General features: G+C 33.4%; 130 protein-coding genes and 4 pseudogenes (2 of these 134 cut by a window edge). 92 read left to right on the top strand and 42 right to left on the bottom strand.

The window, feature by feature from the left end; genetic code table 11:
- From aroA to ACHZK0_RS14060, 4 genes are all read left to right on the top strand, one after another.
- Positions 1-107 carry the end of a 3-phosphoshikimate 1-carboxyvinyltransferase gene (gene aroA / locus ACHZK0_RS14075; RefSeq protein WP_395760507.1) on the top strand. Its footprint begins 1183 nt before the window's first position, so only the last 107 of its 1290 coding nucleotides appear in the window; its start codon lies beyond the left edge, outside the window; the stop codon is at positions 105-107.
- Positions 108-244: 137 nt separating this feature from the next.
- Complete coding sequence (locus tag ACHZK0_RS14070) at positions 245-1405, top strand: GNAT family N-acetyltransferase (protein WP_395760506.1); 1161 nt, start codon at positions 245-247, stop codon at positions 1403-1405.
- Between the two features lie 231 nt (positions 1406-1636).
- Entirely contained in the window at positions 1637-2203 is a 567-nt protein-coding gene (locus ACHZK0_RS14065; RefSeq protein ID WP_375810712.1) for a TetR/AcrR family transcriptional regulator, read from the top strand.
- A gap of 211 nt (positions 2204-2414) precedes the next feature.
- Entirely contained in the window at positions 2415-5531 is a 3117-nt protein-coding gene (locus ACHZK0_RS14060) for an MMPL family transporter (RefSeq protein WP_395760505.1), read from the top strand.
- A gap of 30 nt (positions 5532-5561) precedes the next feature.
- On the opposite strand, the pseudogene ACHZK0_RS14055 reads toward ACHZK0_RS14060, so the two are convergent.
- Positions 5562-5982 (bottom strand): annotated as a pseudogene (locus ACHZK0_RS14055) (stress protein).
- Between the two features lie 267 nt (positions 5983-6249).
- Here ACHZK0_RS14055 and ACHZK0_RS14050 point away from each other — a divergent pair.
- Positions 6250-7875, top strand: coding sequence for an ABC-F family ATP-binding cassette domain-containing protein (locus ACHZK0_RS14050; protein ID WP_000633855.1), 1626 nt, complete (start codon positions 6250-6252; stop codon positions 7873-7875).
- 532 nt (positions 7876-8407) lie between these two features.
- Positions 8408-10381, top strand: coding sequence for an LTA synthase family protein (locus tag ACHZK0_RS14045; RefSeq protein WP_262743283.1), 1974 nt, complete (start codon positions 8408-8410; stop codon positions 10379-10381).
- A gap of 55 nt (positions 10382-10436) precedes the next feature.
- On the opposite strand, the gene ACHZK0_RS14040 is transcribed toward ACHZK0_RS14045, so the two are convergent.
- The 3 genes from ACHZK0_RS14040 to ACHZK0_RS14030 all read right to left on the bottom strand — a co-directional run bounded on the left by ACHZK0_RS14040 (position 10437) and on the right by ACHZK0_RS14030 (position 12901).
- Entirely contained in the window at positions 10437-11111 is a 675-nt protein-coding gene (locus ACHZK0_RS14040) for a TerC family protein (RefSeq protein WP_097863424.1), read from the bottom strand.
- Positions 11112-11223: 112 nt separating this feature from the next.
- Positions 11224-11886 (bottom strand): DUF3841 domain-containing protein, encoded by a 663-nt coding sequence (locus ACHZK0_RS14035; RefSeq protein ID WP_395760504.1) that lies wholly within the window; start codon positions 11884-11886, stop codon positions 11224-11226.
- Between the two features lie 187 nt (positions 11887-12073).
- Positions 12074-12901 carry a peptidoglycan-N-acetylglucosamine deacetylase gene (locus ACHZK0_RS14030; RefSeq protein ID WP_262743273.1) on the bottom strand — a complete coding sequence of 276 codons (828 nt, stop codon included), beginning with the start codon at positions 12899-12901 and terminating at the stop codon, positions 12074-12076.
- Between the two features lie 382 nt (positions 12902-13283).
- On the opposite strand from ACHZK0_RS14030, the gene ACHZK0_RS14025 reads away from it, so the two are divergent.
- The 23 genes from ACHZK0_RS14025 to ACHZK0_RS13915 all read left to right on the top strand — a co-directional run bounded on the left by ACHZK0_RS14025 (position 13284) and on the right by ACHZK0_RS13915 (position 31440).
- Positions 13284-13967 carry a DNA alkylation repair protein gene (locus ACHZK0_RS14025; protein ID WP_270343096.1) on the top strand — a complete coding sequence of 228 codons (684 nt, stop codon included), beginning with the start codon at positions 13284-13286 and terminating at the stop codon, positions 13965-13967.
- Between the two features lie 16 nt (positions 13968-13983).
- The gene (locus ACHZK0_RS14020) at positions 13984-14685 is read left to right on the top strand and encodes a nucleotidyltransferase domain-containing protein (RefSeq protein WP_262743275.1); all 702 of its coding nucleotides are present in this window, start codon (positions 13984-13986) and stop codon (positions 14683-14685) included.
- Positions 14686-14700: 15 nt separating this feature from the next.
- On the top strand, positions 14701-15246 hold the full coding sequence (locus tag ACHZK0_RS14015) for a GNAT family N-acetyltransferase (protein WP_395760503.1): 546 nt from the start codon (positions 14701-14703) through the stop codon (positions 15244-15246).
- Positions 15247-15279: 33 nt separating this feature from the next.
- A complete protein-coding gene (locus tag ACHZK0_RS14010) occupies positions 15280-15780 on the top strand; it encodes a GNAT family N-acetyltransferase (protein ID WP_270608142.1) in 501 nt (166 codons plus the stop codon).
- Positions 15781-15795: 15 nt separating this feature from the next.
- Entirely contained in the window at positions 15796-16317 is a 522-nt protein-coding gene (locus ACHZK0_RS14005) for a DinB family protein (RefSeq protein ID WP_395760502.1), read from the top strand.
- A 70-nt stretch (positions 16318-16387) separates the two neighbouring features.
- Positions 16388-17326 (top strand): multidrug resistance efflux transporter family protein, encoded by a 939-nt coding sequence (locus tag ACHZK0_RS14000; protein ID WP_097820419.1) that lies wholly within the window; start codon positions 16388-16390, stop codon positions 17324-17326.
- Between the two features lie 56 nt (positions 17327-17382).
- A complete protein-coding gene (locus ACHZK0_RS13995) occupies positions 17383-17784 on the top strand; it encodes a GNAT family N-acetyltransferase (protein WP_270343078.1) in 402 nt (133 codons plus the stop codon).
- Positions 17785-17897: 113 nt separating this feature from the next.
- Complete coding sequence (locus ACHZK0_RS13990) at positions 17898-18509, top strand: hypothetical protein (protein WP_395760501.1); 612 nt, start codon at positions 17898-17900, stop codon at positions 18507-18509.
- A gap of 20 nt (positions 18510-18529) precedes the next feature.
- Positions 18530-19777, top strand: a complete 1248-nt coding sequence (locus tag ACHZK0_RS13985) for a glutathionylspermidine synthase family protein (protein ID WP_395760500.1) — start codon at positions 18530-18532, stop codon at positions 19775-19777.
- Positions 19778-19976: 199 nt separating this feature from the next.
- A complete protein-coding gene (locus tag ACHZK0_RS13980; protein WP_270343066.1) occupies positions 19977-20921 on the top strand; it encodes a methyl-accepting chemotaxis protein in 945 nt (314 codons plus the stop codon).
- A gap of 379 nt (positions 20922-21300) precedes the next feature.
- A complete protein-coding gene (gene aacC, locus ACHZK0_RS13975; RefSeq protein WP_270606988.1) occupies positions 21301-22101 on the top strand; it encodes a BA2930 family N-acetyltransferase in 801 nt (266 codons plus the stop codon).
- 12 nt (positions 22102-22113) lie between these two features.
- A complete protein-coding gene (locus ACHZK0_RS13970; RefSeq protein WP_395760499.1) occupies positions 22114-22803 on the top strand; it encodes a phosphopantothenoylcysteine decarboxylase in 690 nt (229 codons plus the stop codon).
- Positions 22804-22947: 144 nt separating this feature from the next.
- Positions 22948-23421 carry a tetratricopeptide repeat protein gene (locus ACHZK0_RS13965; protein WP_270343056.1) on the top strand — a complete coding sequence of 158 codons (474 nt, stop codon included), beginning with the start codon at positions 22948-22950 and terminating at the stop codon, positions 23419-23421.
- A 12-nt stretch (positions 23422-23433) separates the two neighbouring features.
- Positions 23434-24483 carry a hypothetical protein gene (locus tag ACHZK0_RS13960; RefSeq protein ID WP_270343052.1) on the top strand — a complete coding sequence of 350 codons (1050 nt, stop codon included), beginning with the start codon at positions 23434-23436 and terminating at the stop codon, positions 24481-24483.
- On the top strand, positions 24476-24970 hold the full coding sequence (locus tag ACHZK0_RS13955) for an NUDIX hydrolase (protein ID WP_270343043.1): 495 nt from the start codon (positions 24476-24478) through the stop codon (positions 24968-24970). Before ACHZK0_RS13960 ends, ACHZK0_RS13955 begins: the two co-directional genes overlap by 8 nt.
- 104 nt (positions 24971-25074) lie before the next feature.
- Positions 25075-25584 carry a DUF402 domain-containing protein gene (locus ACHZK0_RS13950; protein WP_375812260.1) on the top strand — a complete coding sequence of 170 codons (510 nt, stop codon included), beginning with the start codon at positions 25075-25077 and terminating at the stop codon, positions 25582-25584.
- A 209-nt stretch (positions 25585-25793) separates the two neighbouring features.
- Positions 25794-26384, top strand: coding sequence for a TetR/AcrR family transcriptional regulator (locus ACHZK0_RS13945; protein WP_270343034.1), 591 nt, complete (start codon positions 25794-25796; stop codon positions 26382-26384).
- Complete coding sequence (locus tag ACHZK0_RS13940; protein ID WP_395760498.1) at positions 26381-27109, top strand: hypothetical protein; 729 nt, start codon at positions 26381-26383, stop codon at positions 27107-27109. Before ACHZK0_RS13945 ends, ACHZK0_RS13940 begins: the two co-directional genes overlap by 4 nt.
- Positions 27110-27337: 228 nt before the next feature.
- Entirely contained in the window at positions 27338-28093 is a 756-nt protein-coding gene (locus tag ACHZK0_RS13935) for an ABC transporter ATP-binding protein (protein WP_395760497.1), read from the top strand.
- Positions 28094-28111: 18 nt separating this feature from the next.
- Positions 28112-29098 carry an aliphatic sulfonate ABC transporter substrate-binding protein gene (locus tag ACHZK0_RS13930; RefSeq protein ID WP_270343027.1) on the top strand — a complete coding sequence of 329 codons (987 nt, stop codon included), beginning with the start codon at positions 28112-28114 and terminating at the stop codon, positions 29096-29098.
- A gap of 16 nt (positions 29099-29114) precedes the next feature.
- On the top strand, positions 29115-29963 hold the full coding sequence (locus ACHZK0_RS13925) for an ABC transporter permease (RefSeq protein WP_262742277.1): 849 nt from the start codon (positions 29115-29117) through the stop codon (positions 29961-29963).
- 76 nt (positions 29964-30039) lie between these two features.
- Positions 30040-31152 carry an FMNH2-dependent alkanesulfonate monooxygenase gene (gene ssuD, locus ACHZK0_RS13920; RefSeq protein ID WP_262742276.1) on the top strand — a complete coding sequence of 371 codons (1113 nt, stop codon included), beginning with the start codon at positions 30040-30042 and terminating at the stop codon, positions 31150-31152.
- A gap of 195 nt (positions 31153-31347) precedes the next feature.
- A complete protein-coding gene (locus ACHZK0_RS13915) occupies positions 31348-31440 on the top strand; it encodes a putative holin-like toxin (RefSeq protein ID WP_001289320.1) in 93 nt (30 codons plus the stop codon).
- Positions 31441-31668: 228 nt separating this feature from the next.
- On the opposite strand, the gene ACHZK0_RS13910 is transcribed toward ACHZK0_RS13915, so the two are convergent.
- Complete coding sequence (locus tag ACHZK0_RS13910; RefSeq protein WP_395760496.1) at positions 31669-32490, bottom strand: HNH endonuclease; 822 nt, start codon at positions 32488-32490, stop codon at positions 31669-31671.
- A 149-nt stretch (positions 32491-32639) separates the two neighbouring features.
- Here ACHZK0_RS13910 and ACHZK0_RS13905 point away from each other — a divergent pair, with 149 nt between their 5' ends.
- Positions 32640-33725 (top strand): AI-2E family transporter, encoded by a 1086-nt coding sequence (locus ACHZK0_RS13905; RefSeq protein ID WP_098585423.1) that lies wholly within the window; start codon positions 32640-32642, stop codon positions 33723-33725.
- Positions 33726-33964: 239 nt separating this feature from the next.
- Here ACHZK0_RS13905 and ACHZK0_RS13900 read toward each other — a convergent pair whose 3' ends face one another.
- Genes ACHZK0_RS13900 through ACHZK0_RS13875 form a run of 6 tightly spaced genes read right to left on the bottom strand, consistent with a single transcriptional unit; the run spans position 33965 to position 34950 of the window.
- Entirely contained in the window at positions 33965-34105 is a 141-nt protein-coding gene (locus tag ACHZK0_RS13900) for a YrzI family small protein (protein WP_087953365.1), read from the bottom strand.
- 25 nt (positions 34106-34130) lie between these two features.
- Positions 34131-34271, bottom strand: a complete 141-nt coding sequence (locus ACHZK0_RS13895) for a YrzI family small protein (protein ID WP_395760495.1) — start codon at positions 34269-34271, stop codon at positions 34131-34133.
- A 26-nt stretch (positions 34272-34297) separates the two neighbouring features.
- Positions 34298-34441 carry a YrzI family small protein gene (locus ACHZK0_RS13890; RefSeq protein ID WP_270343018.1) on the bottom strand — a complete coding sequence of 48 codons (144 nt, stop codon included), beginning with the start codon at positions 34439-34441 and terminating at the stop codon, positions 34298-34300.
- 26 nt (positions 34442-34467) lie between these two features.
- Complete coding sequence (locus tag ACHZK0_RS13885) at positions 34468-34611, bottom strand: YrzI family small protein (protein ID WP_262742271.1); 144 nt, start codon at positions 34609-34611, stop codon at positions 34468-34470.
- Positions 34612-34638: 27 nt separating this feature from the next.
- Entirely contained in the window at positions 34639-34782 is a 144-nt protein-coding gene (locus ACHZK0_RS13880; RefSeq protein WP_262742269.1) for a YrzI family small protein, read from the bottom strand.
- Between the two features lie 27 nt (positions 34783-34809).
- Positions 34810-34950, bottom strand: a complete 141-nt coding sequence (locus ACHZK0_RS13875; protein ID WP_262742268.1) for a YrzI family small protein — start codon at positions 34948-34950, stop codon at positions 34810-34812.
- 439 nt (positions 34951-35389) lie between these two features.
- On the opposite strand from ACHZK0_RS13875, the gene ACHZK0_RS13870 reads away from it, so the two are divergent.
- The 7 genes from ACHZK0_RS13870 to ACHZK0_RS13840 all read left to right on the top strand — a co-directional run bounded on the left by ACHZK0_RS13870 (position 35390) and on the right by ACHZK0_RS13840 (position 39657).
- Positions 35390-35974, top strand: coding sequence for a DUF4825 domain-containing protein (locus tag ACHZK0_RS13870; protein WP_262742266.1), 585 nt, complete (start codon positions 35390-35392; stop codon positions 35972-35974).
- A 23-nt stretch (positions 35975-35997) separates the two neighbouring features.
- The gene (locus ACHZK0_RS13865; RefSeq protein ID WP_262742265.1) at positions 35998-36486 is read left to right on the top strand and encodes a hypothetical protein; all 489 of its coding nucleotides are present in this window, start codon (positions 35998-36000) and stop codon (positions 36484-36486) included.
- 124 nt (positions 36487-36610) lie between these two features.
- On the top strand, positions 36611-36991 hold the full coding sequence (locus ACHZK0_RS13860; RefSeq protein ID WP_262742264.1) for a GntR family transcriptional regulator: 381 nt from the start codon (positions 36611-36613) through the stop codon (positions 36989-36991).
- Complete coding sequence (locus ACHZK0_RS13855) at positions 36988-37860, top strand: ATP-binding cassette domain-containing protein (RefSeq protein WP_262742263.1); 873 nt, start codon at positions 36988-36990, stop codon at positions 37858-37860. Before ACHZK0_RS13860 ends, ACHZK0_RS13855 begins: the two co-directional genes overlap by 4 nt.
- Entirely contained in the window at positions 37857-38528 is a 672-nt protein-coding gene (locus ACHZK0_RS13850; RefSeq protein WP_262742262.1) for a DUF4052 domain-containing protein, read from the top strand. The genes ACHZK0_RS13855 and ACHZK0_RS13850 overlap by 4 nt, the downstream gene beginning before the upstream one ends.
- Positions 38529-38560: 32 nt before the next feature.
- The gene (locus ACHZK0_RS13845) at positions 38561-39040 is read left to right on the top strand and encodes a CcdC family protein (protein ID WP_262742261.1); all 480 of its coding nucleotides are present in this window, start codon (positions 38561-38563) and stop codon (positions 39038-39040) included.
- A 107-nt stretch (positions 39041-39147) separates the two neighbouring features.
- The gene (locus ACHZK0_RS13840) at positions 39148-39657 is read left to right on the top strand and encodes a 2'-5' RNA ligase family protein (RefSeq protein WP_262742260.1); all 510 of its coding nucleotides are present in this window, start codon (positions 39148-39150) and stop codon (positions 39655-39657) included.
- Positions 39658-39663: 6 nt separating this feature from the next.
- Here the strand turns inward: ACHZK0_RS13840 and coaW are convergent, their stop codons facing one another.
- The 8 genes from coaW to ACHZK0_RS13800 form a co-directional block, all read right to left on the bottom strand.
- A complete protein-coding gene (coaW, locus tag ACHZK0_RS13835; RefSeq protein WP_262742259.1) occupies positions 39664-40494 on the bottom strand; it encodes a type II pantothenate kinase in 831 nt (276 codons plus the stop codon).
- Between the two features lie 91 nt (positions 40495-40585).
- A complete protein-coding gene (locus ACHZK0_RS13830) occupies positions 40586-40984 on the bottom strand; it encodes a 3-hydroxyacyl-ACP dehydratase FabZ family protein (protein WP_262742258.1) in 399 nt (132 codons plus the stop codon).
- Between the two features lie 57 nt (positions 40985-41041).
- A complete protein-coding gene (locus ACHZK0_RS13825) occupies positions 41042-42241 on the bottom strand; it encodes an LL-diaminopimelate aminotransferase (protein WP_395760494.1) in 1200 nt (399 codons plus the stop codon).
- Between the two features lie 165 nt (positions 42242-42406).
- Positions 42407-42769, bottom strand: a complete 363-nt coding sequence (locus ACHZK0_RS13820; RefSeq protein ID WP_242256846.1) for a hypothetical protein — start codon at positions 42767-42769, stop codon at positions 42407-42409.
- A gap of 177 nt (positions 42770-42946) precedes the next feature.
- Positions 42947-43249 (bottom strand): hypothetical protein, encoded by a 303-nt coding sequence (locus tag ACHZK0_RS13815; protein ID WP_270606978.1) that lies wholly within the window; start codon positions 43247-43249, stop codon positions 42947-42949.
- Between the two features lie 147 nt (positions 43250-43396).
- Positions 43397-44599, bottom strand: a complete 1203-nt coding sequence (locus ACHZK0_RS13810; RefSeq protein WP_061679667.1) for an MFS transporter — start codon at positions 44597-44599, stop codon at positions 43397-43399.
- Between the two features lie 302 nt (positions 44600-44901).
- Positions 44902-45336 carry an exosporium protein ExsC gene (gene exsC, locus ACHZK0_RS13805; protein WP_270342995.1) on the bottom strand — a complete coding sequence of 145 codons (435 nt, stop codon included), beginning with the start codon at positions 45334-45336 and terminating at the stop codon, positions 44902-44904.
- 168 nt (positions 45337-45504) lie between these two features.
- The gene (locus ACHZK0_RS13800) at positions 45505-45657 is read right to left on the bottom strand and encodes a YqbF domain-containing protein (protein ID WP_395761718.1); all 153 of its coding nucleotides are present in this window, start codon (positions 45655-45657) and stop codon (positions 45505-45507) included.
- 511 nt (positions 45658-46168) lie between these two features.
- Between ACHZK0_RS13800 and ACHZK0_RS13795 the strand changes: the two genes are divergently transcribed.
- The 8 genes from ACHZK0_RS13795 to ACHZK0_RS13760 all read left to right on the top strand — a co-directional run bounded on the left by ACHZK0_RS13795 (position 46169) and on the right by ACHZK0_RS13760 (position 51408).
- The gene (locus ACHZK0_RS13795) at positions 46169-46954 is read left to right on the top strand and encodes a class I SAM-dependent methyltransferase (RefSeq protein WP_262742251.1); all 786 of its coding nucleotides are present in this window, start codon (positions 46169-46171) and stop codon (positions 46952-46954) included.
- A 69-nt stretch (positions 46955-47023) separates the two neighbouring features.
- On the top strand, positions 47024-47212 hold the full coding sequence (locus ACHZK0_RS13790; protein ID WP_000621879.1) for a DUF3970 family protein: 189 nt from the start codon (positions 47024-47026) through the stop codon (positions 47210-47212).
- Positions 47213-47289: 77 nt separating this feature from the next.
- Positions 47290-48255, top strand: coding sequence for a nucleoside hydrolase (locus ACHZK0_RS13785; protein WP_097863449.1), 966 nt, complete (start codon positions 47290-47292; stop codon positions 48253-48255).
- A gap of 170 nt (positions 48256-48425) precedes the next feature.
- Entirely contained in the window at positions 48426-48668 is a 243-nt protein-coding gene (locus ACHZK0_RS13780; protein ID WP_262742250.1) for a GlsB/YeaQ/YmgE family stress response membrane protein, read from the top strand.
- A 77-nt stretch (positions 48669-48745) separates the two neighbouring features.
- Positions 48746-49141, top strand: a complete 396-nt coding sequence (locus ACHZK0_RS13775; protein ID WP_000847586.1) for a hypothetical protein — start codon at positions 48746-48748, stop codon at positions 49139-49141.
- Positions 49142-49258: 117 nt separating this feature from the next.
- Complete coding sequence (locus ACHZK0_RS13770) at positions 49259-49756, top strand: hypothetical protein (RefSeq protein ID WP_395760493.1); 498 nt, start codon at positions 49259-49261, stop codon at positions 49754-49756.
- Between the two features lie 109 nt (positions 49757-49865).
- On the top strand, positions 49866-50711 hold the full coding sequence (locus tag ACHZK0_RS13765; RefSeq protein WP_270342985.1) for an aminopeptidase: 846 nt from the start codon (positions 49866-49868) through the stop codon (positions 50709-50711).
- 28 nt (positions 50712-50739) lie between these two features.
- Entirely contained in the window at positions 50740-51408 is a 669-nt protein-coding gene (locus tag ACHZK0_RS13760; protein ID WP_270606982.1) for a YjgB family protein, read from the top strand.
- Between the two features lie 63 nt (positions 51409-51471).
- Here ACHZK0_RS13760 and ACHZK0_RS13755 read toward each other — a convergent pair whose 3' ends face one another.
- Positions 51472-52698: an MDR family MFS transporter gene (locus ACHZK0_RS13755; protein ID WP_395760492.1), complete on the bottom strand. Its 1227-nt coding sequence runs from the start codon at positions 52696-52698 to the stop codon at positions 51472-51474.
- Positions 52699-52799: 101 nt separating this feature from the next.
- Between ACHZK0_RS13755 and ACHZK0_RS13750 the strand changes: the two genes are divergently transcribed.
- The 5 genes from ACHZK0_RS13750 (at position 52800) to ACHZK0_RS13730 (ending at position 58327) form a co-directional block, all read left to right on the top strand.
- Positions 52800-54536 carry an ABC transporter substrate-binding protein gene (locus tag ACHZK0_RS13750; RefSeq protein WP_395761717.1) on the top strand — a complete coding sequence of 579 codons (1737 nt, stop codon included), beginning with the start codon at positions 52800-52802 and terminating at the stop codon, positions 54534-54536.
- A 158-nt stretch (positions 54537-54694) separates the two neighbouring features.
- Entirely contained in the window at positions 54695-55318 is a 624-nt protein-coding gene (locus ACHZK0_RS13745) for a YhbD family protein (RefSeq protein ID WP_000102259.1), read from the top strand.
- Between the two features lie 13 nt (positions 55319-55331).
- Positions 55332-56042 (top strand): bactofilin family protein, encoded by a 711-nt coding sequence (locus ACHZK0_RS13740; RefSeq protein ID WP_395760491.1) that lies wholly within the window; start codon positions 55332-55334, stop codon positions 56040-56042.
- Positions 56043-56060: 18 nt separating this feature from the next.
- A complete protein-coding gene (locus ACHZK0_RS13735; protein WP_395760490.1) occupies positions 56061-56768 on the top strand; it encodes a cytoplasmic protein in 708 nt (235 codons plus the stop codon).
- A 23-nt stretch (positions 56769-56791) separates the two neighbouring features.
- The gene (locus tag ACHZK0_RS13730) at positions 56792-58327 is read left to right on the top strand and encodes an MDR family MFS transporter (protein ID WP_262742242.1); all 1536 of its coding nucleotides are present in this window, start codon (positions 56792-56794) and stop codon (positions 58325-58327) included.
- 54 nt (positions 58328-58381) lie between these two features.
- Here ACHZK0_RS13730 and ACHZK0_RS13725 read toward each other — a convergent pair whose 3' ends face one another.
- Positions 58382-58702 (bottom strand): hypothetical protein, encoded by a 321-nt coding sequence (locus tag ACHZK0_RS13725; protein WP_064449455.1) that lies wholly within the window; start codon positions 58700-58702, stop codon positions 58382-58384.
- Positions 58703-58955: 253 nt separating this feature from the next.
- Here ACHZK0_RS13725 and ACHZK0_RS13720 point away from each other — a divergent pair, with 253 nt between their 5' ends.
- Complete coding sequence (locus ACHZK0_RS13720; protein WP_395760489.1) at positions 58956-59732, top strand: BC_2878 family exosporium-associated protein; 777 nt, start codon at positions 58956-58958, stop codon at positions 59730-59732.
- 246 nt (positions 59733-59978) lie between these two features.
- Positions 59979-60749, top strand: a complete 771-nt coding sequence (locus tag ACHZK0_RS13715) for a GNAT family N-acetyltransferase (protein WP_262742240.1) — start codon at positions 59979-59981, stop codon at positions 60747-60749.
- A gap of 119 nt (positions 60750-60868) precedes the next feature.
- On the opposite strand, the gene ACHZK0_RS13710 is transcribed toward ACHZK0_RS13715, so the two are convergent.
- Entirely contained in the window at positions 60869-61042 is a 174-nt protein-coding gene (locus tag ACHZK0_RS13710; protein ID WP_262742239.1) for a hypothetical protein, read from the bottom strand.
- Between the two features lie 248 nt (positions 61043-61290).
- A complete protein-coding gene (locus ACHZK0_RS13705) occupies positions 61291-61722 on the bottom strand; it encodes a GNAT family N-acetyltransferase (RefSeq protein WP_098597313.1) in 432 nt (143 codons plus the stop codon).
- 214 nt (positions 61723-61936) lie between these two features.
- On the opposite strand from ACHZK0_RS13705, the gene ACHZK0_RS13700 reads away from it, so the two are divergent.
- On the top strand, positions 61937-62797 hold the full coding sequence (locus ACHZK0_RS13700; RefSeq protein WP_262743416.1) for a DegV family protein: 861 nt from the start codon (positions 61937-61939) through the stop codon (positions 62795-62797).
- A 36-nt stretch (positions 62798-62833) separates the two neighbouring features.
- On the opposite strand, the pseudogene ACHZK0_RS13695 reads toward ACHZK0_RS13700, so the two are convergent.
- Positions 62834-63088, bottom strand: a pseudogene (locus tag ACHZK0_RS13695) (Lrp/AsnC ligand binding domain-containing protein); the annotation flags it as partial.
- On the opposite strand from ACHZK0_RS13695, the pseudogene ACHZK0_RS13690 reads away from it, so the two are divergent.
- The 5 genes and pseudogenes from ACHZK0_RS13690 to ACHZK0_RS13670 all read left to right on the top strand — a co-directional run.
- Positions 63078-63521: pseudogene (locus ACHZK0_RS13690) on the top strand (amino acid permease); the annotation flags it as partial. The pseudogenes ACHZK0_RS13695 and ACHZK0_RS13690 overlap by 11 nt on opposite strands.
- 115 nt (positions 63522-63636) lie before the next feature.
- Positions 63637-65226 (top strand): M3 family metallopeptidase, encoded by a 1590-nt coding sequence (locus tag ACHZK0_RS13685; RefSeq protein ID WP_395760488.1) that lies wholly within the window; start codon positions 63637-63639, stop codon positions 65224-65226.
- Between the two features lie 12 nt (positions 65227-65238).
- The gene (locus ACHZK0_RS13680) at positions 65239-65988 is read left to right on the top strand and encodes a WecB/TagA/CpsF family glycosyltransferase (protein ID WP_262743412.1); all 750 of its coding nucleotides are present in this window, start codon (positions 65239-65241) and stop codon (positions 65986-65988) included.
- A 17-nt stretch (positions 65989-66005) separates the two neighbouring features.
- Positions 66006-67397, top strand: a complete 1392-nt coding sequence (locus tag ACHZK0_RS13675; protein ID WP_395760487.1) for a 5'-methylthioadenosine/adenosylhomocysteine nucleosidase — start codon at positions 66006-66008, stop codon at positions 67395-67397.
- 81 nt (positions 67398-67478) lie between these two features.
- A complete protein-coding gene (locus tag ACHZK0_RS13670; RefSeq protein WP_262743410.1) occupies positions 67479-67931 on the top strand; it encodes a GNAT family N-acetyltransferase in 453 nt (150 codons plus the stop codon).
- A 41-nt stretch (positions 67932-67972) separates the two neighbouring features.
- Here the strand turns inward: ACHZK0_RS13670 and ACHZK0_RS13665 are convergent, their stop codons facing one another.
- Positions 67973-68392 (bottom strand): hypothetical protein, encoded by a 420-nt coding sequence (locus ACHZK0_RS13665; RefSeq protein ID WP_000976093.1) that lies wholly within the window; start codon positions 68390-68392, stop codon positions 67973-67975.
- Positions 68393-68513: 121 nt separating this feature from the next.
- On the opposite strand from ACHZK0_RS13665, the gene ACHZK0_RS13660 reads away from it, so the two are divergent.
- The 3 genes from ACHZK0_RS13660 to ACHZK0_RS13650 all read left to right on the top strand — a co-directional run bounded on the left by ACHZK0_RS13660 (position 68514) and on the right by ACHZK0_RS13650 (position 72528).
- Complete coding sequence (locus tag ACHZK0_RS13660) at positions 68514-69161, top strand: response regulator transcription factor (RefSeq protein WP_395760486.1); 648 nt, start codon at positions 68514-68516, stop codon at positions 69159-69161.
- Positions 69154-70530: a sensor histidine kinase gene (locus tag ACHZK0_RS13655; RefSeq protein ID WP_270344198.1), complete on the top strand. Its 1377-nt coding sequence runs from the start codon at positions 69154-69156 to the stop codon at positions 70528-70530. The genes ACHZK0_RS13660 and ACHZK0_RS13655 overlap by 8 nt, the downstream gene beginning before the upstream one ends.
- A gap of 201 nt (positions 70531-70731) precedes the next feature.
- Complete coding sequence (locus ACHZK0_RS13650; protein WP_270344197.1) at positions 70732-72528, top strand: Xaa-Pro dipeptidyl-peptidase; 1797 nt, start codon at positions 70732-70734, stop codon at positions 72526-72528.
- Positions 72529-72587: 59 nt separating this feature from the next.
- On the opposite strand, the gene ACHZK0_RS13645 is transcribed toward ACHZK0_RS13650, so the two are convergent.
- Positions 72588-72869, bottom strand: coding sequence for a hypothetical protein (locus ACHZK0_RS13645; protein ID WP_395761716.1), 282 nt, complete (start codon positions 72867-72869; stop codon positions 72588-72590).
- 197 nt (positions 72870-73066) lie between these two features.
- On the opposite strand from ACHZK0_RS13645, the gene ACHZK0_RS13640 reads away from it, so the two are divergent.
- The 3 genes from ACHZK0_RS13640 to ACHZK0_RS13630 all read left to right on the top strand — a co-directional run bounded on the left by ACHZK0_RS13640 (position 73067) and on the right by ACHZK0_RS13630 (position 74886).
- Positions 73067-73831, top strand: coding sequence for a class I SAM-dependent methyltransferase (locus tag ACHZK0_RS13640; protein WP_270344196.1), 765 nt, complete (start codon positions 73067-73069; stop codon positions 73829-73831).
- Positions 73832-74034: 203 nt separating this feature from the next.
- Positions 74035-74298, top strand: a complete 264-nt coding sequence (locus tag ACHZK0_RS13635) for a hypothetical protein (RefSeq protein WP_097818106.1) — start codon at positions 74035-74037, stop codon at positions 74296-74298.
- A gap of 357 nt (positions 74299-74655) precedes the next feature.
- On the top strand, positions 74656-74886 hold the full coding sequence (locus tag ACHZK0_RS13630) for a hypothetical protein (protein ID WP_000789031.1): 231 nt from the start codon (positions 74656-74658) through the stop codon (positions 74884-74886).
- 263 nt (positions 74887-75149) lie between these two features.
- Here ACHZK0_RS13630 and ACHZK0_RS13625 read toward each other — a convergent pair whose 3' ends face one another.
- Positions 75150-75581 carry a cytidine deaminase gene (locus tag ACHZK0_RS13625; protein ID WP_262743431.1) on the bottom strand — a complete coding sequence of 144 codons (432 nt, stop codon included), beginning with the start codon at positions 75579-75581 and terminating at the stop codon, positions 75150-75152.
- Positions 75582-75763: 182 nt separating this feature from the next.
- Here ACHZK0_RS13625 and ACHZK0_RS13620 point away from each other — a divergent pair, with 182 nt between their 5' ends.
- The 8 genes from ACHZK0_RS13620 to dltD all read left to right on the top strand — a co-directional run bounded on the left by ACHZK0_RS13620 (position 75764) and on the right by dltD (position 83690).
- A complete protein-coding gene (locus tag ACHZK0_RS13620; protein WP_270343949.1) occupies positions 75764-76255 on the top strand; it encodes an ankyrin repeat domain-containing protein in 492 nt (163 codons plus the stop codon).
- Positions 76252-76842: a DJ-1/PfpI family protein gene (locus tag ACHZK0_RS13615; RefSeq protein WP_262743433.1), complete on the top strand. Its 591-nt coding sequence runs from the start codon at positions 76252-76254 to the stop codon at positions 76840-76842. Before ACHZK0_RS13620 ends, ACHZK0_RS13615 begins: the two co-directional genes overlap by 4 nt.
- Positions 76843-77235: 393 nt before the next feature.
- Positions 77236-77592 (top strand): FtsB family cell division protein, encoded by a 357-nt coding sequence (locus tag ACHZK0_RS13610; protein WP_097818102.1) that lies wholly within the window; start codon positions 77236-77238, stop codon positions 77590-77592.
- 259 nt (positions 77593-77851) lie between these two features.
- Entirely contained in the window at positions 77852-78178 is a 327-nt protein-coding gene (locus ACHZK0_RS13605; protein WP_046954146.1) for a DUF3870 domain-containing protein, read from the top strand.
- A 143-nt stretch (positions 78179-78321) separates the two neighbouring features.
- A complete protein-coding gene (locus ACHZK0_RS13600) occupies positions 78322-79383 on the top strand; it encodes a dipeptide epimerase (RefSeq protein WP_270608103.1) in 1062 nt (353 codons plus the stop codon).
- A 39-nt stretch (positions 79384-79422) separates the two neighbouring features.
- Complete coding sequence (locus tag ACHZK0_RS13595; RefSeq protein ID WP_262743435.1) at positions 79423-80424, top strand: C40 family peptidase; 1002 nt, start codon at positions 79423-79425, stop codon at positions 80422-80424.
- A 20-nt stretch (positions 80425-80444) separates the two neighbouring features.
- Entirely contained in the window at positions 80445-82067 is a 1623-nt protein-coding gene (locus ACHZK0_RS13590; protein WP_395760485.1) for a peptide ABC transporter substrate-binding protein, read from the top strand.
- Positions 82068-82508: 441 nt separating this feature from the next.
- Positions 82509-83690, top strand: a complete 1182-nt coding sequence (gene dltD, locus ACHZK0_RS13585) for a D-alanyl-lipoteichoic acid biosynthesis protein DltD (RefSeq protein WP_395760484.1) — start codon at positions 82509-82511, stop codon at positions 83688-83690.
- A gap of 38 nt (positions 83691-83728) precedes the next feature.
- Here dltD and ACHZK0_RS13580 read toward each other — a convergent pair whose 3' ends face one another.
- Positions 83729-83953, bottom strand: coding sequence for a hypothetical protein (locus tag ACHZK0_RS13580; protein WP_061679707.1), 225 nt, complete (start codon positions 83951-83953; stop codon positions 83729-83731).
- Between the two features lie 166 nt (positions 83954-84119).
- Positions 84120-84725 (bottom strand): DedA family protein, encoded by a 606-nt coding sequence (locus ACHZK0_RS13575; protein WP_132132476.1) that lies wholly within the window; start codon positions 84723-84725, stop codon positions 84120-84122.
- Positions 84726-85218: 493 nt separating this feature from the next.
- Between ACHZK0_RS13575 and ACHZK0_RS13570 the strand changes: the two genes are divergently transcribed.
- Positions 85219-86619, top strand: a complete 1401-nt coding sequence (locus ACHZK0_RS13570) for an HD domain-containing protein (protein ID WP_395760483.1) — start codon at positions 85219-85221, stop codon at positions 86617-86619.
- A gap of 191 nt (positions 86620-86810) precedes the next feature.
- On the opposite strand, the gene ACHZK0_RS13565 is transcribed toward ACHZK0_RS13570, so the two are convergent.
- Positions 86811-87575, bottom strand: a complete 765-nt coding sequence (locus ACHZK0_RS13565) for a DUF1836 domain-containing protein (RefSeq protein WP_061679710.1) — start codon at positions 87573-87575, stop codon at positions 86811-86813.
- A gap of 259 nt (positions 87576-87834) precedes the next feature.
- Here ACHZK0_RS13565 and ACHZK0_RS13560 point away from each other — a divergent pair, with 259 nt between their 5' ends.
- Entirely contained in the window at positions 87835-88284 is a 450-nt protein-coding gene (locus tag ACHZK0_RS13560) for a hypothetical protein (protein WP_000914486.1), read from the top strand.
- Complete coding sequence (locus ACHZK0_RS13555) at positions 88272-88580, top strand: YxcD family protein (RefSeq protein WP_088029977.1); 309 nt, start codon at positions 88272-88274, stop codon at positions 88578-88580. Before ACHZK0_RS13560 ends, ACHZK0_RS13555 begins: the two co-directional genes overlap by 13 nt.
- A 24-nt stretch (positions 88581-88604) precedes the next feature.
- Here the strand turns inward: ACHZK0_RS13555 and ACHZK0_RS13550 are convergent, their stop codons facing one another.
- The 4 genes from ACHZK0_RS13550 to ACHZK0_RS13535 form a co-directional block, all read right to left on the bottom strand.
- Complete coding sequence (locus tag ACHZK0_RS13550) at positions 88605-89840, bottom strand: NAD(P)/FAD-dependent oxidoreductase (protein ID WP_395760482.1); 1236 nt, start codon at positions 89838-89840, stop codon at positions 88605-88607.
- Complete coding sequence (locus ACHZK0_RS13545) at positions 89837-90169, bottom strand: (2Fe-2S)-binding protein (RefSeq protein WP_063259929.1); 333 nt, start codon at positions 90167-90169, stop codon at positions 89837-89839. Before ACHZK0_RS13545 ends, ACHZK0_RS13550 begins: the two co-directional genes overlap by 4 nt.
- Entirely contained in the window at positions 90166-90438 is a 273-nt protein-coding gene (locus tag ACHZK0_RS13540; protein WP_395760481.1) for a (2Fe-2S)-binding protein, read from the bottom strand. The genes ACHZK0_RS13545 and ACHZK0_RS13540 overlap by 4 nt, the downstream gene beginning before the upstream one ends.
- A 72-nt stretch (positions 90439-90510) precedes the next feature.
- Complete coding sequence (locus ACHZK0_RS13535; RefSeq protein ID WP_262742912.1) at positions 90511-92172, bottom strand: sigma-54 interaction domain-containing protein; 1662 nt, start codon at positions 92170-92172, stop codon at positions 90511-90513.
- 181 nt (positions 92173-92353) lie between these two features.
- Here ACHZK0_RS13535 and ACHZK0_RS13530 point away from each other — a divergent pair, with 181 nt between their 5' ends.
- The 7 genes from ACHZK0_RS13530 to ACHZK0_RS13500 all read left to right on the top strand — a co-directional run bounded on the left by ACHZK0_RS13530 (position 92354) and on the right by ACHZK0_RS13500 (position 100012).
- Positions 92354-93529, top strand: coding sequence for an NAD(P)/FAD-dependent oxidoreductase (locus ACHZK0_RS13530; protein WP_262742911.1), 1176 nt, complete (start codon positions 92354-92356; stop codon positions 93527-93529).
- Positions 93526-94563 carry a proline racemase family protein gene (locus ACHZK0_RS13525; protein ID WP_270343957.1) on the top strand — a complete coding sequence of 346 codons (1038 nt, stop codon included), beginning with the start codon at positions 93526-93528 and terminating at the stop codon, positions 94561-94563. The genes ACHZK0_RS13530 and ACHZK0_RS13525 overlap by 4 nt, the downstream gene beginning before the upstream one ends.
- Positions 94560-95501: a proline racemase family protein gene (locus ACHZK0_RS13520; RefSeq protein WP_270343958.1), complete on the top strand. Its 942-nt coding sequence runs from the start codon at positions 94560-94562 to the stop codon at positions 95499-95501. The genes ACHZK0_RS13525 and ACHZK0_RS13520 overlap by 4 nt, the downstream gene beginning before the upstream one ends.
- Before the next feature lie 22 nt (positions 95502-95523).
- Complete coding sequence (gene dapA, locus ACHZK0_RS13515) at positions 95524-96420, top strand: 4-hydroxy-tetrahydrodipicolinate synthase (RefSeq protein ID WP_073515329.1); 897 nt, start codon at positions 95524-95526, stop codon at positions 96418-96420.
- A gap of 18 nt (positions 96421-96438) precedes the next feature.
- Entirely contained in the window at positions 96439-97923 is a 1485-nt protein-coding gene (locus tag ACHZK0_RS13510; protein WP_262742907.1) for an aldehyde dehydrogenase family protein, read from the top strand.
- Between the two features lie 130 nt (positions 97924-98053).
- Positions 98054-99544 (top strand): alanine/glycine:cation symporter family protein, encoded by a 1491-nt coding sequence (locus ACHZK0_RS13505; protein WP_262742906.1) that lies wholly within the window; start codon positions 98054-98056, stop codon positions 99542-99544.
- Positions 99545-99646: 102 nt separating this feature from the next.
- Positions 99647-100012, top strand: coding sequence for a carboxymuconolactone decarboxylase family protein (locus ACHZK0_RS13500; protein ID WP_061679722.1), 366 nt, complete (start codon positions 99647-99649; stop codon positions 100010-100012).
- 145 nt (positions 100013-100157) lie between these two features.
- Here ACHZK0_RS13500 and ACHZK0_RS13495 read toward each other — a convergent pair whose 3' ends face one another.
- Positions 100158-100454 carry a hypothetical protein gene (locus ACHZK0_RS13495; protein ID WP_060631176.1) on the bottom strand — a complete coding sequence of 99 codons (297 nt, stop codon included), beginning with the start codon at positions 100452-100454 and terminating at the stop codon, positions 100158-100160.
- Positions 100455-100515: 61 nt separating this feature from the next.
- Entirely contained in the window at positions 100516-101160 is a 645-nt protein-coding gene (locus ACHZK0_RS13490) for an HD domain-containing protein (protein ID WP_262742904.1), read from the bottom strand.
- Positions 101161-101267: 107 nt separating this feature from the next.
- On the opposite strand from ACHZK0_RS13490, the gene ACHZK0_RS13485 reads away from it, so the two are divergent.
- From ACHZK0_RS13485 to ACHZK0_RS13470, 4 genes are all read left to right on the top strand, one after another.
- Positions 101268-101771, top strand: a complete 504-nt coding sequence (locus ACHZK0_RS13485) for a GNAT family N-acetyltransferase (protein ID WP_270343964.1) — start codon at positions 101268-101270, stop codon at positions 101769-101771.
- Between the two features lie 209 nt (positions 101772-101980).
- Positions 101981-102646: a lytic polysaccharide monooxygenase gene (locus ACHZK0_RS13480; RefSeq protein ID WP_073515324.1), complete on the top strand. Its 666-nt coding sequence runs from the start codon at positions 101981-101983 to the stop codon at positions 102644-102646.
- A gap of 161 nt (positions 102647-102807) precedes the next feature.
- The gene (ppaC, locus tag ACHZK0_RS13475; protein ID WP_395760480.1) at positions 102808-103737 is read left to right on the top strand and encodes a manganese-dependent inorganic pyrophosphatase; all 930 of its coding nucleotides are present in this window, start codon (positions 102808-102810) and stop codon (positions 103735-103737) included.
- Positions 103738-103839: 102 nt separating this feature from the next.
- Complete coding sequence (locus tag ACHZK0_RS13470; protein ID WP_262742900.1) at positions 103840-105486, top strand: M3 family oligoendopeptidase; 1647 nt, start codon at positions 103840-103842, stop codon at positions 105484-105486.
- Positions 105487-105504: 18 nt separating this feature from the next.
- Here the strand turns inward: ACHZK0_RS13470 and ACHZK0_RS13465 are convergent, their stop codons facing one another.
- On the bottom strand, positions 105505-105702 hold the full coding sequence (locus tag ACHZK0_RS13465) for a DUF4017 family protein (protein WP_395760479.1): 198 nt from the start codon (positions 105700-105702) through the stop codon (positions 105505-105507).
- Positions 105703-105863: 161 nt separating this feature from the next.
- Here ACHZK0_RS13465 and ACHZK0_RS13460 point away from each other — a divergent pair, with 161 nt between their 5' ends.
- From ACHZK0_RS13460 to ACHZK0_RS13450, 3 genes are all read left to right on the top strand, one after another.
- Positions 105864-107069, top strand: coding sequence for a peptide ABC transporter permease (locus ACHZK0_RS13460; RefSeq protein WP_395760478.1), 1206 nt, complete (start codon positions 105864-105866; stop codon positions 107067-107069).
- 20 nt (positions 107070-107089) lie between these two features.
- Positions 107090-107539, top strand: a complete 450-nt coding sequence (locus tag ACHZK0_RS13455; RefSeq protein ID WP_395760477.1) for a DUF6884 domain-containing protein — start codon at positions 107090-107092, stop codon at positions 107537-107539.
- A gap of 125 nt (positions 107540-107664) precedes the next feature.
- Positions 107665-107850, top strand: coding sequence for a hypothetical protein (locus tag ACHZK0_RS13450; protein WP_395760476.1), 186 nt, complete (start codon positions 107665-107667; stop codon positions 107848-107850).
- 52 nt (positions 107851-107902) lie between these two features.
- Here ACHZK0_RS13450 and ACHZK0_RS13445 read toward each other — a convergent pair whose 3' ends face one another.
- From ACHZK0_RS13445 to ACHZK0_RS13430, 4 genes are all read right to left on the bottom strand, one after another.
- Positions 107903-108355 carry a hypothetical protein gene (locus ACHZK0_RS13445; RefSeq protein WP_395760475.1) on the bottom strand — a complete coding sequence of 151 codons (453 nt, stop codon included), beginning with the start codon at positions 108353-108355 and terminating at the stop codon, positions 107903-107905.
- 139 nt (positions 108356-108494) lie between these two features.
- Entirely contained in the window at positions 108495-108851 is a 357-nt protein-coding gene (locus ACHZK0_RS13440) for a hypothetical protein (RefSeq protein ID WP_000606238.1), read from the bottom strand.
- 129 nt (positions 108852-108980) lie between these two features.
- Positions 108981-109604, bottom strand: coding sequence for an acetylglutamate kinase (locus ACHZK0_RS13435; protein ID WP_262742571.1), 624 nt, complete (start codon positions 109602-109604; stop codon positions 108981-108983).
- A 677-nt stretch (positions 109605-110281) separates the two neighbouring features.
- Positions 110282-110443, bottom strand: coding sequence for a hypothetical protein (locus ACHZK0_RS13430; protein WP_262742570.1), 162 nt, complete (start codon positions 110441-110443; stop codon positions 110282-110284).
- A 284-nt stretch (positions 110444-110727) separates the two neighbouring features.
- Here ACHZK0_RS13430 and recQ point away from each other — a divergent pair, with 284 nt between their 5' ends.
- From recQ to ACHZK0_RS13415, 3 genes are all read left to right on the top strand, one after another.
- The gene (gene recQ, locus ACHZK0_RS13425; protein ID WP_395761715.1) at positions 110728-112845 is read left to right on the top strand and encodes a DNA helicase RecQ; all 2118 of its coding nucleotides are present in this window, start codon (positions 110728-110730) and stop codon (positions 112843-112845) included.
- Between the two features lie 25 nt (positions 112846-112870).
- Positions 112871-113251, top strand: coding sequence for a gamma-glutamylcyclotransferase family protein (locus tag ACHZK0_RS13420; RefSeq protein WP_262742568.1), 381 nt, complete (start codon positions 112871-112873; stop codon positions 113249-113251).
- Positions 113252-113435: 184 nt separating this feature from the next.
- Positions 113436-114179: a class I SAM-dependent methyltransferase gene (locus ACHZK0_RS13415; protein ID WP_270344121.1), complete on the top strand. Its 744-nt coding sequence runs from the start codon at positions 113436-113438 to the stop codon at positions 114177-114179.
- 20 nt (positions 114180-114199) lie between these two features.
- On the opposite strand, the pseudogene ACHZK0_RS13410 reads toward ACHZK0_RS13415, so the two are convergent.
- Positions 114200-114292: pseudogene (locus tag ACHZK0_RS13410) on the bottom strand (type II CAAX prenyl endopeptidase Rce1 family protein); it runs 773 nt beyond the window's last position.

Below are 114292 nucleotides of genomic sequence, written 5' to 3'. Positions count from 1 at the left end.
CGATCGCTGGATGTATCGCAGAAGGAAAAACAACAATTGAAGATGCAGAAGCAGTAGGCGTTTCATATCCTACATTCTTCGACGAACTTCAAACGTTAGCTAAATAAAGTAATAAAAAAGCAGATACGGGATGTATCTGCTTTTTTATATTGGATTCGTTTCGTGAAATCGGTATAATTTCATTCACTGCACTGTAATATTGAGAATTATGGTACAATTCAAACAAGGAATGGAGGAGAAATATATGAACGTTATACGATTAAAAGAAGATAAATTTAAAGAAGCATTATGCTTATCAGAATACGCTTTTCAATATAAAGTTGAAGAGGAACGATTGCAGCAGCAACTCACAAAGATGAAAGAAAGTCATGAAATATACGGTATTATAGAAGGGGAAGATTTAGCAGCAAAACTGCATCTCATTCCGTTTCAAATATACATAGGCAAAGAAAATTTTAAAATGGGTGGCGTTGCAGGGGTAGCGACGTATCCAGAGTATAGAAGAAGCGGGTATGTAAAAGAATTGCTTCAACACTCACTACAAACGATGAAAAAAGATGGATATACAGTATCGATGCTACATCCATTTGCCGTTTCATTTTACCGTAAATACGGATGGGAACTTTGTGCGAACCTCCTTGTATGTCAAATGACAAAAAGCGATTTAGTGATGAAAAAACAAGTAAACGGTACTGTGAAACGATTCAATAAAGAAAATCACTCTGAAGAGGTCGAGAAACTTTATGAAACATTTGCAAAACGTTTTTCCGGTATGCTAGTTCGCGATGAAAAATGGTGGTTACAAGCTGTATATGATGATTTAACATTAGCGATTTATTACGATGAAAATAAAAGGGCAGCTGGCTACATGCTATATAAAATTGAAAACAGCAAAATGACAGTAGAAGAATTTGTTCCACTGCATAATGAAGCGCGAAATGGTCTGTGGAACTTTATTTGTCAGCATGATTCTATGATTAAAGAACTTGAAATGACTATAAGTGAAAACGAACCGTTATTATATACACTACAAGAGCCGCGAGTAAAGGCAGAAATAAAGCCGTATTTTATGGGAAGAATTGTAGATGTAGAGCAGTTCCTAAAACAATATGAATTAAATTGGAACAATGTACAGCAAGAAGTGATTTTACATATTACAGATTCGTTTGCACCGTGGAATAACGTATCAGTGAGGCTTGCGAATCAAGAAATAACAATTATGAAAGAGGAAACAATAGATAAAGGAATTAAGCTGGATATAAATGCATTATCTACAATAATGTTTGGATACAAACGTCCGTTAGAACTTAATGAACTAGAATTCATTACCGGAAGCGAAGAGGAAATACAAGCATTTGAAAATATAGTTCCAGCACGTAAAGCATTTATTTATGATTTCTTTTAAGATTTAAATAGGAAATGGGGCTGTCTCAAATAAAAATTTGGGACGGCGTTTTCTTTGGTTGTCGGTTTTTATCGGTAAGTCTACCTATTTTGAAAATCGCTGATATAAATTGATTCACAGACAAGGGATTAAAATTGCAACTATACGTAGTTACGCACTTGACTTTTAGTCCCTGTAATTTATAATTAAAAACGGAATGAATTTTCATTCCTGAAAATAGAGGTGGAAAAAATGGCTAAAAACAAACAAGAGGATATTTTTGATGCTGCGATGAAACTTTTTGCAGAACGTGGTTACGATGGTACGACAATTCCAATGATCGCTGAAAAGGCAAAAGTCGGTGCGGGTACTATTTATCGCTATTTTGAAAATAAAGAGGCACTTGTTAACTCATTATTTTCAAAAAGTATGTTAGAGCTTTCTGAAATGATAAAAACAGATTTTCCTGTTGAAGCAAATATTCGTGAACAGTTTAGTCATACGTACAACCGTTTATTTGAATTTGCGAGAAACAATGTGGACGCTTTTTTATTTACAAATTCTCACTGTGACAGTTATTTTCTTGATGAACAAAGTAAGAAAATATTTGACGATTTTATAGGCTTCTTTATGAATATTATTGAAGATGGAATCGCAAAAGGTTTTCTTCGTCCATTGCCTCCAGTTGCTTTAATTATTATTGTATATCAACCGTTAGAAAAATTAACGAAAGTAATTGCAACAGGGCAATTAGAATACTCGAAAGAGTTAGTAAAAGAATTGGAAGAAAGCTCTTGGAATGCTATTAGAATCATTTGATTCTATAGCTTTATAAGGACAGGAATGAATATTCATTCCTAAATAGATTTAAAAAATGAAAGTAGGAGAGGATATTTGTGCAACTAAGGGAATGAACATTCATTCCGGGAAGAGTAGTTTAATAGAGTTTATAAAATAAATTAATAGAATGATAGGAATGAACGTTCATTCCTAAACTAACGTGAAACTTTCAAAACGGGAGATGATTAATATGAGTAGGCTGAAAAATTGGAGAAGTTTATCTTTTCTATTATGGATAGTTATTACTATTACAATGATCGTAACGATGCCAAATATGGATAAATTAGTGAAAGAAAAAGGGCATATTACGATTCCTAATACAGAGCAAAGTAGTATCGCTGACAAAATGATAAGAGAGATGGATAAAGACGGGACAGAAAAATATGATGTTATAGCTGTTTTTAATAGTGGAAGTAAAGCAGCTTTAACAACTGAGCAAAAAGATGAAATAATAAAAACAATCAACGCTTTACAAAATGAAAAAGAGCAATTAGGAATTAAGGAAGTTGTTTCACATTTAGATAATAAAGACTTGGAAAAACAATTGATATCTAAAGACAATACTACCATTTTAACGCAAATCTCTGTGGATAAAAAACATGGTGAAATATCAAAAATTGCAAATGGGCTTCATAATAAAATTAAACCGAAGGGTGTTAAAACGTACTTAACAGGAAGTGATTTAATAGCGGGTGATTTTCTTACATCCTCTCAAGAGGGAGTGAAAAAGACAGAAATTATTTCTATCATTTTCATTTTAGTTGTATTAATCATTGTATTTCGTTCACCAATTGTTCCAATCGTTTCTCTTCTTACAGTTGGTGTATCATACTTAGTTTCAATGGGGATTATTGCCCATTTAGTAGATCAATTTAATTTTCCGTTTTCTAATTTTACACAAGTGTTTGTAGTTGTTGTCCTGTTTGGGGTTGGAACAGACTATAACATTTTATTATATACAAGGTTTAAGGAAGAATTAAGTAAACAAGAAAATGCATTTTTAGCTACGAAAGAAACGTTTAAATCGGCAGGGAAAACCGTTTTATATAGCGGAATAGCAGTACTAATTGGTTTTGCATCTCTTGCTTTAGCGAGTTTTAAATTATATCAATCTACTTCAGCCGTAGCAATTGGTGTCGCAGTATTATTACTCGTATTAACTACGTTAAATCCATTTTTCATGGTGCTATTAGGAAAAGGAATGTTTTATCCAGTAAAAACATTTAAAGGCCATGAGGATAGTCGTTTATGGGGATTTCTTGCGAAAAACTCAGTAGTAAGACCATTTGTCGCTTTAATCATTGTATTTGTGATATCGATTCCTTTCGTATTGAAATACTCTAATACACTAAATTACAATGATTTATTTGAAGTAGATAATAAATATGAGTCGAAAATGGGGATTAACGTAATAGAAGAACATTTCCCACCTGGTTTTTCTTCACCAAGTACGTTAGTCATTCAATCGGGTAACAAGTTAGACGAGGCGAGTTCTCTTCAAACTTTAGATGAACTAACTGATAAGATTTTGAAAGTGAAAGGTGTTTCAGAAGTATATTCACCGACGCGTCCAACTGGTGAAAGGATAAAAGAACTATATATAAATAAACAAGCGGGAGAACTAAATACAGGTTTAGGAGATGCCAATGGTGGTATAAAGGAAATTAATGATGGATTAACTACTGCGAAAGATAAAATGGGTAGTAAAGACTCAAATAGTCTTACAAACGTTCAAAAATTAATTGATGGAACAACGGAAGTGAAAAATGGAGTGTCAGCATTAGGAACAGCTTTAAATCAACTTTCAAATGGCATAAATGACGGAGCACAAGGTGCGCAGCAAATTGAGAGTGGATTAACTTCAGTAAATGAAAATATAAATGTTTTATCTAATGCAACTTCACAACTTCATGCTGGTTATTCGCAGTTAGAAAAAGGTTTAAGTTCTTACGATCAATACTTCGGAAGTATTTCTCAAGCCATTGATGGTGCGAAAAAAGGCTATGAACAAATTGAAATGCTAATGACCAATTTCATTCAAACGAAACCAGAATTAGCAAATGATCCGAACATACTACAAACGATAGGAATTGCTAAAGAGGCTCAAAAGCAATTAAGTGTGCTTTCCAATGAATTAAATCAATTAGCAACACAGCATAAAGCGGCGATGGGCTCATTTAAAGAAGCAAATCAATCGTTATTGAAAGTGGATAACGGCTTAAAAGAAATGAACAATGGAGTTACTAAATTAGAAAAAGGAGCAGCTGATCTTAAAAATGGGTTAGATGAAGGTGCTTCAGGTTCAAAACAAATTGCGAACAAGTCATCTGAGTTACAAAACGGATTAACAAAAATAAATGATGGGCAAGGCCAATTATTAACCGGGCTGAAAGACTTGCAAGAACAGATGGGGCAATTACAATCAGGATTATCTAAAAGTACAGAAGGGCTCGAAAAGGTAAGTAACGGACTAGGGGATGCTCAGAAATATTTAGGAGAACTGAATGAATCAAAAAGCTCTGAGAAATTTTATATTCCAAAAGAAGTTTTAGAGGGAGAAGATTTCCAAAAAGCATTGAATACGTATATGTCACATGATAGAAAGACTGCTAAAATGACAATCATTTTAGACGTAAATCCGTATTCAAAAGAAGCGATGCCAATCATTGAAGAAATTAATAAAACGATAGACGGTACGTTAAATGGTACAGAATTAAAATCAGCAAAAAAAGCGATCGGTGGTACAACTGCTAGAAACGTTGATTTAAAAGAAGTAACAGGTCAAGATTTCTTACGTACAGCTACGATTATGTTAATTGGAATTGCGATTGTATTACTCGTTATTACACGGTCATTTTTAAATACAATCTTTATTATTGGATCTTTAATATTAGCTTATTTTGCATCACTTGGTATAAGTGAACAAATTAGTGCACACTTACTAAACGTAGAGTCACTAAGCTGGAATGTACCATTCTTTAGTTTTATTATGATTGTTGCTTTAGGTGTGGATTATAGCATTTTCGTAATGATGCGATACAATGAGTTAGAAGGGGACCCGGCAACGAAAATTGTAAATGCATCTCGTCACATAGGAGGAGTCGTATTATCAGCGGCACTTATTTTAGGTGGTACATTTGCTGCATTAATCCCTTCAGGTGTATTGACACTTATACAAGTAGCATCTGTTGTTGGTGTTGCGCTGTTACTATTAGCTATCATTGTAATGCCAATATTGATACCTGCTTTAATAGGGTTAACGAATAAAATGAAGAATTATACGAAGAAATTAAGTAAAAGAAAATAAGAAGAATCCCCTTTTAAAAGGGGATTCTTCTTATTTAATAAATTTGTCCATCACATCTTTATATTTTGCAAATTCTTCATCTTTCATATCGCCATTCATTTGTAAAAGAAAATTGCCTCTTGCGTGTGTATGAGAGAATAACATAGGAGCAGAAGTTCCTAATTCATCGTAATATTTCTTAACTTTTTCTAGGTCTTCTTTTTTTGTAATTTCGAATAAACGACCGCCTTTATCTTCCCCCAAGAGCAGGTACGACAATACGTTTTCCTTCTTTTCGAAGATTGCCAAATTCTTTTTGCGGTAGATCGGTTGGATTTTCTGCTTGGAGACCAGTATTTTTAAATTCAGAGATAATCGAATCGACAGTTATTTTCGTTTCTTTTTTTTCTTGTTTTGATTCAATAGGTGTTTTTACATTGTTATTACTACTACATGCAGTTAAGGAAGCAATTGATAAACATAATGCTACAATTATAAATATTTTCTTTAAAATAAAGCCTCCTTAAATTGTATAATTCGCTTCTATATAATATTATTTCGTTAAAAACATACTTTTTATTCAAGGTAGAAAAGGGATGAATAGCAATCAACCGTTGCTATTCATCCATCTTCTACTATATAATAGCTATAGTCTACAATAATTGAGTCGTAATATGCGATTTTTTAAGACAATCGGTGAGAAAACGCTGAAATAAGCGGTATTAGTAGGAGGACACAAATGATTACAGTAAGTAACGTTAGTTTGCGTTTCGCGGATCGCAAATTGTTTGAAGATGTTAACATAAAATTCACGCCAGGTAACTGCTACGGCTTAATCGGAGCAAACGGTGCTGGTAAATCGACATTTCTAAAGATTTTATCTGGAGAAATTGAAGCATCAACAGGTGACATACATATTACGCCAGGTGAGCGTCTAGCAGTATTAAAACAGAACCACTTCGAATATGAAGAGTTCCCAGTATTAGAAACAGTAATTATGGGTCACACGCAACTTTATAAAGTTATGCAAGAGAAAAATGCCATTTACATGAAAGAAGATTTTAGTGATGAAGATGGTATGCGTGCTGCTGAACTTGAAGGTGAGTTCGCTGAGCTTAACGGTTGGGAAGCAGAATCAGAAGCTGCAATCCTTCTTAAAGGTTTAGGTATTGGTGAAGATCTTCATGATAAGAAATTGTCAGAATTAACTGGGGCAGAGAAAGTAAAAGTATTACTTGCTCAAGCTTTATTCGGTAAACCAGACATTCTATTACTAGATGAGCCTACCAACCACTTGGACTTAAAAGCGATTCAATGGTTAGAAAACTTCTTAATGAACTTTGAAAATACAGTAATTGTTGTATCCCATGACCGTCACTTCTTAAATAAAGTTTGTACGCACATGGCTGATCTTGATTTCGGTAAAATTCAACTTTATGTTGGTAACTATGACTTCTGGTATGAGTCAAGCCAATTAGCTTTAAAATTAACACAAGATGCTAATAAGAAAAAAGAAGAGAAAGTAAAAGAGTTACAAAACTTCATTGCACGCTTTAGCTCAAACGCATCTAAAGCGAAACAAGCAACTTCTCGTAAAAAATTATTAGATAAAATTACATTAGATGATATTAGACCATCATCACGTCGTTATCCATTCGTTGGCTTTACACCTGAGCGAGAAATAGGAAATGACTTATTAACTGTTGAAGGTCTTTCTAAAACAATTGATGGCGAAAAAGTGTTAGATAATGTGTACTTCACTTTAAATAAAGGTGATAAAGTTGCATTTATCGGTCGTAACGATATTGCGATGACAACATTATTTAAAATCCTTATGGGTGAAATGGAGCCAGATAGCGGTTCATTCAAATGGGGCGTTACAACATCTCAATCTTACTTCCCAAGAGATAACTCTAAATACTTTGAGAACAGTGACTCTAACTTAGTTGATTGGTTACGCCAATTCTCTCCACAAGATGAGTCAGAAAGCTTCTTACGTGGTTTCTTAGGCCGTATGTTATTCTCAGGTGAAGAAGTTAAGAAGAACGTTTCTGTATTATCTGGGGGCGAAAAAGTTCGTTGTATGCTATCTAAAATGATGTTAAGTGGTGCGAACGTAATCACACTTGACGATCCAACGAACCACTTAGACCTTGAGTCTATCACTGCATTAAACAACGGTTTAATCGCATTTAAAGGTACAATGTTATTCACATCTCATGACCATCAGTTCGTACAAACTATTGCAAACCGCATTATCGAAGTAACGCCAAACGGTGTAATTGATAAAGAGGCTACTTACGATGAGTTCTTAGAAAATGAAGAACTTCAAAAACAAGTAGATGCAATGTACAAAGGTCAATAATAAATGATGAAAAACCTTGCTCTCGTAATGAGAGTGAGGTTTTTTTATAATCATTGATTTTATGAATTGCGAATAATTATACAAAAATAACTTTAGAGGTTGAAAGATATTTTGATGTTGCATATAGAGAAATGGCTGCAGCATGAATAAACTTGAATTACATGAAAGGATGTAATATACACGGAAAAAAACTAATGCTATCTACTGTGAATTTCATTATATTACATTAATGTTCCAGAACTGGAGACATATTTATTTGCGAAGCAGTGAATAAAGGTTTATAGTATGTGGAGTCATAATTAGTGGATGAGACTTGGGAGAAAACAGAAAATGTTACAAAAGTATTTTGTTAAATAGAAACCAAGGTCAAAATATTTGAAAAGAAATAGTTGAATAAATAAAAGCTTCAAATTATAATTACTAATATTCTTCATATAGTAAAATAAATAAAAATCTATTTGGAGATTAAAAATTGAATAGAGAGACAGACTTATATCAAAATAAGCCTTGGATGATCAAAAGAGGTGGAGAGATGAAACAATTACTATTAAAGAGTAAGCGAGTGTTAAGCAATCACTTTGGATTTTTCGTGTTTGCCATTATTTTATTCTGGTTAAAAACATACGCAGCGTATGTGACAGAATTTAATTTAGGGATATCCAACACAATCCAAAAGTTTTTACTGTTTTTCAATCCGTTAAGCTCAGCAGTTCTATTTTTAGGGCTCGCATTATTTGCAAAGGGGAAACGTGCTTACATTTGGTTAATTGTTATTAATTTGTTAATGTCTATACTTTTATACGCAAACGTAGTATATTATCGCTTTTTCAGTGACTTTATTACGTTCCCGACATTAACACAGACGAATAACTTTGGAGATTTAGGTGGTAGTATTTTTGCATTGCTACACGTCTATGATCCACTATATTTCTTAGATACAATCATTTTAATTGTTTTAGTCGCAACAAAATTTGCAAACCCAAAACCAATTCGTGTTGCGAAGCATAAATTATCACTAGTATTTGTAGCAGGTATTTTATTATTCAGCATTAACTTAGGTCTTGCAGAATCTGATCGTCCTGAACTATTAACTAGAACATTTGACCGTAATTATATTGTGAAATATTTAGGGGCATACAACTATACGATTTATGATGGCATTCAAAGTGCGAAAGCATCAACAGAACGAGCGTTAGCTGATGGAGATAATATGACAGAGGTTAGAAATTATCTTGCGTCAACATATGCAAGTCCAAATCCTGAGTACTTTGGTAAAGGTAAAGGAATGAATGTAATTTATATTCATTTAGAGTCATTCCAAAACTTTTTAATCGATTATAAATTAAATGGGCAAGAAGTTACACCGTTCTTAAATTCATTTACAAAAGATGCGAATACGTTATACTTTGATAACTTCTTCCATCAAACAGGACAAGGTAAAACATCTGATGCGGAGTTCATGCTAGAAAACTCAATGTTTGGATTACCACAAGGATCTGTTTTTACAAATAAAGCTCATAACACGTATCAATCAGCACCAGCTATTTTAGGGCAACAAGGATACACATCAGCAGTGTTCCACGGTAACTATAAAACATTCTGGAACCGTGACGATATTTATAAATCATTTGGTTTTAATAAATTCTTTGATGCATCATACTACGATATGAACGAAAAAGATGTAGTAAACTATGGATTAAAAGATAAACCGTTCTTTAACGAATCCATTCCATTATTACAAACGTTGAAACAACCGTTCTATACAAAGTTCATTACGTTATCGAACCATTTCCCTTATCCGATTGATAAAGAGGAAGCGACGATTGAACCAGCTAAAACAGGTGATTCATCAGTAGATACGTATTTCCAAACAGCACGTTATTTAGATGAGTCTGTAAAAGGATTCTTGGATTACTTGAAACAATCTGGTTTATACGATAACTCAATTATCGTTATGTACGGTGACCATTATGGTATTTCTGATAATCATGGCGCAGCAATGTCTCAAATAATGGGTAAAGAAATGAACTCATTTGAAAATGCACAACTGCAACGTGTACCATTAATCATTCGTGTCCCAGGAATGAAGGGCGGCGTACAGCATCAATACGGCGGAGAAATTGATGTTCTTCCAACGTTATTACACTTACTAGGTACAGATACAAAAAATTATGTCCAATTCGGATCAGATTTATTATCACCAGAGCATAAACAAGTTGTTCCATTCCGTAACGGTAACTACGTAAGTCCAACGGTTACTGCACTGAACGGCAAATACTATGATACAGCGACTGGTAACCCTGTTGAATTAACAGACGAAATAAAACAAAATGAACAAATGGTTCAAAAATCATTGAAATACTCTGATCAAGTTGTAAACGGTGACTTATTACGATTCTATACACCGGAAGGATTTACGCCGGTAGATCGTTCGAAGTACAACTATAACCATCGTGATAAAAATAAAACGAAGGTAAAGACGACTGAAGACGGGGAAACGAAATAAATATTAAAGAGCGCTACTCCTATGAGTAGCGCTTTTGTTTGTACATATAACGTTGTCATGATATAGAAACATCTTTCGTTTTTTGTTTCATCTTTCCAAAGAATACTACACCAGCAATGATAATAATGATAAAGGCCCATTTTATGAAAGGGTTACTTTCGAAAAATCCAGCGAACCATTTCTCATCTACAATCATTTTCGCGGCAGTATAAGCTAAAACAGCTGCTCCAATTGTAATGATGACAGGGAACCGATCCACCCATTTTAAAATTAATGTACTACCCCATACTACTACTGGAATGGATACCAATAGTCCGATGATGACTAAAGAAAAATTACCATGCGCAGCTCCTGCAACAGCGAGTACATTATCAATACCCATTAACGCATCAGCAATGATAATGGTTTTAATAGCAGACCAAAATCCTTCTTCTGCTTTAATATCATGATCTTTGCCTTCAGCAATTAATTTGTATGCAATCCATATGAGGAGTACACCACCAATTAGAAGTAGCCCTGGTATTTTTAATAACCAAACGACAACTATGGTAGCGAGGGCTCTAATCGCGATTGCCCCGATAGTTCCCCATATAATCACTTTCTTTTGCTGATCTTTCGGTAATCGCCTTGCTGCTAATCCAATTACAATGGCATTATCACCGGCTAACACTAAATCAATTACAATGATGGCAAGTAGGGCAGACAAATATTCAGCTGAAAGAAAATCCATATACACATCACTCCTTAAGAGTAATATGTGCTAAAGCGTTGATAATATAAAAAATAGGATTGAATTTGTATATTCAATCCATAATTTCTTGCTATATTTTGATAAATCTGTTTTAATTTCGTATAAGTCGCTTTTGCAATCTTTTTTGCTTGTCGTTTCTTTTTCTTAATTTTCGATGCATCTTTTTAATACGGTTTTCTTTTCTATTATCCCAGTTATCACTTCTGATTTTACTAATAGACGTATCTGTCTTAGCACGAAAACGTCTTAATTTTTTCACGAAGGAAAGGGGTGTTTTGCCGATAACACCTTGTTTTTCTAACGAATCCTCTTTACCTAGACACCAATCAGGATGAGATAATAAATAGTCGAAATCGAATAGTATCCCGTATTTTTTATCCATAGAGGTATACCATTCATCTATTGTACACTTATTTTTTGTATGTAAATATATTGATCCATCAGTCATAGCGCAACACCAATAGTCAAAATAGCTCCATAGTACCCATTCTTTCGGTACATCTAGTGTTAAAATTACCATTTTTGAATTTTGTCTACCCCAAGCTTTATGATTTCGGTTTGGGTAATTAGTTTCTTCCCAGACCCAAATAGGATAGTTCCCTTCGTAATGAGGCAATCTTGTTTTAGCAACGCGCACCATCCAGTCATATGAATATATATCATCTGGATCGATCACTTCTTTATTACCTTCTAAATAACCAAGTTTTTTAAATTGTTTCCATGCTGCTTCAGTTTGTACTGTATATACGATCATATAACACCTACTTATTTAAACTAGGCTATAGTATAGCATTTGATATTTCAAAGGTACATTTATTTGATTTTTTCTTGCTAAAAGGGAAGGGACATACATTATAGAAATGCTGAATTTCTATATGAGAAAATTCCCAAAACGATAAAAAAAGACTTGATAACCTACAAGAGGGAATCAAGTCTTTTTATTACATACGATTATCATGCCAGAAGTTTAATGGGAAGTGTTCGTTCTCACTATAGGCTTCTAATTCATATCCTTTTTCCTTCAGTCCTTTAATAATTCCAGGTACTGCTTTTACAGATTGTGGATGAATATCGTGCATAAGAATAACTTCTGTTGGGTTTGTAGCACCATGTAGAACGTTTTCTACAATTTTAGCTGATGCAGCATCAACTTGCATTTTGTTGTATTTCCAGTCTAAAGAATCAATTGTCCAATCCCAAACTTTTAGTCCATTCTCAACAACTTTGTTGCGAAGAGCTTCGTTTAATCCTGGCATTGAGCCGTAAGATGGACGAGTTAATACTGGCGATTTACCTAGAACGCCAGCAATTAAGCCTTGGTCTTCCTTCATTTCATCTACGTAATGACCTTCTGTGTAAAGTTTCTTGTAGTTATGAGTCATACTGTGCATCCCAACATAGTGGCCTTCAGCATCTTCACGTTTTACAAGTTCCGGGAATGCTTTTACGTTTGAACCAATTAGGAAAAATGTTGCTTTTGCATTTTCTCTTTTTAACATATCTAAAAGCTCAGCTGTGTATTTTCCAGGACCGTCATCAAATGTTAAGTAAGCTACTTTCCTAACTTGCCCGTTATATTGTTTTGGAGCTTCTTTTGGTGCAAGAGATGATTGAATTTCACTTACAAGTTGAACAGATTTTGTTTCATCCTCTGTACTTGCTAGAGCAGTATGTGCTGATCCTAAAGCTGCTTCGTATGTAAATAATACCCCCGCGCAAATCAACATAGCCCTTTTTACTAAAGTTGTCATCCGAATTCCATTGTGCATAATTTTCCTTCTCTCTATAAAAGTTCTACTCTACTATATTAGCAATTATAGGGAGGTAATTGCAAAAAAACTTTTTTACAAGCGCAAAAAAGTTTGTCCAATAATATGCAAGATTTTATTATTTTACAGGTTTACTAAAATGAAAATAGAATTGAATGAAAAAGCATGTAATTTGTTCATATATATAGTAAATCCAATGAGTAAGTTAGTAGGGTATTGTATACAGAATATGCTAGCGAAGAGGGTGTCTGTTACATTAAAACGCATCTATGAAATTTCACATACCGTATTTAAAAAATACATATAGGAAAACAAAAAAGTAATGTAGAATATATCGTACATGCACATATGAAATCAACATAAAAGATAAAGAGGTGGACATATGTTACTTGAAGAAGTAATGCAGCAACTAGAGGAATATGGAACAGAACAAAATCGTAAGATCTTTAAAAATCATGGAGCGAGAGAGCCATTATTTGGAGTTAGTTTCGCCAATTTAAAATTGTTAAAAAAGAAGATAAAAAAAGATAATGATTTAGCGATTTTATTATGGGAAACAAAAAATATGGATGCAATGACTTTAGCGACGATGATTTTAGATCCGAAGAAAGTTACGACAGAACAACTAAATAAATGGGTACAGGAAGTTGATTATTATTGTTTAATGGACGTATTGATGACCGCTATTTGTACGTCGCCAATCGCGATAGCAAGAATGGAAGAATGGACAAAGTCTGATGATGAATGGATCGGAAGAGCAGGTTGGTCATTATTAGCGAATATCGCGATTAAAAATAAAACGTTACATGATGATTTCTTTTTACCGTATCTAGAAGAGATTAAAACTTATATACATAATGAAAAAAATCGTAAAAGAGAAGCGATGAATAGAGCTTTAATTGCAATAGGAGTTCGGAATGAAAGTTTGGAACGACAGGCGATTGAAACTGCACGCGTGATAGGAAAAGTAGAAGTTGATCACGGTGAAACGTCATGTAAAACACCTGATGCAGAAGCCTATATTAAAAAAACAAAAGAAAGAGCTGAAAAAAAGAAAGTGAAATAAGAAAAGGGGAACGGTTATGAAACCAATGGAAGCGGCACAAAGCATAATTACATCACAATTTCCGAATTGTGATGTAGCTTTACTGGGAGGAAGCGTTGTACGAGGGGAAGCGACAAAAACATCTGATCTGGACATTGTAATAATAGATTGTAGTTTGTCATCTTGTTATAGAGAATCTTTCTATAGTAATGGATGGCCAGCCGAAGTGTTTGTACATAATTTTGAAACGTATAAAACCTTTTTTAAAATGGATTGTGATCGAGGAAGACCTTCGTTGCCACAATTAGTTTCAGAGGGAATTGTATTAAAAGGTGAAAATGAAATTGTTGAGGAATTAAAAAGAGAAGCAAATGATTTACTAAATAAAGGACCAGCTAAATGGACTGAAGAAATGATGAAGCAGAAGCGATATTTTATTACGGATACTTTGGATGACTTTATCGGGGCGACAAAAAGAGAAGAAGAATTGTTTATCGCGAATCTATTAGCTGATTTAGTACATGAATATGTATTAAGAGTAAATCGTAAATGGCTTGGAAATTCAAAATGGTTTATAAGGGTACTTAGAAGATATGATGAGCAATATGCAGATCAATTTGTAGCGGCGTTTGATCATTTTTATACAACGGGAGAGAAAAGTAAATTAATTACTTTTGTAGAAAAAACGCTAGAACAGTATGGAGGAAGAATGTTCGAAGGATTTTCTATAGGAAAATAAAAAGGGGATAGCACAATGAATGTACCATTCGTTCAATTAAGAGAACTGACACTAGATGATGTAGAAGATCGATATCAATGGTCATTAGATACAAAAGTAACAAAACATCTAGTTGTACCAGATCAATATCCACCGTTTACTCGTGAAGAAACGAAAAAATGGATTGAAGCATGTATAAATCGGAAAAATGGCTATGAACAAAGAGCTATCACTGCAGAGAACGGCATACATATTGGATGGGTAGATCTTAAAAATTTTGATAAAACAAATCATAATGCAGAACTGGGAATCGCGATTGGTAATAAAGAATACTGGGGTAAAGGGTATGGAATAGCGGCTCTATATAGTATGTTACATCTAGCATTCTATGAATTTGAATTAGAAAAAGTTTGGCTACGTGTAGATGAAGATAATTTTCAAGCTAGAAAGAGTTATGAAAAGGCTGGTTTTGTTTGTGAAGGGCTAATGAGAAACGATCGATTACGTCAAGGGAAGTTCATTCATCGTTATCGTTATAGTATGTTAAGAGAAGAATACGATTCTTTAAATAGTGGTTTATAAAAATATTATGTTAACTTAAGGGGCTGAAGAAATATGATTCGATTACTTACGAAAGAAGATGCGAAACAATATTGGGAGTTACGTTTACAAGCATTACAGGTAAATCCAGAGGCATTTGTAACAACTTATGAAGAGGCGATTCGCCAGCAAAATCCGATTAAGCGAGTGGAAAGTAATTTAACAGCTAATACTAGCTGTACATTTGGTGCTTTTAATGAGGGTCAACAATTAGTTGGAGTTGTCACTTTACTAACAGAAGAGAAAGAGGCGTATAAACATAAAGGTCATATCGTTGCGATGTATGTAGATGCAAGTAATCGAAGAAGTGGCCTTGCACGTGAGTTAATACGTAAGGCAATTGAAAGGGCAAGTGAAATGAATTTGGAACAATTAAATCTAGGTGTTGTGTCCACAAACGAACCAGCAAAAAAATTATACGAATCAATGGGCTTTCAAACGTATGGAATCGAAAAAAGAGCTTTAAAAATGAACGGTGTATATAGTGACGATGAATATATGGTGTTATTCTTGTAAGAAAGGGAGTTTAGTATGAAAGATCTCCATCTAGAAAAAAATATGAACCCGCAAGTAGCGATTCTATATGCGACGGTTACGGATACATTTAAACGATTGCAAAAGTTAGTAGAAGGTACTGATGAGAAGGAACTGTTTTTTAAGGGGTCAGAAAATAATGAAAATAGCATAGGGCAACTACTTCAACATTTAGCAGTTGTGGATTTACATTGGGTGTATCGCTTAAAAGGAGAAGCAGTTCCACTGGCACTTGAAAACATATATGGGCCTATGTTAAATGAAGTAGGAGAACTGCCAAGTTTAAGAAAATATACGCTGCAACAATTAATGCAAGATTATGAAGCTGTGCAACGTATGTTATATGAGGAATGTATGAAACTAACAGAAAATGATTTAACACGGGAAGTTTTTTATGAAAAGGGAGAAAGTGCGACTATAAGGTGGGGGATATGGCATATAGCCGATCATAATCGGTACCATCAAGCTCATATTAGACAGTTAAGAAAACTATATAGAGCTAGAATAGATGCGAGATGAAGATTTTGAATTTTAATTATATTAAATTTGTTGTATAGTATTAAGAAGAAACTAAACAAGGGGTTTTATAATGAAAGCTATTGCAGTAGGGATATTGGCATCATTTTTCTTTGCCTTTACCTTCGTTTTAAATCGGGCAATGGACTTAGAAGGTGGAAGCTGGATTTGGAGTGCATCATTACGGTACTACTTTATGGTTCCAATGCTTTTACTTATTGTCATGTATAGAGGAAACTTAAAGCAACTCTTTCAATATATGAAAAGTAATCCGAAAGAATGGTTAGTGTGGAGTATCGTTGGATTTGGACTTTTTTATGCTCCGCTTAGTTTTGCTGGAGCTTTTGGACCTGGTTGGCTAGTTGCATCAACATGGCAAATTACAATCGTCGCAGGAATTTTATTAACACCATTTTTTGCTGTAGATCCATTACATAAAAAACTTCCAATGAAGGAATTAGTTATGTCGGGTATTATTTTATGCGGTGTTGTACTCATGCAAGTAGAACATGCTTCTTCATTAGGAATTCGTGAAACTGTTTTATGTGTAGTTCCTGTCCTTATTGCAGCGTTTGCGTATCCTCTTGGAAACCGGAAAATGATGCAAGTTTGTAAAGGGGAATTAGATGTGTTTCAGCGAGTTCTCGGTATGACATTAGCAAGTTTACCATTTTGGTTTTTACTATCTGGTTATGAAGTATCAACAGGCGGGCTACCGTCAAGTAGTCAAGTTTTTCAATGTTTTATAGTAGCGGTTAGTTCAGGTTTAATCGCGACTGTCTTATTCTTCTTTGCGACTGATCTTGTAAAAGATGATCCACAAAAACTAGCAACAGTGGAAGCAACTCAGTCTGGTGAAGTTTTATTTGCGCTAGCAGGAGAGCTCATCTTGCTATCCGCGCCAATTCCATCATCTTTATCTTGGATTGGTATGAGCCTAGTTATTGTTGGGATGATACTACATAGTTATGTGGCTGTCGTTGTGAAAAAAGAAGAAAAAATAACGGCGTAATGAGACTAGCTCTTTTTATAAAGAGCTAGTCTTTTTTCATAGAAAGGGATGGAAGTATGAATTTACAGTGTGTTGAACAAATTGAAAAAGATTCAATTTTACATGTACTACAGTATGCAATTGGTCCAAGTGAAACTAGCTTAAAGAAAGCAGTTTTATTCTATGAAAGGAATAAAGGGACTTTTTACAAATATGAAGAAAAAGGTTGTATAGGTATTGAAATAATCGGAGCAAATAAAGCGAGAATTTGCCATATAGCAGTCGCTCCGCAATATCGTTATAAAGGAATTGCATTGCAAATGATAAAGGAAGTATTAAGAATACATCAATTGACTTATGTAGAAGCAGAGACAGACAAAGAGGCAGTAGAATTTTATAAGAAAATTGGTTTTCTGATTAAAAGTTTAGGAGAAAAATATCCGGGAGTCGAAAGGTTTCAATGCTATCTGGAAGGATAGCATTGAAAATATGCAAATATACATATTGAGTATAGTTTGAAAAAAGTAAGAATTACATTATATAATAAAGGTATCTGGAAAAATATAGATAAAAGAAATTAGGTGTATAACACATGAGAATGGATAAAAGTAAATTTATAAAAATTGCTACTTCAATTGGGGTGTCATCTTTTTTATTAACAGGCTGTGGCGATTATGAAGAAGAAACGGCCCAGAAAGAAAGTACTGCTGTTAAAACAGATGGTGGAAAACAAGGGAATGAACAAGAAACATTAAATTGTGACGATAAAACTCCTACTAATGAAAATGTAGAAAATGATGAGTTATGCAAGGAAAATAATCCATCATTTTCATCGTATAATGAAACTTCACATTTACCAATACTTCCATTCGTAGCAGGATATTTATTAGCAAGCAGAACTTCAAATATGAATTATACAGCAAAACCAAATATAATGAAGAAACCGTATGCAAATAATATTATTCCATATCGTGAAAAAGACCAAGGTAGAACTGGTGGCAGCGGTGGAGGAGGATACTACGGCGGAACTAACAGTAACAACAATAATTCTTCCAATAAAGTGGATTTAAATAAACAACAGCCAAATTCCTCAAGTAAAGTAACGCCAGATACAAATACGCCGAAATCATCTACGACTCAAACGCCGAAAGTGAATTCTGGTTCCAGTGGAATTGGGAATGCAAAAGCGCCAGCCGGATCATAATACGAAAGGATAATAGGATCATGTATACAGAACAAGAGCAGAAAGAGTATATGAAAGTATGGTTTTCACTTGCGGAAGAGGCTGGTCGGAATGGATTTACGTGGCCGAGTCTATTAGAAAAAGAAGAATGGAATCAATATATGGCAACAGGTATGTATCGTATGCCGGTAAAGACTTATACTGCTATTTCAAAAGCGACAGAAGAAATTATGTATGTGTTATATAGAACGTATCAATATATTGTCAATACGACAGAAGATTTTCAAACACTAGGATTTCCAGCTGAAACGTGGGAAATTGCGAGAATGAAACATACTGGTTTGTTTTCATATTTTACGAGGTTTGATTTTATCGTAAATGGTGAAGATATAAAATTAATAGAAGTAAATTGTGATACACCAACAGGTTATTTAGAGCCATCTGTCGCAAATGAAGTGTTGTGCCGTTATCATGACGTGAACCATCCGAACCATATAGAAGAGCATATTGTGCAGGCGTGGGAACAAATTAAACATGACTATAATATAAGTCCTATTGAGACGATATATTTTACTAGTTATGATTGGCATGATGAAGACCATCAAACAGTTCAATTTTTAAGAAGCTATTGTTTAGATCAATCAACGGACTATATAGGCATACAAGATATCGTCGTTGCAGATGATGGTATATATACGCAAAATGGTGAACGAATCCATTATTTATATAGACTATATCCAATTGAATATTTAGTTTCAGATGCCGATAAAAATGGGAAAAGAATTGGACTTCAGTTTTTAGATCATATAGCGCAAGGAAGAGTGAAAATTATTAATCCACCTGCAGCTTTTCTTATGCAAAATAAAAGTGTACTCGCATTAATTTGGCAACTGTTCGAAGAGGGAGTTTTCTTTGAGAAAGAAGAGAGAGAAATCATTCAAAACTACTTCATACCAACATATTTTACAAATAAGCCGTTTATAGAAAGAGATGCATCATATGTTTCTAAGCCTTTATACGGCCGTGAAGGCGGAGGAGTATCTATATACGATAATTTTGAACTATTAGCTGAAGATAAAACGGAGTACTACTTTGAACAGCGAAAAATATACCAGCAATATATAGAAATGCCTGACTATACAATTGACACATGGGATGGTCCGTATACTGGTAAACTATTAATTGGTTCACACTGTATTAGCGGGAGAGCCGCAGGGTTATTTTTACGTGTAGGTGAGAAAATAACAGGAAACTTATCGATGTTTACAGGGGTTACGATTGAAGGGTAAGAAATATATATAAAGCATTAATGGTAGAGCACTTTGAAATTAAAAGTGCTCTTTTTATTTTGAAAAAAATATGATTAAAGATCGTTGATATATATTAATTAAAGTGGGACAAATCATAGAGATATTAGTATAATTCGATAGTGGTATATTTAATGGGAGATGCTATGATATTTAATTTTTTTGAAATGGAGAGAAGCACATGAAGAGTGATAATATTTCAAAAGCTACTTCACTTAGTACACAAGTATTAAATCAAGGGGAGGTACTTGCTGCATTAGAACGTTCACTAGCTATGATTGAGTTTGATCCCTATGGAAAAGTAATATGGGCAAATCATAATTTTGCATATGCAATGGGCTATGAAGTGGATGAACTATTAAACAGTCATCATCGTCAGTTTTGTACTTCACAGTTTGCTCAAAGTCCAGAATATGATATCTTTTGGAGAAATTTTCGGAATGGAGTCTCATTTCAAAGGAAAATACAGAGAATCACTAAACAAGGGAAAATTATATGGCTAGAAGCGACATATACCCCTGTTGTAGATAAGAATGGAAAAATTCAAGCGGTTATTAAAGTCGCTACAGATATTACTGCGCGTGAGAATGGGACGGCAAAGGTAACACTTGAATTGCAAGAGATGGCGGAAAATCTAAAGGGACGTGCGCAAGAAGGGATTAAGCGTAGTCATATGGTTTCCGCGGCCATTAAACAAATAGTCGAACAAACTAATGACAATATGAAGTTATTACAAGAGCTTAACGTACAAACTAATATGATACGCGACATGGTGAAAACGATTAATGAAATTGCCACACAAACTAATTTATTGGCCTTAAATGCTGGAATTCAGGCCGCCCATGCTGGTGCCTATGGTAGTGGTTTTAATGTTGTTGCAAGTGAAGTTCGTAATTTAGCAAATAAAGTTAAAACTGTAACTAAAGATGTACACTTTAATGTTGAGAATATAACTAAACAGGTACAAAAGATTAGTGCAGGGACCCTTCAATCAGAAAAGAGAGTTACTGAAAGTTACTCATGTATAGAACAAGCAGTTCATGAATTCAATGGTATTGGTGAAGCGGCTCAGAGACTTGATACACAGGCAAAAACTATAGTAGAGCAACTACAAGGGCAAAAATAACTTCAAATGTTCCTGAAGTTCGAGGTTTAAATACATAAATTGAAAAATATTTATAAGAAACACATTTTAAAATTAAATATGCCATTTTTTTGTTGAAATGGTGCATCGTTATCTTATAGAAAAAGAATCACTAACATAATATGTGATTCTTTTTTTCGGTGTTATATTTGTAATTGATTTGAAAAATATTTTTGTTAATTGATAAAAACTACACGTTTTTAAGAGGTATTAAATGCTTTTTCTGTATATGCTAAAAATCAATTTGTTTTTATAGTTCGCTATTTTATAAGTATGAAAAATGATTAAGTTAAAAATTAAGAAAAATATGATAATATATGTATGTAGTAGTTTAAAACAAAATGGGGGAACAATCGTGAAAATGAATGACATAGTGGCAAGTACACAATTGCCAAATACAATCAAAACAATTACAAATGATTTAAGAGAATTAGGGTTAGAAAAAGGAATGACGGTTATTGTGCATTCTTCGCTCAGTTCTATTGGCTGGGTATCTGGCGGAGCAGTTGCAGTAGTAGAGGCGTTAATGGAAGTTATTACGGAAGAGGGAACAATTATTATGCCGACACAATCTTCGGATTTATCTGATCCGAAACATTGGTCAAGACCACCTGTACCTGAAGAATGGTGGCAAATTATCAGGGATAATGTCCCGGCATTTGAGCCACATATTACACCAACAAGAGCAATGGGAAAAGTAGTTGAATGTTTTCGTACATATCCGAATGTAGTACGTAGCAACCATCCATTAGGAAGTTTTGCCGCATGGGGAAAGTATGCAGCAGAAATAACGATGAATCAGTCGCTATCAATGAGTTTAGGAGAGGAATCTCCATTAAGAAGAATATACGATTTAGACGGATATGTATTATTAATTGGTGTTGGATATGATTCCAATACGTCTGTACATTTATCTGAAGTACGTACTGGTGCATGTGAGTTAATAAAAGTAGGAGCACCTATTATAGAGAATGGTGAAAGAGTATGGAAAGAGTTTGTTGATATGGATTACGATTCTGATAAGTTTGTAGAAATTGGTGTAGAGTTTGAGCGAAAAGGAACTGTAACAAATGGAAAAATAGGAAATGCAACGTGCCGTCTTATGAAGCAACGAGATATCGTTGACTTTGGAACGGAATGGTTTCGTAAGAAAAATCAGTAAGGGATGGTTACAATGAAGGGGAAAAAGGTATTAATTACGAGTGGTGGTTGTTTAGAAAAATGGGACCAAGTACGCGGGCATACGAATATGGCGAAAGGCACAATTGGGAGAATAATCGCCGAAGAGCTTATAAATAAAGGGGCACATGTTATTTATTTACACGGTTATTTCGCTGAAAAACCGAACGATATAAATAATCAATTGGAATTACATCCATTTGAAGGAATTGTTGATCTACAAGATAAAATGAAAAGTATAATTACGCATGAAAAAGTAGATGCGGTTATTATGGCAGCCGCTGGATCAGATTGGATTGTAGACAAAATTTGTGATCAAGATGGTAAGGTACTTGATATGAATGGGAAAATTTCAAGTGATATAGCACCAATTATTCATTTTCAAAAGGCTCCAAAAGTATTAAAACAAATAAAAGAGTGGGATCCAGAAACGGTACTCGTTGGCTTTAAACTTGAAAGCAATATAAATGAAGAAGAACTGTTTGAAAGAGCGAAGAAAAGAATGGAAGAAGCGAAGGCAAGTGTAATGATTGCGAATTCACCACATTCTTTATATTCACGCGGAGCGGTACACTACGTAATTGGACAAGACGGTAAAGGGAAGTTATGTAATGGGAAAGATGAAACAGCGAAAGAAATTGTCAAAAGGTTAAAAGTACTATGTAATCACATTACTGTTTTATAATTTTAAGTATTTGGATAAGAATGAATCCGCATAGTATATATAGGTAAGCGAAACTTTAATTTATGGGAAGTTTACTTTTTCACGAACATTAAACGTTAACCATTCAAGATGGATACATAGAATAATTGGTTAGGAGTGGATTCTATGGAACATTTATTAAAGCAAGCTATTAAACTTAGAAACGAAAAGAAATATGCACAGTCTAAGGAGATACTTATCGGATTAACAAACTTTACTAAGGATGCAGAAGTACTGTATCAGTGTGCTTGGATACATGATGTAATGGGGCTTGAAACAGAAGCGGTTCCGTATTATGAGCAGGCAATCGCAAATGGACTTGATGGCGAATCGCTTTGCGGTGCTTATATTGGTTTAGGAAGTACATATCGTTGTATAGGGGCTTATGAAAAGGCGATTACAGTATTAGAAGCTGGAGTGAAAAAATTCCCAGAGAACGATCCAATGAAAGTATTTTTGTCATTAGCAAAATATAACGTAAACGATCATGAATCCGCGATGAAATTATTACTTGAAACAGTTGTAAAAGTAGAAGAAGTTAAAGAATTTGAACATGCCATTTCATTTTATAAAGACCATTTAAACGAGGTTTTTAAATAGAGGAGTGAACGTATGAATGCCTCACTATCACGAAGGCGAAAAGGTATTTGGATTGGACTCGTAACTGTAATTATGTTATCAAACTATTTATTGTATGCTCTTCCAATTATACCAGCTGCTCCGAATGAAGTTGTGCTTGGTTCTTTGTTAGATTGTATGTTTGTCATTCCGGTCATTACGTATTTCTTAATTATTAGAAAAAGATACTCGTTAACGTATATACTTCCTGTAGTAATAGCTGGTTATATTTTTGCAAGATTTATTATTCCAAGTGACTATTTACAAGCTTTTGCATATGTTTCTTATATTATAGTAGCGGGAGAAATTGCTTTTGTATGTTTAGAGTTATTCCTTCTATATAAAATCGTTAGAATGCTTCCTAACATAATAAAAAAATATAAAGAATATAAAAGAGAGTATTCTTCATTTTCATATGCAATTGATGCAGTGTTTGATGCTACTATGAAAAGAAATAAATTAATAGATATCATTGTAACAGAGTGTAAGTTAATCTATTATGCATTTTTATCGTGGCGTGTAAAAGTACCAGAAGGTGAATCCATTTACTCGTATCACAAAAAAACGGGTGCAATAGGTGTATATATCATGATGATCCATGCGACCTTAATAGAAAGTATCGGTTTTCATTATTTACTTCACGAATGGAATCCGGTAATAGCATGGATTTTACTTATGTTAAACGTATACGCAATGTTTTATTTTTTAGCTGAAATACAAGCAATGCGTAAAAATCCAATTATCATTACAGAAGAACAAATAATCATTCAAATCGGATTAGGAAAGAAAATTGTTATACCATTTACACGAATTGATAAAATTGCGTTTTATAAAGGAGAATTTTTAAAGAAAGAGAAAAAGGTCCTTGACGCAACTGTGATGGAATTTATAAAGGAAGCGCCAACATTTGAAATAACACTAAAAGAGCCTGTAAAAGCGCAATTGTTATATGGATTTTCTAAAACAGTAACACGTGTTCACTTAAATGTTGATGAGGAACGGAAGTTTTATGATGCGGTTATGGAGAAGTTAAAGCATGAATAATGCTACTAATTTTCATCGTGCGTTTGGTGTGTACGGCATTTGTATTGAAAACAATAACATATTAGTAATTGATAAAATTAAAGGTCCATATAGAAATCGGTATGATCTACCTGGTGGTAGTTTAGAAGATGGGGAATCATTATTAGCTGGACTTCATAGAGAGATAAAAGAAGAGACTGGGATAAAAGTAAAGGTAGTAAAACAAATAGGTACAATTGATTTTCAATTTCCATCAAAATTTAAGGAGTACACACATGTACATCATATCGCAGTTTTATACCGCGTTGAAAAATACGAAGGTGAATTCAAAGTACCTGAACAATTTGAAGAGCAAGATTCAATAGGAGCTAGATGGATTCCGATTGAAAGTATTACTGAAGATAATTCATCTCCTCTTGTATGTAGTGTAGTAGAATGGCTGAAAACGAATGAGCTTTCAGTAGAAGTGAAACAATATGAAACATGGACAGTGAAAAACTCCTTCTAAAATAAGAGGGAGTTTTTATTGTGTATTTGTAGGCCAAATACTTCTTCCTGACTAAATAAATCGATATAATTAATACTAGACTTAGCATAAGGGGAAACATACTAATGAATAAATTACAAACAGCAAGAAGTGAAATTATAGAAAGAAAAATCAGGTATGACTCGACAATAGTAGATCACACTTGCTTATTACTTGAAAAGCAGTTGCAAAGTATCGTGTTATTTCATGAGGTTCAGTATTCATTTACAATGACTGCACATCGTGCGAGTTTAACAATCCAAAAAGGAAGTTACACCATTGCATACTACTGGGAAGATCGTCCGTACAATTTATACATATGGAGAGATAAGAATGGAATGTATGTAGGCTCTTATTTTAATGTTGTAAAAAATACGCAAATAACAGACGAACTAGTGTCATTTGAAGATTTAATTATTGATATATTGGTACTTCCAAGCGGAGAATATTTTATTTTAGATGAGGATGAGTTACCTGAGCCTTTAGAGGGTTTTGAAGGTGGCTATGTGGCTGAAGCTCTTAATGTATTGGAGGAAATCATTCAAAAAACGCTTCTTCAAATGATTGTAGAGACTGAAATGGTGAGGTTAAACTAAAGTGTAATTGATTTGAAACTAGAATACTTGATTAATGAAATTGAGTAGTCACAAGTTATATGATCTAACTTTTTTGACAAGTCTAAGGTTAGATGTATATTTCTTGGGATTACTCTTTTTTTGTGGAAACCAATATTGACTGAATATAGTTCAGTCGTTTATGATTGAATCAGATTCAGTCGAAGGTAAAACATATTAGGAGATGACCTATGAAAAGAATATCAAAAGAACCAGATATAAGACGACAAGAGTTAATGGATATTGGTTTTGAACTATATATGAAAAATGGTATGAAAGGATTTGGCATAAAAGATGTTGTGAATCATGCAGGCGTAGCAACGGGCTTATTCTATTATTACTTCAAGTCTAAAGAGAATTTTGTTGATGAAGTATTAAATGACTTTATTGTAAAAAATATGGAATTAATTGAAGGGATACTTATTTCTAATGAACGGTCTGTCATGCAAAAGATGAGAGATTCTCTAAATATATTTTGGGCATTTATCGAAAAATTAGCACCTTATAAAAATGTGAGTTCCTTTCAGACGGAACAACATTTTCAACTGGAACAGAAATTATTCACGCGAATGCAGCCATTAATCCGACAAGTCATCGAAGAAGGGGTGAAAACTGGGGATTTTAATACTGATAACTCATTACTAGCTTCAGGATTTATTTTATACGGTCTTAGCAGTATTGCTCATTCAGACGTGGATTTAAATTTAGATACGAAGCAAGAAATGATTAATTTAGTATTAAATACACTACGATACAATCAAAGCGAGGGAGAATGTATATGAAAATTATGATCGATGGAAACAATATTTCGAATGAACAACTTACAAAGTGGAAAAGAGAACGTATTAAAAAAGTTTTAAATACATTAGGACATAAAGAGCTAGAATTAAATGATACAGACGTTATGATAAAAAAACTAACAGAAGTAAAGCTAAATTATTCATATAATGAAATGTATGATAAGTTGAAATTTAAACTTAAATTAAGTGCAATGGGTATGCGTATTTGTACTGTTTTATCTGGCGATAGACGAAAATTTTCAAAAACAAGTATTTATTTAGATGGGATTACGGCAGAAGAAGCGATAAATGGAATTGATAGTTTTATGCTTGAACAATCACGTGAAAATGATCAAGTGAATTTATCAGCTTGTCCTGATCATTATGTACTAAGACCCTTTGGGGAAAATGAATTAGAGGTTATCGAAACTACTGGTAATTCGCCATTTCCAGTTCAATTTTTTATTGTTTTTGGTGACGAAACAGGATTGAAAACACCTAGAGATAAGTCTTATCAATACCAATCAACAGGTGTTGCACGTATGAAAGACGGTACTACTATTGGTGGAGTTCGACATCAATTTAAAGATACAGATACTGGCATAGAGGTAAGTCTAGTTGTAGAGTTCCCAGCACTTTGTCCGAATAGTCTTATTAAATCGCATCAAATGCATTTGGCATGTGAGTTTTCTTATTGGTTACAGTGGATTAAGAACTATAAAAAATAATTTTTAAATACATAACAATAAGAATGTTCAAACGAATCATATGTATTTTTTTAACAAAACCGAGTTGACTTATCGGAAATATTTGTATAATATGTACTTAATTCTATTACGTATTGCTGATTGGAGAAACCAAAGGCATTTTATCTATTGATAAAGTGCCTTTGGTTTTTTTATTGCACAAATACTGAATCTGTTCATTTAGATGAATCATTTCAAGGAGGAGAAGAAGTGACTGTTTCAATTGATGGGGTATCAAAATATTTTTCGAAACAAACTGGTACGGTCCAAGTGTTAGAAGATATTAATTTTCAATTAGAGAGAGGGGATTTTGTCACTGTAATCGGACCGAGTGGTTGTGGGAAAAGTACGCTTTTGAAAATTGTTGCGGGATTAGATGACGAATTCGAAGGTAAGGTTGTTATCGATGGGGAGCAAATCGTAAAACCGAGTAAGAAACAAGGGTTTATTTTTCAAGAACACCGCTTGTTTCCATGGCTAACAGTTGAAGAAAATATTGCTGTAGATCTATCGTTAAAGGATAAGTATGTAAAAGATAAAGTAAAAGAATGGGTTGAAATCGTTCGATTAGACGGTTTTGAAAAATCTTATCCGAAAGAAATTTCAGGCGGGATGTCACAACGTGTTGCGATTGCGAGAGCTTTATTAAGAGATCCGAATGTATTATTACTTGATGAACCGTTTGGGGCACTTGATGCATTTACTAGAAGTCATTTGCAAGAAGTACTATTGAACATTTGGGAGCAGAAGAAAACGACAATGTTATTTGTTACTCATGATATAGACGAAGCGATATATCTTTCAAACCGAATGATCATCATGAGTGCAAAGCCTGGAAAAATACATAAAGTGATTGAAAATAATTTACCTTATCCTCGAAATAAAACTTCTCAATCGTTCCAACAACTTCGAACAAAAGTGCTACATCAGTTTGAATATGGGGGACTGGTTCAAACGAGTATATAGGAAAAGGGTGGATTATTTATGAATAAAACATGTAAAGTTCTTTCATTTGCGTTAGCTATATCTTTATTTTTATTTGGATGCGAAAAAAGTACAGCAAGTAGTAAGAAAGAAGATGTAACCATTCAAATAGGTATACAACAGGGATTAAGCCCGCTCTTACTGGCACAGAAAAAGGGATGGTTTGAAGAGGAGTTTAAAAAAGAAGGAGTTAAGGTGAAATGGACAGAGTTCCAAAGCGGACCTCCTTATTTTGAGGCAATCGCATCAAATCGATTAGACTTTGGTGAAGTTGGCAACTCTCCGGTTATTTCCGCTCAAGCAGCAGGTATCGAATTTACTGAAATTGCCAATACAAGTTACGCGAGAAAAGGAACAGGCATTCTTGTACAAAAAGATAGCAAGATTACGAGTGTAAAAGATTTAAAAGGTAAAAAAATCGCAGTAGCAAAAGGAAGTAGCGCATTTAATTTATTATATCGAGCATTAGATAAAGAAGGTATCAATACGAAAGATGTAAATGTCATTCAGTTGCAGCCAGATGAGGCACAGCCGGCATTTGAATCAGGATCAGTAGATGCATGGGCGATTTGGGATCCATTCATTTCGCTACATACGTTAAATAAAGGCGCCAAGGTTATTACAGATGGTGAACGATTAAATGTTTCTTCTCCAGAATTTTTAATTGCGAGAACAAAATTTGCGAAAGAACATCCAGAACTAGTTGAGAAATTCCTTAAAGTTTATGAAAAGGCAAGTGTATGGCAAGAGTCAAACTTAGATGAAGCAATAAAAATATATACTTCTGCAAAGAAAATAGATGCTGAAATTGTAAAAGAAGTGTTCGATCACGACAAGCCAATTTTAGTTCCAGTAACGAAAGAAATAATAACCGAACAACAAAAGACAGCCGATTTTCAATATAAACTCGGTTCTATAAAGAAAGAAATAAAGACAGATAAAGTTGTAGACAATTCTTACGTAGAAAAAGCGTTAAAGGCGAAATGAAAGGAGGTTTTGTAAATTGGAGAATACGAAAGCTGTTATGAAAAGGGCGAGTATAACGATTGGCAAAAACAATGTAAAGAAAGTACGGAAAACGAATGTAAGGGTGTTAGTAAGAGCGATTACGATACCAATTGTCGTATTAATTATTTGGCAGTTAGCTGGCGTATTCGATCTAATCTCTAAAACAGTATTACCAACGCCATTAGATATATTTTTAGCTTTTCAAGAACTTATAAAAACAGGAGAGTTATTCGGTCATTTAAGTATTAGTGTATTCAGGGCTGCGGCTGGCTTCTTTATCGGCGGAAGTTTAGGGATTATTTTAGGAACGATTGTTGGATTTTCAACGAGAAGTGAGCAATATTTAGATCCGTCTGTACAGATGTTAAGAACTGTGCCCCATTTAGCAGTTGCACCGCTTTTCGTACTATGGTTCGGTTTTGGAGAAACATCGAAAGTATTATTAATTGCGGACGGCGCATTTTTTCCTTTATACGTAAACGCGTTTTTAGGGATACGAGGTGTAGATTCAAAATTATTTGATGTTGCGAGAGTGTTAGAGTTTAGTAAAAGAAAATTAATTACGAAATTGATTTTACCTGCCGCATTGCCAAACCTATTACTTGGAGCAAGATTATCTTTAGGAGTTGCATGGGTGAGTTTAGTAGTAGCAGAACTTATGGGATCTACAGAAGGTATCGGCTATATGATTATGGATGCAAGGCAATTTTCAAACACAGATATCGTATTTGTCGGTATTATTATCTTTGCATTCGTCGGGAAGTTTTCTGACTCACTCGTACGTTTACTAGAAGTGAAATTTTTAAGATGGCGAGATAATTTTAAAGGGGAGACAGGGAATTAACATATAAATTATTAGGGGTAATTTATATAGAGTATTTCAGTGTACGTTTTAATAAAAATAAGGGATGTGTAAAGATATGGATTTGTTATGGTTTATTCCAGCTTATGGAGATGGTCGATATTTAGGAACGACAAAAAGAGGAAGAGCAGCTGAATATGGTTATTATAAACAAGTTGCACAGGCAGCTGATTATTTAGGATATACGGGTGTGTTACTTCCAACTGGTCAAGGTTGTGAAGATCCATGGGTATTAGCATCGGCACTTGCCACTGAGACAGAGAAATTGAAATTTTTAGTAGCAGTTAGACCAGGACTAATGTCACCGACAGTAGCAGCGAGAATGGCAGCTACATTTGATAGAATTTCAGATGGGAGGTTACTTATTAATGTAGTAGCTGGAGGTGATCCAGTCGAACTGCAAGGGGATGGATTATATCTTGAACATGATGAAAGGTATGAAGTAGCAGATGAATTTTTAAAAGTTTGGAAATCTACGCTACAAGGAGAAAGTATTTCTTTAGAAGGAAAACATATTAAAGTTACAGATAGTAAAGTTGTGTTCCCGCCAGTTCAAACACCGTATCCACCAATTTATTTTGGCGGATCGTCTGCTGCAGGTAAAGAAGTTGCAGCTGAACATAGTGATGTATATTTAACGTGGGGCGAACCACCAGAGCAAGTGAAAGAGAAAATCGAAGAAGTAAGAAAACTTGCAGAAGAGAAGGGGCGTACAGTAAGATTCGGTATCCGATTACATGTAATTGTAAGAGAAACAGAAGAAGAAGCATGGGAAGAGGCTGAGAGGTTAATTCAATATGTAGATAATGAAACAATTGAGCTCGCTCAAAAAACATTTGCAAGATATGATTCAGTCGGTCAAAAACGAATGACGCATTTAAATAAAGGTACGAGAGAGTCGTTAGAGATAAGTCCAAACTTATGGGCTGGCATAGGGCTTGTAAGGGGTGGTGCAGGTACTGCTCTTGTAGGAGATCTGCATACAGTAGCAAATAGAATAAAAGAATATGAAGCGTTAGGAATTGATACGTTTGTTTTATCAGGATATCCACATTTAGAAGAAGCGTATGAAGTAGCAGAATTATTATTCCCATTATTGAAAGACGAGAAGAAACAAGAAAATAAAATTGTTGGTGAAATGATTGCTGATGCATATGCATTAAAAAAATAGTGAGGATTAAAGTTTCACCTATGTTTTGCTTCATTTTGTTTACTGCCTGTTAATACAGCATAAAAAACCCGCAAGTATTTCACTTGCGGGTTTTCATCGTAAACTATTAGAAAATATGGTAAAATTAAATAGTAACTTAAGGTACGGTTGGTTGTTCAATTATCACTTCTCCGAATAGGAGGGGGGTGATAATACGTGAGTGAAATAGCGTTGCTACTGCAGGGTGGACTGTTTCTCGTTGCATTGTTAACGTTCGTCGTCGTTTTAATAGACAAGCTCAAAAAATAACAACCCACCTATGCCAATAGAATGTGGGTTGTTTTGTTTGTAAGAAACAAATAGGATAAATGAACAATCCAATCTGCTAAGTTACGTGGACTAGTGTGTAGCCGCACACTAGTCTTTTTTATTTATATACAATTAATAATTGGTTTATGTGATTGTATTGTTCTTTTCATACTTATTATAACACAGTGTCTTTTCATCAAGAAAGGAGACCGTATGTTCTGGTTCTGATTAAATAGAAGTAGTTTTTTCTTTAAATAGCCCATCCATATACTGTTTTAAAGTTTGGACATAAAATTCCTGCCTACTTACATTATTTACGCCGACAATAGGCGATGAAAGTTCATATCTCTTTTCTGATAAATGAACGACAACGTCAAAAATATCAAATAGACGAATGAAACAGAACAGGCCATCTTTATCACTTAATAAAATAAAGTAATGGTTTTCGCTATTTGTATTTAATGTATTCCATAAAGAACTTTTACTTAAATCACGAACAATGCTCTTTTCTTTTAGTTCCATGAAATCCGCATTTGATAGAATGTTAGAAATATCAATCGCATCTGGATCTTCAAAATAGCCATCAACAGCTTGAACAGCGAAAGTATAAGCCATTTTTAATACACTCATTTTGTATTTACGGTTATCTAAAAGTAATTCACGTTGAATAGAGCTAGCTACCTTCGTTACACGTTCTTCCTTCCAAATTTCATTATGTAGTGAAATACCGTGTTTTTTACATAGTTTCATAATTAATGCATTGGAATAAAGTATTTCATCACTTACTTCAACAACATCTGTCTCAGCAGCCGCAAGTTCCTCACCATGCTCATTCGTATAGAGAGGGGAATCAATTTGTTTTTTCATTTGCTCAATCTTAAATTGACTTAATTTATGTCGAATTAAGGGACGATCAATATTTGTTGTCATTTGTTCATGGCAAGTATCACAAATTGAGTTTGTGAAATAATATCCACATAATATTTCTGGGATGACATATTGTTCACTAAGTTCTTTCGTATCTTTTCTGCAAATGATGCATTGTGTCATTTTTATCACCTTTACCTGCAAATTTGTATGTAATCTCATTGTAGTGTATTTATTGGCATTTTGGAATATTGTAAAGGAAAATATTATGTGAAATTCTTTCTTATTTTGGTACAATGAAGAGAAGTGCTAGTTTAAAGGAGGACGTTTTTTTGAAATCGAAAGTGCACTTTTGGACATTAGAAGTGCTAATGGTTGTAGCGATCATATTTATTTGCACAAAAATATCGTTTTTATTTCAACCGATTGGTATCTTCATATCAACGCTGTTTTTCCCAATCTTAATCGCGTTATTTTTATACTTCATATTTAACCCATTGTTAGTCTTTTTGGAGAATAAAAAAGTACCTAGAGGTTTAGCGATTTTACTACTGTATCTTTTTATAATTACATTAACTGGAGTGGCTATTGGAGTTGTTGTTCCAACCATTTCCCAACAGCTAATGGATTTAGTGAAAAACATGCCAATGTATATAAAAGAGGGAAAACTATACATACAAGATTTATCCCATCACAGATTATTTGAATGGTTATCTACACAAAATTATGTTTCCATTGAAACAATTGAGAAAAATGCGATTGAATACTTAAAGGGTATACCAAACACAATTACGTCGAGTGCAACGGCTTTATTTGGTATTATCACGAACGTTGCATTAGTTATCTTCACAGTACCATTCATTTTATTTTATATGTTTAAAGATGGACATGCCTTTCCAGGTAAAGCAGTAAGCTTATTACCAGAGTCTTACCGTGAAGAAGGACTTCGCATCATTAAGGAAACGAATGAAACATTATCTGCATATATTCAAGGGCAAGCGCTCGTTTGTATATTTGTAGGTGCTTTTACTTTTATCGGTTATTTAATTATCGATTTACCGTATGCTTTCGTTTTAGGAATTATAGCAGCATTTACAAATATCATTCCTAACTTAGGTCCATTTATCGGTGCAGCACCAGCTGTAATTGTGGGTCTGTTCGTATCTCCGATGCAAGCGTTGTACGTAATTATTATCGTAACAATTGTACAACAGTTTGAAAGTAACATCATTTCACCGCGTATTATGAGTTCAAAATTAAATATCCATCCGTTAACAATTATTATTTTAATTTTAGGGGTAGGTAATTTTGCGGGAATTATCGGAATGATTTTAGCGGTGCCAGTTTATGCAGTAACGAAAACAGTTGTATCGAACTTAGTGAGACTGTTTAAGACGAAAAGAAGTAATCGAAAATAGTATATGTTGAGAAAGATACACCGCTTTTTAAGTGGTGTATCTTTTTATTTATTACTAAAAGTTAAAAGCTTTAAAATATAATTTTATTATATATTTATTACACATCAAACGTAACGATATACTTGTGTGATAATATGTCTATAAAACTATGTGGAATCCCTCTGAACTATCCAAATCATTTCTTTAGAACGTGCTATCAACATCATAATTGACTCCTTTCAATTTTTATATTTAAAGATTTATAGGTGAGAGTAGTATTTGCTTCTACGATCTCGAATTTCGTCCATAATCTGTTTATATTGTTGTTCTTGCTTTAATTCAGTTTCAGAAAGGGTTTCTTTCTGGATTGTGATTGTTAAAAAGAAAAGGTGAAACTTCATAATACATTCCTCCTTTCGAAAGGAATTATAGATGGCTACAGTAGTGACTTTGACGTTCTTTTACATCTTCCATAGCTTTATTAATTTGATGATCATGCAATTTCTCACTGTCCGAGAACTTAGTTTTTTGAATCATAATTGTTAAAAAGAATACTTTAAATTTCATTAGTTTTTTGCCCCTTTATAAATTATTTAGAAAAGACGATTGTAATAAGATGCTTGGCGTTCTTTTACTTCGCTCATAATCGATTGAATGTGTTGCTCGCGTAAAATTTCTTTCTGTGAAAGCTTACGTTTTTGAATAGTGATAGTTAAAAAGAATGCTTTAAATTTCATTAGGATATTGCTCCTTTATAAATTATTTAGAAAAGACGGTTGTAATAAGAAGCTTGGCGTTCTTTTACTTCGTTCATAATCGATTGAATGTGTCGCTCGCGTGAAATTTCTTTCTGTGAAAGCTTACGTTTTTGAATGGTGATTGTTAAAAAAAATGCTTTAAATTTCATTAGGATATGCTCCTTAAAAATATATTTTTAATACATTTGTGTGTAGTATGAACTTTTAATGTCAATTATTTTATCAGTCAGTTTTTTTAATTGTTGTTTACGATCAATTTCGTCTTCAGATAAAGTGTTTTTCTGAAGTACAGTCGTAAAAAAGAAAATATGAAAAGTCATAAATGAATTCCTCCTTTCGAAAAGGAATTACAGGTGATCACAATAAAGCGCTTGGCGCTCCTTAACATCATTCATAGCTTTTTCAATTTGTACATTATGAAACATTTCATCTTTGGAAATTGGATTTCTTTGAATCGTAATACTTAAAAACAATACGCTAATAGTCATCGAATGTTGCTCCTTTCTAAAAAAAATGATGTAAGAGGCTAAAAAATCGCACAAAAAAGCCACAGGAAGATATAGTTCTCCTATGGCTGGGCGTGAAAAAGCCACAGGAAAGTATACGACCTCCTGTGGCGAATTTATGAATTAAAAGAAATAATGTACGATTTTCAATTCTCCATTAGGGTGGTCGAATTCATATTAAATTGTCCGAAAAACACAGGTGCAGTTAACGCTAAAGTTAAAGCATGTAATTGTAATTTCATCATTTTATTCGACCTCCTTTTAGAATTTTTTCTTACGTTAGTAAGTATATACAATTAATGGATAATTGTAAACATAAAAATTGAAAATTTTTAATTTTGATTAAAATGCGTATGTTTTAAAGGATTTTGAGAAGATGTATTGTAGTTAACAAAATATCGATAAAAATGGGGGATGCTAAATGAAATATATGCATCGTAATGTGGTTGTTATGCTAACAATTTTTTTATTTATTACTGCTTGTTCTAGCGGAGAAAGAATAAAAGAAATATCTGATGTTGAACCTGCTGCTTTTAAGAAATATGCTGGGACATATGTTGGTAATAATTCAGATGTAGTTGCAATTGTTAATCATTTACCCGGTGGTGAAACATTTCAAAGTATAAGTTTGGAGAATGAAAGCATAAAGGTGAACTATGGTGCAAAAGGGAATGGCCCCCTTACAGAAGACATTGTTGAGACGTATTGGTTTGATAGTAAGGATACGATGAAGAAGAATTTTCTCTTTAACGTTATTTATTTAGCGATTTTAGTACCAAATGCGAAAAGTTACGAGTTTCATGTAGAAAATAAAAATTTCGCGATAAAGAGAGAAGAAGTACTATCAATCCTGTATGAAAAATTTGATGATTTTCCAAAAGAAAATGATATATGGGATAAAAAGAAAGTAGCAAAGTTCCTTAACGATAATAACGAAAAAATTACAATGCTTATAAATGATAAAGATTTTCGGAAACCTTTATTTGTTAAATATCCAGTGCAGTAGTTGAAATAATGGGAGGAGAAAAGGTGGAGTTAGTATACAAAATTATTTATCATCGAATGCAAGATCATTATTTACCTAAGCTAGTACAGGCAATAAGACTCATTAATGAAGAAGATTTGTGGAAACAAAGGGACTCTATTAATTCAATTGGTGGAATTGTACTGCATATTTGTGAACATTTACAGAGAAATACAAAGCGTTATAAAGATTCAAATATAGTTTTTGAAAATGGAATTGAGGAGTACTTTCCGGTAAAACAAGTAAGTTCCGAAGTTTTGCTAATAACGGTTGAAGAAATATTTGATGAATGGGGAAAAGCATATATACAGGTATGGGAACAAAATAGACATATGGATCTTCATAGTTTATTACATTTAGCGGAGCATACAAGCTATCATTTAGGGCAAGTAGTAGATCGTACAAAGTCTATAAAGGGACAACAGTTTAACTTTTGTCAAAATGGTATAAATGAAAAGAATTTGAGAACAAGAGTTGAAACTTTAAAATTTTAGAAAGAGAGTCATTCTTAAACGAATGACTCTCTTTTTTATAAAAGAAATTTATGGAAATAAACATTTTTATGTGATATGGTTAATTACATAAGTAACGAACCTATGAACCTAAGGTGGTGAAGTTGTGCAACCTACTCTGGAGCAAAATAAATTAATATACTTACAAATAGCAGAAACGATTGAATCTGATATTTTAAAAGACATATTACTGGAAGAAGAACAAGTTCCATCAACAAATCAATTTGCGAAAATGTTACAAATAAATCCAGCTACTGCAGCTAAAGGGGTAAATGTATTAGTGGACGAAGGGATTCTATATAAAAAGAGAGGGATCGGGATGTTTGTTGCAAAGGGAGCGAAAGAAGTCGTACTTAAAAAAAGACAAAATACTTTTATGACCGAATATTTACCTAAAGTATGGGAAGAAGCAAAAGTATTAGAAATATCTAAAGACGAATTGATGGATATGATTCAAAAAATTACGAAGGAGGGCAAAGAGGGATGATTGCACTTGAAACGAAAGATGTAACGAAAAAATATAAAAAGAAAGTAGCAGTAAATGAAGTAACGATTTCACTGGAAGAGCATAAAATATATGGTTTACTCGGTAGAAACGGTGCAGGAAAAACGACACTATTAAATTTACTTGCAGGCCAAATTACTTCAAGTAGTGGTAGCGTATCAATATTTGGTGAACATGTTTTTGAAAATAGTAAAGCAATGCAAAATATTTGTTTTGTTAGAGTGAAAGAAGCTGCATATCTAAATGATAAAATTAAAGAAATTTTTAATTTATGTAACATGTTTTATAAAAATTGGGATCAAGAGTTTGCTGAAGAACTTGCTAGGCAATTTCAACTTAATTTGAAAGAAAAATACCATAAACTATCACATGGAATGCAAACTGTTGTAGGAATTATTCAAGGATTAGCAAGTAGGGCGCCAATTACAATTTTTGATGAACCAACTACAGGTTTAGATGCAGCACATCGCGAGTTGTTTTATAGTTTATTACTAGAAGATTACGGTGAGCATCCCCGAACCATTATATTATCAACACATTTAGTAGAAGAAGTAACTCATATTATTGAAGATGTAATCATCATAAAAGAAGGAAGATTGGTTGTTCAATCATCAGTGGAAGATTTGTTACAACAAGGTCATATTATTTCAGGAATAAAAGATAAAGTGGATGAGTTTTCAATCAATAAAAAAGTAATAAATCGAGAGGTTTATGGAAATAAGGGGATTACTGTTATATGGGAAGAACTTTCTAATGAAGAGTATTACTCTCTTGAAAAAGAAGGTTTAGTAATTGATAAAATTACATTACAAAAACTATTTATACATATAACCGGTGGTGAAGTGAAATGACGATGTTAATGAATCAGTTGAAGTTACATATAAAATATCATTATAAAGCCATTCTTATCTTTTGGACTGTAGCATTACTTATAAAAGGGACGATGACTGCAACTGATTTAAAGGGAATAAAGGTAGCATTTTTACATGATATCTTCAATAATTCATCAATTGCAATCGTAATGTTTATTGTGATAAGTGTGTATCTTATTCAACTTGATATTTTTCCTACAGTGGTCTCGTTTGGTGTCACTAGGTTGCAATTCTTGATTGGTTCAATATGTTTTATTTTATTGCAATCTGCATTGTTTTCAGGTCTTCAAATTTTATTTTTACAAGGTACATTTTATAAAACAGAACAGATAAATTTCGGATCATATGCAATTGAACAATTCTTTGTGCAGTTCATATTTTATAGTACATTAGCTTGTTTATTTCAATCAACAACAATTTTTCAGAAGAGATTTAATTGGTTTGGATTAGCTTTTAGTATAATATTTTTATTCGGATTGGCTAGTACAATGTATGCAGGGATAGGTATAAAAGAATTGGTGTTTATTAACAGTAAAATGTTACTAGAAATACCTAACTTCATTTCAGTATCGATAGTTCTTATTTTCGTATACATTGCAATTAGCGCTCTATTTATTCGTAAGGTTTCGTTTGAAGATACAATTTAAATACAATTATTTTAGGGGAGAAGGAAAAGTAAATGGGAGATACTTCTTCATTAGTAACCGTCTTTTTATGTATTGCACTACTAATATTTTGGCGTCGTTATCGTTCTATGCATAAGCCAATTAAGGGGACGGGAAAACGTATTTTGTGGCCATTATTATTTTTAACACCAGGTGCTTTATGGTTTTTTGGTCCTATGCATCCAGCTATTTTACAAGTTATTATAGCAGCATTTATTGGAGTTCTTTTCGCCGTACCACTTATAGTTTTAACAAATTATGAACGAAGAGATGATGGGAATATTTATACGAAAAAAAGTGCTGCTTTTTTAATTACTTTTATTGCACTTATCATTTTGAGGTACGGTTCAAGACAATTTATTGTTGACCTAGATCAGCAAACGATTGGTTTATTATTTTATGTTGTTGCAGTATCGTATATTATTCCTTGGAGAATTGCTTGTTATATAAAGTTTAGGAAAGTTTGGCGGGAAAATAATAATCACACTATATAAAAACTTCTCATTTGAGAAGTTTTTTATTCTTACATGTAAGCAAAACAAGTTGTTGAAGGGTAGACTGACATAGATTATGATAATGAGGGGAAGTTGAGGGGATAAAAATGCGTACAATTTTAGTTTTTCTAAATAACATGTCCATCGATAAAATAGAGAATATTAGACATAAACATGATCCTTTATTTAGATTAATCCCTCCACATATAACAATCGTATTTCCATTTGAGAGTAATATATCAAATGATGAATTAAAATCTCATATTTTGAATTTATCAAAAGGGGTAGGTAAAATTGAAATTGAGTTTGCAAATCGTATCACGAGTGTAGGAAGCTATTTGTATTTAGAAGTTGAGGAAGGGAAAGAACAAATAGAAGAACTACATGATATGCTGTATACAGGACCTTTAATACAATTTTTGAAAGAAGATATTCCGTACATACCGCATGTAACAGTCGGGAGAAAAGAAAGTGCTGAGTTAGCTGCTGAAGTAGCTAAAGATATTCAAAGTTTCCCTGAAAAGTTACAATGTGTAGTTGATAGAATTAGTGTAGAGCGAATTGGAGAGAACGGGGAATCAATTATTGAATTTGAAGTACCGTTGCAAAAAAGCTGACAAGTGTCAGCTTTTTTTATTCGTAACATAAAGTAAAGCACCAATCGCACCGCTATTACCACCATCGCGTAAAAAGATTGGTGTTTTATTTTGATATTTTGTGTAGTTACTAATAATATTTTGGAGGTGTACGTTATTACATAGAGTGGAACCAATATAAATAATATGGACAATGTTTTTTGTTTCGGCGAATTGAAGGCTTAATGCAGTAACGACTTCACCAACAAGTCCTTGCACAGTTGCTAGTATATCAGAGCTACTAAAATTCGAGTCTGTTTTAGTAGCTTTGCCGAAATTACTTGCAGTTAAGCTATTATCAATAGGAGAGAGAATGCCATCATAAATATCTCCAACCGAGATATCTAGTGCTTTTCTAGAACCTAATTTTGTTAACGGAATCACATCTTCAAAATGATCTATATTTGTTAATAATTTTGAAAGCCCCATAATAGTACCACCGCCAACACCGGTTCCGCCAGCTCGAACATATTTGTCGTTATAAACGTAATGGATGGAAGTACCTGTACCGATATTTGTTAATATAAAGTTATTTATATCATATTTTTCTTTTTTTAATATGTATTGGACACCTACTAGAGTAGCTTCAAATTCGTTTCGTTCTACTATTTTATATGAGTGTGAAAGTAGTTGCTGTAATTGTTTTGCTTTACCACCTGTTATACATATTTGTTTAATACGAGTGTTTTTCTTAAGCCAATCTATTATTTTATCTTGTTCATTTGAATAAAATTTTTCAAAAGCTAATTGCTTTTGTTCGTTCAAATAAGCAATTTTCGTTAATGTTCCTCCAGCATCGATACCGATAGTACTTTCCATTTTCTTGCTCCTAACCAAGTGATTTGTTTACTCTGTTCATGTTGGTGAGACGAATTTGTAGGAGGTAGATACCCCGCGGATTAAATCGTCTCTAATCTGCTTGATATATTAATAGCTTTTCCACAGTTACAATCGGCTGATTATTAACAGTTGCAGTACCTTTACCGAGAATAAAACCTCGACGATTGCGAGTTAATTCATAATGTAAATCAAGTTTATCACCGGGATATGCGTTTCCATGGAATTCAACCCCATCTAATGAGGAGAGAAACCCTAGACCTTCAGAGTCATTTGGATGTACAAATGCACTAAGCTGAGCAAGCGCTTCTACAATTAGCATATGAGGCATATGTTTTTGATTATCATTTATAAACCATTCATTATTTGTAATGAGTTTATATCCCGTAACGGATTCCCCATGTTTTACATTTGTTACTTTATCAATCATTAAAAATGGATAACGATGAGGAAGAGTGTCTTTAATGTGCATATGAAAGTACCTCCAATGAATAAATACCCCTGCTACAGTTAAGCAGGGGAGTTACCATTAATTTTTAACTAATTCATTTACTTTTTCAAGAGAAAAAATACCACTATTTCTAATATTTTCAACAACTTGTTGTAACACTTCTTTATCTTGAACGAGTGCAATACGTACAAAGCCTTCTCCGTGAGGTCCAAATGCATGACCTGGTGTAACAACGACATTTGCACGATCCATTAACGCATAAGCGAAATCTATAGAAGTCCAGCCTTTCGGAATTTCGGCCCAGACGAACATACTACCAGCTGGTTTATCGACATTCCAGCCAAATGTGCGGAATCCATCAACTAAAGTATCTCTACGTTCTTGATAAATACCGCGATTTTTCTCGCAAAACGAAGTGCCATTTCTTAGTGCAGCTGATGCTGATTTTTGAATGGGTAAAAACACTCCGTAATCTGTATTTGATTTAAATTGCGTAAGTGCACGAACAATTTCTTCATTACCAATCATATAACCAATACGGCTACCTGCTAAACTATAACTTTTTGACAAAGAGTTGATTTCTACGCCAACTTCTTTAGCCCCAGGTACAGAGAGGAAGCTAATTGGTTTATTACCATCAAAATAAAATTCAGCATAAGCAAAATCATGGACGACAATAATGTTATGCTTTTTCGCGAATGCGATTACTTCTTTAAAGAAATCTTCATGAGCCATTGCTGGAACCGGATTCCCTGGGAAGTTTAAAATCATCATCTTCGCTTTATCGGCAATTTCTTCAGGAATTAGCTCTAAGTTAGGTAAGAATTCATTCTCTTTCTTTAATGGCATGTAATAAGATGTTGCACCAGCCATTTGAATACCTGTTTCATAAGCTGTATATCCAGGGTCAGGAACTAATATAATATCTCCTGGATTTGCATAAACCATAGGTAAATGAACGAGTCCGTCTTGTGAACCCATTAATAATAAAACTTCTTTATCGGCATTTAAAATAACGTTATGAGTGTTGTTGTAATATTCAGTTACAGCTTCGTGAAATTCTTGAATACCGCTTAATGTGTATCCATAGCTTTCTTTTTTACTTGCTGTATGTACCATTTCTTCTCTTACGAAGTCAGCAGGCGGCATATCAGGATTCCCGATACTTAAATCAATCATTTTGTGACCTGCTGCAATTTTTTCTTTTTTATAAGCTCCTAATTCACTAAATATAGAAGATTGGAATGCTTTCATTCTAGTTGCTAACGTGTAAGTCATCAAAACCCCTCCTAAAAACAGTGTTTTCTTTCTGCATTTTTAATTATTCTGAAAACACATGGTTACATTTTATCATTTTTTTATGAAAATTAAAACGATTGACAAATTTAGAGGGAGGATAAAAATAACGCAGAAAATATTTTCTACGTTTTAAATGAAGTGTAATCATTTCTTTTTATATGTACATAATTTTTCAACTGCATAAAAGTATACGTTTAATTTGCCATCGACAATTTGTAAAGTTTGATCTGATGTAAATGAGTTACCATAATCAATGCGATACACATTAGAATCCTTTACAAAGGAACCTTTGTATAAATCTTCTTTTTTCTTCGTTGTTTGCATTTCCACTAAGTTTTGCACAATTTTTTCTTTCTTTTCTTCTTTAACAACTGTTTCAAATTTATAAGATGTAGGACAGAGACCGTTTTTGTTATCAATGACTTCCCAAGAACCGTATATGTCATTATTGCTACATCCGCTAAGTAGAACGATGAATATAGGAATAATCAATAGAATCTTTTTCATTTTGTGCTCCTTTCATTTCGTTTTCAATAAACGTGCGAATACGATAGGGATATTGTAATAAATAAAGTTTAAATTTTTATAAAGAATTATTTAATTTCACATAAAAATTAGGGAAAGGGGAGGTTTTTAAAATAAAAAGGCATGAATCTAACGTAATCCAGATTCATGCATAGTGTGCTATCTTATATTTTGTTTTTTGAGGATAAATGATGCAGAAAAAAGGATGACAATACCGTTTAAAATATACACGTTTATAATAGAAGAGGATAGGTTAATTGCTCCAAAAACAGCGTTATCGAATATAGAAGTGAGTGCAGTTGTTGTCAAAAAAATAATAGGTGTTAGCAGTAAAAATATGAAGCCTGCCACAACTCTCCTTTTAAAGCTATGTTGAGATAGGGAAATTGCTAAAAAGTTTATGATGCTAAACTTAACAAATACAACAAGAAGGATAATAAATAACTGGATGCCATCAGACATTTTGCGCCTCCTATATACCTCATTTATATATTATATTCGAAAGAAAAATGAAGTACTCCTTTAAATCATTTCAGTAAAAGTAATAAATAAGATTATATATAACAAAGAAGCATGGATCATTAGATTAATCCATGCTTCTTTGCTATGCTATAAATTCGCAGATTGCGAAGGTTGTTTTTCATACTGTTTCTGTTTAGATAGTGATATGAAAATAATTAGTAATGAAATAACTCCGAAGATTAGAACCATATATTGCAATCCAATCGTATCTAAGAAGAAGCCTGTGCCAAGTAAGACAATTTGGAACATAACTCTCTCAAACATATTACGGAAAGAGAAAAGACGACCGTGATAGCTTTTTTCCACTTTCGTTTGGAAAATTGTCGACATAATAGGGAAGAAGCAACCGACACTAAAACCAAACAAACCAAATGATGTAAGTGACATCCATTTTATATCGCTAAAGAACAAGGAAAGGTGTGCAAAAGCGGTACAAACTGCGAAGAAATATAATAATTTTTCAGGTTTGAAATGGTCAGATAAGCGTTTAATAACGAAGGCCCCTAACATAAATGCGACACCTTCAATTGTATATATAAAGCCTTTAATAGTTGGATCATGTTGCATTTCACTAATGTTGATTACCATTAAATTAAATCCGGCTATAAATAATAGAGGGATAATACTTAATATAAGTGCTGTAAAAGCAATAGGAATTCCTTTTAAAATACGAAATACTTCCATAAAGCTATTATCTTTTGCAGCTTGTTTACTTGGTGTTGTTGATTTCTTATCCTCGAATTGTAGGAAGAAAGTTGAGAGGAATAATAAAGCGTATGCTGCCATCGAGAAGGCATACATATACTGTAAACTCATTACAACTAAAAGAATTCCACCTAGTGAAGTACCAGCAATACGAGCAATTGTACCTACATTCATATGTACACCGTTCATCTGTAATAATTCATGCTCACGTACGATGAGTGGAATTACAGATTGTAATGCAGGGAAGTAAAATGCTGCTGAAATTTGAAGAGCAACCATAAATGCAATCATAAAGGCGATACTTTCAAATTGGATTGCGAAAAACATAAAGATAACACTAATAACACGACCGAATCCAGCGTAAAGAAGAACTTTTTTCTTTTCATACTGATCAATGACACGACCTGCCATAGGGCCAACTAGAACACCTGCTAATAATCCGATAAATAATATAACTGATTTCATGAAATCAGAAGGGACATATTTTTGCATAAATTCAAGGTTGCCAAGAATACCAAGCCATAACCCTAGACCAGCAATAAACTCCCCGATTAACACAATCCAAACATTTTTATTACGCCACATAATGTAAAACCTCTCCGTCTTTTAAAATGAAAAACTCGTATATAAAACCTCCTTATTTTATGTATTTTTATTAACGAACTTTTTTAGAGTCAGAGTCTATATTACGTGTTTCATGAGTGGATTTCAATCTTTTTGATTTGTCAAATAGATGATTTGTTATTTGATGAAATAAGCAATGAAAATGAAAAAGAAATGTGATGAAGTGTTATTGAAAGTAAGGATAAATTTGAACAAAATAAAAAAGCAAGAACGTACATACTACGTCTCGCTTTTCTCAAGTGCAATATTAAATTTTAGATTGTTTAGCAGCATTTACGCTCTTGTCCAATAGCTAAAGCGCTAAAAGATAGAGGACCAACAACTTCTGCACTTGCACCACTAGTTAGGTTTTCTACAGTTAATGAATATTGGTGTGTTCCACTGCCAACGTTTTGATCTATAGCTTGAAATGTTTGAGTGTAGAATTGCTCTGAACCTGTAGATTCAATCCCTACTTGTGTATTGAAAATTTCAGTGTTATCACGGAAAATTCTAAACAATATTTGTGCTATATTCGTTATACCTTCAACTCCAACTGTAGCAATTAATTCAACACGATTATTACGTGCATCTCTTTTTGAAATTTTTAATTTCAAATTTGCTAGAATTGCTCTATCTGGAGAAGCTGGAATTACAAAAGTTGTTTCACCAGTTTTACTTAAAGGTTGAGTAGCTTGATAATCAATGATATGAGTCATATTCGTCACCTCCTCATATACTAAAATATGAAATTTACGATAAAATAGCTTGGACAAATAATAGAATATTTTAAGAGAATGGAGCACAATTGTTGAAATGAGGGGGATTATATGGGGGAATTAAGAATATCGCACAATTAAGTGAGATATTCTTAATACCTTTTGTAATTAAGCAGAATATTCCTCTTTACGTACTTCGAAAAATTCGTTACGACGTAAGTAATTATAAACTTTCTCGGAAACCTTTTCTTCTTCAGACATTAAGAAACGACGATCAAAAGCATAGAATGATTGACCTTTAATTAATTTTACGTAGTAAATTTTACACGCCTCCTCTAGCAGAATTGGAACTTACCTAATATTATGATGGCCTATATGCTTGTGAATCATACTTGAAGTTTTAACGGATAGAAGCTAAACAAATTGAAAAAGCTTACAAAACTGTAATGTTGTTGTCACGTTTTCCGATAGTTAAAAACAATCACTCCGATCTATACTACAAATAAGTTACATAAAATAAGGGGGTAAAAAGATGGATGAAGTAATTGGAGAAGTAGTAGCAGGTATTTGTGAATTTGTGGTGGAAGTAACGGCGGATGCTATTGGTAGCATAACTTCAGAAAATGAAAAAAGGGAAAAAGAAACTATATAGAAAGATTTAAAAAATAGATTTTAGCATACTTAAAAAACTGTGAGATACATTCTTACAGTTTTTTATTATTTTTTTCAAAATACTAAATGACATATGTTTAAAAGAGGAATTGAAAATATGAAATAGAACTTATTAGTTATCTGAATCGTGTACAAATAACAATAGAAAGAAGATGATAAAATGAGTAAAGAAGAGCTTGTAAAACAACAGTTTGGTAATAATGCGGAAAAGTATGTGAAAAGTAAAATTCATGCTAAAGGGCCGGATTTACAATATGTAGTTCAACAAGTTGAGTCTCGTTATAATTATCGTCTTCTTGATATCGCTACTGGCGGCGGACATGTTGCGAATGTATTAGCTCCATTTTTTAAAGAAGTAGTTGCCTTAGACTTAACTGAAAAAATGTTAGAGAGTGCGAAAAAATTTATTATAAGTAATGGACATGAAAATGTATCTTTTGTCGCTGGAAACGCTGAAAGTTTACCATTTACAGATAGTTCTTTTGATGCGATTACGTGCCGAATTGCAGCACATCATTTTACGAATCCATCTCAGTTTATATATGAAGTAAATCGTACGTTAGAAGATAATGGATTGTTTATTTTAATAGATAATGTTTCACCGGAAAATAATGAATTTGATACATTTTATAATTTTATAGAAAAAAAGAGGGATCCGAGTCATGAACGGGCGCTGAAAAAAACAGAATGGATTACCTTGTTAGAAAAAAACGGTTTGCAATTGCAGTCATGTCTTACTTTTGACAAGAAATTTGAATTTGAATGGTGGTGCGATATGATGAATGTACCTTTGCAGAAACGCGTGAAGCTAACAGAATGTATGATGAAAACATCAGTTGAAATGCAAGAATTCTTTAACATTGAATATGAAAATAATAAAATTATATCGTTTTATACTGAAATGGCACTGTTTGTATGTAAAAAAAGCGCGACATTAAAAAGATAAATTTCTTGCAGTCTTTTCAAAGTACGTTATACTTAGTACAGAGAAAATGAGAATTGGGGAAATATAATAATGATTCGCGTACGTATTGAAGGAACTGAAGAAGAAATGCTTGAATTTATGGAGAAAATGCCGGATATTCCTGGATTTGAAAAAACACATATGAGAGAACCGAGAAAAGGAAATAATCCAAAATACGATTCAAGTAAAAATGTACTAGCATATTTATCTTATAAAAAGATTGAAGTCGCCAATAAATAGGCGGCTTTTTTAGTTTGCACCGTTTCACAGCCTTGTCTTTTTCACATAATAATAATAGTAGATTATGCTAAAGAGGGGTGAGGATAGTTAATAAGAAAATCATCTTTTTTGGAGACTTTGGTATTGACGATGCGGTGGCATTAATTTATGCAAATAAAACATGTAAATTAGATATTATAGGTATTGTTGCTGAATACGGGAATGTATCGCGAGAAATTGTAACGGAAAATGTATATTTTTTAGAAAGATACTATGCTACAGAAGTAAAAATCATAGAAGGTGCGGCAAGACCGATGACGGCTGAAGAGCCTTTGTTCTTTCCTGAAATTCATGGGGATCACGGTTTAGGACCTATTATTCCACCTGAAATGAGGATTTGTAAACGGGAAAATTTTTGTGAATTAATTAAATTAATTGAACCTTGTCCAGAAGATATTATTATCGTAGCGACAGGACGATTAACAACATTGGCAACGTTATTTTTATTATACCCCAATGTAATGGATAAGGTATGTTCGTATTATATTATGGGCGGTGCTTTTTTATTTCCAGGTAACGTTACTCCTGTATCAGAAGCTAACTTTTATGGAGATCCAATCGCCGCAAATATTGTGATGAAGTACGCAAAGAATGCGACTATTTATCCGTTAAATGTAACGCAAGGAGCCCTCATTACTCCTGAAATGGTGGATATTATTAATAAAGAAGGAACAGGGCAGGCTAAGCTTATTAAACCAATGATTGATTTTTATTATGAGAACTTTTATAAAAAAGAATATCCAGGTATTGCTGGAAGTCCAATTCACGATTTACTTCCGTTCATTTCTTTTATAAATGACGATATTTTTGAATATAAAAAGTCTGCAGTTTGGATTAGTACGACAAATGACGTAACAAGAGGACAAAGTGTGGCGGATTTTAGAAAAATAGCTGAGCCGACAACGTTTGATAATAGGCCAATTCAAAAAATTGCGGTTGGTTTTAACTATCCAGCTTTTAAAGAAGAGTTTATGCGGACCATATTGAAGCCTGACTGTCCCTAATATGTGAAATAGGAAATGTATCAATCACACGTCAAAACTGGTCGTTCATTATTTTGAAATAATCTAATAGTTGGTTTGTATGAATAACTAATGAAAAGTGTAACATAACTAATGGTAAGCAGTTGTTTCTAATTATATTTTGATCTGTGAAATTTAAAGGAGGTTATCATATGATTTGGTCTTTAATCGTCGGTGGTATATTAGGATGGTTTGCAAGTTTAATTACTGGAAAGGACGTACCAGGTGGTGTAATTGGTAATATTATTGCTGGTATTATCGGTTCTTGGATTGGTTCGAAATTATTTGGTAGTTTTGGCCCTGTAATAGGCGGTTTTGCAATTATTCCAGCTTTAATTGGTGCGATTATTTTAATTTTCATCGTAAGCTTTTTATTACGAGCAATGCGGAAATGAATGTATGGACTGTTTACATTTGTAAGCAGTCCTTTTTATATGTTATGCTAGTATTATACAATCAGGAGGTGTCAGCATTGAAAACATTTACAGTAAATTTCCATCAAGAAGATAATGCTAAAGCGACAACAGTACATAAATTAAGTGAAGAGGACTTCAATAAAGCAACAGAAAAAGGTACTCGTCATCTATTTGATTTAGATACAAACGTTGGATTCTTCGTATTCTTTGACGCGGAAGATGCAGAAGGTAATGATCAATACTTAATGTTACAATACGAAGGGGATCATGAAGAGCCAACTGCGTGCTACGGATTTGATTTAAAACTATACTATCAATTTTTAGCACTATACTTAAATGATCTTGAATTCCACGGTGAAACAGATGAGGAAGAGGAAGAGTATGGCCCAATTCATCATTTAGCTCACTTACTTTATCATATTGTTGAAGATGGTAAGTCAATCGAAGTGTAAAAATACATATGTAAAGCTGTCCTTTTTGGGCAGCTTTTTTCATTTTTTAAGCAAAATATACAAAAACTTTGCTATAATTTTTATATATTTATATGTTATGAATAGGAAGTGAAGTATTTGTTTACAATTGAGAACTATAAAAACTCTTTAATAAAAGGGCTCGAGACAAAATCCTCTGATTTGATTGCAAGGTTAAAAGCGACAACACAGTTTACTTATTATAAAGAAATAGATTTATTAGATTTTACTGCTTTTGTTCAGTCATTTGAACTGTCTATCGTTATGTTTTCAATGGATGGAGGTGCTAATGAAGTTTTTTATGAAGGAACTGATGAAGGGTTTTTTTCTGGTAGCTATATTGTAATGGATGACGTTACATATTATACGTTCAGTGATGAAGAATCTGATGAGTTCTGGGATTTTTACGAAAAAAATGATGAGAAGTTATCTGAAATTGAAATGAAAGTTATAGTAGAATGGTTTGCTACATGCTGGAATAAAGCTGGTGGTATGAATGTTGAATTACCTTCTTACTTTAGTTTTCATGATTATGAAGAATGTTATGATTTACATAATGGTAAATGGATTTCTGACGGTGATAGATGGTTTGATTAAAAAGAAAGAGCAACAAGGAAGGCTCATCCTTCTTTGTTGCTTTTTCTACATTTAAAGGGAGGATTTTAGTGTAAATGGCGAGAAGGGATATATTAAGGAGATGGGAAAAATGATAAATAATACAATCCCGAATTTTTTAAAATTATGGGAAAGTGACAATGTAGAATTAGAAGATCTTAATCAATATTTTACTTCGCATCCTGAGGTATTTGAAGAATACTTTAAGTATCATTGTCCTAAAACGAGAGAACGTCTTTCGAATGCCATTAAACAATATCCCGAAAAAATAGAAGATATTCGTATCATTGCAGAAGCATTACCGACTATTATTCAAGAAATAACGGATGCATATCATTATAAATATAACTTTGATGTAAATATGAAGTTTCATCTGTTTGTTGGAGGATTTGGTTCTAATGCATTTGTAGAAAGGAAAATTATTGGTGACATATTTTTTGCGGCAGAAAAATTATCTCCAGATTTAAATCACCTTCGTGTAATCGTCGCTCACGAAATAGGACATATATATCATAATGTTATGTTAAAAAATGATGGAATGGACTGGGGGGAAGCCGAGTGGGCCGATGCGACGGTTAATTTGTATCGTGAAGGTGTCGCAACATATTTATCAAAGCATATTATGAAAGGTTTAAATGGATCAGTGTATTACTCATATGACAATCAGGGTGAACGTTGGTTACAATATTGTATAGAAAATGAAGAACATATAAAGAAACGTTTTTTGGAAGATTATATAGAAGGATGGACGTTTGATAAAGAGAAAGAGTGGTTCCGGTTATCTGGCGGACAATATTTTGGGTACAACCGACTCGCTTATTTTTTAGGAACTGCTTTTGTAGAATATGTTGTGCAAGCATTAGGTGAGAGTGAAGCATTTACTTTTTGGAACAAACACAACTTGAAAAGTAGTGTAATGGATTGGGTATCGAAATGAATAAGATTATAATAAGGGGCTGAAATGTATGAAATTGTATGTAAAGATAGCTATGTTATTTCTCGCTTTTACATGCATATTTGCATTAGCAGCATGTAAAGGGACAGACGAAAAAAAGGAAACAAACCAAACATCGGAAAATAGTAAAGACGAACAGAATAACTCTGCTGAAGAAAAGAAAGAACCTGATGCAAAATCAAATAATGAAGGATCAACAAAACCAAAGGTAGATTCAAGCACGAAAGATACAGTAATAAATCAAAAATCAATTAACCACGTTAAAGAATTATTTGAACTAGCGAAAGAAGGAAAAGTACCTAACGTTCCGTTCGCAGCACATACAGGAGATATTGAAGAAATTGAAAAAGCTTGGGGGAAAGCAAATAAAACGGAACAAGCAGGTAACGGAATGTACGCTACCTTTACAAATAAAAATGTTAGCTTCGGTTTTAATAAAGGGTCACAAGTTTTTGATGTACGCTCCTATCATGCTGAGCTACAATCAATCACATTACAAGAAATAGAGAAAGCATTAGGAAAACCAGCTTCAGTTAAAGTAAATGGGGAAGATAAAATATATGTATATAAAGTAAACAATCAGTTTGAGTTAAAATTCATTATTCCAAAATCGACTGGTAAGGTAAATCATATTTCGGTATTTTCGCCAGAGGATAGTATTAATAAAATGGCAGGGTAATAAAAAGGATGTCACAAAAGTCTCGAGATTTTGTGACATCCTTCTTTTTATTAAGAAAGCATCTTATAAAATATGAGGAGTATGCTCCGAAACATCTTTATTTATTTTACTACGTTCTACATTTTGAATAAACAGTGCTTGTATAATGCCTCCGGCTATTAAGAAACAAGCGCAAATATAAAATAGCATGCTACCGTTTAGTTTACTTAATAAAACCGCACCAAATACAGGACCGCACGTTCGAGCTATATCCCAGTGTAACCCGTAAATTGAAAAATACATTCCACGTTTATCTGTAGGAGCGATTTCTGAAACGAATCGAAGTAAATGGTTTAAAGCAATACTTTCTCCAATGACTAAAAAGAGTAATGTGAAAAATAGTGACGAGATTGTTGCTGAAAATCCGTAGCCAATTGCAGCTATTGTAAAGCAGGTGTAAGAAATGAGTATAATTTTCGTCATGGAAAATCGTTCAGACCATTTTACAAGGAAAATTTGTAGAATGATTTCCAAAATGGCTTTGCATGTTGAAATAAAAGCGAGCATGAATACGAAATCTGGAAATATATCTTTAGCGAAAATGCGATAATTTGTCTCAGTTTGCGCATAAAAAAAACTAATAGGAAGCGTAGTGATCATAAGTCCTAAAACGGCGTAATGTTTGTGTACAAAGTGTTTTGGAGATGATAATTCAAGTTTTTGCTTTGGCGGTGTAAGTACTGGAGCAGTTTCTGGAAGCTGCGTCCAAACAACGACTGCATATATCATAAGTGTAATACTTTGCATAATAAATAAATATTTAGGGTGCGTACGATAAAAGATAGCACCAATTATTGGACCGATTACGGAACCAATTGCAGCCATCGTGTGCAAAAGAGCAAAAATTTCTGCTTGCTGTTTTTGTTGTGTTAAATCAGCAATTTGTGCACGTTGAGCGGGAATATATAAGGAACGGCCCACCCCATTTATGACGTATAACAATGCAAATATAAAAACAGATTGAGCAAAAATGAAGCTTCCGATTGCAACGCCTTGCAGAAGTAAACCGAGTAACATAATTTTCTTTCGCCCATATTTATCAGTTACTCCTCCAGCAATAAGTGTAAATACAATGTCTGAGAGAGGTTGCAGTCCAAAAATGAGCATAGTAATTATTATATTACCGTTTAACATTTTATTAACGTAAATAATCATAATGAGAGCTAACATAGATTCAGTTGTTCGGGTTAATAATTCGCCGCACAGTCTAATAATAATGGGTTTATTATAACGTAGTATGAGATTGTTCAATATTAATTCCTCCTTTCTATATTGAAATGATAAGATGAAAGGAGAGGTGGAAAAAGGGTAGAAACAAAAGGGGTTATTTTTCACCTTTTAGGGGGAGTATGATGTTTATTTTAGATCAATATATTGAACTATGGTGTGCCTATGGTAAAGGTAGAAGAGAAGGAGAGCAATTAGAAGTAACAGTACAAATGATAGCAAAAACATTATTTTGTACGGAGCGTAATAGTAAACTAATAATAAAAAAATTAGAAGAGTTACATTGGATCTCTTGGTTTCCAGGACGCGGGAGAGGGAATCGTTCTAAATTAATCTTTCAAAAGCAACCAATTCCACTAATTTTAGAAAAAGGAAAAGAACTAACGAAAAAAGGAGATGTGAAAAGTGGAATCTCATTTATAGAACGCTACAGCTCACAATTTCCATCAGTAAAGAAAGAGTATGAAGTTTGGGTAGATTCCATATTTGGTCATCAAATAGAACGGACACCTGAAGGAAGAAAAGACGTACTTCGTTTGCAAGTACAGATGAACCTGGACATCGCTTTAGATCCAGTTTACGCAACAATGCGCTCAGAATGTCATATGGTTAAACATATTTTTGATACACTCGTATATGTAAATGAGGAAACAAATTGTATAGAGCAAAGACTTGCTTTTCACTGGGAATATAATAATGCTGACAAGGTTTGGACATTTTATTTAAGAAAAAGCGTATATCTTCATAATGGAAAACGACTAACTGCACATCATGTTATACATTCATTGAATCGATTTATGAAAGCAGAAAACAACCCACACGCATGGATGTTACAACATGTTGAAAGTGTCCGTGCAGTGGATGAATTTGTTGTTGAAATTCAATTACATACGGAAAATAGGATGTTTTTACATATGCTAAGTGCAGAACAGTGTTCTATCGTACATGAAGATGAAACAGGAATCTTCATTGGTACAGGTCCTTTTATATTACGTGAGAAAAATGCACAGTTATTTGTATTAGAAGTGCATGATTTATATTATCGTGAAAGACCTTTTCTTGACCGAATTGAACTAATGAATGTAGAGCAAAATGTAAATACGTATGATGTATTAGTAAAGGCGCAGTATAAAGATAAAGAGAAGCCTAATAAAGAGTTGTCTCGGCTTGAATCGAACGTAACATATGTAACGTGCAATCTTGTAAAAGATGGACCAATGCAAGATGAGTTGTTTCGAAAGGCGCTATATAAAATTATTCATGGTGATATAATTGTTCAAGAGCTCGGCGGTGAACGTGGAGAATTGGCAAAGAAATTAATATTAGCAAATGAGAGCATAGTAGAGATTGAGGAAGATATAGCTAGTTTAATGAAAAGGAGTACGTATCAAAATGAAGTGTTGCAACTCTACACATTTACAGGACGAGATCACGTTGAAGATGCAATATGGATACAAAAAGAGTGTGCGAAGTACGGGATTCGTGTAGAAACTAATTTTCTTGAAATAGAAGAGCTGTTGGAAATCAGTACGATACAAAAGGCTGATATGATGCATGATAGTGCAACTATTAGTGAACGAATTGAAGATAGTCTGCTATATATGTTTCTTACAAAAAATAGCTTTATTCATGGGCAAAGCAGCATGGACTTTCATAAAACGTTGTCACCGTATTTTAAACAAGAACAAGTAGAAAAAAGAGTTACATTGTTACGCGATATTGAGAGTACATTGTTACGTCAAATTCATATTATTCCTTTATACCGGAACAAACAACAAGTAACTTCTCACGAAAAAGTACAAAATATAATGATTAATTCACAAGGGTGGATTGATTTTTATGAAATATGGTTTACATGTTGATATATAAGGGTTTTTACGCATTTTATAGGATGCGTGAGAACTCTTTTTTTTGTGTGAAATATGGTTGTTTTACACATTGTTACGTTACTTGTGATAAAAGTCTGTTTACAGCGTAACAGTGTTATGTTACATTGTTATCAGGAAGGAGTGTTATACAGTTGAGTACAGATTTAATTTCAAAAAAAGATTTATTAGAACTAACTGGTATTTCATACGGACAGTTATATAGGTGGAAAAGAAAAAATTTAATACCGGAAGATTGGTTTGTACGAAAGTCAACATTCACGGGTCAAGAGACATTTTTTCCGAAAGAAAAGATATTAGAGCGTATTGATAAAATTCAAACGATGAAAGAAGATTTATCCCTTGATGAACTAGCGAATATGTTTTCACCGAGTGTAAGTGAAATTCTTTTAACTAAGGAAGACGTCTTACGTAAAGGGATTGCATCAGAGCCAGTTTTACAATTCTTCATAGAACAAACGAATAAAACAACAGAGTTTCAATTTGTAGATATTCTTTATGTGTATATGTTAGAAGAATTACTACAATCGGGAGAGATTAGTTTAGAAGAAGGAAAAATGGTCTTACAAGTTTTACGTGAAAATTATGAAGCGATTAAGCATAAAACTTGTGACTTAATCATCGTCCGGAAGTTAGGGATTTCTACATGTTTCTTAGTTTCAAACGTGGATGATTTAATTTTTGAAAAAGGAACCAAAATTGTTTTACGCGAAGCGATTATGAAATATACCGAAGCATTAAAAACGAAACTATTATAGTGGAGGAGAAAGTATGCGTACAGATAATTTGATTATAAATGGTTACGGTTCATCGAATGGCGGCGAGTTTCATAAAGTGCAATTAAATGGAAAAGGGACTGTAACTGGAAATATTGAATGTGACCAGTTTGAATGTAACGGTTACGGTGCCGTTACTGGAAATTTGAAAAGCAGCAATGCAAGAATTAGTGGATCGGGTAAAGTCGATGGTACAGTTATTGCGGAAACAATGCGAATTGATGGAAAAGCAACAATTACGCAAGATGTGAAGGCGAACAGTTTAAAAATTGCAGGAAAAGGTACGATAGGTGGAAATGTAACTGGTGAAGAATTTAAAGTCAATGGTCAAGCAACGATTGATGGTAATTGCGAAGTTGATACTTTTTCTTCAGAAGGACAATTTACAATTGGTGGATTATTAAGCGCCGATGAAATAAATATTAATATTCACGGTACATGTCGAGCGAAAGAAATTGGTGGTCAAACGATTAAAGTAAAACATAGACTAAGTACTTTTAGTAGACTGTTTAAATCAGTATTTGGTATGCAGTTAGAGGCTGAACTATTAGAAGGTGACAATATTGATATTGATTATGCGCACATAAGAACGGTAAGAGGAAACAATGTGACAGTAGGAGCGAACTGTGAGATCGAACTCATTGAATATACGGGTGTTCTTACTGTCGATAAAAGCGCAAATGTAAAAGAAATTAAGCAGGTCTAATGGGAGGGGAAAAGTAATATGGAACATCAACATAGTCTTACTGTCAATGGTTCTGGTAGTTCAGCAGGCGGGGATTATAACAAAGTGAAGATACGCGGCGAAGGAACGATTTGTAATGATATGAGTTGTAATGAATTTAAAACATACGGAACGAGTGATGTACAAGGTAATATGAAAGTAAAAGATTATGTTGTGTATGGAGATAGTGAAATACAAGGAAATGTAACTGCGGAATATGTAAAAGTATATGGAAATACACAAATGAATAGTGATGCTCATATTGAAAAAATGAAAGTAAGAGGTATGATAGAAGTTAAAGGGAAGTTTACTGGTGATTTCGTAGATGTGAAAGGCGCTTTAAATGTGAAAGGAGATATTGAAGTAGAGGAATTATCACTAACGGGTGGCCTTGAAAGTGATGGATTACTTAATGCTGAAAATATTGAAATTTCACTTCGTTATGAAGGAAGTAAAGTGAGAGAAATCGGTGGTAAGAAGATTACCGTTCGTAAAAAAGCAAGATTTATTCCATTTACAAGTCACGCAGGAAGCCTCCAAACGTCTATCATTGAAGGAGATGAAATTTATTTAGAGCATACTATCGCTGAAGTAGTTAGAGGAAACAACGTTACCATTGGACCAGGGTGTGAAATTAGTGTTGTAGAATATCATACTAGCTTTAACCAAAAAGGTAATGCAGTTGTAAAAGAACATAAACAAATATAAGTAGTACGAGGGAGAGCAAGGTTATGGTTGAGAAGAATAATAAGCTCGGCTTTGTTGTGGCGGGCTTATTGCTAGGTATTTTAATGGCATCAATGGATAATACCATTGTCGTAACAGCAATGGGAACGATCGTTGGTGACTTAGGAGGCCTTGAAAACTTTGTATGGGTCGTTTCTGCCTATATGGTCGCAGAAATGGCAGGTATGCCGATATTTGGTAAACTATCAGATATGTATGGTAGAAAAAGATTCTTTATTTTCGGTTTAATCGTCTTTATGATTGGTTCAGCACTTTGTGGTACTGCTGAAAATATTACACAGTTAGGTATTTATCGTGCCATTCAAGGTATTGGCGGTGGGGCATTAGTGCCGATCGCGTTTACTATCGTTTTTGATATTTTCCCTCCTGAAAAACGCGGGAAAATGGGTGGATTATTCGGAGCAGTATTTGGTTTATCAAGTATTTTTGGTCCGTTACTTGGTGCATATATTACAGATTACATTAGCTGGCACTGGGTATTTTACATTAACTTACCGCTTGGCGTTTTAGCACTTATTTTTATTACATTCTTTTATAAAGAATCACGAGTTCATAGAAAGCAAAAAATTGATTGGTTTGGCGCAATTACTTTAGTTGGTGCAGTAGTTTGTTTAATGTTTGCTTTAGAGCTTGGCGGACAAAAGTATGATTGGGATTCTAGCTTTATTTTAAGTTTATTTAGCGGATTCGCTATTTTAATTATTGCATTTATTTTTATTGAACGAAAAGTAGAAGAGCCAATCATTTCATTCGAGATGTTTAAACAACGTTTATTCGGAATGAGTACCATTATTGCATTATGTTACGGTGCTGCGTTCATGTCAGCAACTGTATATATTCCATTATTTATTCAAGGTGTATATGGCGGTACTGCAACAAATTCGGGATTATTACTTTTACCGATGATGTTAGGATCAGTCGTAACAGCGCAGTTAGGTGGATTTTTAACGACGAAGCTTAGCTACCGAAACATTATGATTATTTCTGCGGTTATTATGCTAATTGGATTATTCTTATTAAGCACATTAACGCCAGAAACAAGTCGTATATTATTAACGGTTTATATGATTATTATTGGATTTGGAGTAGGCTTCTCATTCTCTGTACTAAGTATGGCAGCTATTCACAACTTCGGTATGGAACAGCGCGGATCTGCAACTTCAACGAGTAATTTCATTCGTTCATTAGGAATGACATTAGGTATTACAATCTTTGGAATGATCCAAAGAACAGGTTTCCAAGATCATTTAGAAGAAGCATTTAAAGGGATAAGCGGGGGAATGAATACAAACGCTTTAGGAGATTCAAGAGCTATCCTATCAGAATCGGCAAGATCTCAAATCCCGCCGCAAATATTAGATAAAATTATTGACGCTCTTTCTAGCTCCATTGTTCAAACATTTATGTGGGCATTAGTACCAGCTGGTTTAGCATTCGTATTTATTTTCTTTATGGGAAATGAGCGCATGGTAATTAAGAAACAACAAACAAATAAAAAGAGCGAAACATCAAAAGCGTAATGAAAAAGCTACTTTCCAATTGGAAAGTAGCTTTTTCATATGTACGGATTTAGATTAGCCTTCGATAATTTCGTATTCTTCGTCTGCTAATAATAAAATTTGTGTTTTCTTACCTTTGTTTTGAACTTCGATTACATCGTATGCACCTAAGTCTCTTAGTTTGTTTTGAGAAGCGTTAACCATAACTTCCATAGAATCAATTAAGATATCTTCTTCAATGTATGATTCAGGCAATGCCATATCTTCTGTTTCTAATACACATGCATATAGATTTTGTAAGTTTTCAGCAGTTGGGTTTTGTTCCTCAACATCAATGATGTTTTTTACTGCTTCCATATTTTCTTCTTTTGCTTGGTATACTTTAATTTTAGCCATTGTTTTATTCTCCTTTATAACGTAATCGTAGAGGCTACACCTTATTATAACGTTTTTTTCATGAAAGATGAAATTGTTATATGTATTTATAGGAGAATTTATGTGTTATTACTTATTATTGGCGTAATTTCATTATTAATGTGATGAGTAAGTAATTATATTCCTAGCTTAAAGTTATATTGTCCAAGCTTTTTTATACTCCGTTCATATTATATGTATTAGATAAAATATAAAGAGAAGGGATGGAGTGTAAGTGGGTTGTGAGCCGAAACGAAGTCGTCGATGTTGTCAAAAAAGCATATGTGAATTTTTACAAAGTCTAGAACCGTTTACGAAAGTGGAGAGTATCGTAATAGGTGGAAACAAAATTGTTGTATCTTATTTCCTTTCATTTAATGAGAGGGAAGGTATTGTATCATTCGTACAAGAGGATAGTGAGGTTATCTTTGTAGATTGTTCGAGAATTGATGCAATCCGAATAGGGAAAGTTTGTAGCTGCAAAACGAAAGTTAAATATATCGAAGAGGACTTTAGCTTGCTAGGAAATGTTTGTCCACAATGTTTAACAGAGGGGAGTACAATCTTTTTCGATTTTAATATCCCTGAATTAAATGTATCTTTACAAGCAGCAACAATTAATCCACCTAGATGTACTGAATTTACAGATGAACTTGGGAATGTCGTTAAGCAAATTACTATAGTCGGTAAGGCGATTGTTTCTAAAGATTTTGTTCAAGTTCCTCAACTGTTAAGTTTTCGATTGCTTTTATCACATCCAGCTGGGGATCCTTTAAACTATGGATTGCTATTTATAAATTTCCCTGATGTTACTTATATTTTTATTTTGGCATCAAGTGGATATCTTTCCATTTCAAACTGTTTAAAAATAGAGAGTGGGACTGGTAATACGGAAATAGAAGAGATGAAAAAGATAATAATGAGTGAAAATAATACGTATAAATCCGTTGTTAAATTAACGAAAGTATATAACAACGGAGTAACAGAATCATATATTTATAAGAATGAGTAACATATGTATTTAAATGAACCCTCAAACCAATGTTGAGGGTTGTTACATAATAAAAGATTATAGATTGTAAATTATTATTAAGTATATTAACTGTTAACCTTTATAAAGGACAGTCAATTACTATTCATTAGATGTTATAATAAATTTATATTTATATAGAATTTAGTAAACGTTTGCTTATATGTAGAATAAACAGACTTATGAAAAAGTAGGGGTACATTGATTCTAACGAAAGAAGGAATTTGAATGATATATGAAGCGAATATACATACGAGAGAAAAATTAGTTACTATGTTCGAAGATTTCAATAATGTTGTTTTACTTTCTTATTTACAAGGACATATGGGCACTGCTTGGGTAAATGATCTTGAGAATCCAACAGTAGCGCAAGTTACGGTAGGGATCTTTACATTTTACGCTGGGGATTCGAATGCGAAAGAAACTGAAGAATTAATACGTAACATTCCTGATAGAATGTTAGTAATCGCAAATAGTGAAGAGTGGAAAAAACGCATAGAAACATGTTACGAAAGAAAAATAGATAAGTTTTTACGCTATAAATTCAAACGTAATGCGGAAGTTTTTGATCGTTCAAAATTACAATCTTTTATATCGGCGCTTCCAAAAGGATACGAGTTACGAAAAATAGATGGACATATCGTAAATACCCCTACATTACATAAGGTTTCTGAAGATTTTACAAGTCAATTTCAATCAGTAGAAGATTATTTAAACCGAGGTATAGGGTATAGTATTTTGTACAATGGAGCAGTTGTATGCGGTGCATCATCATACAGCATTTATGATAATGGGATTGAAATCGAAGTGGCGACTGATCGCAATCATAGAAGAAAAGGATTGGCGACTATAGTTAGTGCATCGTTAATCTTGGATTGTTTAGAAAAAGAGATATATCCAAACTGGGATGCAGCAAATACTACATCTGCTAAACTAGCTGAAAAGCTAGGATATGTTTTTGATAAAGCGTATGATACGTATTTTGTGGATAATAGATAAATTTCGTCTTAAATAAAAGAGCAGCTAGCAAAAGCTAACTGCTCCTCTCCAAGGGAGAATGGAGAAATACAATCATGTTATTTACATTATTGACGGAACAGTAATTTTTAATCAAATAACTATATAAGTTTAGATAAAATATCTTTGATTAAACCTGAGGCTCCGATTAAGAGTACTGATAAAAAAACGATTGAAAATATACTTTTTTTAGGTTTATTAAATTCTAGGTAAATGTTAATAATGGCACCAATTGCAACTACAATAAAGATAACGAGTCTTACTACATCTATCATGAATAACGCTCCTTTTAATTACTTAATTGTATTATATAGGAATTCTCCTTCTGATTAGTTTGTTGGAATACGATTTAAGGTAACTTTAAACAAAATAATCTTTTATACGAATGTAATGTTAGGAGAAAAAGGAAGCGTATGTAGTAATTGTATCTCTTGTAGAAGCTGATGGTGACCAAATAAAGTACGGTTTTTAGTTGAGTGGGAGAAATAATTTGTATTTTGATATACGATCTTTTTAGGCGCACTTACAGCTTACATAATAAAACATGCTTATCATAATGATCTAAACACCAATTATATTTTTTTAGAATAATTGGATGAACCGCTTCTTTCGTAGTATCGACCTCAGTATAGCCATATTTCTTATAAAAGTTTTCTAATTCCTCAAAAGGAAGACAATATACATGTTGTACATGTAATTTCTTCGCAGTTTCTACTAAAAATGAAACAAGTTCCCCAGCTAATTGTAGACCTCTAAATTGAGGGAGAATAAAAATCCCACCCATTTCTATAGTATCTTCACCTATTTGGACTAAACGACCAACACCTGCATATTCATTGTTGTATGTAATGATTGCGACTTTCTCTCGATTTAAATCACTTCGTACAAATCCTATTGAGTCATATTGTTTATTAATCCATTCTAAATCATTAGAGGTGGCTAATTGAATACTCATTTGTATCACTCCTTTGGAAAATTCGATATATTTGTATTATACAGAATGTAAAGCGGTTAAATTTAGATGATTTTTAATAACAGTTCAAGTTTTGAAGAATAGTGCATACAATATAAAGTCTTTTCCTTTCTTCATTTAAGTTTTACGTATATAATTTAAAAGTACTATTTTTATTTTATATTTTTTATATTTATAACAGAATAGAGGTTTAAAAATGGGTGTTAAAATCATTACGGATAGTGCGGCGGATTTACCGGTAGAATTGCTGCAAGCATATGATATTGATTTAATTCCACTCCGTGTTTATGATGAAGCAGAAACAGAGTATTTAGATGGAGTTACATTAGAGTCAGTTACATTATTGCAAAACATGAGAGAAGGCGCTGTTTATAGAACGTCATTGCCTTCACTTGAAACTTTCCAAGAAAAATTTGTTTCTTATGCAAAAGAAGGTAATCCTTGTATATATTTAGCTTTTTCATCTGAACTGTCCGGTACATATCAATCGTCAGTTGTTATTAAAGAAGAAGTGAAAGAAACATATGCTAATTTAGATTTAGAAATTATTGATACGAAATGTGCTTCGCTTGGTCAAGGACTTGTCGTATTAGAAGCTGCTAAAATGGCGAAAGACGGCGCATCAAAAGAAGATATTTTAAAACGTGTTGATTTTCTAATGAACCATATGGAACATATCTTCACTGTAGCTGACTTACAGTATTTAGTGAGGGGTGGGCGTTTAAGTAAAGTAGCAGGCTTTATCGGTGGTTTACTAAACATTAAGCCAATCTTAAACGTGGAAGAAGGAAAACTTGTACCACTTGAAAAAGTACGAGGAAAAAAGAAAGTATTAAGCCGTATTGTAGATATTATGGAAGAGCGCGGAAAAGACCTTCAAGGTCAAACAATCGCTATGACTCACGGTGATGACTTAGAAACAGCTGAAGCATTAAAAGCATTAATTACAGAGAGATTTGGCTGTGAAGTATTTATCGTAAATACAATTGGTGCAGCAATCGGAGCACATACAGGACCTGGCGTTATAACGTTATTTTTCTTAAATGAAGTAGAGTAAAGGATTGATCTTTTGATCAATCCTTTTTTTTTATTATTAATCTGTAATAATCGGTCGATATGGTATTGGTGAAGATAAAATCATCGAAGTTTTCACCGTACCAAAAGGAATAACGATATCAATCAATTCCTCTAATTCCTTCATAGAGTAAACTGCTACTTTTAAGAAATAGCTACTTTCACCTGTTACTCGATGACATTCGAGTATTCTATATTCTTCGTAGATTTTCTCCTCAAATTTTTTACAAGGAATCTTTAGATTTTCAATTCTTAAAAATGTATTTGTAGCTTTTATCATTTGTTTAGGGACGACAAATGCATTTATTGCAAGTATGGGGCGCTTAGGTTATTCACTAGGAAAAGAAGAAGTTGCACCACGTTATCTAGCGCATATTAATAAAAATAGAGAAACACCAACAAATGCAGTAAAAGTTGTAGGTTATATTGCAATAATAGGTTTATTAATAAGTTTTATTTTTCATATTAGTATAGATAAAATTGTATTAATACCAAATTCGTTAGGAATTGTAACATATATAGTCGGTACTGCGGCTGGAATGAAGTTAATAAAGAATAGGTTAGGCAAAATTTTTTCTATAGTAGCTTTTACATGTAGTGTAATAGTTTATCCCTTTATTGGAGGAGTAGTACTTATTCCAGTGGTCGTATCATTCATCTGTTTATGTTATATGCGTTTTAGTAGCAGAGGAAAAGAATATAAATAAGAATGCGTTTATAGGAATCTAAATATTTAAAGATATTAAAATTTTTACATTTCATTTATAATTGTGAGGGGGGAAATATCTGTAACTATTTGTAAAAATAGGAGGCGGCTAAAAAATGCATGAAATTGCTAGATGGGATTTAGATCGATTGTATGCAATTGAGGATATTCTAACTCCAATATTGGAGTTGAAAGAACAATATTATGTGACAAAAGATGTAGCGATTCTTTCAAAACTTATACAAGCTATTGAAAAAGCAGAATACTATATGTATTGCCGATCGGCTGAAGAAAGTGTTACATCTGAACTTGCTATAGCGTCTACGACAGTAAAAGATTTGAAAAGAGAAGTGCAGCAAGTAATGCAGCAAAGTGAAATGGAAACTTCCAATAATATTAATACTAATTTAATAAAAGATGAACTTGATGCATGGGAAAATATGTACATACAATTAAGAAATAAGATAGAAATAGAACACAATAATAAACAATTATCATTTGGCCACGCAAATAACATTGCAATGAATAGTGATAATGAAAAGGAAAGATTAGAAGTATTCGAGTTATTAACAGGTGCTTTATATAAGGAAAAAGTAATCTTTGCTACTGTATTAAATCAAATAGGGAAATTGCGTAATACAAAGAGTAATGAATTAGAAGATAGAGAGATTTTAACGCAATCTCTACATGCGAATGGTATTTCTGAAACTGCATTATTACAAATGTGGAATGCGACAGAAGAAAATCTTGATACATTAGTAAGTGCTTTAAACGTGTATAAGAAGGGGAAAGCTTCGATTACATGGCATGAACTTATGACAGTAAAAGAACATAATGAGACTTTTATACCTTTTTCAGTTGCAGTGCAGAACATATACGATGCATTACAAAATCTTGATAAAGAATTAGCAGAATTTGCACGTAATGCAATCGAGAGTGGATGGGTGGATGCGGAACCGAGAGATAATAAACCACCTGGTGGATTTTGTGCTCCTTTTTTCAGTGAAAAAGAATCACGAATTTCTATGCGTTATGACGGAAGTATCGATAGTGTAAGAGTACTTGCGCACGAACTAGGACATGCTTGGCATTTTTATAATATGAGTTTTGAGCAATCTACTTCTTTTTTAGATGATTATTTGCCAATGAGTACGGCTGAATCGGCGTCTATTTTCTTTGAAACCGTGCTTATAAACTATTTAATTCAAACAACAGATAATATAGATATGAAAAAGTCATTGCTTAGTTGGAAAATAAGAAACTTTTTTAATTATGTAATGGCAATTCGAGCATCATTTGAATTTGAAATGAATTTTTATGAAAAATGTAAAGAAGGTCCCTTAAGTGCTGATGAAATCGAGAAATTATCAATAGTAGCCCAAGAAAAAGCATACGGGAATGCATTATTAGAATATCAGCCGTTTGTTTGGATGAAATATGTTCAATTTTATATTGCAGATGTTCCTTTCTATAATTATCCATATACATTTGGGTATTTAGCTAGTTTTAGTTTATTAGAAATAGCTCAAGAAAGTAAAAGTACTTTTCATTCAAAATATAAAGAGTTTTTACGAGAAACAGGAAAATCTCCAGTGGAAGAGCTTATGAAAAAACATTTTGAAGTAGATATAGCAAGTTATGCATTCTGGGATAAAGCTTATAAACAAATTTCTAAAGATATTGATGAATATTTGCAACTTATGTAAGGGGAGAGTATAGTGGATCACCAACTTATAAAGGGGATACCTTTTTCAACTTTAGAATATGAAAAAGCTATAAGTTTATTAAAAGGTTGGCTACATGAACAACAAGAGAAACCAAGGTTTGTAGTAACTGCAAATCCTGAAATTGTTATGTCTGCAAAGGAAAACACGAAAAAATCAAAGCAGTTTAAAAAGATGTTACTATCTGCGGATTTAATAACAGCGGATGGCATTGGTGTCATAATTGGCTCGAAAATATTAAAAGGAGCTTTGAAAGAACGTGTTACTGGAGCAGATATCACTCATGATTTAATCAAATATTGTAACGACAATGGATACCGTGTCTTTCTTTTTGGAGCTGCACCAGAAAGTAATAATAAGGCAATAGTAAAATTAAATGAGCAGTTCCCAGGAGCACTGTTTAAAGGACAGCATGGATTTGTAAATAGTGAAGAAATAGAAGAAGTAAAAATGAAAATTAAGCAATTCAAGCCGCACTTATTGCTAGTCGGACTAGGTTCACCAAAACAAGAAGAATTTATCTATGAAAACATACAAACATTAAATGTTCCGCTATCTATTGGTATTGGAGGCATGATTGATATAATATCTGGTACTGTAAAAAGAGCACCAAAAATTATGAGGGATACTGGAACTGAATGGCTGTATAGGTTACTCTCACAGCCGAAAAGGTTAAAGAGACAACTTGTACTTCCGAGATTTTTATTTTCAGTTATGTCTGAAAGAATTAAGGGAAGTAATTAATAAAGGGGACAACATACATGAATAGAATCGGAATTATCGGAGCAATGCAAATTGAAATAGACTTACTTTTAGAAAAACTAGCTATACAAGAGGAACAGACGATTGCGGGAATGCCTTTTTACATTGGCGAATTTATGGGGACAGAAGTAATTATTACACGTTCTGGTGTAGGGAAAGTTAATGCAGCCGCATGTACGCAAACATTAATTCATAAATTTAATGTAGATGCTATCATAAATACAGGTGTTGCTGGCGGTTTACATCCAGATGTAAAAGTTGGTGATATCGTTATTTCAACGAATGTTACCCATCATGATGTAAGTAAAACTCAAATGAAAAACTTATTCCCGTTCCAAGAAGAATTTATGGCAAGTAAGGAATTAATAGAGTTAGCATGTAAAGCATGCAATAGTAGTTGTTTACATATGGAGATTCATGAAGGAAGAATCGTCAGCGGTGAATGTTTTGTTGAGGATTCAAAACTAAAAGCTAAATTAATAGATGATTATGCACCTCATTGTACAGAAATGGAAGGTGCAGCAATAGGACATATTGCTTACATAAATGACGTACCATTTCTCGTTATAAGATGTATTTCTGACAGTGCAGACGATGAAGCTCAAGTTTCCTATGATGATTTCGCAAGAACTGCCGCAAATTATTGTTCAGAAATTATCGTTGAGATGCTGAAAAATATATCGAGTAATACTTATAGTTCAAAAGGAGAGAATGACATGTTACAAGCATTAATTTTTGATATGGACGGTACGTTATTTCAAACAGATAAAATTTTAGAATTATCGTTAGATGATACTTTTGATTATTTGCGTTCATTACAATTATGGGATACGGTAACACCTATTGATAAATACCGTGAAATCATGGGTGTGCCGTTACCGAAAGTTTGGGAAGCTTTATTACCGGATCATTCTCTTGAAGTAAGAGAACAAACAGATGCATATTTTTTAGAAAGATTAATTGAGAATATTAAGAGTGGAAAAGGTGCTTTATACCCGAACGTAAAAGAAATTTTTACAAATATAAAAGAAAATAATTGTTCAATATATATTGCTAGCAATGGTTTAACTGAATATTTACGAGCAATTGTATCTTATTATGACTTAGACCAATGGGTTACTGAAACGTTTAGTATTGAACAAATAAACTCACTTAATAAAAGTGACTTAGTAAAAAGTATTTTGAACAAATATGATATAAAAGAAGCAGCGGTAGTTGGAGACCGTTTATCTGATATAAACGCAGCGAAAGAGAACGGTTTGATTGCGATTGGATGCAATTTTGATTTTGCACAAGAAGATGAACTTGCTCAGGCGGATATAGTAATAGATGATTTATTGGAGTTGAAGGGGATATTGCCTGAAGTAAAGAATAAGCATGTTACGAATTGAATAAAATAACAATCATAAAAATGCTCAGAATAAATGATTCTTGAGCATTTTTATGTATTTTCAAATTAAGGGGGAAATCAATTGAAAGATATACATATTCAACAAATAGAAGATTTAATGATATATGAACACGATTATCTTGTTCAAGAAAGCAAAGAAGAAGGATTTAATTTCCTAGTAAAACTAATAAGTGAATATGAAAATAAAATAAACACATTTAATAAAACTGGTGAATGTTTATATGGCATTTTTCAAGGGGAAAATTTAATTGGAATAGGAGGGTTAAATGAAGATTCATATACAGAAAACAATAAGATTGGCCGATTAAGGAGATTTTATATTTCAAAGGACTATCGTCGTATAGGGTTAGGGAACTTGTTATTAAACCGATTATTATTTCATGCAGAAAAGTATTTTAAAGTGGTTGTTTTACATACGGATACGAAACAAGGTAATGCGTTTTATACTGCAAATGGATTTGTGAAAGGAGAATTTTATAAAGGGTCTAGTCACTTTAAAGTATTATATGAGTAAAACAAGAGACTTTATAAGCTTATAAAGTCTCTTGTTTCTATTTAATTATGTTTCACATTCATTTCTTTCAATAATCCCTTCGGATCACCTTTCACATAATAAAAATGCGGGTTGTTTTCATCATCGTAAAGCATAATATAAGGTTTTTGATTAAGTGGTAGAAGAATTAGAACTTCATCAATTGTTGTATGTAACCATTGATTTGTAATAGAAACTGGTTTAGATAAAGGGATTTTTATCATGTGACCATCTTTTGGAACGACGTTTAAGTTTTTGAACGGGCCAGTAATGGATTTAGCATATTGAACAGCTTCTTTTTGAATAGCTGGATCTAAAGATTGTTTTTGAACGACCATTTCTTTTTGACAATCAAATACTTCAATTTGTTGATTAGTATTTGCGAACGCATTTGTTGATAATAAGAAGAAAAGAAGAGTAATGACCCCGATTTTTTTCATCATAGTACAACACCTCGTTTTTACTATACCCTTAAAAGGTTCAAATATTTTTCTGTCACATTTATGTAACGAAGAAGTTGTATAATACAATTGGTTTTTGTTTAATAGCAATGGAGGATCATGTATGAGAGTATTAATCGCAGATGATGAACAAGATATGTTAAGGATTTTAAAAGCTTATTTCGAGAAAGAAGGCTTCGAAGTTTTATTAGCAAAAGATGGAGAGGAAGCACTTCAAATATTTTTTGATGAAAAAATTGATTTAGCTATTTTAGATTGGATGATGCCGAAACATAGTGGTATTACAGTTTGTCAGGAAATAAAAAAGAATTCAAGCGTAAAGGTATTAATGCTTACGGCGAAAAGTGAAAGTGAAGATGAATTAGCAGCGCTTCAAAGTGGTGCAGATGAATATGTAAAAAAACCATTTCATCCAGGCGTACTCATTACACGAGCGAAAAAGCTAATACAACTTGATGATGTCATTCAAGTTCAAGATTTGAAAATAGATTTCACTAAAAATAAAGTTTATAAAAATGACAAAGAGTTGGATATTACAAAAACAGAGCTAGAATTAATAAAGTGTTTTTTAAATCATAAAGGCATGATTTTAACTCGCAAAAAATTGTTAGATATCGTATGGGGATTTGACTATTTTGGTGAAGAGCGAACTGTTGATACACATGTAAGAAGATTACGTAAAAAAGTAGGAGAGAATATCATAAAGACGCACCGCGGGCTAGGATATAGTTTGGAGGAGCAGAGTGAATAAACTTGGAAAAAAGCTATTTCTCAGCATTTCTTTAACTGTTATTCTTATTTTTACAATCTCTTTATTATTAATTAACTATCTTTTACCGAAATATAATATTTACAAAACGCGAGAAAGCTTAGAAGGTATAACAGCACAAATACAGTCCATACCGAGTAAACAACTGGATGAAGCAATTACTAGCATTGAAAATGAAGGAAATGTTACGATTGCGTATACATCCATAAAAGACTCAGAAGATCATATTAATGATGAATTACGAATGCAACTTTCAAGGAAAAGAGTTGCACTTAATAAACTTTGGATTACTAAAGAAGAAATAATGAAAGTAAAGCACTTCGGGAAATCGAATAAAATATATGATCAAGAGAAGATGAAATCTAGCTTTTTTGTGAAATACATTGCGAAAGAGGATATGTTGATTTTAGTAGGGGTTTCGATTGCACATTCTAATGAAGTAATCAAAACGTTAAATTCATTTTATTTGTACATTTTAGGCATTACGATTTTTCTCATTATCGTACTTGTATGGATACTTTCAACAACAATCACTAGACCATTGAAAGAATTAAGTGAAGTGGCAGAAGATATTTCAAATTTGAAATTTGAACGAGCGAAAGTGAAAACAAATGATGAAATAGGAGAATTAGCTAATAGTATTAATGTCATGAGTGATAAACTACATGAGGCACATGAAGATTTAACAGATCGAAATGAACATTTAAAACGATTTATGGGTGATGTGACGCATGAATTAAAAACTCCAATCTCGTTAGTTAAAGCATATTCTATGGGAATAAAAGATGGTTTAGATGATGGTACATACATAGATACTATTATTAAACAAACTGATCACATTTCGAACTTAATTGAAGAGTTATTACGATTTTCTAAACTAGAGAGAGATGTTTTACAAAAAGAACAATTTTCTATTGTATCACTAGTCCAAAGTATATTAGATAAGCATAAGATTGAACTGGAATCGAAAGAAATTGATTTGCATGTGAAATATAATGTTGGCGATGCAATTATTTATGCAGATATAAATAAAATGAGAATGGTGTTTCAAAATTTAATATCTAATGCAATAAAATATACAGCAAATCAACATATAAAAATTACTTTAGAAGAACGAAATGACAGTGTATATTTTCAAATTCAAAATGGTATGAATGTAGAACATATAAAAGATATTGATAAAATTTGGGAACCTTTTTATGTCTTAGAATCTTCTCGTAGTAAAGACCATTCTGGTACAGGACTAGGTTTAGCGATCGTGAAAAGTATTTTAGAAAGACATGGTTTTGATTATGGTGTCTATACAATAGAGGGAGATATACGATTTTATATTAATATGAAGAATGACTAATTCAATACTATTAGAAACATCGTCTATTATTAGGCGATGTTTTTTATTGATTATATGAGAGTAGTAAATCAGAAAATATAACCTCGAAAGCTCATTTGAATGGTGCTCTACCAATTTTTTAAGTTATCGAATAAATATAAACTGAATTTTCAGTAATTTTGTTGTATAGTAAAAAGGAGACATATATGGGGAGGAAAGAATATGGGGAAAAAGAAAATAGCAATTACATTATCAACAATCGTATCTTTATCAGTCACATCAGGAGTTTCTAGTATGACTGTGTATGCAGAAAAGAAAGAAACAAACTACATAAATGAAAATGACGTGAAGTTAAATGGGAAAGTTGCAGAAGGACTACAATCAAATACGAAGATCGAATTAGAAAATGGGATGACAAAGCCGATTTACTCGCTTGATGAAGCAATTATCGAAAATCTATTTGTAGAGACGGAAGTTGATAGTGATCGAGATGGAAAAAAAGATCGTGTATCAGTAAAGGTTATGCGTCCTAAGACTGATCCTAATGTGAAAGTTCCTGTTATATATGAAATGAGCCCATATCGAGCTGGTTTAAAAGATGTACCTGTATATAATGTAGACGAAGAATTGTATGCGTATGAAGGCAAACCGTATGGAGCTGTTAATCTTGGTTCATACGGCAATTATTATGTACCAAGAGGCTATGCAGTCATTTTAGGTGAAAGTATTGGAACTGGAAAATCAGACGGATGTCCAACTACTGGGGATGAGCAAGAAATATTAGGGACAAAATCTGTTATTGATTGGGTAAATGGACGTGCGAAAGCATATACAGAAAATGGTGAGGAAGTTAAGGCTGATTGGTCAACAGGAAATGTAGGTATGACAGGAGTATCTTATAATGGTACGTTACCGAATGCTGTTGCGACGACTGGTGTTGAGGGGTTAAAAACAATTATTCCAATCGCAGCGATTAGTAGTTGGTATGATTATTATCGTGCAAACGGTGCAGTCATTGCGCCAGGTGGATACCAAGGAGAAGATACAGATAATATGGCAGAAGCAGTACTAACAAGAGAAAATCCTGAAGTTTGCGGACAAGTAATAAAAGAGTTAACATCTGGACAGGACCGGAAAACTGGTAATTATAATGATTTTTGGGATAAACGTAATTATGTAAAAGATGCTAAAAATGTAAAAGCAAGCGTATTTGTTGTTCATGGTTTAAATGATTGGAATGTTAAGACGAAGCAGTTCGCGCAATGGTGGGATGCACTTGGAGAAAATAATGTTCCTCGTAAAATGTGGTTACATCAAGGTGGACACGGTGGGACATCAACGAATGACTGGCAAAAAACACAAAATAAATGGCTCGATTATTGGTTGTATGGAATTGAAAATGGAATTATGAATGAACCGATGGTTGATGTACAACGTGAAAATAAAACTTGGGAAAAATTAAAAAACTGGCCGGATCCATCAGCTGTGCCGTCAAAAGTTCGTATGTATTTAAGTAACAAGGTAGTTAATTTACCATTAAGTATGGGCTCTGCAAATAAAGTTTTCTCATTCGTAGATGATGCAAAATTGAAATCAAATCAATTAATAGCAAACCCAGAATTAGAAGTAGCAAATCGATTAGTGTATACAATGCCGGTATTACAAAAAGATATGAGAATTAGCGGGACACCAAAGATTTCAATTACAGGAAATATTGATCGTCCTGTATCAAATTTAACAGCATTACTTGTTGATTATGGCGGAGCAAAGCCTGAAATAGTTACGAGAGGTTGGATGGACCCACAAAACTTAAATAGTATAAAAGATTCAACAGCACTTAAACCAGGTAAAGATTATACATTCACATGGGACATGCAGCCAGATGATTATGTATTTAAAGCGGGGCATCAAATAGGGGTTGTTTTACTCGCTAGTGACTATGATTATACAATTAGACCGAAAGCGGGAACGAATCTTACAGTGAAATTAAGTGAAGTGACATTGCCAATTGTAAAATAAATAGTTATGGATAAAGAGCTTACTGCATAGTAAGCTCTTTACATTTTGAGATAGGGAGTTTAATGTGAATTTTTATTGGTGGATACAAAAATGCTTACAATAAATAAAAAAATTGCATTTATGATCAATAAACCACTAAAGGTAAGCCCAGCAAAGCCTCCGGCGAATCCATCTCCTACTTTTTCACCAATTACGTGTAAAGCGGTGAAGAAAACAATAGGGGAAGAAAGAATGAAAATACCACTGGACATTTTCCATATTCGTGGATATTTCTTTGCTATAATGAAAATCAGTATATTAAAAGAAATAAGAAGAAAAATAAACCCAATTAATGAATTCATCATATCCTCCTTTTAGTATAAATCTGAATTTTCATGTATTAATTTCGGGTGGAATATTATAAAATATAATTATATTTTATGGAAAGCGAGTGATATATTATGACAGTCAGCTCTTTCGAATTTTTATTAAAAATAAAGGTACAGGAAGATTAATTGAATGAAAATCTTCCGTACGTAAAAAACGGAGGAGAAAATAAATGTTTAGTTTTTATAGTACACTTTGCACGGAACTGTATGATTACACAAAGCCTGTCGGTTATTCTTTAAATGGAGATATTGAGTATTACGAAGAACGTTTAAAAAATTGCACCGGAAGAATTCTCGAAGCGGCAGTTGGATCAGGGCGTGTTATCATCCCACTTCTTGAGGCTGGTTTTACAGTTGATGGGATTGACTATTCGCCTGAAATGCTAGAATCGTGCCGCATACGATGTAAAGAAAGAAGCTTACATCCTCATTTATATGAAGGAAGCTTACAACAATTTTCACTGCCACATAAATATGAGGCAATTATCATTCCAACTGGATCTTTTTGTTTAATTGAAAATCGAACGGATTCTATAAACGCATTGAAATGTTTTTATGAACACCTTAATCCAGGTGGGCGATTAATCGTAGATATTATGCTTCCGCATGACTGGAAAACAGGAGAGATTCATACATCGACTTTTTCTTTGCCGAGCGGAGACGGAATTACATTAGAAAATAAATCAATTGAAATAGATTGGTTGAACCAAGTTACTCTATCCTATTTAAAATATGAAAAATGGAGTAAAGGACAGTTAGTACAAACAGAATTACAACGCTTCGCGCTGCGCTGGTATGGAATAGAAGAGTTTAAACTTCTGTTAGAAAGTATAGGTTTCTCTAACATTACTTGCTCCGCTGACTATGTTTATGAAAAAGAACCGTCAAATGCAAATCAAATGTTTACTTTTGAAGCTGTGCGAAACGAAAAATAAAGAACTATGTATGAAAACAAGGGAGTCGATATAATATCGACTCCCTTGTTTTAGATGTGATTTCCTTGCAGGTTATTATATATGCATTGTCCAAGCATTCTTCTACTAATTACATATACTATTTATGTTAAAGTCAGTCATTATTTTAAATAGGGCTGTCAAATTACTATAAATGATATTTTAGTGAAGGGTGAGGAATCAAATTGGAAAATGAAGAACAAGGTAGAATTGAAGATCAAGTGTATTCAAATCGGGTAGTAAGATCTGAATTTGATGCAAATTGGGAAACGTGTATATCAAAAAGTGGTTATGTAATTTATGTAGCAACGAGTAATAATGCTGAAGTAATAGTACTTCTGGCTGATGGTTCAAGTAAATTATTAATTTTTGAAAAAGGTGGAAAAGTAGCAGTAGGCGGCGGTGGAACAAGTCATTACAGTAAGCCGCATATTGCAAGAAATATATAAGGTAGAACATATTAATTGAGAAGAAGCTGGAAGACGGTTAGTCATTTAGAATGACTAACCGTTTTTATTTGAATCATTTTAAAAGAACTTGATTTGTTATAAATACTTTTAGATGACCAGAGAAATTAGGAGGGAATTGTACGGGTAAGAATTTAAGAAATAATGAAGGTTTGGAAGTACCATATTAGTAATATAGAAAAAGCATTTCCTATTTCGGGAAATGCTTTTTCTATGTTATAGTATAATAGTGTTTTAAAACGATGTTATTTTAATATACCTCAATTTTTGTTGTGTAGTATTTTTATATTAAATTAGGGGTGTAAGTATTTTTTTATATAAGGAGTAATAAATAGAGAAATGAAAAATATAGACTTTATACTAGAAAGTGACGAGGCATTAAAACCGTCTGAACGATTAGTACTATTATTATTAGAGAAGCATAGAATGTTATATACGAACGATCTATTAGCATTATCTAATTTATCATATAAAACATTAACGGATTCATTAACGGCGCTAGTTTTAAAATCATATGTGTTAAAGGAAACAGGTAAGGGAAGAAGACAAAATTGTTATAGATTGGTATGATAAGACTGCTGAATTTAGAGAGTTTATAATAAGTTTTTTCAAATATAATGAGAAATTTCGTTTTTTGTTTTCAAATGAAAAACGTACTACAATACGTGCTTTAATATTCGGATTTCATTTTTGTTAATGATAATTCTATTAGTGTTAAAAATAGAAAAATATAATACACTGCATAAAAAAGAAATAAAAAAACAATCCGTTTTAAAAAACGGATTGTTTTTTTATTGGAATAATATTATTTGATATGTTGAAAGTATGAATGATTATTCTACTTCGCTTGTATACTTTTCAGGTAATAATTCCATTACGTTACATTTTACAAGTTTACCATTATAAGAAAGTATAACATTCGTATTTTTTCCATAATCACTTATCAATTCACGACACATACCACACGGAGCAACAACCCAACATTTTTCTATATCTTCATGAGGGTGTGGGTGAGCAACAGCTACAATGGTATCAAATTCATGATCGCCTTCTGAAATAGATTTTCCAATCGCCATAGCTTCACCACACACTGTTATTCTTCCAACATTCGCTTCAACATGCACTGCTGCATAAATTTTACCTGTTTTAGTTCTTACAGCTGAACCGATATGATGACGGCCATATTTATAGTTTTTTTCAATTACTTTTTCAGCAGCTGTAATTAAATCATAGTCTTCACTATTTAAAGGCATTACTTGTAACATAATTTCTCCTCCGTATTAAACATGATAATTTTATTTTAACAGAAAATTTTAATATTTAAAATAAAAGATGAGAATCGTTTAGATAATATTATTATGTAAACTTATGTTTTAACAGGAAAATAGCATAATCAATAGAACTTATAGAAGAGTATGCTTAAATATTTGAAAGATAGGAGATTATTATGGGAATTTTAGAATCAATAGTACAAGCTGTTATAAGTGGTAATAAGGAAGAAGTGGTGGATTTTATAAAGACAAATTCAAGTGCTGTTAACGAATTTAGTGACGATGGCTGGACTCTCCTTCATTTAGCGGGCTATTTTGGACAAAAAGAGATAGCAAGTTTTCTTTTAGAAAGTGGAGCAGATATACATAATAGAGCAAAAAACGAAAATGAAAATACACCTTTGCAAGCTGCCATCGCGAATAAGCAAAGTGAACTTGTTGCTTTTTTAATTGAAAAAGGGTCGGATGTAAATGTTATACAAAGTGGAGGGTGGACAGGGTTACATGAAGCAGCATTATTAGGAAGTGAAGAAATAGTTATGCTACTTCTTGAAAATGGAGCTAATAAAGCGATTAAGAAAAATGATGGAAAAACAGCATATGATATTGCATTAGAAAAAGGATATGATCACCTTTTACATCATTTAAAACAGGAAATGAACGTATGATAAATAAATGGAGTGTAGGCATATTTTTATTTAATGATGTAGAAGTGTTAGATTTTGCAGGACCATTTGAAGTCTTTTCTGTAACCGAAGCGGATAAAGACAAACCATTTACTGTTTATACAGTTAGCCAAAATGGAGAAATGATTACAGCAAGAAACGGATTAAAGGTACAGCCGGATTATAGTATTGAAGATTTACCACCAGTTGATATTTTAATTATTCCAGGTGGAAAAGGCGTTAGGGAAAATGAAGTGAAAAATGAAGCTATAATAAATTGGGTTCGACAGCAAATGAAAGAAGTAAAGCTAATGACTTCAGTTTGTACTGGAGCGCTATTACTCGCGAAAGCTGGTTTACTAGAAGGGTTACAAGCAACAACGCATTGGGCTAGTATTCAAACTTTCAAAAAAGACTTCCCGAATGTAGAAGTAATGGAGAATGTAAAATTTGTAGATGAAGGACACATTATTACATCGGCAGGTATTTCAGCTGGTATTAACATGTCATTTCATATTGTGAAAAATTTGTTAGGTGTGGAGGTTGCTGAGGAAACAGCGAAAAGCATGGAATATGATATAGATTTGTAAAATAAAAAAGCCCAATTTGGGCTTTTTTATTTAGCTAAGTTTTTTACAGATAATCTATGCTTAAAACCTTAGTTCCGAAACAGTAATTCCAGTTTTATCGAATATACGACAATTTATCTTTTCTCTCCTTGTAAGCATGTTATTACGAGGAGAAATTTCGTATGTAAAAAAACTCTTCTACAATAGTAGAAAAAGAATAACAGAAACTACTATTTTATGGCAGCATACATAAAAAAAATTAATGTAAATATGGAAATGTCGTCGAATGCTATCTTTAATTGGTTAATTTGTGAGATATTTTTGTGAAGGAGCTTATTTTATAAGAATAGAATTACAGTTAGTAAGAGATCATGCCGATGGTAGTGAAAATATATGTGTTAGGGGGATTTCATAATGAGGAAACTCAAGCGAATAAATGTTCCTAATATACAAGAACAACTATCACAGTCTAATGAGAACCGAGCAGTTAATAAGAAAAAACTAAGGCGATTTATATTCATGTTTATATTTATTGCGGCGGCTACTTTGTACGTTCAATTTATTTTAACGAAACAACAAGAAATAATCGTAGAAAAAAAGGATACAATAACGAATCAAAAAAAGCAATTGGTTTCTTTAAAGAAAGATAAGACTTCTTTAAAGACTAACATAGAAAATTTAACAGATGATGAGGAAGAAATATTAAAATTTGCGAGAAAAGAATATCAATTTTCTAAGTCAAATGAAACTATATTTGTGTTGCCGAAGTAGTGTCATAGAACAGTTAGCGATTGCTAGCTGTTTTTTCATGTATGGATGGCATGGTACAAGAAACAATCACATATTGTAAAAATGAAGAGTTTGAATTGTTTTCATAATTATGGAATATATACCGAAATAAATGTTGTTAAAATTCTGTCAATTGTTTTATAATACAAGGTAAGCGGATACATTTCTTAATCAACGTTGAGTTTATCGCTCATACGACTATTAAGAAAACCGTTATCCCGTATTAGAAAGGAAGATAGCTGTGTACGCTTCAAATACAATTTATGTCGTAGGGGATGCGAAAGCACCTCAAAATAATCCTATTACCGAAAAGTTCAAAAGTTATTTTGTAGCGTTTGTACTTGTTAAGGAGACAGGGGAAATTGTAGATGCAGATTGCTCAGCGACAATTGCATTAACATCACAATTTGTTAAATATTTGTTTCTACATAAAAATATTAATGATCCACTATTGGTAACAGAAATAAAAAATAGATATTTTGGTTCGTCTCAAAAAGCACTTCTTGTAGCATTAAAAGATGCGCAGAAAAAATATAATCAAATCGCTGCTTTGTCTACCCATTCCTAGACGAAATCCAGCCGTAAGAATCTTCTTATGGCTGGATTTTTTTATTTCACATTAACCTTTTACATGAAAAGTAAGTGAAAGAGGAGATTTATTACTCCAAAAAAATTGGGAATTAAGGTTCCACTTTGTCAGAGAACGAAAGGATGAACAATATGAAAATTACTGATGTAAAAGTAAATCGTAGACGTGTTAATCTTCATACACCGTTTAAAACGGCGCTTCGTACCGTAACCGAAATAGAAAGTATAGATGTATATATTCATACAGATGAAGGAATTGTTGGCAAGGGGGCAGCAGCGGCAACACCAGTTATTACGGGGGATTTCGCTAACGGGATTGAAGCAGCAATTTTAGGACCGATGCGTTCCTGTTTAATTGGTCAAGATATCATTCAGTTTCAACAGTTACTAAAGCACATTCAAATGAGTTGTATTGGAAACCCAAGTGCGAAAGCGGCAGTAGATATCGCTTTATATGATGTGTATTGTCAATATCAAAACGTTCCACTTTACGCATTCTTAGGCGGGAAGAAAGAAATTCACACAGACATTACGGTGAGTGTAGATGAGCCTTTCGTTATGGCAAAAGAGGCAAAGCAACATGTAGAAAAAGGATTTCAAACTTTAAAAATTAAAGTGGGGAAATCTGCTCATTTAGATTTAGAACGTATTGAAGCGATTCGAAATAGTGTACCAAAAAATACGACGTTACGATTAGATGCAAATCAAGGGTGGAATCCAAAAGAAGCGGTTACGATTATTAAAGAGATGGAAAATCGTAATTTAAATATCGAATTTATTGAACAACCTGTTCATGCGAAAGATTGGGATGGATTAAAGTACGTCAAAGACCATGTACAAACGCCCATTATGGCAGATGAAAGTATATTTTCAGCAAGTGATGCATTCAAAATTGTTCAAGGAGGATATGCAGACTTGCTCAATATTAAATTAATGAAATGTGGTGGCATACGTGAAGCGTGGCGTATTGCAGATATCGCTGAAACTGCGGGTATAAAATGTATGGTCGGTAGTATGATGGAATCTTCCACTTCGGTTAGCGCTGTAGCCCATTTAGCTGCTGCACACCCTAATATTTATTACTTCGATCTAGATGCACCACTTTGGTTAATGGAAGAACCGGAAGGAATGACTTATTCAGGGTCAAAGGTAAACCTTCAATCGACAGTGAATAGTAAATCTTAAGAGAAGAGACTAGTAAACTATCTTTTAAGGGGGATATGTATGAAAAGAGTAGGAACTGCATTTTTAACAACTTTATTTATATTTTCAGCGTTCACATCAGCACATGCTGAGGAGAAGAAAGATAGTAAAGCGTTTATCGATGTATCTGCCGCAACACTTTGGACTGCACCTGATTCATTACGGCCAATTGATGCACCGAGTGCTACAAATCCAGTTGATTTGTGGAAGTGGACGAAATCAATGACGCTTAATGAGAAACTTTGGTTAACTAATGCAAATAAATTAGAAACGCAAGCGTTATTAGGTCAAGAAGTAACGGTTGTTGATAAAAAAGGAGACTGGGTGAAAGTGCTAGTCCATGGTCAGCCAACACCAAGAAATGAAGAAGGTTATCCAGGTTGGATGCCTGAAAAACAGTTAACGTATAATCAAGAATTTGCAGATAAAACAAACGAACCTTTCGTTTTAGTAACGAAACCGACAGCCATTTTATATATAAATCCTTCTGAAAAACATAAATCGCTTGAAGTGAGCTATAATACGCGACTACCACTACTGAGTGAAGATACAATTTCATACCGCGTGTTGTTACCAAATGGGCAAAAAGCTTGGCTACGAAAAAATGATGGAACGGTTTATCGTTCGCAAAATGATATTCCAACTCCGGTGGCCGATGATTTAATAAACACAGGGAAAATGTTTTTAGGATTACCGTATATATGGGCTGGTACAAGTGGTTTCGGATTTGATTGTTCTGGATTTACACATACAATTTATAAATCACACGGTATTACAATCCCGCGAGATTCTGGTCCGCAATCGAGAAATGGAGTTGCGGTTGATAAAGAAAACTTACAAAAAGGAGATCTAATTTTCTTCGCACATGATCAAGGAAAAGGTAGTGTTCACCATGTTGCTATGTATATTGGTGATGGAAATATGATTCACTCACCGAGAGCTGAAAGATCGGTAGAGATTATACCGCTAAATTCACCAGGATATATAGAAGAATACGCTGGTGCTCGTCGTTACTTACCTTAAAAAATAAAGGGGGTTTTCAAATGAAAAAAGTTGTTCGTTACTCATTAGTTAGTACTCTCTTAGTTTCTTCATTTTTAGTTGGCTGCGCAAAAGAAAAAACAACGACAAAGCCGAAAGATGAGAAGAAAGTATTACAGTTACTAGAAACGGGTGAAATTCCGTCGTTAAATTCAGGGAAAGTAACAGATGCGGTATCGTTTAACGTTTTGAATAACGTAATGGAAGGATTATTCCGTTTATCGAAAAATGATGAACTGATTGAGGCTGGAGCACAAAAATATGAAGTGAGTCAAGATGGAAAAACTTATACATTCCACTTGCGTGATGCGAAATGGTCTAACGGAGATCCAGTAACAGCACAAGATTACGTATACGCTTGGAAGCAGCTTATTAATCCGGATACAGCTTCTCAATATGCATACATTGCGTACGATGTGAAAAATGCGGAGAAAATAAATAAGAAACAACTAGGGCTAGAGGAATTAGGAGTGAAAGCGAAGGATGATAAAACGTTCGTAGTAGAGTTAGAACATCCTGTACCGTATTTTACGAAACTACTTATTTTACCATCTTTCTATCCAATTAATGAAAAATATGCGAAAGAACAAGGTGATAAATACGGATTAGAAGCAAATAAAGCGGTATATAATGGGCCGTTTACATTATCTGATTGGAAGCATGAAGCGAGTTTTACAATGAAGAAAAACGATAAGTATTGGGATAAAAAAGAAGTGAAGCTTGATGAAGTAAATTATCAAATCGTTAAAGAAATTTCAACCGCGGTAAATTTATATGAAACAGATAAAGTTGATAGAGCTGTCATTTCAACAGAATTCGTAGATAAATATAAAAATAATAAAGAACTAAAACAGTATACAGATCCGGTTATGTACTTCTTCCGATTCAACGAAAATGTACCGATTCTTAAAAATAAAAATGCAAGGCTTGCGCTAAGTACAGTGTTTGATAAGAAAGGGCTTGCGACTTCATTTTTAAATGATGGTTCGGTAGCTGCAAACTATTACGTGCCAAAAGGATTTTTAAAAGGTCCAGATAAAAAAGACTTTAGAAGTACGGCTGGTGAGTTTAATAAGACAGATGTAAAACAGGCGAAAGAATATTGGGAAAAGGCGAAGCAAGAGACAGGTACAAATGAAGTAACGCTTGAGTTATTAAACTATGACTTAGAAAACTTCAAAAAAGTAGGAGAATACATTAAAGAAGAGCTAGAGAAAAACTTACCAGGCTTAAAAGTAAATGTAAAATTACAACCACATACGCAAAAACTGGCGTTAGAGAAGAAGAAAGAATATGAAATGTCATTATCACGTTGGTTACCGGATTATCCAGATCCAATGACTTATTTAGAAGTATTCCTTTCTGGAAGCAGTGTAAACAATACAGAGTATGCAAATCCAGAATATGACGCATTAATTAAGAAGATTAAAACAGAATTAGGTAATGATGAAAAAGCTCGTTGGAAAGCAATGCAAGATGCTGAGAAAATATTATTGGATGACGCAGTAATAGCACCAGTATTCCAGCGCGGGTTATCATACTTACAAAAGCCATATGTAAAAGATTTATATGTACATCAATTCGGTCCAGCTACAAGTTTAAAATGGGCAGATGTACAAAAATAAAAGTATGGAAAAACAGACCTCACATGTGTGATAGTCTGTTTTTCTTATTTAAAGTTAGATATATAGTTTCTAGTATGATTTACCAGTCTGTGAACAGGGTATGGAGTGAAATGATGTTGCTTGTTTTCGACGTAGCTTATTTTATATTTAATACATCATCTAAGAGATTATAGACATTTTATATGTTTTTTCACTGCTTAAAAATAAAATTATTACATAAATTCCAGTGTGAAATTCATGTAGAATCTTGTATAATTAACGTGTTTCTATGGAAACATTTTCTTGCGCTATTTGTATAGGACTTAATAGAACAAGAAAAGAAATACATACATGTATATAATAGATAAATAGAATGGAACATGTATAGAGAAAAAGGAGAGAAATGATGGCGTGTCAAAAACAAGGGTTACAATTTAATAGCGATAGAAAGAGGAAGAGACGATGAAAATGAAGCATGCTTTTGGCCCGATAATTTTAGCGTGTGTGCTTTTTTTCATTATCATACTCATTCCATCAAAAAGTTTAGTATCACTTATTAGTGATAAGAAGGTAGAAGATGCGGCAACTTCCTTACAAAAAGAAAAATTACAAAGTGTTTTCTTACAGCAAAAAATGTTAGAGAATTCGCAGTATTTACCGATGTATGGTTCATCTGAATTTTTACGAATGGATGCATATCACCCATCTAATTATTTTAAAGTAAATCCGGCAGGTTTTACACCATATTTAATGGGGATTGGCGGTACGCAAAGTTTAGCTCATATATTAAATATGACGTCTACAATGGATGAGTTAGAAGGTAAAAAAGTAGTCTTTGTTTTATCGCCACAATGGTTTACAAAGACTGGGGTATCACAGGGGGATTTCACAAACAATTTCTCCAAACAACAAGCATATCATTTTATTTTTAATGATGAAATAAATGCTCAAATGAAGAAGCAAATTGCGAAACGACTATTAGACTATAAAGTTGTTCAAAAAGATGATATATTAAAAAATTCTTTAGAAGGAATTGTATATAACGATACGAAACATAACATAAAAGCAGGTTTAGTCAAACCACTTGCTTATATGCATCGAAATATTTTAGATCATAGGGATTTATTTAACTCCTTATTTAAGATTGAACCGATGAAAGAAAAAACAAATATGGGATTACGTTCGATTTCTTGGGTAGATGCACGTAAACATGCAGAGGAAGAAGGGAAAACGGAATCTACTACAAACACATTCGGAATTGAAAATCCGTATTACTATAAACATAATTTAAAGAAAAAATTAAAAGGTTTAAAAAACTTTAGAGCAAATGAATCGTATGAAGAATCACCAGAATATGATGATTTACAAATTGTTTTAAATATTTTTAAAGAGAAAAATGTCAAACCACTCTTTATTTCTGTACCTGTAAACGGACCGTGGTATGATTACGCTGGCTTCCCAAAAGAACGCCGTGAAGTATATTATAAAAAAGTCCGAGAGCAAGTTGAGAAAGCAGGATATCCAGTAGTTGATTTCTCTGGCCATGAATATGATAAGTATTTCTTAAAAGATACAATTCATTTAGGTTGGAAAGGCTGGATTTACTTTGATGAAGCAGTGCAAAACTTTTATACTGAAAAATAAGAGTGGAGAAGAAGGAACGGCTATAAGCTGTTCCTTTTTTAGTATAGAGTATTTTGATGTGGGCAATTCGGAAAGGCATGTATATCTTGAATTTGTCTAAAATCATAATGCTTCATTGCGAACTGCGCTTGATAAAGGTATTCATACACATATAATTGACCATCATGTGCTGAACATAATACACCAGAAGTTCCTTGGCCGTTCATGAAGGAAATGCCGATAGGGCGTCCGATTAAGTATTGTATTTTTTGTTGCCAATGCATAGGGAAATCACTCCTTTTTGAGATAATATACGAAATGGATGAGTGAAAGGTTGCTTATCCATGTAAATGTTAAACTGAAGGACTTTCTTGTCATTTTTAAAGATTAATCAATTTTAATAAAAAAACCGCTAACATTCGAAATGAATTTTTAGCGGTTTTTATTATTTTAAGCAAGATTTTTACGTTTTTTTGTCCATTTTTTAATGACGAAGTATAAAAGAATGAGTATGACGCCACCTATTGCGAACGATTTCACATACGGTCCAGCAACATCGTTAATATTCTCCCAATTCTCACCTAGTTTTTCACCTAAGTAAATGAAAATGATAGACCAAGGGATGATTGCTAGTGCTGTTAATGTAGTGAAACGCAGGAATGACATTTTTGTAATACCAGCAGGAATTGAAATTGCATGGCGTACTACTGGAATAAAGCGTGCTGTAAAAATTACGCCAGTTCCGTAACGATTAAACCAATCTTCAGCTGCATCTATTTGTTTTTTATGAATGAAAATATATTTTCCATAACGTTCTAATATAGGTCGTCCACCGTATCGTCCAAGCCAATAAATAAAGATTTGCGCAATAACACCACCAATTGTCCCAAATACAACTGCGCCTACAAATGAGATACTACCGTTAAATACTAAGTAACCTGCATAAGCAAGGACAATTTCACTTGGAATAATCTCAATCATAAGTCCAAGCATAATGCCCCAATAACCTAAACCTTCAAAAAACGTTAATACTGAGTGAATAAAACTACTTAACATTGTTGCACCTTCTAATTTATGGATTTTTGAATATATGCCCCTTTACTTAACAATATAAAAGGTTCACTATATGTAGATTATACCTTATTTATATAGGGGATTGCTATTTCAATTCTTTTATGTCTCTCATACGTATTATAGTAAAGGATATAAGCCCGGTTTTCATGAAGAGATAATGAAAAGATTATTAAAAATTTCTCATAAATAAATGATAATGTTATGGGCTTTTAATTTACAAAGTGAGAAGAGTAATGTTTACAAAATAAGAATCAAATTTATGGACTATTTTCTATTTGGGATAATGATATGATTCGATTGATAAAAGAAAAAGTATTTCAAGGGTTGGCTTATAGGTTCAAAAATATAAAAATAATTCAAGGAGAATAAAAACATAAAAATTCTCTTATCACCTAGACAGGTACTTCACTTTCAAATAACGAATTATAATGTTAATAAAATTTTTATAGAAAATTAACATGATGAAGGTGAAAATATGAAAAAAGTATTATTAGAAAAGGCCTCATATCTACATAAAGAAGAAGTAGAACAATTAAAAAAAGCTATATTAGTTTCCGAGAAAGCACATGAAGGACAATTCCGCGTTTCCGGTGAGCCGTATATTACTCATCCATTTGCAGTTACAGAAATTTTGTTAGATTGTAAGGCAGATATTATAACTTTAGTTGCAGCATTACTACATGATGTGGTGGAGGATACAGATTATACAATTGACTATATACGTGATATATTCGGTAAAAAAGTTGCAGATATTGTAGAAGGATTAACTAAAATTGATAAAAAACAAATCCCTAATAAAGAAGAGTATGAAGCAATAAATTTAAAGAAGTTATTATTAGCTACGCAAGGAGATATACGAGTAGCTATTATAAAAGTGATAGATCGTCTACATAACATGAGAACTTTACAGGTGAAAGCTGTAAAAAAACAAGTTCCTTACGCAAATGAAACACTCAAAATTTTCGCTCCGATTTGTAAAAGACTAGGGATATTACATATTCAACACGAGTTAGAAGATTTAGGTTTTTATTATCTTAACCCTTCTAAATATAAGGGAATGAAAATTCTTTTACAAAATTATGTTAAGTTATTAGAGGGATTGTCTCAAAATATCATGCAAGATATAAATAATTTTCTAAATCCATCTTTAATATTTGAAGTTAACTATGAAGTAAGCCCTATTTATACAGCTTATTCTCGTCTCCAAGATATTCAAGACATTACAGCAGTGTCAAAAATAATTATCACGGCCTCAAATAATTTAGACTGTTATAAAATATTAGGAGTTATACATCAACTATACCAACCAATTCCATGTCAATTTGAAGATAATATAGCAATTGAAAGTGATGTATTAAACAAATACTTAAAGACTAAAGTGGTGATCAATAACCATGAAATAGTGATATGTATTGAAACAAAAATAAATCAGGAGATACGAGATAAAGGAGTATTTCATGTACTTACAAAAAGTATAACTGATAAGGAGATGCAAAATATAATTCATAAATTGATGGATCATTTTATTAAGACAAATGATCTAGTAACTCAAGATGCGATTGAATTTTATGATTTAGTATCATATGAACTATTCCAAGATAATATTGTTGCATTTACTCCTAAGTTAGATTCCGTAAACTTACCGCAAGGTGCTACTGTAATTGATTTTGCTTTCGCATTGAACCCTGAGATTGCTAAGTATATGTCAGGTGCTAAAGTTAATGGTATAAATAAATCGATAATAACGAATATTTCACATCTGGATATAGTTGAACTTTTGGTAACTGAAAACATTAGTAATGTAAGACAGGGTTGGTTAAGTTTTGCTAATAGCTCAAAAGCTCAAATCGAAATTAATAAAGAGTTACAAAGATGAAGGAATTAAATTTATCGAGAAAACTTGTTCGAAATATAATAGAATGAAATGATCATTTTTGAATTAATAATAGGCGATTATGGTTTTTTATAATTAATACCTAGAGAAACAAGCATTAACCTGTTCTAAGTATGTAACAGGTTGATGCTTGTTTTCGTTATAAAAAAATAGAAGCATTTCTGCTCCTATTTTTACGGTTTCACATCTAAATTTTGTAAAAATAAAGTTGCTGTTACGTAACGTTTTGCTAACATTTGTACATAAGCCGTATGGACAGATAATGTGGCAATAATAATCGCGTTACGAATCGCTTCACGTTGCTCGTTATTAATTTGATCGAACTTGCTTGCAATTTTGTCAGCTCTTTCTTTTACGATGTTTTCAATTGTATGGATTGTATCTGTTGCATTTAGTTGTAAGCAGTTCCCTTGATTGAGTTCTTCAAATAGAGAAGAGTATGCTCCATATAAATGAACAGGATTGATTAAGTCATCACTTCGATCGGCTGGGTCATTTACGATAAGGCGTAATAGCTTACGAATGGATTCAAAATCAAGTGCTGTTTTTAAATCTTCGACAATGAATAGTAAGGCTGCTTGTTCAATTGAATATTTTTTCCCTTTTTGAGGGGAGCCAATCATTTCTTTAATATCTCGTTTTACCCAGTTTTGCATGGCCGTTACTGAGAAACTTGTATTTTCGATTTGATTTCCAAGCGCAACTATTTCATTTAATGAAAAACCGACGTCTGTATCATCAATTTTAATCAGTTTTTCAAAAATAGGTGAAAGTGCGGTAGTAATAAAAGCAGTTACGCTTTGTCCGCTTTCAATATCTTTTTTATGTGACTTTGCCCACGCTTCTTGTAAAATACCGAGAGGCTTTTTCGTATTCCATCCTCTTAATGATAGAAGAAGGGTAGCCATTTCGTTTCGTGTGAGATGAAATGTTTCCATCTTTTCACCTCCAAAAATAATAAAAAGTTCTTATGAACCTATAATATGTTTTGTTGCATTTAAAGTCAATTCTGTTTTGCTTAATTTTTCCTTTGTCACCAAACTGTCGTAAGTAAATAATACTTGCATATTTCGACAAAAGTTCATATAATAAGTTCATAAGAACCTTTAAAATGTTTTTAAAAACAAATCTATCATTCTGAATTTACTAGAAAGGTAGATTTCACATATATCTATATAAAAGGAGAATGGATATAATATGTTGAAAAAACTTGTAGCAGTCATGACAGCATTCATGGTTATCTTTGGAGCTAGTAGCTTCATGTTTGTAGATCACGCAGCAGCGAAGAGTTACAAATCTGGTAAAAAATCATACACACCAAGTTCTGGTCAAAAGTCAAAAGTTGATTTGAACAAAAAAGATAGTAACGTGAATTCACAAAAAACAACAACAGATTCAAAAACAAAAGCAACAAACACAGCACCAAAAAGTAATAAAGGAAGCTTTATGAAAGGTTTATTACTAGGTGGTCTTGGTGGTTTACTAATGGGTAGCTTATTTGCAAATATGGGAGCTCTTGGTTCTGTATTAGCGTTTATGGTAAATATGTTAGTAATGGCTGGTATCGTAATGTTAGCAGTTCGTGCATTTAAATACTTCAAAGATCAACGTAAGAAAAAGGAAGATGAAGTAGCATGGAAACAATAAAAATTTCTGAACAAGAACTTATCAATGCGCTTTGCGTATATATCGCTGAAAAAAGACAAGTTGGTCCAGAAGAAGTTTTTGTTGAACTAATGTATGACGATGACTACGGTTTCTCTGCTGAAGTAGAGGTAAATGGCCGCAAACAAATTTTAATTCAAGCGAACTTAATCGAAGCACTACGCTTATTGCTTGACAGAGAATATAATGTCAATTCATTCGCAGCAAGATTACAACTTGAATTAGACGATGAAGAAGGCATTTACGCATTAGCGAAATTTAATAACTCAGAAGAGTAGAAAAAAGAGCTGTTGAGAGTAATCTCAGCAGCTCTTTTTAGTATGTGCATATGCCAGGGAATAATCACGCCAAATTTCATTCATTTTCCGTCTACCGACCTCAACACCCTGGTTAAATTGAATGGCAGCTTGCTGTCGCACGGTATGTACATGTTGGATCGCTTGTTGCAAGTGTTTTTCAACCGAATGAGATTTTGTATTTGCTTGTTTTACGATTGAATATCCAGCAACAGTTCCTTGTGCCATTGCGATTTTCCCGCTTTCAATGCCAGTTATATTACCGGCAACAAATAAACCGGAAAGAGGGGTTTCCATCGTTTCGGAATGCAGTGGAACATGTCCGCCTAATTCCGGAATGTAACGGAAAGGACAGCCAGCTACAGCAGCAAGCTCAGCGAGAGGGTATAAGCCACCTGCAATACAAACGAAGTCTGCTTCATATATTTGTTCCGATCCAGTTATTATGTTTCCTTTCGTATCGATATTAGCAACGCGTACACCTTCAACTTGCTCTGTACCGATAATTTCTAGGGCTGCTTTTCGAAGGTGAAGTGGTGTGCCATTTATTTTCATACCGTTATTTGGATAGAAGTTTAATCCAGCTTGTTTTGCCCAATTATATTTCATCAATCGACTACCTAAACGTAATAAAGGTGAGGGGGCAAGGTGTGCAGCATGTAATAGAGAGTTTAAAACTTCTTCTGGTTCACCAGCCTTTTGACTTAATTCACTTTTTTCAGGAAGTACGATATGTTCCACTTTAATTCCTGCTAATTGTAATTCATTTAAAATAGCGAATGACAAAATGTTAGCACCAATAATTATTCCTTTTCGCCCAACTTGAACGCGATGTACATTTGTCATTACTTGGGCTGCTCCGATTGACATAACTCCTGGAAGTGTCCAACCAGGAAGGGGAATAGAGTACTCAGCAGCACCAGTAGCAAGTAAAATGAACGGTGCTTCTAACGTACCGATATTCGTATGTACGTACCAAGAACTTTCATCTTTATCTAAATTATAGACGGAAATACCACATCGAATATCAACTGAAAGTGATTTTGCTTCTTCGTGAAGGCGTTTTGATTCTTCTATTCCGTTCCACCATTCTCCAGTAGGTTCTTGATGTAATTGTCCGAGTAACCTTCCGCCAGGCTTCATAAATTCATCAATAACAAGTACATTTAGTCCAAAACGAGCACAAGAGATGGAGGCCGATAAACCTGCTGGTCCAGCTCCGATAATAATGACATCGTTCATCGCTTTTTCACCATCTCTCTGACGATATTGGGATGCTGTTTGCCGCTATCAACTACCATATCTTTTTCAACAACAGTTAAGCATGCTCGTACGTTCGTTTGATTGTTTACTGTGACGCGGCATTCAGAACAATGTCCAATATTACAGTAAATACCTCGTGGCGCTCCACTATCTTCATGCACTCTTAAAGTTCTTATACCGTTTGCAAGTAAAGCAGCCGCAATCGTTTCATGTTCATATGCTTCATATTGTTGTCCGTTAAATTGGAAAGTGATGCGCTTACTACTATTTAAACTCCCTAAAATAGGATGATGTGTAATTCTATTCATTGATTTTCACCTACCGCTCCAAAGGTAACTGCTCGCACAGGTGGTTGATATTTTAATGGGATTTCATTAGTAGTTACGCCAGGGTTTGCACTTTCAATCATTCGATCTATCATCATTCTACATGTGCGGCCACCGCAAAATCCCATGCCAGCACGTGTTCTTAGTTTTAATTCTCTTGCCGAGCATTTATATTCAGCAATTGTCGATTGAAGTTGACCGAATGTAACTTCTTCACATCGACAAACAATTAAGTGATCTTTATTCGTCATATGAATTCCTCCTCTAGTTCGGTTTGCACAAATTATCATGCAAAAACTATGCCAATATAAAGGAGGAAATGGTTATTGTAACCCAAGTTTTTTTAAACGATTATATAAAGTAGCCCTCGTAACACCAAGCTGTTTCGCGCATTCTAATTTATTCCCATTCAAAATACGTAATGCTCTCTCGATTACTTTTTTCTCATGTTCATCCATCTCTTCTTGTAAAGAGAGGATTGTATGATTGTTGCTGAGTAATAGGGAATGAGCCGTATAATTGTCTAACGTTTCATTTGTATGAAATGGTAAATATTCTTGTTTTATAATACCGTCAGTCGCAAATACGACAAGCCTTTCAACAACGTTACGAAGCTCGCGAATATTACCTGGCCAATTGTAATGAAGCAGTTCATGCATAATGCTTGAAGGTAAGTCACGAATTGGTCTGTTATAGTTAATTGAAAAATCGTTTAAGAAAGAGTAGGTTAATTCAATAATATCTTCGCGTCTTTCGCGCAGCGGTGGAATATGCAAGCTAACTACATTTAGGCGGTAGTATAAATCTTCTCGGAACGTGCCTTTTCTCATTTCTTCTTGTAAATCACGGTTTGTAGCAGCGATAATACGGAAGTCAATATTAATTTCTTTTTCTCCGCCAACTCGGTAATATTTTCGTTCTTGTAGTACACGTAAAAGCTTTACTTGCATATCGAGCGGCATTTCTCCTATTTCATCTAAAAATAATGTACCACCTTGCGCGAGCTCTATTTTACCCTTTTTGCCTTTACTACTTGCACCAGAAAACGCCCCACGTTCATACCCGAATAATTCACTTTCAAATAACGCTTCTGGAATGGCGCCGCAGTTAATTGAAATGAAAGGTGCCTTAGCTGCCTCACTAGCTTCATGTATCGCTTTTGCAAAAACTTCTTTTCCAACTCCACTTTCTCCGAGTATTAAAACAGTTGATTTCACTGAACAAACCTTTCTAGCTAATTGGATTGTTCTTTGTATAACAGGGCTCTTTCCATTCATTGCAAGGAATGGATCTGATTCATCTTTATATTTTGCGACTTCTTGTTCTAATCGGTGCATTTCATGTGACATATTGAATAGTTTTTCGTTTAAAGCAACTTGATTTGTAACATCTGTTTCTGAAACGACCGCTCCTATAATTTCATCGTTACAATACACTGGATTTGAATTTATTAATACGAACAAATCTGGACGTGGCTGATGGAACTGAGCGATTATGCTTTTTCCGTCATGTAATGATTGCAAAATTTCTAAATCTTTATAGTCAAAAAAACGAGTGATAGGTTGTCCAATAATTTCAGTATGGTTGACTGAAAAAATCTTTTCGGCGCCGTCTGTCCAAGTACGAACACATTCTTTATCATCGATGACTGTAACAGAAGAATCAGTTGTTTGTATTACGGTGTTATAGAAAGATTGTAGTTCATAGTACGACTTAACTAGAAACGGAATGATTTGCTGAGTCGTTATACAGCATATAGGTTCTTTATTTTCGTTCATTATGATAACGACTATTTCATTGGAGAATGCGTCAATTAAAGCGGTGAATGAGTCATCTTCATATATTACTGCACAATTATATTCTTCTGTAGTAGAAGGGCGGTAATAATACTTTTCGTTAACTTGCTGGGTATGTTGCAAGCTGTATGTATAATCAATTGATAAAGTTTTTAGAAATTCTTTTATTGTAGGAAATGAGAATGCCATATTGTCCTCCTATTATGTATAAAAATTTTGACAGTGATAAAAAAATAATACACCTATTTACGATAAATTTAAAATATTTTTACAAATAAAAATATTATTTATAAAAAGTGTATATATGTACAGTTGGCACGTCAATTGCATAAAAGAAAGTGAGAGATGAAAAAGAAGGGAGGGGTGCTACGTGAGGCACTGTGACGTTTTAATAATAGGTGGTGGTATTATAGGTTGTTCTATCGCTTATTACACATCAAAATACGGAAGAGACGTAACAATCATTGAAAAAGGAGAATTTGTCAGTGGGACGTCTTCACGGTGTGACGGGAATATTTTGGCTATTGATAAAGACCCAGGATTTGATAGTCAAATGTCGTTAGTAAGTCAAAAATTAGTTACTGATTTAAGTGAAGAGTTAGAGCACTCATTTGAATATAGGGCGCCAGGAAGTATTCTCGTATGTGAGTCAGACGAAGAAATGGAAGCAGCGCAGCAATGGGTGAATCGTCAAAAAGAAGCTGGTTTACCGTTCCGAATGCTTGATAGGCAAGATATAAGAGAGGAATCGCCATTTTTTGCGGACGATTTATTAGGCGGGTTAGAATGCGCAACGGATTCGACTGTAAATCCATATCTCCTTGCTTTTTCACTTCTTGCAGAATCGAAGAAGTTTGGTACGAAAGCTTTTAATCATACGGAAGTAAAAGAAATGAAAAGAGATATAGACGGTTTCTTTATTGTAGAAACGACTAACGGGACGTTTACTGCGAAGCAAGTGGTGAACGCAGCTGGTGTGTGGGCTCCGAAAATCGGAGAAATGTTGGATGTAAATATCCCAATTGAACCGAGAAAAGGGCATATTATTGTAGCTTCAAGGCAACAACACGTTGGTTGCCGTAAAGTAATGGAATTTGGTTATTTAATTTCTAAATTTGGCGGAAAACGAAAAGTGGATGCTTTAACTGAGAAATATGGGGTAGCTCTTGTATTTGAACCGACAGAAAGCCAAAATTTTTTAATTGGTAGTAGTAGAGAGTTTGTAGGTTTTCATACGAAGATAAACAACGAGGTTATTAAATGTATTGCAAACAGAGCAATTCGTTTTTATCCGAAAATGGCGGATATGATGGTGATTCGTTCATATGCTGGATTACGCCCGTGGACAGAAGATCATTTGCCAATCATTTCACGTGTGGAACATATCCCGAACTACTTTATAGCAGCGGGGCATGAAGGGGATGGCATTAGCCTTGCAGCGGTTACTGGAAAAGTAATTGAAGAGTTATTAAATGAAAAAGAAACAATCATTCCTATTGAACCACTTCGTTTGAGTCGTTTTACAGAAAGGGTGTTAAACGGATGAGGTCACAAAGAGTCTTTACGACGATTGATACACATACGGGCGGGAATCCAACGAGGACATTGATAAGCGGACTTCCAAAGTTAATTGGAGAGACGATGGCAGAGAAGATGCTACATATGAAAAAGGAGTATGACTGGATTCGCAAATTGTTAATGAATGAACCGCGTGGTCATGATGTAATGTCAGGAGCACTATTAACAGATCCATGTCATCCTGAAGCAGATATTGGTGTTATTTACATAGAAACTGGTGGATATTTACCGATGTGTGGTCACGATACAATTGGTGTATGTACAGCTTTAATTGAATCAGGCTTAATTCCGGTAGTTGAACCGATTACTTCGTTAAAGTTAGACACGCCAGCCGGCTTAGTTGAAGTGGATATCTTTGTTCAAGATGGAAAAGCAAAAGAAGTTTCCTTCTGTAACATACCAGCTTTTTTACTGAAACATATCACTGTACAAGTCGAAGGAATTGGAACTGTAGAGGCCGATATTGCGTATGGAGGGAATTTTTATGCCATTATTGATGCGAAATCAGTAGATTTAGAGTTAGTACCAGAAAACGCATCTACAATCATCGATAAGGCAATTCATATTAGAAATATCATAAATGAGAAATTTGAAATCGTTCATCCGGAGTATTCGTTTATTAGAGGATTAACTCATGTTGAATTTTATACAAGTCCTACCCATGAAAGTGCGCATGTAAAAAATACAGTTGTCGTTCCACCAGGAGGCATTGATCGTTCTCCATGTGGTACAGGAACGTCAGCGAAATTAGCGGTATTATACGCTAATCAAAAAATCGAGATTAATGAAGAGTTTATTCACGAGAGTATCGTTGGCTCTCTATTTAAAGGGTACGTCATAAATACGACAAATGTTGAAAACATTGAAGCTGTCGTAACAAAAATTACAGGTTCAGCTTGGCTTATGGGAATGCATAGATTTTTTTACAATGAAATGGATCCACTTAAAGAAGGCTTTTTGCTAATTCCGCCGATGGAACATGAAACGGAGGATGTAAAATGAACATTCAAAAAATGTATACAGCAGTAGACGTACATGTAAATGGTGAAGCATTTCGTGTAATAAAAGATGTACCATGCAAATATTACTACAGTTTAGAACATTTAAATGAACAATTTTCAGGGGAATTAGCAGAAGAAATGAAGCTTTTATTAAATGAACCACGTGGTTTTATCGGTTTAAATGGATGTATCGTCGTTCCTTCTATTCATGCGGAAGTCGATGCAGCTGTATTATTTTTTAATCATGAAGGTTCCATCCCTCTTCATTATGGAGGCATTGTCGCAGTCATTACGATGTTACTAGAAAGCGGTTATTTAAAAAAGAGAGATACGAATCAATACAAAATTGAAACGTTATCTGGCATATTTTCAGTCCATGCGTATGTAGAGAATGATGAAGTTGTATCTGTTTCATTTGAAAGTAAATTATGTTATATGATTGAGAAAAATTTACAAATTGGTAATATAAGTTACTCCCTTATACAGGCAGATAAAGTATATGCAGTTGTAGAAAAGGATGCATATTCACCAGAAATCAGCATTGAAAACATCTCTAAATTAAAAAAATGGGGTGAAGTTACACTTCAAGCTATACAAAAACAGTCATTAATAAAAAGACTTATTTTAGTAGAATCTATGCAAACAGAAAAGAACCATATAAAGTCGATTACATTTCATGAAGATAACTTTATCGTACGTTCGCCTGGTTTTGTTTCTACTATTGTATCTTATGTTCATACATTATTTAAAAATGATTATATAGCGGATAAACCTTTTAAAAATGAAAGTATTTTTAATAGCTTTATAACAGTGGAACAAGTGAAGAAAGAAGAACTAGGCTACATTTTCCGATTTGAAAGTAGAGGATTTATTACAGGAATGCAGACGTTTCTATTAGACTCTACAGATCCGTTTCCGACAGGATTTTTATTAAAATAAAATAGTAAAGGGAGAGATAATTATGAAAAACATTAAAGGGGCATTTCCAGTATTAATCACACCGATGGATGAGTTGCAAGAAATTAATTGGAATGGTGTAAAACAAAACGTAAACTACTTTATTGAGCAAAAAGTAGCTGGGATTATTATTAATGGAAGTACAGGAGAGTTTGTTAGTTTATCAAAAGAAGAACGATTTAAAATGGTAGAAACAGTATTAAAAGAAGTAGATGGCCGTATTCCAGTTATTGTTGGAACTGCAGCAGAAACGACGAAAGAAACGATTGAATATACGAAACATGCAGAAGCACATGGAGCAGATTGTGCATTAATTATAAACTCGTACTATTGTAAACCGAAAGAAGAGGAAATTTATTTTCACTTTAAAGAAATCTCAAACGCTGTAAATATACCAATTATGTTATATAATAACCCGTTTACATCCGGTGTTGATATGAGTACGGAGCTCATGCTACGTATTGGAAAAGAATGTGAAAATGTTACACATATTAAAGAATCAAGCGGAGATATTCGAAAAGCTAGGGATTTAGTAAGACAAGGCGAAGGTGCTTTTCAAGTCTTCTGTGGGTCTGAAGATTTAGTTATGGAATCCTATTTAGTTGGTGCCACGGGATGGGTTTCAGTGGCAGGAAATATTGTACCAGGACTTGTTACGAAAATGTATGAGCATTTCCAAAATGGTGAATTAGAAAAAGCTTGGGAAATAAACGATGCGATTTTACCACTTTGTGAGTTTCTTGAAGGGTCAGGGAAATATGTACAAATCGTTAAACGCTCAATGGAATTACACGGGCAAGCCGGGGGACCTTCTCGTTATCCAAGACTCGGATTGACTGAAGAAGAAGATCAAAAACTTCAAACGATTATTTCAAAAATTGCAGCTCATGCAGCTGTTTAAATAAGGAGGAGATCATATATGTTAACGACAAACATTGAGCTGAGACCAAAAGTGAAAGCGTTTTTAAATGAAGAAATTAAAATGTTTATTAATGGTGAATTTGTTCCTTCCATTAGCGGGAAGACATTTGAGACATTCAATCCAGCAACAGAAGATGTTCTGGCTGTCGTATGCGAAGCGCAAGCAGAGGAAATTGATGTCGCAGTTAAAGCAGCAAGATCTGCATTTGAATCAGGACCTTGGGCAGAAATGACTACCGCTGAAAGGGCGCATCTTATTTATAAATTAGCAGACCTAATTGAAGAACATGGAGAAGAATTAGCACAGTTAGAAGCATTAGATAACGGGAAACCATATCAAGTAGCACTGGATGATGATATTGCAGCAACTGTAGAAAATTATCGTTATTATGCGGGATGGGCTACAAAGATTATCGGGCAAACAATTCCGATTTCAAAAGATTACTTAAATTACACACGCCACGAACCAGTTGGGGTTGTAGGTCAAATTATTCCTTGGAATTTTCCGCTCGTTATGTCTTCTTGGAAAATGGGAGCTGCATTAGCAACAGGTTGTACGATTGTCTTAAAACCAGCAGAACAAACGCCTTTATCGTTATTATATACAGCGAAACTCTTTAAAGAAGCAGGTTTTCCAAACGGTGTCGTAAACTTTGTGCCAGGTTTCGGCCCTGAAGCGGGAGCTGCAATCGTAAACCATCATGATATTGATAAGGTAGCCTTCACAGGTTCAACTGTTACAGGGAAATATATTATGCGTCAATCTGCAGAAACAATTAAACATGTAACGTTAGAACTTGGTGGTAAATCACCAAATATCATTTTAGAAGACGCTGATTTAGAAGAAGCGATTAATGGCGCATTCCAAGGCATTATGTATAATCACGGCCAAAATTGTAGTGCTGGTTCTCGCGTGTTCGTTCACCGAAAACATTACGAAACAGTCGTAAATGAACTAGTAAAAATGGCGAATAACGTGAAACTTGGAGCAGGTATGGAGAAGGAAACGGAAATGGGTCCACTTGTATCTAAAAAGCAACAAGATCGTGTGCTACATTACATTGAACAAGGAAAAGCAGAAGGCGCTACTGTTGCTGCTGGTGGTGAACGGGCATTTGAAAAAGGATATTTTGTACAGCCAACAGTATTCATAAATGTTACTGATGATATGACAATTGTGAAAGAAGAAATTTTTGGACCAGTTGTCGTTGTACTTCCATTTGATTCAACAGAAGAGGTCATTGAAAGAGCAAATCGCTCTTCATACGGACTCGCTGCAGGCGTATGGACACAAAATATTAAAACAGGACATCAAGTTGCCAATAAATTAAAGGCAGGAACAGTATGGATCAATGATTATAACTTAGAAAATGCAGCTGCACCATTTGGTGGCTTTAAACAATCTGGTATCGGTCGTGAGTTAGGTTCATATGCGCTTGATAACTATACAGAAGTGAAAAGCGTTTGGGTAAATATAAAGTAATAAAGTATCTAACTGTTAATAAATAGAAGGATGAAATAATGAGAGATACGGACAACTGTAAGGTTTAATAATAGTTGTCCGTTTTCTTATATATAAAATAGTTTTCAAAAGAATGTTAAGGGGGATTTGGATGGAGCAATTAGTAGAGTGGTTAGTAGGGCAAGTATGGAGTATTGGGTTAGTTGTATTTGCATTAGGAGCAGGTGTGTATTTTACAATTGCAACTCGTTTTCTACAAATTCGTTATTTTAAAGAGATGATTAAACTATTATTTGAAGGGAAGAGCTCGGAGACAGGGATTTCATCCTTTCAAGCATTTTGTTTAGCGTTATCTGGTAGGGTTGGAATAGGTAATATTGCAGGGGTCGCGACAGCTATTGCTTTTGGTGGACCTGGAGCTGTATTTTGGATGTGGGTAATGGCACTTTTAGGTGCAGCGAGCGCATTTGTTGAATCAACATTATCTCAAGTATATAAAAGTAAGGTCGGAAATGAATACCGCGGTGGTACACCATATTTCATTGAAAAAGGCCTGAAAATGAAATGGTTTGCAGTCATTGTAGCGGTCGTTGTAACACTTTCATATGGTGTTTTACTACCAGGTATTCAATCTAGTAGTATCGCAGTTGGTTTTGAAAACTCTAATGGCATTAGCAAATATATAACTGGTATATTGTTAGTCGTACTATTAGCGGCGATCATTTTTGGTGGCGTAAAGAGAATTGCTGGCGTTTCGCAAATGCTTGTTCCATTTATGGCAATAGGTTATGTAATTGTTACATGTATCGTATTACTTGCGAATGTAACAGAAATTCCAAGTATGTTCGCTTTAATTTTCTCTAGTGCTTTTGGTGTAAATGAAATGTTTGGCGGAATCGTCGGCGCAGCAATCGCATGGGGAGTAAAACGCGCTGTATTTTCAAATGTTGCTGGCGTTGGAGAAGCGACGTATAGCTCAGCTGCCGCTGAAGTATCCCATCCTGCCAAACAAGGGTTAGTTCAAGCGTTTTCTGTATATATCGATACAATTGTTGTTTGTACAGCGACAGCTCTAATGATTTTAATAACAGGCATGTATAATGTTATACCGGAAGGGAAAAGCGCTATTGTAACAAATATAGGGAATGTTGATGCAGGTCCGATCTATACACAACAAGCAGTTGAAACTGTTATGACAGGGTTTGGTCCATTATTCATTTCAATTGCAATCTTCTTCTTCGCATTTACAACATTACTTGCATATTACTATATCGCTGAAACGACACTTACTTATTTAGATCGTGAGCTTAAACATAGATGGTTAAAACCAGTTTTAAAAATTGGATTTTTAATTATGGTTTACATCGGTAGCGTAGAATCAGCTTCGCTTTTATGGAATCTTGGAGATTTAGGAATTGGTAGTATGGCATGGTTAAATCTAATCGCGATTCTACTACTAAGTAAGATCGCATTAAAAGTGTTAAAAGATTATGAAGCGCAGAAAAAAGAAGGGAAAGATCCCGTGTTTGATCCTAAAAATGTGGGAATTGAAGGATTAACATTTTGGGAAGAGAGAAGTAAAGAGATTGAAAGGAAAAACTATAAGGAACAATCAGTAGTGGATGATAGTCTGAAATTGTAGTTATAATAAACTGAATATTCATTCTTTTTGTTAAGGTATATTGCCTTCTTTTCATCACATACTACAATAGGTACACATAATTTGAATGGGGGTAATAATAAGATGGAACACGAACAACATAGTTCAGTAAATGATGTTCTACATCATTATAAAGAAGGAATTGGTAGTTTTACAAACCAAATTCCTGAAATTGCTGAAACGTATAATGCATTCACGCAAGCTTGTTTTCAAGAGGGTTCTTTAACAAAAAGAGAAAAACAACTTATTGCATTAGGAATTAGTCTAGCAACGCAAGACGAATACTGTACTATTTATCATACAAAAGGTTGTCTGGATCAAGGATGTTCAGATAAAGAAATTCTGGAAGCGTGTGGTGTATCAGCAGCATTTGCTGGTGGAGCTGCAATGAGTCAAGCTGTAACTTTAGTACAGGAATGTTTAACAGAAATGAAAAATCAAAATCATTGAAAGTAAAAAAACGTTTTAAACTTTATGTTTAAAACGTTTTTTATGTGAGATTGAATTTGCGTATAAAAATTACCTGGTATGTAATGTATTAAAGTAAGAATTTTAAATTTAGTGGGAATGAGAAATAACAACTATTTATTTAGTTTTAAGTTTTCCGAAAAAGTTTCAATTGTTTCATATAATCAATAGCTTTTGTTTTGTTCTTTTGTTTACACACATATTCGAATTCATTCTTATCCCTATAATAACTATTCATCATGTCTTCTGTAACAATTCCATCGGAAATAGCTTTTTTAATTGCGCAGTGTGGTTCATTTGTATGAGAGCAGTTAGAAAATTTGCATTTCTTACATATCGCCTCGATATCTTGATATCCGAGATCAAAGTTATCCTCATGATTAATTAAGTCAAATCCTATTTTACTAATGGTTAATCCCTCCACTTTTCAATGATTTCTTTAGAAGTACACATAAAAATTCTATCTTTTTTAAGTTGTATGTAATTTAACATTCCATATTTTTATAAATCGACTTCTCTATGTCAGGAAGAACTTTGTATATGCTCTTACCGATTAAAGATTCTAATTCATTCTTAATTGTATAGAAACCTTTCCAATGTAAAGAAGAATGAGAGGTTGTTCCATGTCGTAAACCAACTGAAATCAATCTTTTTTCAAGAGTAGTAAAGCCTTCCGCATCAGCAAGTGCGTCACAAAGGGTAATGACCTTATTGTATAAGTCGTAGTTACTATTTTCATTTAATATTTCAATTAAGCGGCTTTTCATATAATCAGGAACAAGGGCCCACTCCGCTGCTATATCTAAATGCTCATTTTTGCACGGGAATGAATGTGTCACGCAAATAATCGCGTTTCCTTTATACCCTAAATCATTCATATACATATAACCATCATAGGAATGAATAACAGATTTAGTAAAACCTTTATACCTTCCTATATCATGCAGGAGGGCAGCATTATATGCTATGTCAGCATTTAGGTGATAATGCCCATTATTAATAAGTTCTACAACTATCTTTTCAGTTGCAAGAGCAACATTAATTGAATGTTCGAACCACGGACCTGGGTTTTGTTCATATGCCCATTCGAGAAGTTCTCTTGCGTAAGTCCTATCTAATATATACTTCATATATAAGTATCCTTTCTCTGAAAAATTGTACCTTAAATAATTTCATCTTAGTAACCTGTTATTCCTTCTATAAAACTTGGTACAATGAAACAAAAGGGGGATTAGTAATGCAAAATGTAAGAATTGAAGAGATTAAGCAAATAAAAGATGATGTGGAAGAGCTTTCTAAACTTTTGAAAATGGTTGTAGATGATGGGGCGTCAATTGGTTTTTTACCTCCACTGGAACAAAAAGAATCAGCGAAGTATTGGGAAACTGTATTAGCACCAGAAGTAATCTTATATGTTGCTAAAATAAATAATGAAGTGGCAGGGAGTATTCAATTACATTTAGTTACAAAGCCTAATGGGATTCATAGAGCCGAAATTTGCAAATTAATGACTCATCCAAACTTTAGGTGTAAAGGCATTGGACGTTTACTTATGCAAAAAGCAGAGGAACGTGCAAAACAAGAAAATAGGTCTCTTATAGTACTAGATACGAGAGAAGGAGACCCTTCTAATATATTGTATAAATCATTAGAGTATCAAGAGGCTGGAAAAATACCAGGATACGCAATTTCTCCGAGTGGTAATTTAGATGCGACAGTTATTTATTATAAAGTTTTATAGTTATCATGCTCAAAATAATAAATCCCGATTTTTAACACCGTCTATATTTCTCTAGCAGTGTTATTTGAATTTGTTTAATGTACTAATTGAATTTGAGAAAGTTTTTAGAGGGTTCATTTCGTTATGCTCCTCGACTTATAATGGATGTAGAGAAGATGACTAGCCGACTATAGTTATTTTCGCTTAATTATGGGAAAGGGGATGACGGGATGAAAACGAAAGGTTTACAGAAGGCGAAGAAAGTTATATTAAGTGGTGGGATATTACTTACGGGATTATTGACTTTCGGTTTTGCAGAAAAAGCTTCCGCTCATGGATATGTAGAATCACCAGCGAGCCGTTCTTATTTATGTAAGCAAGGTGTGAATGTAAATTGCGGTCCGATTCAATATGAACCGCAAAGTGTAGAAGGGATAGGTGGATTCCCGCAATTAGGACCTTCTGATGGGCAAATCGCAGGAGCAGGCCATTTCCCTGCGTTAGACGTTCAAACAGTAGATAGGTGGAAGAAAGTTACGTTAAACGGCGGGACGAATACATTTAAGTGGAAACTAACCGCACCTCATAGTACGAAAGAATGGAAATACTATATTACGAAAAAAGATTGGAATCCAAATAAGCCATTATCACGATCTGATTTAGATTTAGTACCGTTTTATGTGAAAAATGACGGAGGAGCTAAACCAGGAACTTCCGTAACACATGAAGCAAATGTACCTACTGATAGAAATGGATATCACCTTATTTTAGCTGTATGGGAAATTGCAGATACGGGGAATGCATTTTACCAAGTTATAGATGTTAACCTTGTAAATAACGGTTTGGCATCGAATTTCACGCTAAATCATGTAGTTCAAGCACCTAGCTTATTTTAAATAAACTATACATTTTGATCATCTAATTTATTTTAGATGATCTTTTTTACGAAAAACGATGAAAAATATAGAAGAAAGTGCAATTATTTATAAAAAATTGGGCTTTAAATATTGTCATATTTGCTTCTTTAAGATATCCTTTTCATGAAGAGGTGGAAAACATGGAAAAAGTACTAGTTTTCGGGCATAAAAACCCAGATACAGATGCAATTTGTTCTGCAATTGCTTATGCAGAATTGAAAAAAGAATTAGGAATGAATGCTGAGCCTGTACGTTTAGGCGAAATCAGCGGTGAAACTCAACTTGCGTTAGACTATTTTAAAGTAGAAGGACCGCGTTTTGTTGAGACAGTTGCAAGCGAAGTGGACAACGTTATTTTAGTTGATCATAACGAGCGTCAACAAAGTGCTAACGATATCGAATCTGTTCGTGTGTTAGAAGTTATTGACCATCACCGTATTGCTAACTTTGAAACAAGCGATCCTATTTACTACCGTTGTGAGCCAGTTGGTTGTACAGCTACAATCTTAAACAAAATGTACAAAGAAAACGGCGTTGCAATTCGTAAAGAAGTTGCAGGTTTAATGTTATCTGCAATCATTTCAGATTCTTTACTATTCAAATCTCCAACTTGCACAGAACAAGACGTAGCGGCAGCTCGTGAATTAGCGGAAATCGCTGGTGTAGATGCTGATAGCTACGGCTTAGAAATGTTAAAAGCTGGTGCTGACTTAAGCGGAAAAACAATGGAGCAATTAATCTCTCTTGACGCTAAAGAATTCCAAATGGGTAATGCGAAAGTTGAAATCGCACAAGTAAACGCTGTTGATACAAACGACGTTCTTGTACACCAAGCGGAACTTGAAAAAGTTATCTCTGCAGTAGTAGAAGAAAAAGGTTTAGACCTATTCTTATTCGTTGTAACTGATATCTTAACTAACGATTCTGTCGGTCTTGCGATCGGTAAAGCAGCAAATGTTGTTGAGAAAGCATACAACGTATCTCTAGAAAACAACACAGCTACATTAAAAGGTGTTGTATCTCGTAAAAAACAAATCGTACCAGTATTAACAGAAGCATTCCAAGCTTAATAGTATTGAGTACGGTTTAACAAAAAAGGACAAGTAGTCAGATTGGCTACTTGTCCTTTTTTATCTCTAAAAAACAGAAAATTAAAAACGGGAGGATTGTGTATGCTTAATGATTTAGAAAGTAAATTACAGTCACTTTTAGAGCGAAATATTACTTCTGTTTCAGAGTTAGAGCGTTGGCTTTTGGAGGAATTGCGTGTAAACGCTGAAGTAGAAGAGGAGATAACAAGTAGTTTAATCGCCAAGTATAGAGATACAAATGACAGAAATATACGTGATTTACATATGTATAATCAAAATACAATTCAACCACTTTTAAAAAGATACAATGCAAAATTTGACCAGAAATTGAGAGAGTGTCCATTTTCTAATTTATTAGATGAGCAGAAATATGGATTTATGAAAAAAGCAAGGGTAGTAAAAAGTAAAATGTTTAATGAAAAGAACATTGCTCTTTCCATTAAAGAGCAAGAACTTATTACGAAATATAGAGAAATAATGTCTAATATTTCTATTAATTGGGAAGGTGAGCAAAAGACGTATGCATACATAAAAGCAAAGCTAGATAACCCCAATAGAGATATTCGTGAAAAAGCTTGGTACGCTTTATGTGCAGCAAGAAGTGTAGTAAAAATAGAAATAGATTGTATTATGAATGAACTCGTACAATTGCGGAATGAGATAGCTTTACATGCAGGATGTAATAATTATAGTGAATATGATTTTAAACAAAAAAATAGGGATTATAGTATTGAAGAGTGTTATAAACTTCATGCATCTATAGAAAAGTATGTTGTACCGATTTGGAAACAGTTAGGAAGTCTTTCTAAAAAGAATCTCGGTGTAAAAACGTATCACCCTTGGGATCTAACGCCTTGTAATTTACCAAAAGCCCCATTTCAAAATACCGTTGATTTATTGGATGGGGTGGAAGAAATGTTTCAGAAGACTGATTTATATTTTTATGAGAAATTTCTTCATATAAGGAAAGTTGGATTCATTGACGTAGAAGAACGTGAAAATAAGGCGCCAGGAGCCGCTTGTTTTACCTTGCCTCATAGTAAAGAGGTTTTTGTGTATTCTAATTTTAGTCCATCATTTTATGCAATTAATGCACTCATACATGAAGTAGGGCATGCCTTTCATTTTTATAGACAATTTAACAATGATAGTAGCATGCAGGAAAGATATCTTCGTGAAGAAGTGGCTGAGCTTTACTCCCTTAGTCTTGAGTTGCTAGTAATGGACAAGCTGGATATCTTTTATAAGCAAGAGGATGAATATAAAGAAGTGCAGCGCGTACAATTATATCGTGCTTTGTCTCTGTTAATGTCGTCAATTACAGGAGATGTATTTCAGCACTGGCTCTATACAAATCCAAATCATACACCAGAAGAACGTGATAAGAAATACGCTGAAATATGCAAAAGGTATCAATATTCATCAGTCGATATTACAGGATTAGAGAATGAAATCGGTGCAAGCTGGTTAGAGTCATTTCACTATGTTCAGTTTCCTTTTTATCAAATTGAATACGCCATTGCACAAATAGGAGCAATGCAATTGTTTCAAATTTATCGGAAAGATCCAGAAAAAGCGATTGCTTTCTTTAAAGAGGGAGCGAGTGCAGATTGGAATTTAACTATACAAGAAATATATGAAAAAACAGGTGTCACGTTTGATTTTTCGGAAGAAAGGATAGAAAGTACTGCAAGTGTAATTTTTGATCTGATTCATGAATTAAAATAAGGATAGCATTTGCTATCCTTACAACTGTTTATTCGTAGACTTTTTCCTGTTTATATAAAATGTAATAATAGCTGCAATGATGAAAATAGGTATGGCATACGCTTGCCCAACAAACAATTTCCAGCTAACATGATTATAACCTTCAGATGCTGGAGCAATCATAGCGATTATGCAAACAATAATATAGAGTAATAGTGCAGGGATTATATTTTTCATTTGTTCACCTCCTTTTCATAAAATCATTACATGTATATTTATATAATACATTGTAGTTCGAGAAAAGGTATATACTTTTCTGACATTTATGTAAATAAAAGGGTTGTTTTTAAGTGGAATAGAATAGGTGTATGTAGAATGATATAGGGGGGTTACATATAATGAACAATATTTTAAATCGAATAAAGAAAAATGTAAATATAGAATTATTGAATACACTATGGCCTGGTTTCAATAGGGCTGCATTTGCATTATATAATGATGAGCATGTGTATGTATTTCATCATCCATTATTTTTGAAAGATGAGAGTGAGTATGCCGTTTTAAAGCGGGATGAACAATTTAAGGGTGATACATTTATCCTATTAAAAGATTATCCGACTGCCATTGTGAATATGAATAGGCATAGAAATTATAGGAATTTACATGCAGTTGTGGTGCATGAACTTTTTCATTGCTATCAATATTGGAATAAAGAAAGTAGATTTCCAAATGAATCTCTAGGATTTCAATATCCTATAACAGAAGAAAATATAGAATTGCGAAATAAAGAGCGAATTTGTTTATATAATGCTGTGCATTGTAAGTCAAAAGCTGAGAAATATAATTATACGAAGCAATTTATCGAATTAAGAGAACAAAGAACTCGTTTTATAAAAGAAGAGTTTATAACTTATGAGTGTATGGTTGAAAGTATAGAGGGGCCTGCTTGGTATGTTGAAATGAACGCCCATATTGCAGTATGTAAAAATGATGAAAGTGAAACATTACGAAAATATAGCGGACTTATTTTAGATACATATGATGCTAATTATAACATTAGGAAGAGCTGCTATAGCTCAGGAATGCTTTTATGTTTATTATTAGATGAAATCCATCCTGAATGGAAAACGAACTTCTTTAATAGTGATAAATCGTTATATGTTTTTTTAAAACAAAATATTAATGTTGTTTTAAGTTTAAATAATGAATTTGCAATAAGCAAAGAAACGAAGCAAATTTTTTATTTTGTTCAAAACGAAAGAGACAAGGAATTTAAACAATTTTATAAGGAAAAAGGATATCATTTGTATATTGTAGGGAATATACAATTAAATTCGTTTAATCCAATGAATGTAAAATTAAACAAAAATAAAGCGTTACATAAAACCTTTTTAAGTGTAAGTATACATAATAAAACATATATGATAAATCAACCTGTTTTAGCATCTTTTGAAGAAGATTTTAAAAATATGACACAAGTTCATATTATAATGAATGAAAAGCCGATAGAAACCAATAATGGTTGGAACGTAGTGGGTATTGGAGATATAGAAGCTGAGTATGAAGAAGTAGGGAATTCAATATTTTTATATTTAAACAGTTAGAAGTGAGGTAAGAAATAACGATGAAAAGGTTATGCATAATTCCATGTGGAAAAAAGAAAATTTGGGATAAGTATCCAGATTACGGGCCGATGGAGGCAAAAGATGTATATGTTAGCCCATTCGGAAAAGCATGTCAGGCGTATGCAACTATGTTTTTTGAGAATTGGGTTATATTATCAGCGAAGCATGGATTTTTAAGACCAAATGATATTGTACTAGAAAACTATGATCTTGCCTTTGATTCAAAGAGCGATGAAATTATTAGTATGGAACAATTAAAACAACAATTGATTGAAAAAGACTTACTTCAGTATGATGAAATTGTTTTACTTGCAGGCAAGAAGCATAAGAAAGTAGTGACACAATTGTATCCAGAAGAAATTATTACGTATCCGTTAGCAGGATGTAAAGGAATTGGGTATATGTTGCAGAGGTTGAAGCGGGCAGTGGAGGCGCAGAAGGAAGTATAGGGATAAATTAGTAATATAGATTCAAATTATACCAAATGAATACATTTAAAATAGACTAGTAAACAAGCCTTTTTCGTTTTTAAACATAGAATATGATGAACGCTATAGAGGGGAGAGTCATATTCATGTGTAATAATTGTGGTTGTAGACGTAGAGATTGTAATAGATTTTGGGATGATTTAATGTTTGGAAGATGTAGACGCAGAGATTGTGATGATTGTGGTTGTAGACGTAAACGTGACTGTGATTGTGATGATTGCCGTCGTAATCGTAAACGTGACGAAGATGATGATAAATGTCGTAAGTGGTAATATTTTTAAAAGAGTACTTTGAAGTAAAGTACTCTTTTTTTGTATGAACCTTTTAAATTCCATCTTGAACAGATTTTTTTACAATTTCCCACGTGTCTTGTTTTTTAATCTGTATAACTACATTAGTTCCGGTAGACTCCGTAAAAAAAATATATCCATTGTTCTCATCCACATATGTTAATGGTTCACCTATGCAAGCTCGCGCACAAGATGTATTAATTAGCTCGATTAGTGATAGTTGGCTCGGATCGGTTTTACTTGAATCTATAATAGTATCAAGGTCTGTTTTACGATAACCTTGTAAGTTCACATGGAAATTTTGTTCAATTTCTCCTGTAATACTAGTATTCATTACTTCAACTGAATTTTTCTTTTCTTGAAGAAAGCCGTTTTCATAAAGTAATTTTGTATATCCAAGCCATCCAATTAAAACTAGCATAATAAACATACTACATATTTTAAGTGTTCGAAGACGTTTACTAACAATTGTTTCTGAGTATTTCATTCAATTTAATCCTCCATTGTTTTTAATTAAAAGTATGCCTAGATACATACTTTTAGAAGAAGGATAGAACTTAACGAGTTCTAGATTCAAAAAAAGAAAGCATCCGAAGTTAGATGCTTTCTTTTTTGCGTATTTTTCACTATCTGTTCGTTACTTGTTTCATAAGTGGTCTTATTTCTTTAACAGGTGGTTTTTTATCATAGGCATCCACGTAAGAGAAATAGTAATTCAAGTTTCTGAGAAGACCTTTTCCTATTTTAGCGCTTAAGAATGGAAATACTTGTCCAGTATAATCGTCGAGAGATTTACAGTAGTATTTTTCATCTAAATATATACTGTATTTACATGTTAGTTCTACTAGTGAGTTTCCTTCATCATCAATTACTTCCTTAGAATCAATAATGTCTATTAATGCGAATTTTTCATTTAGATAAACTTTCTTTTTTTTCTCGTGTTTATTTGTGAGTATAAATACAAGACCAATTGCGTTAATCAAAAGATTTCCTCCTATAAAAAACGGATATAAATAAAATATATCGATATACGTTAAATGTAAAGAGGAGAGGTGAAATTTCATTGACAGAAAGTTTAATAAGCCGATTTGTTTTTTCAAATCGGCTTATTGTTATTGAAATACTTGCGGGAATTGCTTTACGATTGCATTTGTTATCATATCGGCCATTTCCAATGCCTCTTTTTCAATTTTATCATATAGTTTTACGCTTGCTTCAAAATCTTTATTTAGGAAGGCAAGTGCTTCTGCTTTTGTTAAGGCTAAATGTTCATAAAACATTTTCCGAAATGCTTCTTTTTCTATATATGGGTTGATACTGTTAAGAAAATCGACAATTTGATCAGCGTTAGCATACCATTTCTTCTCTATAGCGGCAGCGGCATTTTGGTCACCAGCTTTTGCGGCTTTAACAAGATCTGCTGCAATGACTAAGTGGTCTTTAATTAAAGCACTATATTTTTTTACAGCATCTTCACCATAGAATGGTTCAAGTGATAGTCCCATATGTGTTGCGTTTTGAAGAAGTCGCCCAACCGTAACGTTAACGTCTGGTAAATTAAAGACAATACTTATAATAGCTAATCTCGTCCAAGCAACGTGTTGTTCCCATAAAGAACGCATATAACCTTTTAAAAAGTTTTCGTTTTTACTAATTCGGTAATTACGTACAGATGTATCAAAGTGTACATAAGGGTTATGATAGGGAGAGTAATACGATTGCCAATAAGAATACATAAACGGTAACACTCCTTTGAACATGTATAACTCAAAGTATGTTGGGAATTTATTTTTAGTTACGTGTCCTAAATTAATTTCAGAAATTGATGTGGAAGATGATGAAAAATTTCATTGTGGTATATATAAATAAAATGAATATAAAGTAAAAGAGGCTCTGCAAGGGAAGTTGCAGAGCCACAAAGGGTATTGCCGAGATGTCGGACTCGACTAAGTAATATTATCATAAAATTCTTTTAAAAAAACCTGGTAAATGTGTCCAAATGAAAGTGAATCTTTAATAAAGTCAAAGGGATCCGCTTCCCGCAGCAGATCCCTTTAACTAGATAATGTTGATGAGCAAAAACTCATCTGGAGTATTTTTATAGTAACAAGTGAAAATCGTTTTGTGTATTGAGAAAAAAAGAATTGAGTAATTAAATGTTAAGAATTTATATTTTACCTTTTGTGATTATCACCATTTGTGGCGAGTGGAGTTTGGTAATAAAATGGAGAAAAGACTTGCAAACATTTATAAGTGTACTGAAATATACAATATTCAAAAAAGACCTGCTAATATAGGCAGGTCAACTTAAGGGATTTATAAAAGCAGAATATTTCATAGGATACCAACTGTATTGTAGTAAGTCTATAAGGTAAATATTGAGAAAATTATTATGGATGATAAATCACACACATTAACGTTTAAAAAGTTGAGAAAGAAAATGAAAAAGTTTTCTATAAGAAAATAATGGTTGGTATTTATAATATGATTCATATTTCCACGCATCATGATCCGAGAATTGGAGTGGATTCGGTACTGTTTTCTGCTTGATGGAACTAATATTCTGCTGCTTCATATAGTAACCTCCTGAATTCATATGTATAAGATTAGTAGTATTCAAGGAAGAGTAATAAAATGTATATTTATTTTGTAATTCATATTAGATATGCTTGATTCAGGTATTAAAATTCATAGACATAAATAGCAATTAAAACACCACTGCTAAACAACTTTTAAAACGTAGAGAAGCGTAAAATAATGAAAAGCAAGCTGTTAGTCATGTATTCATCACTTTCAAGACGCTTAAGTGATGATATAATAGGAAGAGATGAAAGATATAGAAAAGCAGGTGACTCTTTTTTGTTTACAAAAGCACAAGAACTTTTAGCGTCTTATTTCGGTTATTCATCATTCCGAAGAGGACAAGATGAAACAATTAAAAATGTATTAGATGGGAAAGATACAGTTTGTATTATGCCTACGGGCGGTGGTAAGTCAATTTGTTATCAAATTCCCGCATTAGTATTCGAAGGAACGACATTAGTTATTTCACCTTTGATTTCACTTATGAAAGACCAAGTAGATACATTAGTACAAAACGGTATTTCAGCTACTTATATTAATAGTTCTATTTCTATTACAGAAGCAAATCAACGTATTCAATTAGCGAAACAAGGTCATTATAAGTTACTTTATGTGGCACCAGAGCGCTTGGATTCAATGGAGTTTGTTGACCAACTTATCGATATGAAAATCCCGATGATTGCAATTGATGAGGCACACTGTATTTCGCAGTGGGGACATGATTTCCGTCCAAGTTATTTACATATACATCGCATATTAGATTATCTCCCAGAAAAGCCGCTTGTAGTAGCATTAACTGCGACGGCAACACCGCAGGTTCGTGAAGATATTTGCAGCACGCTTGGAATTAATCAAGAAAATACGATTATGACAACGTTTGAGCGTGAGAACTTATCATTTTCTGTTATTAAAGGACAAGATCGTAATGCATATTTAGCGGATTATATTCGTCAAAATCAAAAAGAATCTGGGATTATATATGCAGCTACTAGAAAAGTAGTTGATCAATTGTATGAGGATTTAATGAAAGCTGGAGTTTCGGTATCAAAATACCACGCTGGTATGAGTGATACCGATCGAAATGAACAGCAAGAACTTTTTTTACGTGATGAAGTGAGTGTAATGGTAGCGACATCTGCATTTGGGATGGGGATTGATAAATCGAATATTCGTTACGTAATCCATTATCAACTGCCAAAAAATATGGAAAGTTATTACCAAGAAGCAGGACGTGCCGGACGTGACGGATTAGATAGTACGTGTATATTGCTATATTCTTCTCAGGACGTTCAAGTACAGCGCTTTTTAATTGATCAATCGACTGGAGAATCTCGTTTTTCAAACGAACTTGAAAAACTGCAAAATATGACTGACTACTGTCATACAGAACAATGTTTACAATCATTTATTTTGCAATACTTTGGAGAAGAACCGAAGGAAGATTGTGGCCGCTGCGGTAATTGTACGGACGACCGCGAAAGTATCGATGTGACGAGAGAGTCACAAATGGTTTTATCTTGTATGATTAGAACGAATCAACGATTTGGTAAACAAATGATCGCACAAGTGCTAACTGGATCTAAAAATAAGAAAGTTATTGAATTTAATTTTCATACTTTACCAACATACGGATTACTATCAAATCGTAGCGTAAAAGAAGTCAGTGAATTTATTGAGTTTCTAATTTCAGATGAGTTAATTGCAGTTGAACATGGTACGTATCCGACATTAAAAGTAACGGAAAAAGGGAAAGAAGTGTTACTTAGTAAAGTGAATGTTTTACGTAAAGAACGAGTAGAGACAAGACAAATTGTTCAAGATCATCCTTTATTTGAAGTACTTCGTGAAGTACGTAAAGAAATTGCGCAAGGAGAAGGTGTACCTCCATTCGTTATTTTCTCTGATCAAACGTTGAAGGATATGTGTGCAAAAATGCCGCAAAGTGACTCTGAACTTTTAACTGTAAAAGGGATTGGCGAACATAAACTTGTGAAGTATGGTTCTCATTTCTTACAAGCAGTTCAGCACTTTATAGAGGAAAACCCAAACTATGCTGAAACAGTTAAAACAGAAGTGGTGACAGAGCGGAAAAAATCAGGGAAAGCTTCAGCAAATTCTCATTTAGAAACGTATGAAATGTACAAACAAGCTATTGATCTAGATGAAATTGCGAAAGAACGTGGCTTATCAAGACAAACAATTGAAAATCATTTAATTCGCTCTTTTGAAGATGGAATGGAAGTAGATTGGAACAGTTTTGTTCCTGCCAAATATGAACAAATGATTGAAACTGCTGTGCAAAATGCAGAGGGTGGCTTGAAATCAATTAAGGAACAACTTCCAAATGAAGTGAGTTACTTTATGATTCGTGCTTATTTACAAATTAGAAAATAGAGACATATAAAGGGGATAGGGATATATGCATCACGTTTTCGTGTATGGCACGTTAAGAAAAGAGCAAACGAATGCTCATTTTATGCAAGGTGCAATATGCATCGCAGACGAAGCATGGATGTATGGAAAATTATTTGATACAAACGAAGGGTATCCGGCGATGATTTGTTCAAATGAAGACAAAGTATATGGAGAAGTTTACGAAGTAAATGATGATGTTCTGCAAAAATTAGATGAACTTGAAGAATACACAGGTAATACAGAGAGTGACCTATATGACCGAATCACCGAAACGATTTATTTAGCTGATAGAGAAATACGTGCATTTGTGTATGTTGCTCAAGATAAAGAGATGCTGAAGGAAGTTATCGTTTCGGGTGATTGGATGAAGTATCAACAAGGATAATAAAGGCAGCGTAGAAGCAGATAGTGGGAACATCCATTATCTGTTTTTTAAATTGATACTTTATAAATTCTGATTATTTTGATAAAATAAAATAAAAGGAAATCAAAAGGAGGATTTTTCATGGGTATCAGAAATTTAGTTTCTCACCTGTAGCAGAAAAATAATATACAGGAGGAGAATATTAATGAACGAATTAAATGTAAAAGAATTTTATAAAAAACAATTTGAACTACTAAGCTATGATGTAAATAATGAAAATTGGTTACAGGAAGTTGCTAAAGAAGTAGAAGAACAAGTTGGATATACATTTCAGTCGATGTTAGAACTAGGAGCAGGAAATGGTGGATTTGCAAGAGCGATGTCTAATTTGAATGTAAAGATGACTACAGTTGAGCTAGTACGAGAGTTAGTTATGTTTGCGAAAGAACATTCTACTAATGATATTGTTATTCACTGTGCTGACTTTTATAAAATTAATTTTGAAGAAAAGTTTGATGTCGTTACTTATTTGGACGGATTTGGTGTAGGAACGGATGCAGAACAATTATTTTTATTAAAACGCATCCATAGTTGGTTGAAAGATGATGGGTGTGCACTTATTGATATTTATCAACCTTTATATTGGGAAAAAGCAAATGGACAAGAAATGCCGATTTATTCTGCAATGCGAAAATATGAATATGATAGTGAAAATGCTAGAATGCTGGACCATTGGTGGGAAACGGATTCTTCAAATGATATTGTAACACAATCTTTACGTTGCTATACTATAGATGAGATTAATAATTTATGTGCAGAGGCTCGCTTCAGTATAGTTGGGATTTTCCCAGGAGGGGCGTATGACTTTGAAGAGAGAGAATATAAAGAGCAAGCGTCATTAAATGAATGTTTATCATATCGTATAAAAGTAAAAAAGAGTAAGGGTTAATTCCTTACTCTTTTTTACTTTTATAGTGTGAATAATTGACTGTCTTTCGTATTTAATTGCCGTTCTTTTTTATCCTTATGGACCTTAGTACAATCCCGATGCCCAGAAATAAA

It is taken from the genome of Bacillus sp. 3G2 (assembly GCF_044324725.1).
In the GTDB taxonomy this organism is placed as follows: domain Bacteria; phylum Bacillota; class Bacilli; order Bacillales; family Bacillaceae_G; genus Bacillus_A; species Bacillus_A mobilis.
Note: the sequence above shows the minus strand (reverse complement) of the source record. Positions and strands in the feature narration are given on the sequence as shown.

Coding starts and splice junctions, on each gene's coding strand:
- ACHZK0_RS14070 (WP_395760506.1), top strand. CDS start 245: ATGAACGTTATACGATTAAAAGAAGATAAATTTAAAGAAGCATTATGC.
- ACHZK0_RS14065 (WP_375810712.1), top strand. CDS start 1,637: ATGGCTAAAAACAAACAAGAGGATATTTTTGATGCTGCGATGAAACTT.
- ACHZK0_RS14060 (WP_395760505.1), top strand. CDS start 2,415: ATGAGTAGGCTGAAAAATTGGAGAAGTTTATCTTTTCTATTATGGATA.
- ACHZK0_RS14050 (WP_000633855.1), top strand. CDS start 6,250: ATGATTACAGTAAGTAACGTTAGTTTGCGTTTCGCGGATCGCAAATTG.
- ACHZK0_RS14045 (WP_262743283.1), top strand. CDS start 8,408: ATGAAACAATTACTATTAAAGAGTAAGCGAGTGTTAAGCAATCACTTT.
- ACHZK0_RS14040 (WP_097863424.1), bottom strand. CDS start 11,111: ATGGATTTTCTTTCAGCTGAATATTTGTCTGCCCTACTTGCCATCATT.
- ACHZK0_RS14035 (WP_395760504.1), bottom strand. CDS start 11,886: ATGATCGTATATACAGTACAAACTGAAGCAGCATGGAAACAATTTAAA.
- ACHZK0_RS14030 (WP_262743273.1), bottom strand. CDS start 12,901: ATGCACAATGGAATTCGGATGACAACTTTAGTAAAAAGGGCTATGTTG.
- ACHZK0_RS14025 (WP_270343096.1), top strand. CDS start 13,284: ATGTTACTTGAAGAAGTAATGCAGCAACTAGAGGAATATGGAACAGAA.
- ACHZK0_RS14020 (WP_262743275.1), top strand. CDS start 13,984: ATGAAACCAATGGAAGCGGCACAAAGCATAATTACATCACAATTTCCG.
- ACHZK0_RS14015 (WP_395760503.1), top strand. CDS start 14,701: ATGAATGTACCATTCGTTCAATTAAGAGAACTGACACTAGATGATGTA.
- ACHZK0_RS14010 (WP_270608142.1), top strand. CDS start 15,280: ATGATTCGATTACTTACGAAAGAAGATGCGAAACAATATTGGGAGTTA.
- ACHZK0_RS14005 (WP_395760502.1), top strand. CDS start 15,796: ATGAAAGATCTCCATCTAGAAAAAAATATGAACCCGCAAGTAGCGATT.
- ACHZK0_RS14000 (WP_097820419.1), top strand. CDS start 16,388: ATGAAAGCTATTGCAGTAGGGATATTGGCATCATTTTTCTTTGCCTTT.
- ACHZK0_RS13995 (WP_270343078.1), top strand. CDS start 17,383: ATGAATTTACAGTGTGTTGAACAAATTGAAAAAGATTCAATTTTACAT.
- ACHZK0_RS13990 (WP_395760501.1), top strand. CDS start 17,898: ATGAGAATGGATAAAAGTAAATTTATAAAAATTGCTACTTCAATTGGG.
- ACHZK0_RS13985 (WP_395760500.1), top strand. CDS start 18,530: ATGTATACAGAACAAGAGCAGAAAGAGTATATGAAAGTATGGTTTTCA.
- ACHZK0_RS13980 (WP_270343066.1), top strand. CDS start 19,977: ATGAAGAGTGATAATATTTCAAAAGCTACTTCACTTAGTACACAAGTA.
- aacC (WP_270606988.1), top strand. CDS start 21,301: ATGAATGACATAGTGGCAAGTACACAATTGCCAAATACAATCAAAACA.
- ACHZK0_RS13970 (WP_395760499.1), top strand. CDS start 22,114: ATGAAGGGGAAAAAGGTATTAATTACGAGTGGTGGTTGTTTAGAAAAA.
- ACHZK0_RS13965 (WP_270343056.1), top strand. CDS start 22,948: ATGGAACATTTATTAAAGCAAGCTATTAAACTTAGAAACGAAAAGAAA.
- ACHZK0_RS13960 (WP_270343052.1), top strand. CDS start 23,434: ATGAATGCCTCACTATCACGAAGGCGAAAAGGTATTTGGATTGGACTC.
- ACHZK0_RS13955 (WP_270343043.1), top strand. CDS start 24,476: ATGAATAATGCTACTAATTTTCATCGTGCGTTTGGTGTGTACGGCATT.
- ACHZK0_RS13950 (WP_375812260.1), top strand. CDS start 25,075: ATGAATAAATTACAAACAGCAAGAAGTGAAATTATAGAAAGAAAAATC.
- ACHZK0_RS13945 (WP_270343034.1), top strand. CDS start 25,794: ATGAAAAGAATATCAAAAGAACCAGATATAAGACGACAAGAGTTAATG.
- ACHZK0_RS13940 (WP_395760498.1), top strand. CDS start 26,381: ATGAAAATTATGATCGATGGAAACAATATTTCGAATGAACAACTTACA.
- ACHZK0_RS13930 (WP_270343027.1), top strand. CDS start 28,112: ATGAATAAAACATGTAAAGTTCTTTCATTTGCGTTAGCTATATCTTTA.
- ssuD (WP_262742276.1), top strand. CDS start 30,040: ATGGATTTGTTATGGTTTATTCCAGCTTATGGAGATGGTCGATATTTA.
- ACHZK0_RS13910 (WP_395760496.1), bottom strand. CDS start 32,490: ATGACACAATGCATCATTTGCAGAAAAGATACGAAAGAACTTAGTGAA.
- ACHZK0_RS13900 (WP_087953365.1), bottom strand. CDS start 34,105: ATGAAGTTTCACCTTTTCTTTTTAACAATCACAATCCAGAAAGAAACC.
- ACHZK0_RS13895 (WP_395760495.1), bottom strand. CDS start 34,271: ATGAAATTTAAAGTATTCTTTTTAACAATTATGATTCAAAAAACTAAG.
- ACHZK0_RS13890 (WP_270343018.1), bottom strand. CDS start 34,441: ATGAAATTTAAAGCATTCTTTTTAACTATCACTATTCAAAAACGTAAG.
- ACHZK0_RS13885 (WP_262742271.1), bottom strand. CDS start 34,611: ATGAAATTTAAAGCATTTTTTTTAACAATCACCATTCAAAAACGTAAG.
- ACHZK0_RS13880 (WP_262742269.1), bottom strand. CDS start 34,782: ATGACTTTTCATATTTTCTTTTTTACGACTGTACTTCAGAAAAACACT.
- ACHZK0_RS13875 (WP_262742268.1), bottom strand. CDS start 34,950: ATGACTATTAGCGTATTGTTTTTAAGTATTACGATTCAAAGAAATCCA.
- ACHZK0_RS13870 (WP_262742266.1), top strand. CDS start 35,390: ATGAAATATATGCATCGTAATGTGGTTGTTATGCTAACAATTTTTTTA.
- ACHZK0_RS13855 (WP_262742263.1), top strand. CDS start 36,988: ATGATTGCACTTGAAACGAAAGATGTAACGAAAAAATATAAAAAGAAA.
- ACHZK0_RS13850 (WP_262742262.1), top strand. CDS start 37,857: ATGACGATGTTAATGAATCAGTTGAAGTTACATATAAAATATCATTAT.
- ACHZK0_RS13845 (WP_262742261.1), top strand. CDS start 38,561: ATGGGAGATACTTCTTCATTAGTAACCGTCTTTTTATGTATTGCACTA.
- ACHZK0_RS13840 (WP_262742260.1), top strand. CDS start 39,148: ATGCGTACAATTTTAGTTTTTCTAAATAACATGTCCATCGATAAAATA.
- coaW (WP_262742259.1), bottom strand. CDS start 40,494: ATGGAAAGTACTATCGGTATCGATGCTGGAGGAACATTAACGAAAATT.
- ACHZK0_RS13830 (WP_262742258.1), bottom strand. CDS start 40,984: ATGCACATTAAAGACACTCTTCCTCATCGTTATCCATTTTTAATGATT.
- ACHZK0_RS13825 (WP_395760494.1), bottom strand. CDS start 42,241: ATGACTTACACGTTAGCAACTAGAATGAAAGCATTCCAATCTTCTATA.
- ACHZK0_RS13820 (WP_242256846.1), bottom strand. CDS start 42,769: ATGAAAAAGATTCTATTGATTATTCCTATATTCATCGTTCTACTTAGC.
- ACHZK0_RS13815 (WP_270606978.1), bottom strand. CDS start 43,249: ATGTCTGATGGCATCCAGTTATTTATTATCCTTCTTGTTGTATTTGTT.
- ACHZK0_RS13810 (WP_061679667.1), bottom strand. CDS start 44,599: ATGTGGCGTAATAAAAATGTTTGGATTGTGTTAATCGGGGAGTTTATT.
- exsC (WP_270342995.1), bottom strand. CDS start 45,336: ATGACTCATATCATTGATTATCAAGCTACTCAACCTTTAAGTAAAACT.
- ACHZK0_RS13795 (WP_262742251.1), top strand. CDS start 46,169: ATGAGTAAAGAAGAGCTTGTAAAACAACAGTTTGGTAATAATGCGGAA.
- ACHZK0_RS13790 (WP_000621879.1), top strand. CDS start 47,024: ATGATTCGCGTACGTATTGAAGGAACTGAAGAAGAAATGCTTGAATTT.
- ACHZK0_RS13780 (WP_262742250.1), top strand. CDS start 48,426: ATGATTTGGTCTTTAATCGTCGGTGGTATATTAGGATGGTTTGCAAGT.
- ACHZK0_RS13765 (WP_270342985.1), top strand. CDS start 49,866: ATGATAAATAATACAATCCCGAATTTTTTAAAATTATGGGAAAGTGAC.
- ACHZK0_RS13760 (WP_270606982.1), top strand. CDS start 50,740: ATGAAATTGTATGTAAAGATAGCTATGTTATTTCTCGCTTTTACATGC.
- ACHZK0_RS13750 (WP_395761717.1), top strand. CDS start 52,800: ATGTTTATTTTAGATCAATATATTGAACTATGGTGTGCCTATGGTAAA.
- ACHZK0_RS13740 (WP_395760491.1), top strand. CDS start 55,332: ATGCGTACAGATAATTTGATTATAAATGGTTACGGTTCATCGAATGGC.
- ACHZK0_RS13735 (WP_395760490.1), top strand. CDS start 56,061: ATGGAACATCAACATAGTCTTACTGTCAATGGTTCTGGTAGTTCAGCA.
- ACHZK0_RS13730 (WP_262742242.1), top strand. CDS start 56,792: ATGGTTGAGAAGAATAATAAGCTCGGCTTTGTTGTGGCGGGCTTATTG.
- ACHZK0_RS13725 (WP_064449455.1), bottom strand. CDS start 58,702: ATGGCTAAAATTAAAGTATACCAAGCAAAAGAAGAAAATATGGAAGCA.
- ACHZK0_RS13715 (WP_262742240.1), top strand. CDS start 59,979: ATGATATATGAAGCGAATATACATACGAGAGAAAAATTAGTTACTATG.
- ACHZK0_RS13710 (WP_262742239.1), bottom strand. CDS start 61,042: ATGATAGATGTAGTAAGACTCGTTATCTTTATTGTAGTTGCAATTGGT.
- ACHZK0_RS13705 (WP_098597313.1), bottom strand. CDS start 61,722: ATGAGTATTCAATTAGCCACCTCTAATGATTTAGAATGGATTAATAAA.
- ACHZK0_RS13700 (WP_262743416.1), top strand. CDS start 61,937: ATGGGTGTTAAAATCATTACGGATAGTGCGGCGGATTTACCGGTAGAA.
- ACHZK0_RS13685 (WP_395760488.1), top strand. CDS start 63,637: ATGCATGAAATTGCTAGATGGGATTTAGATCGATTGTATGCAATTGAG.
- ACHZK0_RS13675 (WP_395760487.1), top strand. CDS start 66,006: ATGAATAGAATCGGAATTATCGGAGCAATGCAAATTGAAATAGACTTA.
- ACHZK0_RS13665 (WP_000976093.1), bottom strand. CDS start 68,392: ATGATGAAAAAAATCGGGGTCATTACTCTTCTTTTCTTCTTATTATCA.
- ACHZK0_RS13660 (WP_395760486.1), top strand. CDS start 68,514: ATGAGAGTATTAATCGCAGATGATGAACAAGATATGTTAAGGATTTTA.
- ACHZK0_RS13650 (WP_270344197.1), top strand. CDS start 70,732: ATGGGGAAAAAGAAAATAGCAATTACATTATCAACAATCGTATCTTTA.
- ACHZK0_RS13645 (WP_395761716.1), bottom strand. CDS start 72,869: ATGAATTCATTAATTGGGTTTATTTTTCTTCTTATTTCTTTTAATATA.
- ACHZK0_RS13640 (WP_270344196.1), top strand. CDS start 73,067: ATGTTTAGTTTTTATAGTACACTTTGCACGGAACTGTATGATTACACA.
- ACHZK0_RS13630 (WP_000789031.1), top strand. CDS start 74,656: ATGAAAAATATAGACTTTATACTAGAAAGTGACGAGGCATTAAAACCG.
- ACHZK0_RS13625 (WP_262743431.1), bottom strand. CDS start 75,581: ATGTTACAAGTAATGCCTTTAAATAGTGAAGACTATGATTTAATTACA.
- ACHZK0_RS13620 (WP_270343949.1), top strand. CDS start 75,764: ATGGGAATTTTAGAATCAATAGTACAAGCTGTTATAAGTGGTAATAAG.
- ACHZK0_RS13615 (WP_262743433.1), top strand. CDS start 76,252: ATGATAAATAAATGGAGTGTAGGCATATTTTTATTTAATGATGTAGAA.
- ACHZK0_RS13610 (WP_097818102.1), top strand. CDS start 77,236: ATGAGGAAACTCAAGCGAATAAATGTTCCTAATATACAAGAACAACTA.
- ACHZK0_RS13600 (WP_270608103.1), top strand. CDS start 78,322: ATGAACAATATGAAAATTACTGATGTAAAAGTAAATCGTAGACGTGTT.
- ACHZK0_RS13595 (WP_262743435.1), top strand. CDS start 79,423: ATGAAAAGAGTAGGAACTGCATTTTTAACAACTTTATTTATATTTTCA.
- ACHZK0_RS13590 (WP_395760485.1), top strand. CDS start 80,445: ATGAAAAAAGTTGTTCGTTACTCATTAGTTAGTACTCTCTTAGTTTCT.
- dltD (WP_395760484.1), top strand. CDS start 82,509: ATGAAAATGAAGCATGCTTTTGGCCCGATAATTTTAGCGTGTGTGCTT.
- ACHZK0_RS13580 (WP_061679707.1), bottom strand. CDS start 83,953: ATGCATTGGCAACAAAAAATACAATACTTAATCGGACGCCCTATCGGC.
- ACHZK0_RS13575 (WP_132132476.1), bottom strand. CDS start 84,725: ATGTTAAGTAGTTTTATTCACTCAGTATTAACGTTTTTTGAAGGTTTA.
- ACHZK0_RS13570 (WP_395760483.1), top strand. CDS start 85,219: ATGAAAAAAGTATTATTAGAAAAGGCCTCATATCTACATAAAGAAGAA.
- ACHZK0_RS13565 (WP_061679710.1), bottom strand. CDS start 87,575: ATGGAAACATTTCATCTCACACGAAACGAAATGGCTACCCTTCTTCTA.
- ACHZK0_RS13560 (WP_000914486.1), top strand. CDS start 87,835: ATGTTGAAAAAACTTGTAGCAGTCATGACAGCATTCATGGTTATCTTT.
- ACHZK0_RS13555 (WP_088029977.1), top strand. CDS start 88,272: ATGGAAACAATAAAAATTTCTGAACAAGAACTTATCAATGCGCTTTGC.
- ACHZK0_RS13550 (WP_395760482.1), bottom strand. CDS start 89,840: ATGAACGATGTCATTATTATCGGAGCTGGACCAGCAGGTTTATCGGCC.
- ACHZK0_RS13545 (WP_063259929.1), bottom strand. CDS start 90,169: ATGAATAGAATTACACATCATCCTATTTTAGGGAGTTTAAATAGTAGT.
- ACHZK0_RS13540 (WP_395760481.1), bottom strand. CDS start 90,438: ATGACGAATAAAGATCACTTAATTGTTTGTCGATGTGAAGAAGTTACA.
- ACHZK0_RS13535 (WP_262742912.1), bottom strand. CDS start 92,172: ATGGCATTCTCATTTCCTACAATAAAAGAATTTCTAAAAACTTTATCA.
- ACHZK0_RS13525 (WP_270343957.1), top strand. CDS start 93,526: ATGAGGTCACAAAGAGTCTTTACGACGATTGATACACATACGGGCGGG.
- ACHZK0_RS13520 (WP_270343958.1), top strand. CDS start 94,560: ATGAACATTCAAAAAATGTATACAGCAGTAGACGTACATGTAAATGGT.
- dapA (WP_073515329.1), top strand. CDS start 95,524: ATGAAAAACATTAAAGGGGCATTTCCAGTATTAATCACACCGATGGAT.
- ACHZK0_RS13510 (WP_262742907.1), top strand. CDS start 96,439: ATGTTAACGACAAACATTGAGCTGAGACCAAAAGTGAAAGCGTTTTTA.
- ACHZK0_RS13505 (WP_262742906.1), top strand. CDS start 98,054: ATGGAGCAATTAGTAGAGTGGTTAGTAGGGCAAGTATGGAGTATTGGG.
- ACHZK0_RS13500 (WP_061679722.1), top strand. CDS start 99,647: ATGGAACACGAACAACATAGTTCAGTAAATGATGTTCTACATCATTAT.
- ACHZK0_RS13490 (WP_262742904.1), bottom strand. CDS start 101,160: ATGAAGTATATATTAGATAGGACTTACGCAAGAGAACTTCTCGAATGG.
- ACHZK0_RS13485 (WP_270343964.1), top strand. CDS start 101,268: ATGCAAAATGTAAGAATTGAAGAGATTAAGCAAATAAAAGATGATGTG.
- ACHZK0_RS13480 (WP_073515324.1), top strand. CDS start 101,981: ATGAAAACGAAAGGTTTACAGAAGGCGAAGAAAGTTATATTAAGTGGT.
- ppaC (WP_395760480.1), top strand. CDS start 102,808: ATGGAAAAAGTACTAGTTTTCGGGCATAAAAACCCAGATACAGATGCA.
- ACHZK0_RS13470 (WP_262742900.1), top strand. CDS start 103,840: ATGCTTAATGATTTAGAAAGTAAATTACAGTCACTTTTAGAGCGAAAT.
- ACHZK0_RS13465 (WP_395760479.1), bottom strand. CDS start 105,702: ATGAAAAATATAATCCCTGCACTATTACTCTATATTATTGTTTGCATA.
- ACHZK0_RS13460 (WP_395760478.1), top strand. CDS start 105,864: ATGAACAATATTTTAAATCGAATAAAGAAAAATGTAAATATAGAATTA.
- ACHZK0_RS13455 (WP_395760477.1), top strand. CDS start 107,090: ATGAAAAGGTTATGCATAATTCCATGTGGAAAAAAGAAAATTTGGGAT.
- ACHZK0_RS13450 (WP_395760476.1), top strand. CDS start 107,665: ATGTGTAATAATTGTGGTTGTAGACGTAGAGATTGTAATAGATTTTGG.
- ACHZK0_RS13445 (WP_395760475.1), bottom strand. CDS start 108,355: ATGAAATACTCAGAAACAATTGTTAGTAAACGTCTTCGAACACTTAAA.
- ACHZK0_RS13435 (WP_262742571.1), bottom strand. CDS start 109,604: ATGTATTCTTATTGGCAATCGTATTACTCTCCCTATCATAACCCTTAT.
- ACHZK0_RS13430 (WP_262742570.1), bottom strand. CDS start 110,443: ATGAAGCAGCAGAATATTAGTTCCATCAAGCAGAAAACAGTACCGAAT.
- ACHZK0_RS13420 (WP_262742568.1), top strand. CDS start 112,871: ATGCATCACGTTTTCGTGTATGGCACGTTAAGAAAAGAGCAAACGAAT.
- ACHZK0_RS13415 (WP_270344121.1), top strand. CDS start 113,436: ATGAACGAATTAAATGTAAAAGAATTTTATAAAAAACAATTTGAACTA.